Origin of the sequence: Variovorax atrisoli 110B (assembly GCF_000382045.1) — a bacterium.
GTDB classification, from domain to species: Bacteria; Pseudomonadota; Gammaproteobacteria; order Burkholderiales; family Burkholderiaceae_C; genus Variovorax; species Variovorax atrisoli.
In genome coordinates this window covers 2,295-116,316 of the sequence record NZ_KB907452.1, presented here as the reverse complement: position 1 = coordinate 116,316, position 114,022 = coordinate 2,295, and the positions used below count along the sequence as shown (strand labels likewise).

Sequence of the window (114,022 nt, the reverse complement as noted above, 5' to 3'; positions counted from 1 at the left end):
GATCCTCCGAGGGGTCGACACCGTCTTCCACCGGAGTAGCCATCCAGTCGGGCGAATTCGCGCGGTACGCATAGGCCCGGCGCAGGTAGTGGATGAACGAGTACGGGAAGCTGCCGATCGCCGCACGCGAGCGCAGCGGCGGCAGCTCACGCGGCTCTGCGTGCGGCGCAAGGCCCGCCGCCGACAGCACCTCGTTCACCACCGCCAGATCTTCCTGGAGCCATTCGGCTCCTTCGGGATCGTGTTCGAGCAGATCGACGAGCACGCCGATGCTGATGGCCAGGCCCATTGTGTTCTCCCTGTTTGCTTTCGAATCGGCAAATGCGAAATGCGAAATGCGAAATGGCTACTTCGCCGCCTCCACCTTCACCCGCGCATTCGGCGCCTCGCCGAACATCTCGGGCGCGTACATGGCCTCCACGCGGCTCGGCGGCAGCGCGAAGTCGCCGACGTTGTTCAGGCGCACGGTGTACTCCATCTTCACTACGCCCTTGGGCAGGTACTCGTAGTAGCTGCGGAAGGCCTCGAAGCTGCGCTCCTCGAAGGCCGGCCAGCCCGCGCTCGACTTCTTCTCGCCCTGCGTGGCGATCTGCGAGTCGCGGCCCAGGCCGCCGCCGAGGATGGTGGCGCCGCCCGGGATCGGGTCGCTGATGACCACCCAGGTCATGTCGGCGCTGGCGTTCACCTCCAGCGTCACGCGCAGCACGTCGCCGCGCGTGTACTTGCCGGCGGTGGCCTGCTCGACCGGGGTGATGGTCTTCTTGATGGCGTAGCCGGCCGCGAACGGCGCCTTCAGCTGCACGGCGGCGATCGACTGCAGCGTGAGCCACGGCTTGCCGGTGCCCTGCTGCGTCACCAGCAGCGTGTCGCGCACCGGAGCACCGGACGGCGACGATGCCCACGGCAGGAACATCGTGTTGTTCTTCAGGTTGCCCGGCGAGGCGGGTGCGCCGAAGAAGGTGCTCTGGTTGGGCGCGCCGGCCGCGTCGCTGGTCTTCACGCGCTCGACCTTGCTCCAGTCGACCTGCGCCTTCACGGCGCCGAGCGTGGCGGCGGTGACGCCAGCCACCGGCGTGCTCTCGAACACCTTGCTGAACTTCTCCAGCGCCAGTCCGCCCCACAGGTTGGCGGTGGTAATGTGCCAGGCGCCGTTCTGCTGGCGGCCGATGAAGCCGTTGGCGAGCTTGCCGATGTCGTCCTTCCAGGCCGGGTCGTCCATCACGCTGAGCAGCAGGCGGGCGGTGTTGACATCGCCGTTGGTCATCAGCCACCACCAGTAGTCGTCCTGCTCGGTGCTGAAGATCAGCTTGGTGCCCTGGTACGACAGGCGCGCCTTCAGCACGTTGTTGGCCTCGTCCAGGCGCTGCTGGCGCTGCGGCACGTCGTTCACGCGCTTGAGGATGTTGAGCCAGTCGATCACCGCGCTGGTGGGCCACTGGTTCGGCGCGATGGTGATGCTGCCGACCATGCTGCCCTTGGCCTTGCCGTAGCGCGAGAGCGCTTCGAGCGCGGCCAGCTTGCGCACGTCGAGGTCCTTGCGCGGGCTCCAGAACTCGCGGGTGATGCGGCCTTCGACGAAGGCGATCAGGCCCGACTCCATCGGCGCGCGCACGTCGTCGGCGAGCGCGAAGGCGGGGTTGAGCTGGGCCGCTTCGTTCGTGGCCGCGAGCAGGTACGAGGTGAGGATGTCGCTGCCGCGGTTGGCCTCGCCGTCGCGCGGCGGGAAGTAGTTGGCCAGGCCGTCGCTGTCCAGGTAGGTCGGCAGCTGGGCCAGCACGCCCTGCCACATCTTCGCGTCGCGCAGGCCGACCGACTTGCTGGTCTTCTGCTCGAGGCAGATGAATGGGTAGTTGGCGAACCAGTCGCGCACGCCCGGCAGGCCCTCGGCCAGCTTGGGCTGCAGCGAGAGCTTCAGGCCGCCGCGGCCGGGCAGGGCGTCGGCGGGCGGCGCCACGTCGAGCGTGAACGGACCGTCGACCTGCACCAGCGTGCCTTGCTGCACCGTGAGCGGCACCGAGGGCACGATGCGCTGGCGCACCTTCAGTGCGTCTCTCGCACCTTGGGCGCCGCCGCTGATGTCCTTGGCCTCGATCTCCCACAGGATGGCTTCGGCGCGTGTCTGCCCGAGCTGCGCGGGCGCGGTCACGGTCCATGCCACCTCGCGGGCCTCGCCGGCCGGGATGTCGACCGTCTGCGGCTCCAGCGTGAGCAGGGTGGCGCGCGGCGTGGCCTCGACCTTCATCGGCTTCTGCGTGGTGTTGCGCAGGGTGATCTGGGCGCGGAACTGGTCGTCCTCGCGCACCAGCGGCGGCAGGCCGCTGATGATCTGCAAGTCCTGCGTGGCCTGGATGCTGGCCTGTCCGGTGCCGAACAGGTTGGCGCCCGAATCGGCCACCGCCACGATCTTGAAGGTGGTGAGCGCGTCGTTCAGCGGCACCGTCACCACGGCCTGGCCGTTGGCGTCGAGCACCACCTTCGGGTTCCACACGAGCAGGGTGTCGAGCAGTTCGCGCGTCTGCCCCTTGCCGCCGCCGCCGCCCGCGGGCACGGCCTTGCGGCCGTAGTGGCGCCGGCCGACGATTTCCATCTGGGCGGTGGAGGTGCTCACGCCCCAGCTGCGGCGCTGCAGCATCGCGTTGAGCAGGTTCCAGCTGTCGTTGGGCATCAGCTCCAGCAGCGCCTGGTCGACCGCAGCGAGCGCCACTTCGGCGCCGGCCGCGGGCTTGCCGTCGGGCAGCTTGGCGCTGATGGTGACCTGCGCCTTGCTGCGGATCGGGTAGCTGGGCTTGTCGCTGGTGACGGTCACGTCGATCTGGTGGGCGCGCGTGCCGACGCGGATCTCGGCCATGCCGAGGCGGTAGGCGGGCTTGCTCAGGTCGACCATGGCGGTCGGCGCCACGTATTCCTTGCCCTCGTACCAGAAGGCCGTCCACCACTCGCGCGGCGACCTGAAGCCCCAGGTGAAGAAGCTGTACCAGGGCACCTCGCGCAGGCGGCCGCGCAGCGCGAGCACGCTCACGTAGGCGTTCGGTCCCCACTCGGGCTTCACCTCGAGGGTGACGGTCGGGTCCTTGCCGTCGAGCTTGACCACGTGCGTCTCGATGATGCCCTCGCGTTCCACCGCGACCAGCGCGGTCGCGAAGCGGAAGGGGCTGCGCACCTGGAACTTGGCGATCTCGCCGGGCTGGTAGCTCTTCTTCTCGGGCAGCACGTCGATGCGGTCGTTGTCCTCGCCGCCGAACCACAGTTCGCCCTGCTTGGTCACGTAGACCGAGCTCACCGCCCTGGCGTCGCGGCCTTCGCTGTCGGTGGCGCTGGCGATGAGTTCGACCTCGCCGGCCTCCTTCAGCTCCGATTCGCACAGCAGCAGGCCGCGCGCGTCGCTCTTGCCGCTGCAGACGGTGCCGATGTCCTTGGTCTCGGTCTTGTTGTCGTAGGTGTAGAAGCCGCCCACCATGCGCTTGCGGCTGGTGGTGGTGATGCGCGCCACGGCGCGCACGTTGAGCGTCACGTTGGCCTGGGGCTTGCCCGAGAGGTCGAGCGCGAGCGCCTGGAACTTCAGCTTCTGGGCGGTGGAGACCCAGCCCTCGGTCTTGATGCCGGCGATGACGGATGCCGGCCACAGCGTCTGCGTGCTGCGGATGGTCTGCACCTCGCCGTTCGGGTCGGCGTAGGTGGCCTCGAGCAGCAGCTCGCGCGCGGCCTTGACCTTCGGCACCTTGTCGATGGTGACCTTGCCGGCGCCGTCCTTGTTGAGCGTGAGCGGCAGCTTGTCGGCGATCACGCGGGTGTCGTTCACGCTGTTGAGGTCTTCCTCGCCCGAGCCGGCCTCGGCCGCTGCGGTGACGGCCGTGGCCGCCTCGCTGCCGTCGCCCTGCGAGGCGCGCGGCGGGCTGAAGCTGAAGGCGTCGTAGTCGGAGAAGCTCAGGCTCTTGCCGCGCACCATGGCCGACACGCGCACCGGCAGGTTGGCCGCGCCGCCGCCGGAAACGTAGTTGATCTGCACGTCGGTGGGCACGCTGGTGGCCGCCACCAGCGGCTTCTTGTCGGCCGGCGTGATGCGGCCCTCGAGCACGGGCAGGCGGAATTCCTCGACGCGGAAGCTGCCGGTGGAGAAGCTGCGGCCGTAGCCTTCGTCGCCATCGCCTTCACCCTCGCTGTTGCCGTCGCCGTTGGCGTCCTTGCCGCCGGTGCGCAGCATCACCTCGTACACGCCGAGCTTGGCGGCCGGCGGAATGGCGAAGCTGTTCTCGGCGCTCAGGCCGCCGGTGGCGGTCTTGCGCCAGTTCAGCGGCTGCGTGAAGCGCTGGCCGCTGCCCACGTGGGTGATGACCAGCGTGTCGGGGCGGTTCTCGGGCAGGCCGAACCCCTTGCTGGTCTGCGTGCGGATCAGGCTTTTCATCGACACCGTCTCGCCGGCGCGCAGCAGCGTGCGGTCGAAGATGGTGTGGGCGACGCGGTCGGCCTCGGGCTGCAGGCTGGTGGGCACGTTGAAGCGCCAGGGCTCGATGCCGCGCTGCCAGTCGCTCCAGGTGAAGGCGAGGTCTTCCACGCCCTTCTCGTCCTTGGCGCGGGCGCTGACGAACCAGGCGCCGCTGTCGTATTCATTCGGTCCGTTGCACGAGGGCGCCTGCGGCGAGATGCCGCTGAGCATGACCACGCCGTTGGCGTCGGTGGTGCCGCTGGCCACGGCCTTGCCGTCGCAGCTGGACACGCGCACCTCGGCGCCGGCCACGACCTTGCCCTTGTCCAGCGTGGTGACCCAGGCCATCGAGTTCTCGCGGCCCAGCTTGAAGTGCACCGCCAGGTTGGTGGCCAGCGCGGTGGTGCGCACGTACATCGTGCGCCCGGCGTTGTAGCGCTCGTCGAGCAGCGCCTCGCCCAGCTTCTGCGAGGCGATCTCGAGCACGTGGAAGCCCGGCGTCAGCGGGATGCCGATGACCTCGAAGGGGCGCGGATCGCCGCTGTCGGCCTTGGGCATGTCGAGCGCCTTCACACCGGGCTGGCCGGCCAGCAGCGACAGCATGCGGGTCTGCAGCGTGGTGCGGTCGTCCTTGTCGATGACCGGGGGCAGCGGGCCCTTCACGTCCCTGCGCGCCTGTTCGCGCGAGACGGTGAAGTTGTCGTAGCGGCGCACCTTGCGGAACCACGCGATGATCTCCGCGTCGGTCTTCGGGTTCATGTCGCTCACCTTGCCGGGCGTGAGCGCGTTCACCATCAGCTTCGGCTCCACGCGGCGCACGGTGACCGGCATCATGGCCGGCGTGTCGGGCTCGGCCAGGCGCTCGACCACGCCGAAGGGCGAGGCGGCGAACTTGGCCAGCGGCGGCATTGCGCCGGTGGCCACCTTCATCGGGAAGTTGCCGGGCGTGGCCAGCGGGCGGCCCGAGGCGTCCTCGAACTTCGAGGGCAGCTCGATGCTGTACTGCGCGCTCTCGGCCAGCGGCGGGCCGAAGTACACGCCGTTGACCACGTCGTCGTCGCTCTGCGCGCCGCCTTCGATCTGGGCCTTGACGGTTTGCCCGTTGCCCTTGAGTTCGATCTGCGCTGCCAGCTTGCGCGTGACCGGCGCGTTGAACGTCAGCTGCATCGGGCGCAGCGGCAGGCAGGCGGCCTGCGCGTTCTCGCGCTCGCAGGTGAAGGACGCGGCGAAAGGCTCGCGCACCTGGAACTCCAGGCGGCGCTCCACGTTGTTGGCCACACCCGAGGGCGTGGCGACGCCCTTGCCGTAGACGACCTGCACCTTGGCGCCGGGCGTCAGCGTGCGGTTGCACTGCATCGTGACGAAGCGCAGCGGGTCTTTCTCGGCCGACTTCTCGCGGCCGAAGGCCTTGAGCAGGCCGGCGCGCTGCTCGCCGTCGAGCAGCTTGACCGGGATGCGCTCGCCCACGCCGTCGGCCGTGCACCAGACGTTCTGGCGCACGCTCTCCAGCGTGGCCGCGCCGTTGAGCTCCAGCATGAACATCTGCTGCTCGTCGATGCGGCTGTAGCTGCCCGGCATGTAGTTGCGCACGAAGGGGCCGCCGGTGTTGAACTGGTAGCGCTCGGGGCCGGTGAGCTCGCCCGAGGCGGGCTTGAAGGTGGGAATGCGGGTGACCGTGCAGCGCACGCCGGGTGGCAGGTCGTTCTCGAAGTCGTAGACCCAGGCCTTGGCGTCGGTCCAGCGGCCGGTGCCCTTGGCAGCCTGGGCGTCGTTGCAGCTCACGGCGAGCGGGGCGGGGGCCTTGGGGTCGCCGAAGTTGACGGCGGGCTGGTCGAACTTGGCGACCACCTGCCGAACCCGCGCCACTTCGCCCTGCGGCGAGAGGCTGACGATCTGGAGGGCATGGCCCGGGCCGGCCGCAAGAGCGCCGCCGGCCAGGAGCAATGTTGGAAGGAAACGGTTCACTTTTTTATATCTCCACCTGAGAGGCAGCGCGCAGCGTAGCCGATTTGCACGACGGTTCGGGAGTGCCAACAGTCATAGGCCGTCGGCCCGGCCTTCCGGCGCGGCCGGCTTTACACAGCTCTTCTTACAATCGGGGCCGTCGTGCGTGCGCCGCGCGGACCGCCACCAAGATCTCGCCGCCGACCGATGAAACGCTACTGGGAAATAGACGCCTTGCGCGGGCTGATGCTCGTGCTGATGACCGTCACCCACCTGCCCACCCGGTTGACCGACCCGCTGGGCCAGCCATTCGGCTTCGTTTCGGCCGCGGAAGGTTTCGTTTTGCTGTCCGCCTTCGTCGCCGGCCTGGTGTACAGCCGCATCGGCCACGTCCGCGGCGTCGACTCGATGCGCCAGGCCTTCTGGCGGCGCGTGCTCAAGGTCTACCTGGCCCAGGCCGCGACCCTGCTGTTCCTGTTCACGGTGATCACGGCCGTGGGCCTGCACATCGACCAGCCGGCGGTGAAGAACCTGGTGTCCTACTACCTGGCCGAGCCGCGCGAGGGCTTCATCTACGGACTGCTGCTCATCTACGAGCCGGCGCTGCTCGACATCCTGCCGATGTACATCTTTTTCATGCTCATGAGCCCCTGGGTGCTGGCCTTCGCCATGCGCCACGGCTGGACCTGGGTGATGGCGGTGAGCGCCACCGTGTGGGCGGCGGCGCAGTTCGGCATCAGCGAATGGGTCTACGGGCTGGCGGTGCACTACCTCGGCGTGCCGGTGCCCTTCCACGAGATGGGCGCCTTCAACACCTATGCGTGGCAGTTCCTGTGGTTCGCGGGGCTGTGCATCGGCGCGACACGCAACGATCCGGGCGCGCGTCCTCTGCACTTTCCGGGCTGGCTGCTGGCGCTGGCGGCGGGCATCGCGCTCTACGGCCTCTACTGGCGCCACACCGGCATCAACGGGCAGGCGCCGTTCGGCGGCGACGTGGAGCTGAACCTGCTGTTCGACAAGTGGCAGCTCGGCCCGCTGCGGCTGGTGAACCTGGTGGCGCTGGGCATCCTGGCGGTGCGCTTCGGGCCCTGGCTGATGCACCGCATCCCGCGGCTGCGCTGGCTGGAGGCAATGGGCTCGGCCTCGCTGCCGGTGTTCTGCGCTCACCTCGTGGCGGTGCTGCTGGTGCTGGCCTTCTACGGCGACAGCCAGACGGCGCGGCCCTGGTGGGGCGACGGCCTTCTGCTGGCGGCGGTGTTCTCGGGGATGTATTTCGTCGCGCGCTTCACGCGCGGCGCCGACGTTCCGCCGCCGGCCGACGACGTGCCGCCGGAGCCCGTTCGGGCCTGATTTCGGTCCTCGGGCGTCGCACCCGGCAGGGGCGACGAAGCGCGCCGGGCTTCGGGCCGGCTCAGGGGTTCTGCAGGTGCGGCGCGATCACCGAGTGCCAGAGGCGGTAGCCCTCGTCCGTCATGTGCAGCTTGTCGCTGCGGAAGAGCTCGGGGCGCGGGCGGCCGTCGGCGCCCAGCATCGGCGTGTAGATGTCGATGAATTCGCTGTTGGGCAGCAGGTTCAGGTAGGCCGAGATCACATGGTTGGTCTCGCGGATCTGCGGCAGCAGCTGTTCGCGCGAGGGGCTGGGCTTGACCGAGATGAAGCTGATGCGCGCTTCCGGCAGCTCGGCGCGCACCGCATTCGCGAAGCGCGCGAAGCTGTCGAGCACCTGCAGCGGCGTGCGGCCCTCGGCCAGGTCGTTGTCGCCCGCATACACCATCACGTGACGCGGCTTGTAGCGCACCACCAGGTCGCGCGCGAAGAGGGCGCAGTCGGCCAGGGTGGAGCCGCCGAAGCCGCGGTTGACGACGCCGCCGGGCACCTGCTGGGCGAAGTCCTGCGACAGGCGGGTCCACATGCGCACCGTGGAACTGCCGACGAACACCACGCCGCCCGGCGCCGGAAAGCGCTCCTGGTCGGCGCGCGCGAAGGCGGCGAGCTCGTTGTGCCAGCGGCTCTTGGCGGCCAGGTAGTCGCGGGCGGCGGCAGCCTCGGCGGCGGCCGTCTCGGATTCCTGGGGAAAGAAGCTGGACTGGGCGCTGGCGGACAGCGCGGCGGCCAGCAGAGCGACCGCGGCGAGCGCGGTTTTCATCGGATGCATCGGAAGGACGGAAAAGAATGCGGAAGGCGGCGAATGGGCGATTTTCCCTTACGACGCCCCAGCAGCCGCGCTCGTTGACAGTCAGGCCCCGGCTAGAGGGTTTTCTCGATGAGCGCGCCCTTGAACAGGATCGGCCCCTTCGGCCCGCTGCCCGGCGGCACGCCGCCCTTGGCCTCGAGCGAGATGGCCAGCGCGGGCACGGCCTGCACGTCGGATTCCGACGCCGTCAGCCGCAGGGCCGGCGCGTTGCCGAGCACGCCCAGCGAACGCGGCGCGCCGCCCGGGGGCAGGGCCCAGAGCTGCAGCGACTTGTCCGCGCCTTCCTGGTAGCCGCCGACGCGCTGGAGCACCAGCTGCTTCTTCTTCGGATCGAAGGTCACGAGCATCGAGGCGGCGGCCTTGTCGTCGTTGAGCACGGCCACGTACTGCACCGCGGGTGCGTTCTGCAGCTGGTCGCGCAGGTTCAGGCCGACCGTCACGGCCACCACCGTGGCCAGCGCGCCGGCCGCGGCCGCACCGCGCCACAGCGCGAGGCTGCGCAGCCAGCCGCCCTGGCGGGCTTCGCCGGCGGCCCTGGCCGCATCGCGCTGGCGCTCCAGCGCGAGCGCCGACTGCTCGGCGTCGATGATGTTGCGGATGCGCGTCCAGACCGCCGGGTCGGGCACGACGGGCGACTGCAGCTCCGTCATGCTCGCCAGCCGGCCCTGCCAGACCAGCGCGGCGGCGCGCACGGGCGCCTGCTCGCGGGCCAGGGTCTCGAAACGGCGGCGGGCGCCGCCGCGCAGGGTGCCCAGCGCATGGCTCGCGGCCAGCAGCTCGAGCAATTCGGGGTGTGCGATGAGGTTCATGATGGGACAAACGCCTTTTGAAACGCCTTCTTCGTCGTCACCGCGCTCACGCGAAGCGTCCCATGCACACGCGCAGCTTCTCGAGGCCGCGCCGTATCCAGGTCTTGACCGTGCCCAGGGGCAGCTTCAGCTGCTCGGCGAGTTCGCCGTGGCTCATGTCGCGCAGGTAGGCCAGGCTCACCACTTCCCGCTGGCGGCCTTCCAGCTGGCTCAGGCACTGGTGCAGGGCCCAGGCCTGCTCGCTCGCATCGGCGTTCTCGGCCGGGCCGGGGGCGTCGGATTCGAGCTGGTCGGCCATCTGCTCGTCGAATTCCTGCATGAGCTGGGCGCGGTCGGCGGCGCGGCGGCGCAGCAGGTCGAGTGCCCGGCTGCGCACGATGAGTCCGAGCCAGGCCAGCGGCGGGCTCAGCGAGGCGCGGTAGTCGCCCGCTACGCGCCAGACGGTCAGGAAGCTCTCCTGGAGCACGTCTTCCGCCCATTCGCGCTGGCGCACCACACGCATCGCCAGGCCCATCAGCCGGGGAGAGGTTCGGTCGTAGAGCTGCCGCAGTGCGGCTTCGTCGCGATGGCCGATCCGGTCGATCAGCGCCATCAGTTCGGCGTCGGGGCTGGGTGCAGGCATCCACTGATTGTGGGGCATCGGTGCGCATGCCCGATGTACGGGGCAATCCCGTGGACGGATTCAGCGCGCCGGCCAAATGAAGTCTTTTGGAAACATTTGTGAACGTATACTGCGCCGCAAAAACCGAGGGACCGCGGGTGCGCGGACGGAGAAGATGAAGCAAATTGCGATCGTGATCGCGCTCTGCGTGGGCGCGTGGTACTTCTTTATCGGCGGGCGCAAGCTCGACGAGCCGATGGTGCGCGACTACTACCAGAAGGAAGCCCACGCCATCTACTCGCGCGACCCCGAGGCGCTGTGCAAGCAGCTCAGCCGCAATGCCCGCATCGAGAGCAGGACCACGATGATGGGGAAGACGCTCGAAAGCTCGCACAACCGCGACGAGGCCTGCCAGGCGACCCGCGATACCTTCCAGACCTTCAGCAAGGTCGGCGAACGCATGGGCGGCATCCTCACCATCGAATACGAGTACCACATCGACGACATCGAGGTCGCCCCCGGCCGCAAGAGCGCCGTCGTCAAGGGCACCAGCGTGCTGAAGATGGGCGAGTCTCTGCTGCAATACAAGACCAGCTTCACCCAGCGCCTGGAGCGCGAGCTCGGCCAGATGCGCCTCGTGCACGCGGACGAGGTCACGGTGATGCGCCTGGGCGGCGCCGGCGCCATGAGCCAGAGTGACTTCTTCCGCAAGTAGGAAGAAGACAGGACAGACAGCAAAAGGAAGAAAAGGGAGGTCGCCATGATCGTCGTCAAGGATGCGCTGCCGCCGCCACCGCCGTTCTGGCACCGGCTCAACAGCTTCTTCGCCTTTCCGTTCCAGATGCGGCCGCTGGCCTACGGCCTGCTGCTGTCGTTCTGCAGCCTGCTGTTCGACGCCGTCTTCTTCCTGCCGCAGGCGCTGGCCCTCTTCGTGATCGAGGTCGGCATCATGCTGGCCGCCAGCCGCTACGGCTTCAAGATCATCGCGCTGGGCGCGCGCGGCATCCGCGACTCCGCCGACTTCGGCCGCGAGTCGAGCGACGAATGGACCTACCTGCCCTGGAAGCTCTTCGCCATCTCGCTGGTGCAGGCATTCCTGATCGGCTGGCTCGCCTGGTATGCGCCCATCCTGGGCACGGTGGGGCTGTTCGTGATGTCCTTCACCTTCCCGGCGGCGGTGATCGTGCTGGTGCAGTCGGGCAGCTTCTTCCAGGCGATGAACCCCGCCAACGTGATGGATGCGATGCGCATCATCGGCTGGCCCTATGCGCTGCTGTGCTTCTTCCTGTTCCTGCTGAGCACCGGCGCGCAGGTGGCGCTGGCGATGGTGCTGCCGATGTTCGACGGGCGCATCGTGCTGCCGATCGTCAATTTCGCCTTCATCTACTTCGGCTGGGTCATGGCGAGCCTGCTGGGCTACGTGATGTTCCAGCACCACGACGCCTTCGGCTTCGACGCGGTGCCGGGCAGCGAGCTGCCCGACGGCGCGCCCGTCGACCGCCGTACGCCCGCGCAGATCGCCGCGCAGCGCACGGACGCGGAAGTGGCGCAGCTCATCACCGACGGCGACCTCGCGGCCGCGCTGGGCACGGCCTACGAGGCACAGCGCACCGCCGACTCCAACGACCTCGCGGCGCAGCGCCGCTACCACCGCGTGCTGGCGCTGATGCCCGAGAAGAAGGACACCATGCTCGACCACGCGCGGCGCTTCATCCCGTTGCTGATGCGGCGCGACCTGGCCTCGGAGGCGCTGAAGGTGTTCAAGGCCTGCAAGGAGCGCGACAAGGCCTTCGCGCTCGACGACCCGGCCATGGTCATCGCCATGGCCCGCGCCGAATGGCGCAACGGCGACGCCCACGCCACGCTGGCGCTGCTGTCGGGCTTCGACAAGCGCTTCCGCGGCAACGAGGCCATTCCGCAGGCCTACGAACTCGCGGCACGCGCGCTGGTGCAGGGGCTGGGCCGTTCCGACATGGCGCAGCCCATCCTGACGACGATGGAAGCGCGCTACCCCGACAGCGAGCAGACTCAGGAAGTGCGCTGGCTGCTGCGGCCGGCGGCGCCGCCGGCGCAGACGGCATAGCGGCAGGCGCCCTCAGGCGTTCTGCAGCGCCCGCGTCACCATGTCGTTGGGCGCGAGCCGCAGCAGATGCGGCAGCAGGCCCATCGCCTTGTCGCGCAGGCCGGCGTGCAGCAGGCCGTTGGCGCAGGTCGAGAGCGTGTCGGCCAGTTCGGGGTGGTCGGGCGCCGTCCTCAGCAGGATGCGGCAGAGGCGGTCGGCGTCCTCGAACTGGCGGATGCGGGAGAAGCGCCGGGCGAGGCGGGCCATGTCCTCAGGCTTGAGCCGCACGCCGGGGCGGGCCTGGTCGAGGTAGGCCTGGAAGCTCGCGTGCTGCAGCGACAGGGTGTGGTCGTCGGTGGCGGGCAGGCGGAAGATGCGGCGCGCGGCGTGGTGGAAGTCGTCGCTCGCGGGCTGCAGGCGCGCGGTGTTGAACCAGGCGCGCAGCGTCTCGGCGTCGTTGGGGCGCAACGCGGCGGCGGCGCGCCATTCGGCGCAGGCGCGGTCGAACTTCATCGCCGAGCCGAACCTGCGGGCCGCGGCCACGTGCTCGTCGAAGCGGTCGTCGTCGCGCACCATCTCCGATTTGACGGTCTCCGGCGTCTTCACCCGGCCCAGCAGCATGGCGCCGCACATCAGTGCAGCACCCGTCAGCAGGCCGCCGAGGTGGGCCATGTAGGCGATGCCCTGGCCGCCCAGCCAGTGCTGCATCAGCTCGTTGGCGATCCAGGCCGGCAACAGCAGCAGGGCCGGCGCGGTGACGTAGTTGAAATAGAAGAACAGCTGGTAGAAGAAGCGGATGCGCCGCAGGCGGTACATCACCGCGTACATGCCCATCAGCGCCGAGACCGCGCCCGAGGCGCCCAGCCCGTAGGTGCCGCCCGCGTAGGCCCAGCCGGCCAGCACCGACGCGCCGACCGCGCCCAGCAGGTAGAACGCCAGGTAGGTGCCGCGCCCCAGCGCCAGCTCCACCGAGAAGCCGAAGAGGAACAGGAACAGCATGTTGCCCAGCAGGTGGCCGGTGCTGGCGTGCAGGAAGGCGTTGGTGATCCAGGTCCAGGGCCTGAATTCGGCATCCGTCGCGTAGCTCTGCGCCCAGCGTTCGGTGAAGGGCGCGGGCAGCATCGACTCGTACTGATGGCGGGCGCGCTTCCACTCGCCGTACTGCGGGTTGTCGGGCTTGATGACCTCGTCGGCGCGCAGCTTCTGCAGGAACTTGCGGTCGTTCTGCAGGCCTTCGAGAAGCTGCGGATAGGCCTCCTCGTGCCGCAGCATGCGGCGCGCGACCTTGCCGCGCTTGGGGTCGGTCTTCTCGAGCCATTCGACGAAGGCCGGCAGCTCCAGCTGGGGCAGCGCGCTCTTCACGTAGTAGGCTGCGGCGCGCTCCTGCCCCTTCTCCTCGCTGCGCTGCGGTCCCCAGAACACGATCATGTTCACGAGGATCAGCAGCAGCGTCATCCATGGCGGATTGCGCCAGCTCGGCTTGTTCTCGAGCGGGATGGCGTAGAACACGGGGCGCTTTCCGGCTTTCGGATCGGCCGCTTACGGGCGGCCGCCGCCAGGCCGCACCGAGGCGGGCCGCGCCTTCCCCATGGAAGGCGGAGTGAAAGGCCGGAGGGCCGACATTTCTAGCCGAGGCGGGCGCGGTGGCGGGCGACCTGCGCCTTCACCTGCGCCGGCGCCGTGCCGCCCAGGATGTTGCGCGCGTTCAGCGAGCCGCGCAGGCTCAGCACGTCGTACACGTCCTTCTCGATGCTCGGGTTGAACTGCTGCAGCACGGCCAGCGGCAGCTCGGCCAGGTCGACCTGGTGCGAGGTGGCCGCCTTCACGGCGTGGGCCACGGTCTCGTGCGCGTCGCGGAAGGGCAGGCCCTTCTTCACGAGGTAGTCGGCCAGGTCGGTGGCGGTGGCGTAGCCGCGCAGCGTGGCGGCTTCCATGGCCTCGGGCTTCACGGTGATGCCGCCGATCATCTCGGCGAAGATGCGCAGGGTGTCCTTGAGCGTGTCGACCGTGTCGAACAGCGGCTCCTTGTCTTCCTGGTTGTCCTTGTTGTAGGCCAGCGGCTGGCCCTTCATGAGCGTGATGAGCGCCATCAGGTGGCCGACCACGCGGCCCGTCTTGCCGCGGGCCAGCTCGGGCACGTCGGGGTTCTTCTTCTGCGGCATGATCGACGAGCCGGTGGTGAAGCGGTCGGCGATCTTGATGAAACCGAAGTTCTGGCTCATCCACAGGATGAGTTCCTCGCTCATGCGGCTCACGTGCACCATGCACAGGCTGGCGGCGGAGGTGAACTCGATGGCGAAGTCGCGGTCGCTCACCGCGTCCAGGCTGTTCTGGCAGACGCCGTCCATGCCCAGGGTCCTGGCGACCAGTTCGCGGTCGAGCGGATAGCTGGTGCCGGCCAGCGCGGCGGCGCCCAGGGGCAGGCGGTTGACGCGCTTGCGGACCTCGCTCATGCGCTCCGCGTCGCGGCTGAACATCTCGACGTAGGCCAGCATGTGATGGCCGAAGCTCACCGGCTGCGCCACCTGCAGGTGGGTGAAGCCCGGCAGGATCACGTCGACGTTCTTCTCGGCGATGTCCACCAGCGCCTTCTGCAGCTCGACCAGCAGGTCGCCGATCAGGTCGATCTCGCCGCGCAGCCACAGGCGCACGTCGGTGGCGACCTGGTCGTTGCGGCTGCGGCCGGTGTGCAGGCGCTTGCCGGCGTCGCCGACCAGCTGGGTCAGGCGGGCCTCGATGTTCAGGTGCACGTCTTCCAGGTCGAGCTTCCACTCGAAGGCGCCGGATTCGATCTCGGAACGGATCTGCGCCATCCCGCGTTCGATGGCGGCGTGGTCCTGCACGCTGATGATGCCCTGAGCTGCCAGCATGCCGGCATGTGCCAGCGAGCCCTGGATGTCGGCCTGCCAGAGGCGCTTGTCGAAGAAGACGCTGGAGGTGTAGCGCTTCACGAGGTCGCTCATCGGTTCGGAGAAAAGGGCCGACCAGGCTTCGGATTTCTTGTCGAGTTGGTTTTGGGTCATGGGAGCCGTCCTGGAGGCAATAATGGGTTGGTTACCCGATGGATCTGATGTCTGCGATGCGCAACCCGGCGATTTTATCGGCCAGCACCTCACCCACGCCCCCGCCGTCGTCGGACCGGGCGCGCGCGGCCGCGTCCCCCGCGCGCGGCGGGCCGTCGATCTTCGACGCCTGCCAGATCGGGGTGGTGCTGCGCACGGTGGTGTTCGTCGAGGCGGTGGTGGCCATCGCCGCGCTGTTCGTGGTGTCCACGCCCGGCGAATGGCTGGTGCAGACCGCCACCATCACCGGCGGGGCGCTGCCCGCCACGCTGCTCTGGCTTGTGAGCGCCTGCGGCCTCAAGAAGCCGCTGCGGCGGCTGCCGAAGCACTGGCAGTACACGGCCGGCGCGCTGCTCGGGGCGCTTTCGGCGCTGTACGGCTGCGGCCTGCTGCGCCTGACGGGAGCGCTTTCGAATGCGCCATGGCTGGCGAGTGCGCTCACGGGCGCCCTGTTCGCGGGGCTCGTGATGGCGGCGATGGTGCTGCGCGCCCGGGGCCAGACGCCGGCCGCCACCACGGCGCGGCTGGAGGAGCTGCAGTCGCGCATCCGCCCGCACTTTCTCTTCAACACCCTCAACAGCGCCATCGCGCTGGTGCGCGAGGAGCCGGCCAAGGCCGAGACCATGCTCGAAGATCTGGCAGAGCTGTTCCGCCAGGCGCTGGCCGACCCGGGCGAGTCGGGCACGCTGGCCGACGAGATCGCGCTGGCCGAGCGCTACCTGGCCATCGAGCAGGTGCGCTTCGGCGACCGCCTGCGCATCCGCTGGGACCTGGACGCCGCCGCCAGCAACGCGCGCCTGCCGCCGCTGCTGCTGCAGCCGCTGGTGGAGAACGCCATCAAGCACGGCGTGGAGCCCAGCCCCGAAGGCGCCAAGCTGCGCATCCGCACCGAGCGGCGCGGCAACATGGTGGTGATCGAGGTGGTCAACAGCCTTCCGCCGCTGCGCTGGGCCGACGAGCCGCTGCCGCGCGGCCACGGCATCGCGCTGGCCAACGTGCGCGACCGTCTGCGGCTGCTGCACGACATGCAGATGCAGTTCAGCGCCGGCATGGACCAGAAAAGCTACCGGGTGCGCATCGCCATACCCGCCGAATCATCATGACGACTCTCAAGACACTCATCGTCGACGACGAAGCCCTGGCGCGCTCGCGCATGCGCACCCTGCTGCGCGACTGCACATCTCCCGCCGCCGAAGTGGTGGCCGAAGCCTCGCAGGGCGCCGAGGCGCTGCAGCAGCTCGGCACGCTGGCGCTCGACCTGGTGCTGCTCGACGTTCACATGCCCGGCGTCGACGGCATCGAGGTGGCGCGCACGCTGCGCAGCCGCGCCGACGCGCCGGCCGTGGTGTTCGTGACGGCGCACGCATCGCATGCGGTGACCGCCTTCGACCTGGATGCCGTCGACTACCTCACCAAGCCCGTGCGCGCCGAGAGGCTGCAGCAGGCGCTGCAGAAGGCCGAGCGCTTCCTGAAGGAGCGCCGCGCGCTGCAGGCCCAGGCAGCGCCGGAGACGGTGCTGATCCAGGACCGGGGCCGCGCCGAGCGGGTGCCGCTGTCGGAAGTGCTCTACCTCAAGTCCGAATACAAGTACCTCACGGTGCGCACCGCCACGCGCAGCCACATCCTCGACGGCTCGCTCAACGAGTTCGAGGAGCGCTATCCGCACCGCTTCCTGCGCGTGCACCGCAACGCGCTGGTGGCTCGCTCGGCCATCCGCGCGCTCGAGAAGTACGACGACGGCGAGGATGCCGAGGGCTGGGCCTTGCGGCTGGACTCGGTTCCCGAGCCCGTGGCCGTGTCGCGCCGGCAGCTCGCGGCCGTGCGCGAAGTGCTGAAGGAAACGCGATGAGCACCGGCGAGCCCGTGCCAGCCCCCGCGCAGGCGCAGCAGCCGCCGACCGAGCCGGCCGGCGAGCCGCCGCAGCCGGCGGCCACCGCGCCGCTCCCCCCTGAGCCGGAACCGGAATCCAGGCCGGAACCGCCGCCGCCCGCCCCGCAGCGCGAGCGCCTGCTGCTGCACATGCCCGTCGACGTGCGCAGCGCCTCGCTGGTGGTGCTCGCGGTGCTGGCCAGCGTGTTCGCGCTGCAGTGGGGGCAGGCCGTCTTCATCCCGCTGATGCTGAGCCTGCTGCTGACCTATGCGCTGTCGCCGCTGGTCGAGCTGCTGCACCGCTGGAAGCTGCCGCGCTGGATCGGCGCGGGGCTGATCCTCATGGGCCTCTTCGGCGGACTGGGCTGGACCGGCTATTCGCTCTCGGGCAGCGCCACGCAGCTGCTCGACTCGCTGCCGGTGGCCGCGCAGAAGCTGGGCCAGGCCATGCGCCGCGACCGTGGCGCGAGCGCCACGCCGCTGGACAACGTGCAGCAGGCGGCGGCGCAGCTCGAGAAGGCGGCCGAGGAGAACTCCGCCCGCGTCGCGTCACGAAAGGGCGTGGCGCGCGTCATCATCGAGCGGCCGGGCTTCAACGTGCGCGACTACCTGGTCAGCGGCACCGTCGGGCTGCTCAGCGCGATGGGGCAGCTCACGCTGGTGGCCTTCCTCACCTACTTCGCACTGTGCTCGGGCGACACCTTCAGGCGAAAGCTCATCAAGATCACCGGCTCCAGCCTGCAGAAGAAGAAGGTCACGGTGCACGTGCTGGACGACATCACGCGCAACATCGAGCGCTACCTGCTGGTGCAGATCCTGGTGAGCGCGATCGTCGGCGTGGCCACGGGCCTCGGCTTCTGGGCCATCGGCATGGAGAACGCGGCCGTGTGGGGGATCATCGCGGCCGTCACCAACCTCATTCCCTACATCGGCTCGGTGATCGTGCTCGCCGCCGCGGGGCTGGTGGCCTTCCTGCAGTTCAACAGCCTGCAGATGGGCGTGGTGGTGGCTGGCATGTCGCTGGGCATCCACACCATCGTGGGCAACCTGCTGATGCCCTGGCTCACCAGCCGCACCAGCCGCATGAACCCGGTGGCGGTGTTCGTGGGCGTGATCTTCTGGGGCTGGCTCTGGGGCATCTGGGGCCTGCTGCTGGGCATTCCGATCACGATGGTGATCAAGTCGATCTGCGACCGCGTGGAAGACCTGCAGCCCATCGGGGAGCTGCTGGGCGAGTAGCCCTCGCGGCCGGTTCCGGGCATGGGCTTCGGTCGGCAAGGACATTAACAAAGGGTGTCTTTTCGGTCGATACGATATTGGGATTCGATTCCCAATAACCGTATGTCCGAACCTCTGAGCATTCCTTTGCCGCCGCATGCCGACGCACGCGGCAGGCTGCTTTCCATCGACGCGCTTCGCGGCCTCGTGATCCTGTTCATGCTGCTTGACCACGTGCGCGAGACCTTCTACCTGCATCACCAGGTACCCGACCCGATGGTGGTGGACCAGACGCCGCCGGAGCTTTTCTTCAGCCGCCTGCTGGCCCATCTCTGCGCGCCGGTCTTCGTCTTCCTCACGGGCCTCTCGGCCTTCCTCTACGGTGCGAAGCATGCGGACGGCCGTGCGGCCACGTCCTCCTTTCTCTGGAAGCGCGGCCTTTTCCTCGTCGTGCTCGAAGTCACGCTCATCAACTTCGCCTGGACCTTCCAGTTCCCGCCCGCCAAGGTGTTCCTGCAGGTGATCTGGGTGATCGGACTCTCGATGCTCTCGCTCGCCGCTCTGGTCTGGCTGCCCCGCAAGGCGCTCGTGATGCTGGGTGTGGTGCTGGTGGCGGGTCACAACCTGCTCGATGGCGTGCACTTTCCGGTGGGACACGTGCTGCACGTGCCATGGGCCGTGCTGCATGACCGGGGCTGGATCGAGGTGTCCGACGCGCTGAAGCTGCGCACTTCATACCCGCTGCTGCCCTGGATCGGCCTCATTGCGATGGGCTATGCGGCCGGCCCATGGTTCATGGCCGGTGCCGATGCGGTGCGGCGGCAGCGTCTGCTGTTGGTGTGGGGCCTGGGGCTGCTGGCCGGTTTCGTGCTGCTGCGTGCGCTCGACGTCTACGGAGACAAGCCCTGGGCGGCCGGCAGCAGCGCCGTCACCACGCTGATGGCCTTCCTGAACATCACGAAGTACCCGCCGTCGCTGCTGTTCATCGCGCTGACCATGGGCGTGGGCCTGCTGCTGCTGCGTGCCTTCGAGCGCAGGCAGGGCGCGGCATGGCTCGTACCGCTGGCGGTGTATGGCGCGGCGCCGATGTTCTTCTACGTGCTGCACCTGTACGTGCTCAAGTTCCTCTACCTCGGCGGCGAGGCGGTCTGGGGGCTCAACCAGGGCAAGTTCTTCGGCTTCAGCGCGATGTGGATGGTGTGGCTGGCCTCGGTCGTGCTCGCCTTCGCGCTGTATCCGGCGGTGCGTGCATTCGCGGCCCTGAAGGCGCGGCGCCGAGACATCGCCTGGCTCAAGTACCTGTGAGGGCCATGGCGATGCTTTCCTGCAATTCCCTGTCGATGCTTTCACTGCGCTGCGTGGCGGTCGCCTCCCTGCTGTGGGGCGTTTCGGCCGCGGCACATGCCCACGGCATCTGGTTCGCCCAGCGCTCGGGCGATCTGGCGCTGATCTACGGCGAGGGCGGTGACGACCTCGATGCCGCCAAGCGCCTGCCGCTGATCACGTCGATGGCGGGCTACGACGTGGCGGGCCGCGCGGTGCCCACCGCGCTCGAGCCGGTCGGCAAGCTTGCGCTGGTCGACCTGCGCGAGCAGCCGGCCGTCGTCGCAGCCGTGCTGGACAACGGCATCTGGACCAGGTCGGCCGAAGGCCAGTGGTTGAAGAAGCCCAAGAACGAAGTGCCGGGCGCCGTGGTCAGCGGCCATAACTTCAAGTACGCGGTGCATCTCAGGCGCACGCCGCTGGACCGGCCGCTCGCGGCCCTGCCTGGGCATACGCTGCAGATCGTGCCCGTCGACGCCGCGCTGCCCTCGACGCTGGGCCAGCCGCTTCGAGTGCGTGTGCTCCATCGCGGCAAGCCGGTCGCGAACGTGCCTGTGCTGGCCGACTTCGTCAACGATCCGGACGGCAAGGCGCTGCTGACGGCGGCCGATGGCACCGTGACGGTCCCGGTGCGCAACCAGGGGCTCAACGTGATCGCCGCGAAGCTCGATGCGCCCGCGGAGGACCAGGTCGCCACCGACAAGGTGGAGCACCTGGCCACGCTGTCCTTCCGGCTCGCGCATGCGCCCGAATGAAGAGGGGGCACGCATGATCCGAATGCATCCGACGCAACCTGCAGTCCCGTCGATGTCCGTCCAATACGGTCGTAAGCGTCTCCCGCAGATCGGCAAATGCTGCGGTGCCGTGCTGATCGCACTGGCCGGTACCGCCTCCGGAGCGGAAGGCACGCCCCGCGAAGCCGCCGGTGGCTTCGTCGAGGACACTCGCTGGAGCCTGCTGAACCGCACCGTCTACGAGCGCCGCAACTATCTGGACGGCGCGACGAGCAACGGCGGCCGCAATGCAGTGCTGCCGAAGACCCGGCGCAGCGACTACGCGCAGGAATGGGGCTACGGGCTCATCGGCACCGTCGAATCCGGTTTCACGCCCGGCTGGATAGGTTTCGGCGCCGACGCGCATGTCTCGCTCGCACGCAATCTCTCCGGCGACGACTACCGCGTCGGCAAGATCCGCATGCTGCCGGTGGACAGTGCCGGCTACGCGCAGGACGGCATCGCGCGCGGCGGCATCGCGCTGAAGGCGCGCGTTTCTTCCACGGTGCTGAAAGTGGGCGAGCAGCGGGTGAAGACGCCGATCTTCAGTTCGTCCGACACGCGCCTGCTGCCCGAGACCATGCGCGGCTGGCTCGTCACCAGCAACGAGTTCGACAAGCTCACGCTGCAGGCCGGCCGGTTCACCGGCTCGACCGACCGGAGTGCGCGGAGTACCGGCAACCCGCTGATCGTGAACTACCTCGATCCGAAATCACCGCGCGGCGACGCCTTCGACTTTGCCGGCGCCACCTGGAAAGGCATTCCCTCCCTCGCGATCAGCGGCTATGTGGGGCGGCTGAAGGACACCTGGCGCACGAGCTACCTCGGGGCTTTCTACACGGTGCCGTTGCAGGACGGCGGCAGCGCGAGCACGCTGTCCTTCGACCTGCAGGTCTATCGCAGCAAGGACACGGGCCGTGCACTGGCGGGTCGGGTCGACAACACGACTTCGAGCCTGATGACCACCTACGCGCACGGGCCTCATCGCATCGGCCTGGGCTGGCAGAAGGTGGCCGGCGACACGCCGTTCGACTACGTGACGCGCGGCGCCATCTGGCTCGGCAACGCGGCACAGCTTTCGGACTTCAACGCGCCGCACGAGCAGTCATGGCAACTGCGCTACGAGGTCGACGCCGCGCAATGGGGCGCGCCGGGCCTGAGCCTGGGCGCGGCCTACATCCGCGGCAGCGGCATCGACGGCAGCCGCGTGCCCGCACGCGGAGGCTATGCATGGCTGGGCTATGGCCGCGGCGGCGAGCACTGGGAGCGTGACCTCTGGCTGCGCTACACGGTCCGCGAGGGCCGGGCCAAGGGGCTGGCCCTGCTGCTGCGCTATGGCGAGCACCGCAACAACAAGGCGCAGGCCGAACTTCCCACGCGCCAGATCCGCGTGGCGGTGGAGTACCCGATAGGCGGTTGACCGGGAAGGAAGCTGCCGGTCAGCGCGCCACCCTGGCGGTGGCGGGAAGTTTCTTCACGAAGGTCGCGTCCGGATCGAGCGGCTTGCCGTCGCGCGCACGCAGCTCGATCTTCGGCACCGGCTTGCCGCTGTCGCGCTCGACCAGCACCGAATGCGGCTCGCCCTTGGCGTAAAGGTGCGCCTCGCCCCAGTGCCGCAGGCCGACCACCACGGGGAAGAGGCCCTTGCCCTTGGCGGTGAGCACGTATTCCTGGTAGGCCGATCCGTCGGAGGCGGGCACGAGTTCGAGCACGCCTTCCTGCACCAGGTTCTTCAGCCGGTCCGACAGGATGTTCTTGGCGACGCCCAGGCTCTGCTGGAATTCGCCGAAGCGCTTCATGCCGTCGAAGGCGTCGCGGATCACGAGCAGCGACCACTGGTCGCCCACGATGTCGAGCGCGCGTGCCATCGGGCACGCGTCGGCCTTGAGGCTTTTTCGTTGAGCCATGGGTTTCTTCCCGAAACGAGGGCGGGCTCGGGCAGCACCGCCGTTCGGTTTTATTTTAAAACCCAGAGGAAAAGGCCCTTGCCTTATCGGACAGCGACGTGCGCGCGATGCAGCCGGGCGAAGCGAGCGATCATCAGCGGGCCTAGCAGCGCGCCCAGACCGGCCGAACTCCATGCGGCGACCCAGGCGTGCGTGCTGCCGGTGCCGAAGCTGGCCTGCCCCCAATCGAGCGCGAGTCCGAACACCCATGGGCTGATCGCACCGGCGCCGAAGCCCATCACAGAGCGCACCGAGAACGCCACGCCCAGCCGGTGCGGCGCCACCACGTCGGCCAGCGCAGTCGAGTAGACAGACGAGTCGGCAATGGCCAGCAGGTTGTAGACCGCGGCAGCCGCCGCCAGCAGCCACAGCGGCCAGCTCCACATCCAGCCGAAGGCGAAGGACATGCACAGGCTTGCGAGGGTGGCGATCATCATCACCCGCGCGCGGCCCAGCCTGTCGGAAGCGGCACCGCCCGCGATGCTGCCGAACACGCTCACCAGGTGCGCCAGTGCCGCCAGCGCGATGCCGGCACCCTGCCACGACGATGCCGTGCCCGAAGACGCGACCAGGTACGCCGGCAGCCATGCCCAGAGCGCCATGAGCTCCCAGCAATGGAAGGCGTAGGCCCAGTTGCCGGCCATCGCTGGCTTGTCGCGCACCGTGGCAGCCAGGGCGTGCAGGGTGCTTTCGCGGACCGCGCCAGGCGCTCGTGGCGATGGCGGCCGCATGCGGCGCAGTGCCTGCGCCGTGAGCAGCGCGCCCGCCACGGTGCAGGCCGCCGCCGCCAGCAGCCCCAGCCGCCAGTGCTGCAGATGGCTGAACGTCGCCACCACCGCGAGCGACAGCGCATAGCCCATCGACGACGATCCGATGAAGAGCCCCATCGCGCGTCCGCGCACGGCGGGCTCGGTGTTGTGCGCCAGCAGCTGCAGCCCTGGCGTGTACGAGGCGCCCGCGCACAGCCCGGCCAGGCCGTAGAGCAGCATCGCCGAGAGATGGTCGCGTGCGAAGAGTGCGAAGGCGAGCGCAGCCCCCGCGCTCACTGCGCTGCCCGCGAGGAAGATGCGCTGCGGCCCGTAGCGATCGGCCAGCAGGCCCACCGCGAACAGCGAGCTCATGTAGCCCACGTGCCAGGCGCTCTGGATCGAGCCGGCCTGGGCGGCCGTCATGTGCCAATCGGCCATCGCGAACGGCAGCACGCCCGAGTAGGCGGTGACGATCATCGACTGCAGCAGCCGGCTCGCGCACAGCATTGCCAGCCAGCCGCGCGCTGGGCCGGCAGTGTCGCCCGACATGACGGCGGGCCTCAGCGCAGGGCGCGCTGCATCAGCACCGTGTCGACCCAGCGGCCGAACTTGAAGCCGATGTTGCGCAGCACGCCGACCTGCACGAAGCCCAGGCTTTCGTGCAGCCGCAGCGAGCCCGTGTTGGCGCTGTTGCCCACGCAGGCGACCATCTGCGTGAAGCCGGAGTCGGTGCAGCGCCGGATCACCTCGCGCAGCAGCGCCTTGCCGATGCCGTGGCCGTGCATGCCCTGCGCGACGTAGACCGAGTCTTCCACCGAGTGCCGGTAGGCCGAGCGGGCGCGGTAGGCGGTGGCGTAGGCATAGCCGGCGACTTCGCCGTCGAGCAGTGCCACGAGGTAGGGCATGCCGCGCGCGATCACGTCGGCGCGGCGCTGCTGCATCTGCTCGACGGACGGCACTTCTTCCTCGAAGGAGCACAGGTCGTGCAGCACGTAGTGGCTGTAGATGGACTGCACGGCCGCCATGTGATGCGGCGTGGCGTCGAGGATCTCGACCGTGGCGGAAGCAAGCGGAGCAGGGGATGGCGATGACATGGCCCCGATCTTGACGATGCGCCATCGATAAGTGAAGCTTCGTCTGCCTATGCAGGGCATGAGAAAAACTTTGGATAAATCGCTCAACCTCGACCAGCTCCGGTCCTTCGCGCTCGTCATCGAAACCGGCAGCTTCTCGGCCGCGGCAGACAGGCTGGGCCTTTCGCAGCCGGCCGTGAGCCTGCAGATCCGCCAGCTCGAACGCCGGCTGGCGGTGCGCCTGGTGGAGCGCGTGGGCAAGCGCGCGCAGGCCACGCCTGCAGGCATGGAGCTGCTGCGCCACGCACAGAACATCGAGACCGCGGTGGAAAACGCCATCGACGCGCTCGCCGACCACGCCAGCGGCGTTGCGGGCCGCGTGCGGCTGGGCACGGGCGCGACGGCCTGCCTGCACTTCCTGCCTGCCGTGCTGCGCGGGCTGCGCGAGCGCTTTCCCGAACTGGGCGTGGTGGTCAGCACCGGCAATACCGAGGACCAGGCGCGCAAGGTGGAAGAGAACAGCCTCGACCTCGCGCTGGTCACGCTGCCCGCGGCCGGGCGCTCGCTGGCGGTGATGCCCGTGCTCGACGACGAATTCGTCGCCATCGGCCGGCATGACCTCGCACCGCTGAAGGCGAGAGTCTCGCCGCGCGACCTGGCCTGCCTGCCGCTGGTGCTTTTCGAGCCCGCGGCCAACACGCGCAAGCTGGTCGACCGCTGGTTCGCCGCCGAGGGCCTGCAGCCTCGGCCGGTGATGGAGCTGGGCAGCGTGGAGGCTATGAAGGAGATGGTGGCCGCGGGGCTGGGCTACGCCATCGTGCCCGGCATGGCGATGACGGGCCGTGGCGCGCACCCGGAGCTGAAGGCCAGCCGGCTGAACCCGCGCATGCACCGCGCGCTGGCGATCGTGGTGCGGCGCGACAAGCCTGTCAGCAAGGCGTTGCGCGTGGTGCTGGATGCGATCGTGGCGGCCGGAAAGCCCGGCCGCCACTGATCGCGAAGCTGCTGCTTGCGCTTATTCGGGAATGGCGGCCAGCGAAGCGCCGCCGCGCGCGCGTCCCAGCGTGCCGACGATCAGCGCCGCGATCAGCACCAGCACGCCGCTGAGCACCATCGCGCTGGAGATGCCGAAGTTGTCGACCGTCACGCCGCCGATCAGCGCGCCGGAGGCGATCGCCACCTGGAAACCGCTCACCAGAAGGGCCTGGCCGGCCTCGGGCGCGTCGGGCACCGCTTCCATCATCCAGCCGGTGAGCGCCACCGGGATCAGGCCGAAGGCCACGCCCCAGATCACGACCACCACTGCGCCCGGCACGAAGCCCGAGCCGATCACCGTCGTCAGCAGCAGCGCGGTGGCGAGCATCAGCGCCGCCAGCAGGGTGGTGGCACGCACGCTGCGCGCCACCAGGCTGCCGCCGAGGAAGGTGCCGATGAAGCCCACTGCGCCATAGACCAGCAGCAGCGTCGACACCGAGTTGGGCGCGAGGCCGAACACCTGCTGCAGCAGCGGCTTCAGGTAGGTGTAGGCCGCGAAGTGGCCGGCGATGAAGAACAGCACCGCGAGCAGACCCACCTGCGCCATGCGGCGCGTGAGCGGCGTGAGCAGGTCGCGTGCGCCGATGGCACGCACCGGCGGAATGGCGGGCAGCAGCCACAGCTGCACCAGCAGCACCGCGGCGGCGAGCGCGCCCGTCACCGCGAACGATGCGCGCCAGCCGAACTGCGTGCCGAGGAAGGAGCCCGCGGGCACGCCGAGCACCGTGGCGGCCGACACGCCGGCCAGCACGATCGACATCGCGCGCGCCTGCGAGGCGTGCGGGACCAGCTGCGTTGCGGCGGCGGGCGCGAAGGTCCAGAAGCCGCCCACGCACAGGCCGAGCAGCAGGCGGGCCACCAGCATGGTGGCGAAGTTGGGGGCGAAGGCCGCGAGCAGGTTCGACGCGATCAGCAGCGTGGTGAGTGCGATCAGCACGGTGCGGCGATCGAGCTTGCCCGAAGCCACGATGAGCGCCGGGCCCGCGAACGCGGCCAGCACGCCGGGCATGGTGACCATGAGGCCGGCCGTGCCGTCGGACACGTTGAGGCCGCGCGCGATGTCGGTGAGAAGGCCGATGGGCATGAACTCGGTCGAGACCATCGCGAAGGTGCCGACGGCGATGGAGCCGACGGCGAGCCATGCGGAGCGCGAGGCCGGCACGGGCTGCGCAGGCGCCCCGAGCTCGTCGATGCACGGGTTGCTGCTGGGTGAATTCATCATGATGGGGAGTTGTCCTTTGGAGCGTCGGCGCCGGCGCGCGCACCGATGCCGTTGAAGAGGCATGGAGTGTGCGAGCCGTCGCCTTCGCGACAAAGGGGCCGCGCGGCAGCAGACAGTTTCCCGGTGATGAACAATGGGCTGTTTTGATGGCCAAGGCCATCCGCGAGGCGGCCCGGAAGGCCTAGTCTTGCACCGGCCGCAGCTCCAATATGCGGCCGTCGGCCACGAAGGAATCGCCGATCAGTACGCGAAAGTTCGTACCGGGCTGGAAGCGCGGCAGCGCGATGGCGGGCGAGAGGAACTCGACTTCGAGCGCGGCCGGTGCGCCGCGCTGCAGCGCATCGCCCGCCGGCACCATCCAGCGGGCCGAGAAGCCTTCCTTGTCGAGCACCAGCGCGCAGCGGTATTCGCCCGGTGCGATGGGTGTGTCCTGCGAGGGCAGGGCGGGCTTGCGGAAAGTGATCTCCGCGAGCGCGGCCGGCGTGAAGGCCTCCAGCGCATCGAAGCCCGGCGGTGCCGCCGGCGGCTTGCGGCGCGGCCACTTGCCGATGAGCCATGCGATCACGTTGCCGATGATCGGCACCCACAGCACCATCAGCAGCGTCGCGATGTCGCGCGTGGTGGAGCCCGGTGCCGCGTAGTGCCGCACCACCGCGCCGGCCACCGCAACGCAAAGAAGGATGACGACGATGAGCCTGCGGCGAGAGCCTGTCTTGGTGCTCATGCGCTCATGCCTTGGCCGGCGGCGCTTCGGGGAAGGACGGGACTTCGCTCGCGTGGTCGAGCCACGGCACCTCGTGCGATGTCCAGATGTGCGAGGCGGGGCGCTGGCCCGGGTCTTCGTCGAGCGAGCCCAGACGCAGGATGACCTGGGGCTTGCCCACCCACTCGGCCACGAGGTGCGTGCCGCAGCGGGTGCAGAAGTGGCGCAGCTTGCCGGGCGTCGACTCGAAGGAGCCGATCGCTTCTTCGCCTGCGGTCCAGCGGAAGTCGGGGCGGTCGACGCGCGCGGTGGTGGTGAACGCGGCGCTGTGCGCCTTGCGGCAGGTCTGGCAATGGCAGTGGACGATGGGGCCGGCGAGGCGCGCGGCCTCGTAGCGGACGGTGCCGCACAGGCAGGAGCCCTTCATGGCTTTTCCTTTTTCGGTCGCGATGGATGGATGGATGGGTGGGTGGGGCTGTGAGTCTATGCGCCGCCAAAAAAACGAAGACGGGCGCGCAGGCCCGTCTTCGTTCGGTGCGCGCACAGGCGCGTCAGCCGGTATTGCGCAGGCCCGCCGCCACACCGTTGATCGAGATGTGGATGCCGCGCTGCAGCCGCTCGCCGCCATCGCCCGCGCGGTAGCGGCGCATCAGCTCCACCTGCAGGTGGTGCAGCGGGTCGATGTACGGGAAGCGGTGGCGCACCGAGCGCTGCATCTCGGCATTGCCTTCGAGCCGCTGCTTGGCGCCGGTGATGAGCGTGAGCGCGTCGGAGGTGCGGTGCCACTCGGCCTCGATCATCGAGAACACCTTCTGGCGCAGCTTGCGGTCGGTCACCAGCTCGGCATAGCGCGAGGCCAGCGCGAGGTCGCTCTTGGCGAGAACCATGTCCATGTTCGACAGCAGGGTGCGGAAGAAGGGCCACTGCGCGTACATGCGCTGCAGCAGCGCCTGGCGCTCCTTGCGCCCGGCCGCGTTGCCTGCGGCGGCGAGGAACTGCTCCACGCCCGAGCCGAAACCGAACCAGCCCGGAATCGTGAGGCGGCACTGGCCCCAGCTGAAGCTCCACGGCACCGCGCGCAGGTCGTCGATCTTGTGGCTCGGGTTGCGCGAGGCGGGGCGCGAGCCGATGTTGAGCTCGGCGATCTCGCGGATCGGCGTGGAGCCGAAGAAGTAGTCGCCGAAGCCCGGCGTCTCGTAGACCAGCTTGCGGTAGGCGGCCATGCTCGCCGCCGAGAGTTCGCTCGCGGCCGAGAGGAAATTGGCCGGCGCCGACTTGCCCTGCGGCAGCAGCGTGGCCTCCAGCGTGGCGGCCACCAGCGTCTCGAGGTTGCGCCGGCCGATCTCGCGGTTGGCGTACTTCGAGCCGATGACTTCGCCCTGCTCGGTCAGGCGGATCTGTCCGCGCACCGTGCCCGGCGGCTGCGCGAGGATGGCCTGGTAGCTCGGGCCGCCGCCGCGGCCCACCGTGCCGCCGCGGCCGTGGAACATGCGCAGGCGAATCGGGTTGGTCTTCTTCCTGTTCAGCTCGTCGAAGAGCGACACCAGCGCGATGCCCGCGCGGTACAGCTCCCAGTTGCTGGTGAAGATGCCGCCGTCCTTGTTGCTGTCGGAGTAGCCCAGCATCACGTCCTGCTCGGCGCCCGAGCGCTCGATGAGCGCCTGGATGTTCGGCAGCGCGTAGAAGGCGCGCACGATGGGTGCGGCGTTGCGCAGGTCCTCGATGGTCTCGAACAGCGGCACCACGATCAGGTCGCAGGTGGCCTTGCCGTCCATCGCGCCGCGCAGCAGGCCCGCTTCCTTCTGCAGCAGCAGGGCCTCGAGCAGGTCGCTCACCGTCTCGGTGTGGCTGATGATGTAGTGGCGGATGGCGGCGGCGCCGTAGCGTGCGCGCGCGGTACGGGCGGCCGCGAAGATGGCCAGCTCGCTCTTCGCGAGCGGCGAGTAGTCGGCATCGGGCACGCGCAGCGGGCGGGCGTCGTCGAGCAGCTTCAGCAGCAGCGTCTGCTTGGCCTCTTCGGCCAGCGATGCATACGAAGGCTCGATGCGCGCGGTGGCCAGCAGCTCGGCGATCACCGCCTCGTGCTTGTCGGAGCTCTGGCGCAGGTCGACCGTGGCCAGGTGGAAGCCGAACACTTCCACCGCGCGGATCAGCGGCAAGAGGCGCGGCGCGGCCAGCACGCTGCCGTGCTTTTCCTCCAGCGACTCGGCCACCGTGCGCAGGTCGGCCAGGAATTCTTCCGCGCTCTTGTACGGGTTCTGCGGCGCGACGGCGTGTCGCGCGGCCTCGCCGCCGGTGAGCTCGCGCAGCGTGGCCGCCAGGCGCGCGTACACGCCGGTGAGCGCGCGGCGATAGGGCTCGTCCTTGCGGTGCTCGCTGGTGTCGGGCGAGCGTTCGGCGAGTGCCTGCATCTCCACCGACACGTCGACCAGCGTGGCCGACAGCGACAGCTCGCTGCCGAGGTAGTGCACCTCGGTGAGGTAGTAGCGCAGCGCCAGCTCGCACTGGCGGCTCAGGGCGTATTCGAGCGTCTCGGCCGTGACGTTCGGGTTGCCGTCGCGGTCGCCGCCGATCCACTGCCCCATGCGCAGGAAGGGCGCCACCGAAGGCACCTGGCCGCCATGTGCCAGCGCCTTCTCGAGGTCGGCGTACACGCGCGGGATCTCGCGCAGGAAGGTGGCTTCGTAGTAGCTCAGCGCGTTCTCGATCTCGTCGGCCACCGTGAGCTTGGAGAAGCGCAGGATGCGCGTCTGCCAGATCTGCGTGACGCGGATGCGGATCTGCGTTTCGTTTTCGGCGAACTCCAGCGGCGTGAGCGTGTCCTTGCCCGAGGCGTAGGCGCTCTGGCGCAGCCGGATCTCGTCGCGCACGGTCAGCAGCTGCGCGATGGCGCGTTCGGCATCGAGGATGCTCTTGCGCTGCACTTCGGTGGGGTGTGCGGTGAGCACCGGCGAGACATAGCTGCGGGCCAGCGAGGCGACGATCTCGTCGGGCTTCACGCCGGCCTTGCGGATGCGAGCGAGCGCGGTCTGCAGGTCGCCCTCGACGCTCTCGCCGGCGCGCTCGGTCTCGGTGCGGCGGCGGATCTGGTGGCGGTCCTCGGCAAGATTGGCCAGGTGGCTGAAGTAGGTGAAGGCGCGGATCACGCGCACCGTCTCGGCGGCGCTCAGCCCCTTGAGCAGGTTTTTCAGCGCCCGGTCGGCCGCCTGGTCCGCATCGCGGCGGAAAGCCACGGAGAGAGTGCGGATCTTCTCGACCAGTGCATATGTCTCTTCTCCCTCCTGCTCCCGGATCACGTCGCCGAGGATCCGGCCCAACAGCCGGATGTCTTCGATCAGAGGCTGGTCTTCGGCCTGGCGGCGCTTGGGCGGAGCAGGTGTCTTGCTGGCTTTCATTCGATGTTTGTCCTGGACTTCTTGAATGGAGTGCCGTCTTCGTTGTTGCGGCGCAACATGCTAGCATTCCCGCGGTTTTGAACACGTACTTTTGAGGCTGGTCTTGAGCAATATCGTCATCGCCACGCGCGAAAGCCGCCTGGCACTCTGGCAAGCCGAACATGTGCAGGCGCTTTTGCAAGAAAGAGGCCACACCGTCAGCCTGCTGGGCCTCACGACCACCGGCGACCAGATCCTCGACCGCACGCTCAGCAAGGTGGGCGGCAAGGGGCTCTTCGTGAAGGAACTCGAACTCGCCCTCGAAGAAGGGCGCGCCGACATCGCCGTCCATTCGCTGAAGGACGTGCCGATGGACCTGCCCGAGGGCTTCGTGCTGGCCTGCGTGCTGGAGCGCGAAGACCCGCGCGACGCGCTCGTCTCCTCTCGCTACGAATCGCTCGACGCGCTGCCGCAGGGCGCCGTCGTCGGCACCTCCAGCCTGCGCCGCGTGGCGCTGCTGCGCGCGCGGCGGCCCGACCTGCGCATCGAACCGCTGCGAGGCAACCTCGACACCCGGCTGCGCAAGCTCGATGAAGGTCAGTACGACGCCATCGTGCTGGCCGCGGCCGGGCTCAAGCGGCTGGGGCTCGAAGGCCGAATCCGCGTGGCCTTCGATGCCGACACCATGCTGCCCGCCGCGGGGCAGGGTGCGCTCGGCATCGAGGTGCGCGCCGACCGCAAGGACCTCATCGAGCTGCTGGGCTCGCTGGCCCACAGGGGCGACTGGCTCTCGACCGCCGCCGAGCGCGCCGTGAGCCGCGCAATGGGCGGCAGCTGCTCCATGCCGCTGGCGGCGCACGCTCGCTGGCAAGCCGACGGCTCGTTGCGCATTGACGCCGCCTGGGGCGACCCCGAAGGCACCACCGCGCTGGTGAAGGTGCATGCGCTGGCCGCGGCCGGCGACTTCGCGCAGGCCGAGGCGCTCGGCGAGCACGCCGCGGCACTTCTGCGTGCAGGCGGAGCCCACTGACACCGGTGGTCGTCGTATGACCGGCCGTCCCGTCATCGTCACGCGGCCGGCGCGCGAAGCCGCGCAGTGGGTGATCGATCTGCGCGGCGCGGGGCTCGATGCCGTGGCCCTGCCGCTGATCGTGATCGAACCCGCGACCGACATCGAGCCGCTGCGCACAGCATGGCGGCAGCTCTCGGACTATGCCGCGCTCATGTTCGTGAGCGCCACGGCGGTCGAGCATTTCTTCCAGCACAGGGGCCCCGCCGATTCGCTCGCAGGGCGCCGTTTCTGGGCCACCGGCCCCGGCACCACGCGCGCCCTGCGGCGTGCGGGCGTGCCGCCGGAATCCATCGACGCGCCGCCGCCCGGGGCCACGCGCTTCGATTCCGAGGCGCTCTGGGAACGCGTCCACGCGCAGGTATCGAGCGGCGTTCGCGTGCTGATCGTGCGCGGCGGCGATGAGGCCGGCCGTCCGGCCGGCCGCGACTGGCTGGCCAGGGAGATCGATGCGGCCGGCGGCCATCGCGACACCGTGGTGGCCTATCGCAGGCTGCCGCCCTCGCTGGACGTCGTACAACGCCGGCTCGCAATGGACGGCGCCGAAGGCCGCGCGATCTGGCTCTTCAGCAGCTCCGAGGCGATCGGCAATCTGCAGCGCGCGATGCCCGGTGTGCAATGGCATGCCGCGAGCGCGGTCGCCACGCATGCACGCATCGGCGAAGCCGCGCGTGGCGCGGGTTTCGGGACGTTGCGTGTATGCACGCCGCTGCTGGAGGCGCTGGTCGCGTCGATAGAATCCTTGGCATGAGCGCCGCGTCACCCACAGACGATCTCCCTTCCTCCCCATCCGCTGCCACGGCGCCGGTGCCCGCCCCGCTGGCACCGCATCAGACACCTGCCGCGCAGGCCGCGGGCGCTCTGCTTCTCTCCCGCATCGGCTTCGGCCTCGTGGCCCTGGTGGCGCTCGCTGCGCTGCTGATGGCCATCGCGCTCTGGCAGAAGGTCGGCGGCATGAAGGAGCAGCTCGCGCGCCAGAGTGCCGACGCCATCGCGCAGTCGATGGAGGCACGCACGCTGGCCCGCCAGGCCAGCGACACGGTGCGCGACGCTTCGGCGCGCGTCGCGCTGGTCGAGACCCGTGTGGCCGAAGTCGCGCTGCAGCGCTCGCAGCTCGAGGAGCTCATCCAGAGCCTTTCTCGTTCGCGCGACGAGAACCTCGTGGTCGACATCGAGTCGGCCGTGCGCCTCGCTCTGCAGCAGGCGCAGGTCACGGGCAGCGTCGAGCCGCTGCTGGCCGCGCTGAAGGCCGGCGACACGCGCATCGCCCGCGCCGCGCAGCCCCGGCTCACGCCCCTGCAGCGCGCCATGCAGCGCGACGCCGACCGCCTGCGCAGCAGCGCCAGCAGCGACGGTGCCGAGGCGCTGCAGAAGCTCGACGAGCTGATGCGCAACGTCGACGACCTGCCCACGCTCAACGCGGTGGCCGTGCGCGGCACCGGCACCAACGCGTGGCAGCCCGAGCCCATTCCCGCCGATGCGCCGTGGTGGCGCCGCGTGCTGCTCAGCGTGCAGGGCGAGGCCCGCTCGCTGGTGCGCGTCGGCCGCATCCAGACCCCCGAGGCGATCCTGCTGGCGCCCGAGCAGTCGTACTTCCTGCGCGAGAACCTGAAGCTGAAGCTGCTGAATGCGCGCCTGTCGCTGCTGTCGCGGCAGATGGAGGCCACCCGCAGCGAGCTGTCGCAGGTGACGGCTTCGCTCAACCGCTATTTCGACCCCGCATCGCGCCGCACCCAGGCCGCCGCCACGCTGCTGCAGCAGTTGCAGTCGCTGGTGAAGACGACCGAGCCGGTCCGCATCGACGACACGCTGGCGGCCCTGGCCACTGCCGCGGCAGGGCGCTGAAACAAATGACCCCCCGGCTTTTCACTCGCTTCGCTCCGTGCAATTCGCCAGCCCCCGAGGGGGCGGCGCGACCCGCCCTGGCGCGGCCCGGCGGCGGTCGCTGACATGCGCGCAGCAATCTGGCTCCTCGCCCTCTTCGCCGTCGCGGCGGCAGTCGCTCTCTTCGCAGGCAACAACCAGGGCACGATCACCGTGTTCTGGCCGCCGTGGCGCGTCGATCTTTCGCTGAACCTCGTGCTCGTGATCCTGCTGGTGGTCTTCGTGCTGCTGCATGCGGCATTGCGTGCGCTCGCGGCGCTGTTCTCGCTGCCGAAGCAGGCGCGCCAGTGGCGGCTGCAGCAGAAGGAGCGCACGCTGCACGCGGCCCTGCTCGATGCGATGGTGCAGCTCATCTCCGGCCGCTTCTCTCGCGCACGCAAGGCCGCGCAGGCCGCGCTCACGCAGGAGAAGACGCTGGCCGCGCTCGGCGCCAGCCTGCCGCAGGCGCAACAGGTCCGTGTGCTTTCGCACCTGCTCGCGGCCGAAAGCGCGCAGGCGCTGCAGGACAAGGCCGCGCGCGACGCCCACCTGCAGCAGGCTCTCAACGAAAGCTCCGACCGCACCGTGCTCGCCAGCCCCGAGACGCGCGAAGGCGTGCAGCTGCGCGCGGCGCGCTGGGCCCTCGAAGACCGCGACGCGGCGGCCGCACTCGCGCGGCTCGAAGAACTCCCGCAGGGCGCGCAGCGCCGCACTCTCGCACTGCGGCTGCGCCTGAAGGCCGCGCGCCAGGATCGCCGCACGCTCGAGGCGCTCGAGACCGCGCGCCTGCTGGCCAAGCACCGCGCCTTCTCGGAAGCGGCCGCGCAGAGCATCGTGCGCGGCCTCGCCACCGAGCTGCTGTCGGGCGCGCATGACCCGGCGCAGCTGCTGCGCGCATGGACCGAACTCGACGCCAGCGAGCGCGAGATGCCCGAGGTGGCGATCCACGCCGCCCAGCGCATGGTCGCGCTGCGAGGCGATCTGGCGCTGGCACGCGGCTGGCTGCTTCCGGCGTGGGAGCGCATGGTGGCCAACCCGCGCGGGCTGGGCGACGGGCTGCGCGTCAAGCTGGCGCGCGCGCTCGAAGCGGGGCTCGATTCGGTGGACGCCGAGTGGCTCGCGCGCATCGAGAGCGCGCAGCGCAGCAACCCGCGCGACGCCAATCTGCAGTACCTCGCGGGCATGGCCTGCATGAAGCGCCAGCTCTGGGGCAAGGCGCAGCAGCTGCTGACGCAGGCCGGCATGGGCCTGCAGGACACGGAGCTCTATCGCCGCGCCTGGCTCGCCCTGGCCCAGCTCGCCGAAGACCGCAACGACGCGGAGCAGGCGGCCGACGCCTGGAAGCGCGCGGCGCAGGTCGAGAACTCCTGAGCCCTGCCTTTTTCCGTCCCGCATCAGGGGCAGGCAGGCTTCCCGGACTCCGGTGCGGGTCGCGTCGACGGCTTCCTGCCGCTGCCGAAGACCAGCCAGCTGACCCCAGCCAGCAGCCATACGCCGATACCGCCGTAGAGCATCACCAGCCCGAAGCCGTGCACCAGTGCCGCGTGCACTGCCGTGCCGGACGGATCGGCCTGCGAGAGCGCTGGAAAGGCTTCGCCGAGCGAGGTGAAGCTGCCCGCCGCAACTCTTTCCGCCAGCGCGCGCAGCCGAGGCGCATCGAGCGAGGCCGACAGTGCTCCGCGCAGATGCGCATGAACGCCCTCCAGCAGCACGAAACCCATCAGCGCGATGTTGATGGCCAGCGTGATCAGCCGCGCGCTCATGTCCATGCCCGAGGCCATGCCCGCCCGCGCGCCCGGCACCGAGCCGGTGGTGGTGTTGGTGACGGGGGTGTTGGTCAGGCCCAGCCCGATGCCCGCGATGAGGCAGCCGGGCAGCATCGTCATCCAGCTCGCGTGCGCCATGCTGCTGCCGTAGCGCATGGCCATGAAGCCCAGTCCGATGACGAAGAGGCCCGCCGGAATCACCACGCCCGGGCGATAGCGCAGCGAAAGCCGCTCGGCCAGCGGCGGCAGCACCAGCGTGGGCAGCGTGTAGGCCAGCAGGGCGGAGCCGGCCACGACGGCGTCGTAGCCCAGGGCGCCCTGGAAGAAGATCGGCAGGTAGATCATGAACGGCCAGAAGCTGAAGTTCATGCCGATGGAGCCGATGATCGAGCCCGAGAAGTCGCGGATCTTGAAGACGGAGAAGTCGAACATCGGATGCGGGTTGATCTTCTCCACCCAGAGAAAGAGCGCGAAGCTCGCCGCCGACGCGGCGGCGATGCCGATGGCCGGCGGGCTGGCGAAGCCCAGGCCTGGGCCCTGAGTGATGAAGCAGGTCAGCCCCAGCACCGCGAGCGACAGCGTGACGATGCCGGGCAGGTCGAGCCGTTTGGCGTCGGGGTCGCTCGACTCCTCCACGCTGCCGAGCACCAGGGCCAGCGCCACCGCCGCGAGCGGCACGTGGACCAGGAACACCCACTCCCAGCTCGACAGCGCCACGATCGCGCCGCCGATGATCGGCCCGAAGCCCAGGCCCATGCCGAAGACCACGCCCCAGGTGGCGAAGGCCCGGCTGCGCTCCTTGCCCTGCTGGAACTGGTGCGAGAGCACCGCGAGCTGGCAGATCAGCATCGCGCCGCCGCTGAGGCCCTGCAGGAAGCGCGCGGCGATCAGCACAGGCGCGCTCTGTGCGAGGCCGCAGGCCAGCGAGGTCGCACCGAACAGCGCCACGCTGACCACGAGGATGCGCCTGCGGCCGTAGCGGTCGGCCAGCGTGCCGGCGGCCATCAGCACCGTGGTGCAGGCGATGGTGTAGGCGTTCATGATCCACTGCATGTCGCTGAAGTCGCCGTGCAGCGCCTTTTCGAGCGTGGGGAGGATGACCGGCACGCTGGAGATCTCCAGGCCGAACATCAGGGCGATGAGGCAGATCGCGGCCAGTGCGACGCGGTTCTTGCCGGTGGGGGAGAGGGGCATGGGAAGCTTTCGGAAGTCCTTGAAGGCGACAGGTCCGGGCGATTCTGGGTAAGGCTCCTTCATGACGGAAATGATTTAATTTCCTGAGACCCATTAACACTCGTCATCTATCCCCGCCATGGACTTCGACCCTGCACTGCTGCGCGCCTTCCTGGCCGTCAAGGAAACCGGCGGCTTCACGCGCGCCGCCCAGCGGTTGCACCTGACGCAATCGGCCGTGAGCCATCAGATCCGCCGGCTCGAAGAACAGGTGGGCAGGCCGCTCCTGCATCGCACGACGCGGCGTCTCACGGTGACCGAGGACGGCGAGGACTTCCTGCGCTACGCCCAGCAGATCCTCGAGACGCTGGACGCCATGACCCGGCGCTTCCAGCCTTCATCGATCTCGGGCGTGGTGCGCTTCGGCGCGCCCGACACCTTCATGGGCGAGCGGCTGCCGCCGCTGCTGTCGCAGTTCGCGCGCTCCTTTCCCGCCACGCGCATGGAAGTCAGCGTGAGCATGCACCTCGACTTCCGCGCCATGATCCGCGCGGGCGAGCTCGATCTGGCGGTGGTGATGTCGCCGCCAGGCTGCGAGGAGGGCACGCGCCTGCGCCGCACGCAGCTGGTGTGGGCGGCGGCCGAATCCTTCGAGCCGAAGCCGGGCGCGTCGCTGCCGCTCGCTTTCTTTCCGAAGCCCTGCGTGAACCGGGAGGTGGCGAGCGAGGCGCTCGATGCGATGGCGCTCGACTGGCACGTGGTCTTCACCTCGGCGAGCCAGCACGGCATTCGTGCGGCGGTGCTCGCAGGGCTGGCGGTGACAGTGCTCACGCGCGAGGACGTCGAGCCCGGCATGAAGATCGTCGACGGCCGCTATGGGCTGCCGCCCTTGCCGAGCGTCGATTTCTCGCTGATCTGGGGCGAGAACGGCAAGACCGAATGCGCTTGCCGCTTCGGGCAGCTGATCCTGGAGATGCCCGAGCTGCCCCTGCCCGGGAAGGCGCCGCAGAAGGCATGAAAAAACGGCGCCATTGGCGCCGTTCTTCTTTGCGTTCAGCAGCAGGCTTTACTGCGGCTGTTGCGGTTGCTGCTGCTCGAACGGCAGCGACATCGAACCGAGGTCGCGGCGGGTTTCGACCAGCACCAGCGGACCTTCGTCGAGGACGACCAGCGGCGGCCGCTCGCGCGGCACGTGCACCGGCTTCGGCTCGGCCTCGATGGCGGCGCGTGCCTGGGCGATGCGTTCTGCGTCGGAGTTGACCCATTGCAGGCCCGAGCTCTCGGCGATCTGCGCGAGTTCGGCCAGCGGCAGCTCGAAAGGCTGGACCTTCGGCAGGGCGCGGCCATTGGCGGCTGCGGGTGCCTTGGCGATCGCGGCGCTTTCGGCAACCACGATCTGCTCGGCCGCTGCAACTGCGGCCACAGGCGCAGGGCGCTCGGCGCGAACCTGCTGCTGCGGTGCCTCGCGGACCTCGGTGGCGACGGCAACGGCTTCTTCGACCACTTCGATGCGCTCGGACACCAGCGGCTGCTGTTGCTGCTGCTCGGGCTCTTGCGAAGAGAAGCCTTCGGCAGCCACTGCGGCGCCGGATTCGGCTTCTTCGCGAGGACCACGTTCGCGGCGGTCGCGGCCGTAGCGGTCGCGCGAACGGCCGCGGCGCTCTTCGCCGTCGCGGCGCGGTGCCTGCTCGCCGTTGCCGTTGATGGCGGCTTCGCCGCCTTGCTCGGCGTCGGCTGCGGCAGCTTCCGCGCCGCGTGCGTCGGCTTCGGCCTGGACGGCATCGCTGCGGCGTTCGCGGCGACCTTCGTTGCGGTCATTGCGTTCGCCGCGCGGTCCGCGCTGCTCGTCGCGGCCGTTGCGCGGCTGGCGCTGTTCGCCTTCACCGGCTTCGGTTGCAGCGCTGCGTTCGCGGTCGCCATTGCGTTCGCCGCGCTCGCCACGTTCGCCTCGCTCATTGCGCTCGCCGCGCTCGCCGCGTTCACGGCGTTCGCCGCGGGCGCGAGGTGCGCGTTCGGCGTTGCCTTCTTCGCCAGCGACGGCGCCTGCCAGTTGCTGGGCCTCGAGGCTGGTGCCTTCGAGCGCATCGGCCGGCAGGACGCTGCTGCGGCCTTCGCGGCCTTCGCCTTCGCGGCGCTCGCCGCGGCCGTTGCGGCGCTGCTCGCCGTCGCGCGGTGCGCGTGCCTCGCGGGGCTCACGCGGCTCGCGTTGTTCGCGCGGCTGGTTGTTGGCGCCTTCGTTGCGTTGCTCGTTGCGCTGTTCGCCGTTGCGGCCCTCGCGGCGCTCGCCGCCTCGACCGCCGCGGCGCTGCTCGCCGTCGCGGCCGCCCTGGCGTCCGCCGTTCTCGCCTCGCTCACCGCGTTCTGCGCGTTCACCGCGGCCGCCGCGGCGCTGTTCGCCGTCGCGCGCGCCGCCGCGAGCTTCGCCGTCACGGCCGGGGCGACCGTCGCGGCGGGGCTTCGGTGCCTCGACCGGGATCGGGGACGGCGCGGGCGCGGCGACCGGCTCGGGCTTGCCGCCGAACAGGTTCTTGATCCAGGCGAAGAAGCCGGTCTGCGCCGGAACGGGCGCGCTCACCACGGGCGGCGCGGCCGGTGCCGGTGCCTCGGCCGGGCGCACCGCCTCGGGCTTGGGCGGGACCACCGGAGCGGGCGCGTCGGGCAGCACGCCCTTGATGACGGGCGTCTGCTTGTTGGTCGGTTCCTGCGAGCGGCGCGTGACCGAGGTCGGGTCCTCGATCTCGTCGGCCATCTTGTAGCTGGCCTCGATGTGGTCGAGGCGCGGGTCGTCGTGCTTGAGGCGTTCGAGCTTGTAGTTGGGCGTCTCGAGCGTCTTGTTGGGCACCATCAGCACGCTCACGCGCTGCTTCAGTTCGATCTTGGCGATCTCGGTGCGCTTCTCGTTCAGCAGGAACGAAGCCACTTCCACCGGCACCTGCACGTGCACGGCGGCGGTGTTGTCCTTCATGGACTCTTCCTGAATGATGCGCAGGATCTGCAGCGCGCTCGATTCGGTGTCGCGGATGTGGCCCGAGCCGCCGCAGCGGGGGCAGGGGATCGACGAGCCTTCGCTCAGCGCCGGCTTCAGGCGCTGGCGGCTCATTTCCATCAGGCCGAACTTGCTGATCGAGCCGAACTGCACGCGGGCGCGGTCCTGGCGCAGTGCGTCGCGCAGGCGGCTTTCGACTTCGCGGCGGTTCTTCGACTCGTCCATGTCGATGAAGTCGATGACGATCAGGCCGCCCAGGTCGCGCAGGCGCATCTGGCGGGCCACTTCGTCGGCGGCTTCGAGGTTGGTGCGGGTGGCGGTTTCCTCGATGTCGCCGCCCTTGATGGCGCGCGCCGAGTTCACGTCGACCGAGACCAGCGCCTCGGTATGGTCGATGACGATGGCGCCGCCCGAGGGCAGCTGCACGGTGCGTGCGTAGGCCGACTCGATCTGGTGCTCGATCTGGAAGCGGCTGAACAGCGCCGCGTCGTCGCGGTAGCGCTTCACGCGCGAGGCATGCTCGGGCATGACGTGCGCCATGAACTGCTGCGCCTGGTCGTAGATGTCGTCGGTGTCGATCAGGATGTCGCCGATGTCGTGATTGAAATAGTCACGGATGGCGCGGATGACGAGCGAGGATTCCTGGTAGATCAGGAAGGCGCCCTTGCCGCCCTTGGCTGCGCCGTCGATGGCGCTCCAGAGCTTGAGCAGGTAGTTCAGGTCCCACTGGAGTTCGGGCGCCGAGCGGCCGATGCCGGCGGTGCGCGCGATGATGCTCATGCCCTTGGGGTATTCGAGCTGGTCCATCGCCTCCTTGAGCTCGGCGCGGTCGTCACCCTCGATGCGACGCGAGACGCCGCCGCCCCGGGGGTTGTTCGGCATCAGCACGACATAGCGGCCGGCCAGCGAGATGAAGGTGGTGAGGGCCGCGCCCTTGTTGCCGCGCTCTTCCTTCTCGACCTGCACGACCAGTTCCTGGCCCTCGCGGATCGCGTCCTGGATGCGGGCCTGGCTGGCCGACACGCCTTCGGCGAAGTACTGCTTGGAGATTTCCTTGAACGGCAGGAAGCCGTGGCGGTCTTCGCCGTAGTCGACGAAACAGGCTTCGAGCGAGGGCTCGACGCGCGTGACGACCGCCTTGTAGATGTTGCCCTTGCGCTGTTCGCGCCCTTCGATTTCGATTTCGTAGTCGAGCAGTTTCTGCCCGTCGACGATGGCCAGGCGGCGTTCTTCGGCCTGCGTGGCATTGATCAGCATCCGCTTCATGATGCGTTGTCCTTATATGTATCGTTCTACCGGCCCTTGACGAGCCAACGATGCACGGACGACGCCCGCGAAACCAGGGAATTGCCGCTTGGCCCCGGATGCTGCCGCGCAAGGCGCGGACAGGCTTCTCGAGCGTTAGCTCAAGAAGACAGCCGGGGTGGGGGCGCGTGGATGGGCGCGAGCCAGATTCGGTGTTGGTTGGCTATCTTTTTGATAGCCGGTTGCGCAATGATGACGCGCGCTGCAGACGATTGAATGGCCGAAGCCACCGGCGCAAGCCAGTGCAGGCACATTCGAATCAGCAGCATCAACACAACAAGGGACTCGCTTCGATCCGCCGGCAGCTTGGAAGCTGCAGGCTGGGGTATTCCGTATCGGTGTTTCGTGGGTGTCGGCTTGACTTGGGCGCCTTGTCTGCCACTTTGCGCGATTGCGCGGGGTTTGCAGCTCGGCGCCAAAGCGGCATCGACCTACCTGCGCCGCCCTGGGTATTTGATGGCAGTGGACTAAACTTCTGTCTAATCAAGCACTTACATGACCGCGCTGGTGAAAAACATTATAGGTGCGAAGCAAGGGCCTGCGGCTGCTCGAAATCCCGCAGGTTCCAAGGCCCCCGACGAAGCCGGGGCGCCGCATTCGGCCATCAGATTCCTCACGGTCGACGCCGAATCCGCCGGGCAGCGGCTCGACAACTTCCTTTTCCGCCATCTGAAAGGCGTTCCGAAGACGCACGTCTACCGGATCATCCGCTCGGGCGAGGTGCGCATCAACAAGGGCCGGGTGCAGGCCGAGACCCGCATCGAGGCCGGCGACGTGCTGCGGCTGCCGCCCATCCGTATTTCCGAGCGCGCCGAAGAGGGCGCGACTCCGCCCGCGCCTGCGCGCGAATTCCCGGTGCTGCTGGAAGACGATGCCGTGCTGGCCGTCGACAAGCCGGCCGGCGTGGCCGTCCATGGCGGCAGCGGCGTGAGCTTCGGCGTGATCGAGCAGCTGCGCACCGCGCGGCCCGGCGCGAAGTTCCTGGAGCTGGTGCACCGGCTCGATCGCGAGACCTCCGGCATCCTGCTGGTCGCCAAGAAGCGCAGCGCGCTGGTCGCGCTGCAGGACCAGTTCCGCGAGCGCGAGACCGGCAAGACCTATCTGGCGCTGGTCGAAGGCGACTGGCCCGCCAACAAGAAGGTGCTCGACGCGCCTCTTGCCAGGTATCTGCTGCCCGACGGCTCGGCCGGCGCGGGCGAGCGCCGCGTGCGCGTGGTCGCCAAGGATCACCCGGACGCCATGCGCGCCGTCACGCTGGTGCGGGTGCTGGCCAGGCTCTCGCTGCCGGGTGAATCGGCTCCGATGTCGCTGCTGGCGGTCACGATCAAGACCGGCCGTACGCACCAGATCCGCGTCCATCTCGCCTCGGCCGGTCATCCGATCGCGGGCGACGACAAGTACGGCGAAGCCGGACGCCAGCGCGCGCTGCACAAGCTGGGCCTGCGGCGCATGTTCCTGCATGCGTGGCGGCTGCAGTTCAACCACCCCGCCAGCGGCGAACGCGTGGCGCTGCAGGCCGGCCTGCCTCCCGAGTTGCTCACGCTGATGCCCCCGGCCGCCCTCGAGGCGATGACCCAACACCCCACATCCAAGGTCCATGACTGATTCCAACAAACCCCTGCGCTTCGACCTGATTGCATTCGACTGGGATGGCACCCTCTACGACTCCACCCGCCTGATCGTGCGCTGCATCCAGGCCGCGGTGATCGACGTCGGTGGCGCCAAGCCGAGCGAGAACGACGCCGCCTGGGTCATCGGCCTGGGCCTGGCCGAGGCGCTCGCGCGCGCGGCGCCCGACGTGCCGAAGGAGAAGTACCCGGAGCTCGGCGCGCGCTACCGGTACCACTACCTGCAGCACCAGGACGACATCGTGCTGTTCGACGGCGTGCTGCAGATGCTCGACGCCCTGCGCGAGCGCGGCCACCGGCTGGCCGTGGCCACGGGCAAGTCGCGCCGCGGCCTCAACGAGGCACTGAGGTCGGTCGCGCTGCGCGACCGCTTCGACGCCTCGCGCACCGCCGACGAGACCTTCGGCAAGCCGCATCCGCGCATGCTGCTGGAGCTGATGGAAGAGCTCGACGTGCCGCCCGAGCGCACCCTGATGATCGGCGACACCACGCACGACCTGCAGCTCGCGCAGAACGCCGGCTGCGCCAGCGTGGGCGTGAGCTACGGCGCGCACGAGCCCGAGAGCTTCGACGAATTCAAGCCGCTGCACGTCGCCCACTCGGTGGCGGGTCTGCAGGCCTGGCTGCTCGAAAACGCCTGAACCTGATGAAGATGCCGCCGTGAGCGATCAAGAACGCATTCCGCTGTGCAACGCCTCCGACCTGGCCGAAGGCGGCCTGGCGGTGCCCTTCGACGTGGTCTACGGCGGCGAGACCTGCCGCGCCTTCGCGATACGTTTCGAAGGCCGGCCACATGCGTTCCTCAATCGATGCAGCCACGTCGCGATGGAGCTCGACTTCCAGCCCGACCGCTTCTTCGACGACACCGGCCAGTGGCTGCTGTGCGCGACGCACGGCGCGGCCTACCGGCCCGACACCGGCGAATGCGCCGGCGGCCCGTGCCGTGGCGGCCTCGTGAAGATCGCGCTGAGCGAGCATGACGGCGTGGTGCACTGGCATACTGACTGGAACCTTCACCCCCTGACCTTCTGACATGACCGACCCGACCCGAACCGAACCCTCGGGGTTCGAACCATTTGAACGGGCCCCTTCCACGAACATGGCCAAAGATCCCACGCAGCGCCCCGGTTGGGAGCGCGCCACCCTCGAGAAGCTCGCCTTCGCCTCGCTGAACGAGCAGAAGGCCGCGCGCCGCTGGAAGACCTTCACCCGCCTGGCCTGGCTGGCCTTCTTCGTCTTCCTGGCCTGGGCTGCGTTCTCGCGCAGCACTCCCAGCACGGCGAAGACCTCGGCCCACACGGCGGTGGTCGAGATCAAGGGCGAGATCGCCAACGGCAGCGATGCGAGTGCCGAGTTCGTGGTCGCCGCGATGAAGACCGCCTTCGAGGACGAGGGCGCCAAGGGCGTGGTCCTGCTGATCAACTCGCCCGGCGGCAGCCCGGTGCAGGCCGGCATCATCAATGACGAGATCAAGCGCCTGAAGGCCAAGTACAAGAAGCCGGTGTATGCCGTGGTCGAGGAGACCTGCGCCTCGGCGGCCTACTACATCGCCGCCGCAGCCGACAAGATCTACGTCGACAAGGCCAGCATCGTCGGCAGCATCGGTGTGCTGATGGACGGCTTCGGCTTCACCGGCGTGATGGAGAAGGTCGGCGTCGAGCGCCGCCTGCTGACGGCCGGCGAGAACAAGGGCTTCCTCGACCCGTTCAGCCCCATGAACGACGCGCAGCGCGCGCATGCGCAGACCATGCTCAACCAGATCCACGCCCAGTTCATCAATGTGGTGAAGGCGGGCCGCGGCGACCGCCTGAAGCTCGACACCCCGGGCCTGTTCAGCGGCCTCTTCTGGAGCGGCGAGCAGGCCGTCGAGTACGGCCTGGCCGACCAGCTGGGCAACGTCGACTACGTGGCCCGCGAAGTGGTGAAGGCCGAGGAGGTGATCGACTACACCCGGCGCGACAACGTGGCCGAGAAGCTGGCCAAGAAGTTCGGCGCTGCGATGGCCGAGACCACCGTGCGACTGATGCACACGACGCCAGTGCTCAGATAACCCGGGGCGCTGCGCGCTTCGTTTCGCTTCGCCAACATCCTTGCAGGGGCAACACCGGAGGCCCGGCATAGCCGGTTCCCCGGTGTTTCGCGAAAGATCCTGCCTTCTTTTAGCTGCTGTGCTTGCTGCTGGCGGTGTAGCGCGCCGATGCCGCCAGCGCCGCGGCGAAGATCACCACCACATAGAGCGCCGCCGTCAGCGAGGTCGCGCGCGCCAGCAGGCCGATCACCGCCGGGCCTGCCATGAACCCCAGATAGGCCACCGCCGAGACCGACGCGATGCCGCGTGCCGGCTCGATGCCGGGCACCTTCGCCGAGGCCGAGAACAGGATCGGCACCACATTGGCAAAGCCCACCCCCACGCCGGCGAAGCCGACGAGCGCCAGCCACGGCAGGTCGGTGATCAGCACCATCGCCATGGCGCCTGCGGCCAGCAGGCCGCTGCCGAGCAGCAGCACGTGCGGCGCGAAGCGTGCGCGCATCGCGTCGCCGCCGAAGCGCGCGGCCGCCATCGCCGCCGAGAAGCTTGCGTAGGCCAGTGCGGCCTGCTGCTGCGGGCTGCCGATCTCCTGCTGCATGTAGAGCACGCTCCAGTCGTAGATCGCGCCCTCGGCGATCAGGCCCAGTGCGGCAAGCACGCCCAGCACCGCGAGCGTGCCGCGGGGCAGCAGGAACCCGTGATCAGCTTCCGCGGCGTCACTGGTGGCGGGCCGGGGCAGCATGCGGGTGGCAGCCACTGCGACCAGCGCCGTCATCGCTGCCGAGACCACCAGCAGGTGCGCCTGCGCGCCGAGCCCGGCCGCCAGCGCGGCGCTGCCGCTCGCCGCGCCGGCCATGCCGCCGAGGCTGAACATGCCATGCATGCCGCTCATCAGCGGCGTGCCGCCATGCAGTTCGAGCTGCGCGGCCTCGGTGTTGATGGAGACGTCGAACACGCTCGTCACCAGGCCGAATGCGGCCAGCAGCACCAGCAGCGCCGCGTAGCCCGGCATGGTGATCAGGCCGGCCAGCAGCAGCGCATAGACGACGCCGCAGAGGCCGGCCATGCGGCGCGGTCCTTGGCGGCCGATCCAGCGGCCCGCGCTGGTCAGGCCGAACATGGCGCCAGCGCCGGCCGCGAGCATCGCCAGGCCGAGCTGGGCCTCGTCGATGCCGTAGTGCGCCTTGACCGTGGGCACGTGCACGCCCCAGGTCGCGAAGATGAAGCCGGCGGCGAAGAACTGCGCGCGCGATGCCCAGCGCGTGGCTGAAGTGATGGCCGCCATGGTCAGCGGCCGATCGCGAACACGGCGGGCAGGCGTTCGTCTGTCGTGGGCTGGGGCTTCGCGGCGCGCCAGGACTTGACCGTCTCGCTGCGCACTTGGGCGTTGGCGAGCGTCAGGCCCCGCGCGACGGCGAGGCGGGTGTTGTGCTGCAGCGTCTGCACCAGCGCCTGCAGCAGCGCGGCGTTGCGATAGGGCGTTTCGATGAAGAGCTGCGTCTGGCCCGACTTGAGCGCCAGCGCCTCCAGTTCGCGGATGCGGGCCTGGCGCTCGCCTGCGTCCTGCGGCAGATAGCCCACGAAGGCGAAGTTCTGGCCGTTGAGCCCGCTCGCGGCCAGCGCCAGCAGCAGCGAGACGGGGCCGGTCAGGGGCACCACGGCAAGGCCGAGGTCGTGCGCGGCGCGTGCCACCGACGAGCCCGGGTCGGCCACCGCCGGCATGCCGGCCTCGCTCATCAGGCCGATGTCGTGGCCTTCGAGGGCGGCGGCGAGCAGCGGGCGGGCGTCGAACTGGCCGGCATGATCGCCTTTCTTGTGCACTTCGCGCGGCAATTCCTGGATGTTCTGCGCCTGCAGCGGAGCGGCGAGCGGCGCGACGGCGTCGATGCGCTTGAGGTAGGCGCGCGCGGATTTCGCGTTCTCGCAGATCCAGTGCGTGATGCCGGCGGCCGTCTGCAGGGTGCCCAGCGGCAGGGCGTCCTGCAGCGGGGCCTGCGCTTCGCAGCCGAAATCGAGCGGCGCGGGGACGAGGTAGAGCTTGCCTTTTTCCTTCTGCGTCATAGGAGATCGACCCCCGCGGCGCGCAGCATCCGGCATGTTCTTATCAGCGGCAGGCCGACCAGCGCGGTCGGGTCGTCGCTGTCGATGGCGTCCAGCAGCGCGATGCCCAGGCCTTCGCTCTTGGCGCTGCCGGCGCAGTCGTAGGGCTGTTCGGCCTGCAGGTATTGTTCGATGGCGGCATCGCCGAGGTCGCGGAACACCACGCGCACGGGGGCGATGTCGCGCTGGACGAAGCCCGTTGCCTTGCAGACGACGGCCACGGCCGTCTGGAAGATCAGCGTCTGGCCGCGCATGCGGCGCAGCTGGGCGGTGGCCCGGGCGTGGTCGCCGGGCTTGCCTAGCGCTTCGCCGGCGAGGTCGGCCACCTGGTCGGAACCGATGACGACGGCTTCGGGAAAGCGGGCGGCGACGGCATTGGCCTTCTCGAGCGCGAGGCGGACGGCCAGGTCGTGGGGCGTTTCGCCGGGCAGGGGTGTTTCGTCCACTTCCGGCGAGTGCACGTCGAAAGGCAGGCGCAGGCGGGTGAGCAATTCGCGGCGGTAGCGCGAGGTGGAGGCGAGGATCACGGTGCGTTGCATGGCGACGATTGTGCGTGAGGCGCCCGAAACCCCGAGGCATGCCGGACGACCCCCATGTCGACAGGGCGGCCGGCGCGCTAGACTGGAGCGGATGAAGAGAGAATTCGCCCCCGAACGGCTCAATGTGCCCGGTTTCGCCGCAGCAGGAGCCACGCTGGAAGCCGCCGATCCTGTGCCGAAGTACGAGCGCCTGGTCGCCGAACTGGCCGTCCCAGCACCCGACGCGGTGGTGAACTGGACGGCTCACGGCGAAGAACGCCCCGGTGCGGACGGCAAGCCGGTGCCATGGATGCACCTGGAAGCGGAGGCCGTCGTGCCGCTGGTCTGCCAGCGCTGCCTGTCGCCGGTCGACACCACGCTCGCGGTGGACCGCTGGTTCCGCTTCGTGCCGAACGAGGACGTCGCCGAGGCTGAGGATGAGGAATCCGAGGAAGACCTGCTGGTCGTGAGCCGGGATTTCGACCTGCACACCCTCATCGAGGATGAGCTTCTGATGGAAATTCCCGTCATGCCGGCCCACGACGTCTGCCCCACGCCGGTGCGGCTTTCGTCCAGCGACGAGGATTTCAAGGCGGCCGAGGAGGCCAAGCCGAACCCCTTTGCCGTGCTCGGCGCGTTGCGTTCGCGCAAGCCGGAAGAGGGAAAGTAGCCCTTTGCCTCAGGCTGGGCTATAATCATGGGCTTCGCGCGCGCCGCCGTGAGCAGCGATACACGAAACGCCAGCAGGGGCATTCCATACATGCCGCCGGGTTCTGCAGGGTTCGTCTATTGCCACCGCTTGAGCCCGCATCCAATCACCAACCTCACAGTCCAGGAGCCATCATGGCCGTCCAGCAAAACAAGAAGTCGCCTTCCAAGCGCGGCATGCACCGTTCCCACAACGCACTGGTCGTGCCCGGCATCGCCGTGGAGCCGACCACTGGCGAAACCCACCTGCGCCACCACATCAGCCCCAACGGTTTCTACCGTGGCCGCCAGGTGCTCAAGAACAAGTCCGAAGCCTGATCTCGCATCCCAAGGCCAAGGCCCGAAGCTACTTTTCCCGTAGCGTCGGGCCTTTGTTTTGATGGCTACGCCTTCTTTTCCCGAAAATACCGCTGCGCCTTCCGCGATCACGCTCGCCGTGGATTGCATGGGAGGTGATCATGGGCCGCGCGTCACGCTCGCGGCCTGCCGTGCGTTCCTCGAGCGGCACGGCGACGCCTCGTTGCTGCTCGTCGGCGCGCCGGCCGCGCTGGCGGGCTTCGCCGCGCACCCGCGTGCTCGCATCGTCGCCGCCAGCGAGGTCGTGGGCATGGATGATCCGGTCGAAATCGCCCTGCGCAAGAAGAAGGATTCTTCGATGCGCGTCGCGATCCAGCAGGTCAAGGACGGTGCTGCCCAGGCCGCTGTGTCCGCCGGAAATACCGGCGCACTGATGGCCATCGCCCGCTACCTGCTCAAGACGCTTGAAGGCATCGATCGCCCGGCGATCGCTCCGCAGCTGCCCAATGCCAAGGGCGGAGCGACGACTGTGCTCGACCTGGGCGCGAACGTCGATTGCGACGCTGAAGACCTGCTCCAGTTCGCCGTTCTCGGCTCGGCGCTGGTGTCGGCGTTGACCGGCAACGAGGCACCTTCGGTCGGCCTCCTCAATATCGGCGAGGAAGCGATCAAGGGCAGCGAAACCATCAAAAAAGCAAGCCAACTGCTGCGTACGGCTGCCAACTCCAAGGATTTGAACTTCTACGGCAACGTGGAAGGCAACGATATCTTCAAGGGCACGACCGATATCGTCGTTTGCGACGGTTTCGTCGGAAATGTGGCATTGAAGGCCAGCGAGGGCGTGGCTTCGATGATCGGTGAGTTCATCCGCGTCGAATTCTCGCGGAGCGTTTTCACCAAGCTCGCGGCAATTGTTGCTTATCCGGTGCTAAAAGCGTTCAAAAGTCGTCTGGATCATCGTCGCTACAACGGTGCGGCTCTTCTGGGGCTGCGCGGGCTGGTCTTCAAGAGTCATGGCTCGGCTGACGAGGTGGCTTTCGGCCATGCGCTGGATCGCGCTTATGATGCCGCTCGCAACAACCTGCTCGATCGCGTTCGGGCCCGCATCGCCCACGCCGCGCCTTTGCTCGCGCGGCAGGAACCGGCGGCGCCGGTCGACGCGACGGCCCTTCACGTTTGATGACTCCTTATTCACGCATTACCGGCACCGGCAGCTATTTGCCCCCACGCCGCGTGACCAATGACGATCTCGCCAAGGATCTGGCGACGCGAGGCATAGAAACCTCCGACCAGTGGATCGTCGAGCGCACCGGCATTCACGCCCGGCATTTCGCCGCGCCGGATGTCACCAGCAGCGATCTCGGCCTGCATGCCGCCCGGCATGCGCTGGAAGCGGCAGGGCGCAAGGCCAGCGACGTCGACCTGATCATCGTCGCCACGTCCACGCCCGACATGGTGTTCCCGTCGTCGGCAGCCATCCTGCAGAACAAGCTCGGCATCGCCGGCTGCCCGGCGTTCGACGTCCAGGCGGTCTGCAGCGGCTTCGTCTACGCACTGACCGTCGCCGACGCGATGATCCGCACCGGCACCGCGCGCTGTGCGCTGGTGGTGGGCGCCGAAGTGTTCTCCCGCATCCTGGATTTCAACGATCGCACCACCTGCGTGCTTTTCGGGGATGGCGCGGGCGCGGTGGTGCTCGAGGCCAGCGAAGAGCCCGGCATCCTGGCCAGCGACCTGCACGCGGACGGCAAGCATGTCGGCATTCTTTGCGTGCCGGGCCACGTGTCGGGCGGCAATGTGCTGGGCACACCGCTGCTGCACATGGACGGCCAGGCCGTCTTCAAGCTCGCGGTGCGCGTGCTCGAGGAAGCGGCGCGTGCCACGCTGGAGAAGGCCGGCAAGGCCGACACCGACATCGACTGGCTCATCCCGCATCAGGCCAACATCCGCATCATGGAAGGCACGGCGAAGAAGCTGAAGCTCCCGCGCGAGAAGCTGATCGTCACGGTCAACGAGCACGGCAACACTTCCGCCGCCTCGATTCCGCTGGCGCTCGATGAAGCCGTGCGCTCGGGCAAGGTGAAGAAGGGTGAGACGCTCATGCTCGAAGGCGTGGGCGGCGGCTTCACCTGGGGTGCGGTGCTGTTGAATCTGTAAGTTATTGCTGGTGCGTCGCGGAGCCTTCGCAGGCGCCCGCGATGCGACACGACGCGTAAAACAATGAAATCCTTTGCATTTGTCTTTCCGGGCCAGGGCTCGCAGGCAGTCGGCATGCTGGACGCCTGGGGCGACCATCCGGCCGTGGCCGAAACGCTGCGCGAGGCGTCCGATGCCCTCGGCGAAGACGTCGGCGCTCTGATCAAGAACGGTCCCAAGGAAGAACTGGCGCTCACCACCAACACCCAGCCGGTGATGCTGGTGGCTGGTGTTGCCGCGTGGCGCGCATGGCTGGCCGAAGGCGGCGCAAAGCCCTCGGTCGTGGCGGGTCATTCGCTCGGCGAGTATTCGGCGCTGGTGGCTTCCGGCGTGCTGACGCTCGCACAGGCCGCGCCGCTCGTGCGCTTCCGTGCCCAGGCGATGCAGCAGGCGGTGCCTGTGGGCGTCGGGGCGATGGCTGCAGTGCTCGGCATGGAGTCGGGCAAGGTGGTGGCGGGCTGCGCGGAAGCCACGGCGAGCTTCGGTGCCGGCAGTGCGGAAGTCGTCGAGGCGGTGAACTTCAACGACCCCGTGCAGACGGTGATCGCCGGAAGCAAGGCTGCCGTGGACAAGGCCTGCGAACTGTTGAAGGCCAATGGCGCCAAGCGCGCGCTGCTGCTTCCCGTGTCCGCGCCATTCCATTCGAGCCTGATGAGGCCCGCGGCGGAGGCGTTGCGCGAGAAACTGGCCTCGACCACGCTGGCCGAGCCTCAGATTCCGGTGCTGAACAACATCGACGTCGCCATCGAGACCGACGCCGACCGCATCCGCGACGCCCTGGTGCGCCAGGCCGCCGGCCCGGTGCGCTGGGTCGAATGCGTGCAGGCCTTGAAACTGCGCGGCGTAGCCGCCATCATCGAGTGCGGCCCCGGCAAGGTGCTGGCCGGCATGGTGAAGCGCATCGCCCCCGATCTGGAAGCCGCGTCGGTGTACGACCCGGCGACGCTCGCGGACACCCGACAATCGCTCGCCGGCTGACGGCGCCACGGCTCTCCACACTTTTCCTATGAGCATTCCCAAATTCGAAGGGCAGGTAGCCCTGGTCACCGGCGCGACGCGCGGCATCGGCGCGGCCATCGCGCTGGAGCTGGCCCAGCGCGGCCTCAAGGTCGTGGGCACCGGCACCACCGACGACGGCGCGGCCAAGATCACCGCGGCCCTGAGCGCCTACGATGGCCGTGGCCGTGCGCTCGACGTCAACGACGGCGCGGCCGTCGAGGCCCTGATCGACGAGATCGTGAAGGCCTACGGTGCCATCCACGTGCTGGTGAACAACGCCGGCATCACCCGCGACACGCTCGCCATGCGCATGAAGGACAGCGACTGGGATGCGGTGCTCGACACCAATCTCAAGGCGGTCTTCTCGCTATCGCGCGCGGTGATCCGCCCGATGATGAAGCAGCGCTATGGCCGCATCATCAGCATCACCAGCGTGGTGGGCGCCTCCGGCAATGCCGGGCAGGCCAACTACGCGGCCGCCAAGGCAGGCGTGGCAGGCATGACCCGTGCGCTCGCCCGTGAACTGGGCAGCCGCAACATCACCGTCAACTGCGTCGCTCCTGGTTTCATCGAGACCGACATGACGGCCAGCCTCCCCGAAGCCCAGCAACAGGCGCTGCTCCAGCAGATCCCGCTGGGACATCTGGGCAAGCCGGCCGACATCGCGCACGCAGTGGCGTACCTCGCATCGCCCCAGGCGTCCTACGTCACGGGGCAGGAGCTGCACGTCAACGGCGGCATGCACATGTAGCCGCAAGGCGCAAGTTTTCTCCGTCCCGGGGGCACGGCAAATGCCACAATGCGCCCGGCTAAAATCCACCGATTACCTACAACCCTCAGAGGGAACCAAATGAGCGATATCGAAGCACGTGTCAAGAAAATCATCGCCGAGCAACTCGGCGTGGAAGAGTCCCAGGTGACGAACGAAAAGGCTTTCGTGGCCGACCTCGGCGCCGACTCTCTCGACACGGTCGAACTCGTGATGGCACTCGAAGACGAATTCGGCATCGAAATTCCCGACGAAGACGCCGAGAAGATCACCACGGTGCAAAACGCCGTCGACTACGCCACCAAGAATCAAAAGGCCTGATCGGCCAGCTGACAACATTGGAACTGCGGCCGGCGGCTTTTTCTTGAACCGCACGCGCCGGCAGGCAACTGTTCAGCGCTTTCAGAAAGGTTTGCCGGCATGACCAAACGCCGCGTCGTCGTTACCGGACTCGGTTGCATCGCTCCTGTCGGAAACACCGTTGCCGAATCCTGGGCCAACCTGTTGGCAGGGAAGTCGGGCATTGCGAACATCACCGCGTTCGATGCAAGCGCCTTCGCGTGCAAGTTCGCAGGTGAGGTCAAGGGTTTCGACATCACCCAATACATCTCGGAGAAGGAAGCGCGTCACATGGACCGCTTCATTCACCTGGGGCTCGCTGCCGCCATCCAGGCGGTGCAGGACAGCGGACTGCCGACCGGCGAAGCGCTCTCCTATGAGCAGGCCGTGCGCATCGGCTGCAACATCGGCTCCGGCATCGGCGGTCTGCCGATGATCGAGGAAACGCACGGTGAACTGATGAACCGCGGTCCGCGCCGCGTGTCACCGTTCTTCGTGCCGGCCTCGATCATCAACATGATCTCGGGCCACGTCTCGATCAAGTACGGCTTCAAGGGCCCGAACATCGCGGTCGTGACAGCCTGCACCACAGGTCTGCACGCGATCGGCACGTCCGCTCGCATGATCGAGTACGGCGACGCCGACGTGATGATCGCTGGCGGTGCGGAGTCGACGATCTCCCCGCTGGGCATCGGCGGCTTCACGGCGCCCCGCGCGCTGAGCACCCGCAACGACGATCCGGCGACGGCATCGCGTCCGTGGGACAAGGACCGCGACGGTTTCGTGCTGGGCGAGGGCGCCGGCGTGCTGGTGCTCGAGGAGTACGAACACGCCAAGGCGCGCGGCGCCAAGATCTATGCAGAGGTCGCGGGCTTCGGCCTGACGGGCGATGCGTATCACATGACCGCCCCCGACGTCGACGGCCCCCGTCGCTCGATGGCCATGGCGCTGTCGAACGCGGGCGTCAATGCCGACCAGGTGCAGTACCTGAACGCGCACGGCACTTCGACGCAGATCGGCGACGTCAACGAGACCAATGCGGTCAAGCTGGCCTTCGGCGATCACGCGAAGAAGCTCGTCGTCAACTCGACCAAGTCCATGACCGGCCACCTGCTGGGCGGCGCGGGCGGCATCGAGTCGGTGTTCACCGTGATGGCGCTGCACGAGCAGAAGAGCCCGCCGACCATCAACATCTTCAACCAGGATCCGGAGTGCGATCTCGACTACTGCGCCAACGAGGCGCGCGATCTGAAGATCGATGTCGCGGTCAAGAACAACTTCGGCTTCGGCGGCACCAACGGCACGCTGGTGTTCAAGCGCGCTTGAACGTCGCTCTGTCATGCACGGCGCGCCGTCGGTGACCTATCCGGTGGGGCGCTCGCGTGGCGCAACCCGGATTCTTGTTGTTCTCTGGGCGCTGGGCGCCCTCTGCGCGGGCGCGTCCTGCTATCTCTTCGATAGCGCCGGATGGCGCCACGTCCTGCTGGTCGCCAGTGTGCTGTTCGCAGGCGTCGCCGCGGGCTTCGGCCTGCGGCAGGAGGGCGTGGGCGTCCTGCATTTCGATGGCCTTTGCTGGTCGCTGACGGGCGGCCCGGCCTCCCGCGGGGTGCATGCCGCTCGGGCGTCCGTGGCGCTCGACTTCCAGTCGCTGATGCTGCTGTGCCTGAGCGAACCAGGACGAGCGCGGCGCTGGATCTGGATCGAGCATCGGGCCATGCCCGAGCGCTGGCGCGACCTGCGCCGCGCGGTATATTCGCGCGCCCCGTCCGCGGCCTCCGCTGCCGAACCCTGGCGCGCGACAGCTCCGGCCGACGCGCCCTGAACCTTCGTCGATGACCACTTCCCCGCCCGTGCCGCCGGATTCCGGCCTGACAGACGCGCCCGCCGTGGCGCCGCGTCCGGGCGATGTCGACTTCCAGCTTGTCCAGCGCACCGTCGCTGGAGACCAGAAGGCCTTCGAGCTGCTGGTCATCAAGTACCAGCGCCGCATCGAGCGCCTGATCGGCCGGATGGTGCGCGATGTCGACCTGGTCGAGGACATCGCGCAGGAAACCTTCATCCGGGCGTACCGCGCGCTGCATCAGTTCCGTGGCGAGGCGCAGTTCTACACCTGGCTCTACCGGATCGCCGTGAACACCGCCAAGAAGGCGCTGGTGGACATGAAGCGCGATCCCACCGTTTCCGAAGCGGCCCTGAGGCCTTCTTCCGAGGACGAGGATGAAACTTACCGTCCCGGAAACGAACCAACCAGCGACGAAACCCCCGAATCGGTCATGGCGGCGAATGAAATCGCCAGCGCCGTCGAGGCAGCCATGGAAGCCCTGCCGGCCGAACTACGGCAGGCGGTCACGCTGCGCGAGATCGAGGGCATGAGTTACGAAGAGATTGCCGAGGTCATGGATTGCCCCATCGGCACGGTGCGTTCGCGGATTTTCCGGGCGCGCGAGGCCATTTCGGCCAGGGTCAAGCCGTTGCTGGACAACCAGTCCGGCAAGCGTTGGTAGTAAGCAGGTGAATGAAATGAATCAGACGATCACGGTTCGCGAACAGGTGTCCGCGCTTGCGGATGGTCATTTGCAGGGCGAGGCCTTCGCACAGGCGATCGAGGCGCTCAGTGCCGAAGGCGAGTCGCGGGCGGCATGGCAGGCGTACCACGTGGTGGGCGACGTGCTGCGCTCCGGTTCGCATTCGCCGTGCAGCGACACCTCCGCCTTCCTGGCGCGCTTCCAGCAGCGGCTGGCGGCGGAGCCGGTGATGATGGCTCCCGTGCCCGAAACCGTCGCCGTGCCGGTGGCGATGCCGGTGCAGCGCAGGGCTGAAGCCGCCAACGAGCCGGTGTTCCGCTGGAAGCTCGTGGCCGGCGCCGCGTCGCTGATGGCCGTGGCCGCCATCAGCTGGACGCTGGTCGGCAACGGTTCTGCCGTGCCGCAGCAAGGTGGTGCGGGCGCGCAGCTGGCCTCGGTCCAGCAGCAACAACAGCAGCCCGCCCCGGCCGTGAACTCGGTGCTGGCTGCGGCCGCAGTCAATGGCCCTCAAGCCGTCGGCAGCACGCTGACGCCGACCCGCGTGATCGTCGGCAACGGCAGCCCTCAGGTCATGCTGCGCGATCCGCGCCTCGATCAGCTCCTCGAAGCGCACCAGCAGGCCGGCGGCGCTTCGCAGATGCCTTCCGGTTTCCTGCGCAATGCCACTTTCGAGGGCCCCACGCGCTGATCGGCGCGAGCACCTGTAGCTAGCTGCCCCTAATGACCGTTTCGATGCCGTTCTCCGCGCGCGCCTTCGTGCTTGTCTTTGCCGCTTTCTGCCTGGCGCAGGCAGCCACCGCGCAGACCCGCTCGGGTGCCGCTAACGCGAAGAGTGCGGCGACGGCGCAGACGGACGAACCACCGGCGATGAGCGTGACCGAGTGGCTGCAGCGCATGCATGCCGGCGCCCGCCAGCGCAACTACGTGGGCACCTTCGTCGTGTCGGCGCCGGGTGGCGATCTGTCGAGCGCGCGCATCTGGCACGTGCGCGACGGCGAACACCAGATCGAGCGCATCGAGGCGCTGACGGGGCCACCGCGTTCGACCTTCCGGCGCAATCGCAACGTGATGACCTTCCTGCCGGAGGCGAAGGTGGTGAAGGTCGAGAAGCGCGAGAACCTCGATCTCTTCCCGAACCTGCCGGACAAGCCCGATTCCTCGATCGGCGAGTTCTACGACGTGCGCGCGATCGGCAAGGACCGCGTTGCAGGCTTCGATGCCGACGTGGTTCAGCTCGTGCCGCACGACGGGCTGCGCTTCGGCTATCGCATCTGGAGCGAGCGCCGCTCGGGGCTCGTCGTTAAGCTGCAGACCGTCGACAGCGAATCGCGCGTGGTGGAGCAGTCGGCCTTCTCGGAGCTTCAGCTCGACGCGCCGGTGAAGGCCCAGGCGCTTGCGCAAATGATGTCCAACACCGCCGGCTACCGCGTCGAGAAGCTCGAGCTCGAGCGCAGCAATGCGCAGGACGAAGGCTGGACCCTTCGCACGCCCGTGGCCGGCTTCAAGCCCCGAAGCTTCTTCCGCCGTCCGGTCGCGGGAGACGACGGCAGCGGCAAGGCGAAGCAGCAGGACGCGGCCACTGTCCAGTGGATCTTCTCTGACGGCCTGGCCTCCGTGTCGCTCTTCATCGAACGCTACGATCCGGCGCGCTCGCCGCGCGATGGCGTGCTGACCATCGGTGCGACCAATGCGATCCGCCGCCGCCTGCCCGAGCCTGCGAGCGACTGGTGGCTGACCGCGGTCGGCGAGGTGCCTCAGCAGACGCTCAACGCATTCGCGCAAAGCCTCGCGCGCACGCGCTGAGGACCGGCCTTGGAAGCGCCAATTGCGGCCAATTGCGCTGAACCAAGCTTGCGACGCAGACTCATAGACTTTTTTCGCCGCTCTGTTCTTTTGAAAGAAAGCCGATGATCTTCAAAGTCGAGGGACACAAGTTTCGTTCCGGCCTGATGGCTTGCGCGCTCGCGTTGACTGCCAGCGCCACCTTCCTTCCCGTCGAGCCGGTTCACGCGCAGACGCGCACGCTGCCCGATTTCACCGACCTGGTCGACCAGGTCGGTCCGTCCGTCGTCAACATCCGCACGGTGGAGAAGGTGGTGCAGCGTGGCGGCAACGGCGAGATGGACGAGGAAATGCAGGAGTTCTTCCGCCGCTTCTTCGGCCAGCCGCTGCCCGGCGTGCCGCGCCAGGGGCCGCGTCAGAACCGTCCGCAGCCGCAGGAGGAAGAGCGCCCGCGTGGTGTGGGCTCCGGCTTCATCCTGACCCCCGACGGCTACGTGATGACCAACGCGCACGTCGTCGAGGACGCCTCCGAGGTGCTGGTCACGCTGCCCGACAAGCGGGAGTTCAAGGCCAAGATCGTCGGGGCCGACAAGCGCACCGACGTCGCCGTCGTGAAGATCGAGGCGACCGGCCTGCCGGCGGTGAAGGTCGGCGACATCTCCAAGCTGCGCGTGGGCGAGTGGGTGATGGCCATCGGCTCGCCCTTCGGACTCGAGAACACCGTCACCGCAGGCATCGTGAGTGCCAAGCAGCGCGATACGGGCGAGTACCTGCCGTTCATCCAGACCGACGTGGCCATCAACCCCGGCAACTCGGGCGGCCCGCTGATCAACATGCGCGGAGAGGTGGTGGGCATCAACAGCCAGATCTACTCGCGCTCGGGCGGCTTCATGGGCATCTCGTTCTCGATCCCGATCGACGAGGCGATCCGCGTGAGCGACCAGCTGCGCACCACGGGCCGCGTTTCGCGTGGCCGCATCGGCGTGCAGATCGACCAGGTCACCAAGGACGTGGCCGAAGCCATCGGCCTGGGCAAGCCGCAGGGTGCGCTGGTGCGCGGCGTCGAGGCGGGTTCGCCCGGCGAGAAGGCCGGCGTGGAGCCGGGCGACGTCATCACCAAGTTCGACGGCAAGGCGATCGAGAAGCCGAGCGACCTGCCTCGCCTGGTGGGCAACACCAAGCCGGGCACGAAGAGCACGCTCACCGTGTTCCGCCGCGGTGCCTCGCGCGATCTCAGCGTGACCATCGCCGAGATCGAGCCCGACAAGCCCAGCAAGCGCGCGAGCGACCGCGAGGAGCCTGCGCAGAAGCCGCCGGCGTCGGCCGCCGCCAAGTCGTTGGGCCTGGCCGTGAGCGATCTCACCGATGCGCAGAAGAAGGAGCTGAAGCTCAAGGGCGGCGTGAGGGTCGATGCCGCCAACGACGCCGCGGCTCGCGCAGGTCTGCGCGAGGGCGACATCATCATGGCGGTCGGCAATGTCGAGGTGTCGAATGCACGCGAATTCGAGTCGGCGCTTGGCAAGTCCGACAAGAGCAAGCCGCTGAGCGTGCTGTTCCGCCGCGGCGACTGGGCGCAGTACGCGCTGATCCGTCAGGCACGCTGATCCGGGTCTCGCGTCAAGTGGCCCCACCCGCCAGTCGGGTTTGGGGCCGTTTTTTTGAGGTGTTTACGACGTTCCGGCGCCGGCCTCCAAAAAAATCTTGGCGCCTGAAAACTTCATTTTTAGTTGGTATCCACTAACTTTCAAAAGGGCTAAGGACGGATTTCGGTAGAATAGGACGCTCTCGGCGGCTGGTCGGCGCATAAGGAATGCACTGACCTCCACCATGCGAGATGTCAGATGGCAGTCCACCGGTGCTCCACAGATCGCCCACAAGTTGTTCAGTAACTGCTTCACCGATCCTGTGGATAACATGTTCGTATCTTTGATGTTGTGGACCTGCAACGACCCTTTTGGACCCCGTTCCCGGATGTACGCGCTTCCCTTTTTGCCTACAATGAAGCTCCAACTACTGCAGTTGCCATTGCTTGTTGGTTCAGGGCGCGTCTCCAGAAGACGCGCCCTTTTTTCTTGCCTGTAGCACTCTGCGTACGAGCCAATTCAAGTACTTAAGCGTTCCCGTTGATGAATCACATCAGAAATTTTTCGATCATTGCGCACATCGACCATGGCAAGTCGACGCTCGCAGACCGTTTGATCCAACGTTGCGGCGGCCTCGCCGAGCGCGACATGGAAGCGCAGGTCCTCGACTCGATGGACATCGAAAAGGAGCGTGGGATAACCATCAAGGCGCAGACGGCTGCGCTGCACTACAAGGCGCTCGACGGCAAGGTCTACAACCTCAATCTGATCGACACGCCGGGCCACGTCGACTTCTCGTATGAAGTGAGCCGCTCGCTCTCGGCGTGCGAAGGCGCACTGCTCGTCGTCGATGCTTCGCAGGGCGTCGAGGCGCAGACGGTGGCCAACTGCTATACCGCGCTCGACCTCGGCGTCGAGGTGGTGCCGGTGCTCAACAAGATGGACCTGCCGCAGGCCGACCCCGAGACCGCGAAGGCGGAGATCGAGGACGTGATCGGCATCGATGCGAGCGACGCGATCCCGTGCTCTGCCAAGACCGGCATGGGCATCGACGAGATCCTGGAAGCGATCGTCGCCAAGGTGCCGCCGCCGCGCGGCAATCCCGAGGGCGCACTGCGCGCGATGATCATCGACAGCTGGTTCGACGCCTACGTCGGCGTCGTGATGCTGGTGCGCGTGGTCGACGGCCGCCTCGCCAAGGGCGACCGCATCAAGATGATGGCGACAGGCGCGAGCTACAACGCCGACAACCTCGGCGTCTTCACGCCCGCCAACGAGCCGCGCGAAGCGCTCGAGGCGGGCGAGGTGGGCTACATCATCGCGGGCATCAAGGAACTGCAGGCAGCCAAGGTCGGCGACACCGTCACGCTGATCAAGGGCGGCACCGGTGGTGCGGCCTTCACCGCCACCGAGCCGCTGCCGGGCTTCAAGGAAATCCAGCCGCAGGTGTTCGCCGGGCTCTACCCGACCGAGGCCAGCGAGTACGACTCGCTGCGCGATGCGCTCGAGAAGCTCAAGCTCAACGACGCCTCGCTGCACTACGAGCCCGAGGTCAGCCAGGCGCTGGGCTTCGGCTTCCGCTGCGGCTTCCTGGGCCTGCTGCACATGGAGATCGTGCAGGAGCGCCTGGAGCGCGAGTTCGACCAGGACCTGATCACGACCGCGCCGAGCGTGGTCTACCAGGTGCTCAAGAACGACGGCGAGGTCATCATGGTCGAGAACCCGTCCAAGATGCCCGACATCGGCCGCATGGCCGAGATCCGCGAGCCGATCGTCACCGTGCACCTGTACATGCCGCAGGACTACGTCGGCCCGGTGATGACACTGGCCAACCAGAAGCGCGGCGTGCAGATCAACATGGCCTACCACGGCCGCCAGGTCATGCTGACCTACGAGATGCCGCTCGGCGAGATCGTGCTCGACTTCTTCGACAAGCTCAAATCGGTGAGCCGCGGCTACGCCTCGATGGACTACGAGTTCAAGGAGTACCGCGCTTCCGACGTGGTGAAGGTCGACATCCTGCTCAACGGCGACAAGGTCGACGCGCTGTCGATCATCGTGCACCGCAGCCAGTCGCAGTTCCGCGGCCGGGCGGTGGTCGCGAAGATGCGCGAGATCATCTCGCGCCAGATGTACGACGTCGCTATCCAGGCGGCGATCGGGGCCAACATCATTGCGCGTGAGACAATCAAGGCCCTTCGCAAGAACGTCCTGGCGAAGTGCTACGGCGGCGACATCACCCGCAAGAAGAAGCTGCTCGAGAAGCAGAAGGCGGGCAAGAAAAGAATGAAGCAGATCGGCTCCGTCGAGGTCCCGCAAGAGGCCTTCCTCGCGATCCTGCAAGTCGAAGACTGATCGAAAAATGGCATTCATCACCTCCCTGGTCCTCGCGGCCTTCGCCGGCTATGTTGGCGCCTGGTACTTCAACGTGATCGAGGGCAATTTCGCCTTGCTGCTGTTCCTGGCGACGGTGGTCACCGGCCTCTACTGGCTGGCCGAGCGCTTCTACTTCCTGCCGCGGCGCGAGCAGGCTGCTGCCAGGCTCGAGGCCTCGCTGGCCGAGCGCAACGCGCGTCTGGCGGGGCAGGGCATCAATCAGGTCGACACGGTGGATGCCAAGGCGAGCGAGCGGCTGCTGATGCAGCCCTGGTGGCTCGACTGGACCGCCGGCCTGTTCCCGGTGATCCTGGTGGTGTTCCTGCTGCGCTCGTTCCTCTACGAGCCTTTCAAGATCCCGTCGGGCTCGATGATGCCCACGCTGCTGACCGGCGACCTGATCCTGGTCAACAAGTTCACCTACGGCCTGCGCCTGCCGGTCATCAACACCAAGATCACCGAAGGCACGCCGCTGGCGCGCGGCGACGTGGTGGTGTTCCGCTACCCGCCCAAGCCGAGCATGGACTACATCAAGCGCGTGGTCGGCATTCCCGGCGACGAAGTGGCCTACCTGAACAAGAAGCTCACGATCAACGGCCAGCCGGTCTCCAAGGTGGCCGCCGCCGACTACCTGGACGGCGAATCGATGCGCCTGCTCAAGCAGTTCGACGAGAACCTGGGCGGCAAGCAGCACAAGATCCTCAACGACGATGCCTCCCCGGCGTTCGTGCCCGGCGCCAGCGACTTCCCGTTCCGCGAGAACTGCCGCTATTCGGTCGAAGGCGTGGTCTGCAAGGTGCCCCCAGGCAACTATTTCATGATGGGCGACAACCGCGATAATTCGGCCGATTCGCGTTTCTGGGGCTTCGTGCCGGACAAGAACATCGTGGGCAGGGCCTTCTTCGTCTGGATGAACTTCGGTGACCTGGGACGCATCGGTCCGTTTCAATAAAAAAGCATTCCAATCAACTGCAAGCACCGTTCGAGGGGTATGAGGGCATGAGAGCACATCGGTCCGTTCGCAGCAGCGCCGCGCGGCAGCGCGGCATTTCGTTCATCGGCTTGGTGTTCGTCGCGGCCGTGCTCGGCTGCCTGGGCGTGGTGATCGCCCAGGTCATCCCGACGCTGATCGAGTGGCAGGCCATCGACAAGGCCGCCAACAAGGCCAAGGAAGGCACGACGGTGCCCGAGGTGCGCGCCATCTTCGATCGCGCCCAGGCCATCGACGACTTCAAGTCGGTCAGCGGCAAGGACCTCGACATCAAGAAGGTCGGCGACAAGGTGGTGGTTTCGTACTCGTACGAGCGCGAGATCCCGCTCTTCGGCCCGGCCTACCTCACGCTCAAGTACAAGGGCGAAACCCGCTGAACACGGCACCCAAAAAGGTGGATGGCAGCCTGGCCGCGTTGCAGGCGCGCCTGCAGCACACCTTCTCCGATCCGCGGCTGCTGCAGCTCGCGCTCACGCACCGCAGCTTTTCGGCCGACCACAACGAGCGCCTCGAATTCCTGGGCGACTCGGTGCTGAACCTGGCGGTCTCGCACCTGCTCTACCAGCGCCTGTCGGCGCTGCCCGAGGGCGACCTGTCGCGTGTGCGGGCCAATCTCGTCAAGCAGGACACCCTGCACCGCCTGGCGGTGGGCCTGGCGCTGTCGCCGCTGCTGCGGCTCGGCGAGGGCGAGGCCCGTTCGGGCGGGCCGAACCGGCCGTCGATCCTGGCCGACGCGCTGGAGGCGCTGATCGGCGCGGTCTACCTCGACGCCGGCTTCGCCGCCGCCCAGGCGCTGGTGCACCGGCTCTACGAGTCGGTCGAGATCAATCCGCGCATGGAGGCGGCGGCCAAGGACCCGAAGACCGAATTGCAGGAATGGCTGCAGGGTCACAAAATGAAGCTGCCGGTGTACCGCGTGGCCGCCACACTGGGCGCAGCGCACAAGCAGACTTTCGATGTCGAGTGCGAGGTGCCCGAACTGGGCCTTCGCGAACGCGGCATCGGCGGCTCGCGCCGCGCCGGCGAGCAGGCTGCCGCGGCGGCCATGTTGATCCGGCTCAAGGCACGCGGCGGCGCGTGAAATCCAGAATGAACGACGCAATCAATCCCGCAGCGGAACCCGAAGACGCCGAAGGCGGCGAGGGTGCCGCTGGTCCCCAAGGCCCGCAGCACTGCGGCCTGATCGCCATCGTCGGCAAGCCCAACGTGGGCAAGTCGACGCTGCTCAACGCCCTCGTCGGCCAGAAGATCAGCATCACCTCGCGCAAGGCGCAGACCACGCGCCACCGCATCACCGGCATGCGCACGCTGGGCGCCACGCAGTTCGTGTTCGTCGACACGCCGGGCTTCCAGACCCTGCACGCGAATGCGCTGAACAAGTCGCTCAACAAGACCGTGCAGGGCGCGGTCGGCGACGTGGACCTGATCCTGTTCGTGGTCGAGGCCGGCAGCTTCACGCAGGCCGACGAGCGCGTGCTGAAGCTGCTCGGCAAGGGCATTCCGACGGTGCTGGTGGCCAACAAGCTCGACAACGTGCACCGCCGGGGCGACATCGCTCCCTGGCTCAAGAGCATGCAGGAGAAGCACGAGTTCGCCGAATTCGTGCCGATGTCCGCCAAGAACCCGAAGGACGTCGAGCGCCTGTTCGGCATCTGCGAGAAATACCTGCCCGAGCAGCCCTGGTTCTACGATGAGGACGAGCTGACCGACCGCAGCGAGAAGTTCCTCGCCGGCGAGCTGGTGCGCGAGAAGCTGTTCCGCCTGACAGGCGACGAGCTGCCCTACACCTCCACCGTCGTCATCGACAAGTTCGACGAGGAGCCGCCCCAGAAGAAGGGCCAGAAGCGCCTGCTGCGCATCGCCGCCACCATCGTGGTCGAGCGCGACGGCCACAAGGCCATGGTGATCGGCGACAAGGGCGAGCGCATCAAGCGCATCGGCATGGAGACCCGCGTCGAGCTCGAGAAGCTGGCCGACGCCAAGGTGTTCCTCGAGCTGTGGGTCAAGGTGCGCTCGGGCTGGGCCGACGACGAGGCCCGCGTCCGCTCGTTCGGCTACGAATAACAGGCAGATCCCCGGGCTTGCTCGCTTCGCATGGCCGCCGGCCCCCTTGCAGGGGGCGACGCCAGCGGCCCGGCAAAGCCGGTTCCGCGGCATTTGCCGGCCTCATCAAGCCTCGATGCTCGATTGCTCACTGACATGGCCACCCATCGCGTTTCGCACGAGCCGGCTTACGTCCTCCATCGCTACGACTGGAGCGAGTCGAGCCTGATCCTCGAAGTGTTCACCCGCCACCACGGGCGCATCGCGCTCGTGGCCAAGGGGGCGAAGCGGCCGAGCTCCAACTTCCGTCCGGTGCTGCTGCCGCTGCAGCCGCTGCAGCTCAACTACGGGGGAGACGCCGAGATCCGCACGCTCAAGGGCGCCGAATGGATGGGCGGGCACGTGATGCCGACCGGCGAGGCGCTGCTGTCGGGCTACTACGTCAACGAGCTGCTGCTGCGCCTGCTGGCGCGCGACGACGCCCACGAGGCGCTGTTCGATGCGTACGCCGGCGTCGTTCAGGTGCTGGCGAGCGAACACGGCGGCGCGCAGGCCGCGGCCCAGGCGGCGGCGCTGCGTGCTTTCGAGCTGCTGCTGCTGCGCGAGGTCGGCCTGCTGCCGTCGCTCGACGTCCAGACCCTGACGCTGGAGCCGCTCGCCGGCGGGCTGCGCTACAGCCTCGTTCCCGAGGCCGGGCTGCGCGAGGCCGGCGACGACGAGGCCGCGCTGGCCGGTGCCGACTGGCAGGCCCTGCAGGCCGTGCTGGACGACCGTGCGCCATTTACCGCCACCTTGCGTGAAATTGCCACCATGAACGCCGGCAGCAACAGTGCCCTGCGCAACCAGTTGCGCGCGCTGCTCAACTACCATTGCGGCGTGTCCACGCTGCGTACGCGGCAAATGATGAGAGACCTGCAAGCACTATGAGCACTCCGGGCCAAGCCGGCGCCAGCGCCGCCACCTCGCTGTCCGTCAACCTCAACAAGGTCGCCCTGGTGCGCAACACGCGCCACCTGGGCATTCCGAGCGTGGTGAAGGCCGCGCAGGCCTGCCTGGCCGCCGGCGCGCACGGCATCACGGTGCATCCGCGGCCCGACGCCCGCCACATCCGGGCGCACGACGTGAGCGATCTTTCCGCGCTGCTCGCAAAGGACTGGCCGGGCATCGAGTTCAACATCGAGGGCAATCCTTTCCACAACCTGATGGACTTCGTGCGCACCCTCAAGCCGCACCAGGCCACCTTCGTGCCCGACAGCGAAACCCAGTCGACCAGCGACCACGGCTGGACCTTCCCCGAAGACGCCGAGCGCCTGCGTCCGCTGATTGCCGAAGCCAAGGCGCTCGGCGTGCGCGTCAGCCTGTTCATGGACCCGATTCCCGAGATGATGGCCGCGGCCAAGGCCGTGGGCGCCGACCGTGTCGAGCTCTACACCGAAGGCTACGCCGCCTCGCGCGGCACGCCGAACGAACAGGCCGTGCTCACGCGCTATGCCGAGTCGGCGCGCGCCGCCCTGGCGGCGGGCCTCGGCGTCAATGCCGGGCATGACCTGAGCCGGGACAACCTCACGGCCTTCCTGCGCGCCGTGCCCGGCGTGCAGGAGGTTTCCATCGGCCACGCCTTCGTCGCCGACGCGCTCGAGCTCGGCTACACGGCCGCCACGCGCGACTACCTGCGCTGCATTCGCGAGGCCCGGCAGCAACAGCAGCAGCAACAACAATGAGTGCCGGCGCCGCATGATCTACGGCATTGGCACCGACATCTGCGACCTGCGCCGCATCGCCGCGACCTACGAGCGCCAGGGCGAGCGCTTCGCCCGCAAGGTGCTGAGCGACGCCGAATTCAAGGTCTGGCAGGCCCGCAGCGCACGCTGGCCCAAGCGCGGCCTGAGCTACCTCGCCACCCGCTTTTCTGCCAAGGAGGCCTTCGGCAAGGCCATCGGGCTGGGCATGCGCATGCCCATGAGCTGGCGCTTGTGCGAGATCGCCAACCTGCGCAGCGGCAAGCCGGTCATCGTGCTGCACGGCGCGCTGAAGGAGTGGTTCGAGGCACAGGGCCTCACGGCCCACGTGACCGTGACCGACGAAACCGAATACGCCGCGAGCTTCGTGGTGGTGGAGAAGATATAGACATGACCGCCGGGCTCGCTGACCGCCCCCACGCGCCGCTGATCATCGACGTTGCCGGCACGGCACTCACCGACGCCGACCGTCGTCGCCTCGCCGACCCGCTCGTCGGCGGCGTGATCCATTTCGCCCGCAACTGGCAGGACCGCGCGCAGATGACCGCGCTCAATGCCGAGATCAAGTCGATCCGGCCCGACCTGCTGATCTGCGTCGACCACGAGGGCGGTCGCGTGCAGCGCTTCCGCACCGATGGCTTCACCCACCTGCCGTCGATGCGCGCGCTCGGCGAACTCTGGATGCGCGACGCCCTGCGCGCCACCCAGGCAGCCACGGCCCTCGGGCAGGTGCTGGCGGGCGAACTGCGCGCCTGCGGCGTCGACTTCAGCTTCGCACCGGTGCTCGACCTCGACTATGGCGGCAGCAGCGTCATCGGCAACCGCAGCTTCCACCGCGATCCGCGCGTGGTCGCGCTGCTGGCCAAGAGCGTGATGCACGGCATGCTGCAGATGGGCATGCGCAACTGCGGCAAGCACTTTCCGGGGCATGGCTTCGTGCACGCCGACTCGCACGTCGAGATCCCGGTGGACAAGCGCAGCCTCAAGGCCATCCTGGCAGACGATGCGAAGCCCTACGACTGGCTGTCGGGCTCGCTCGCGGCCGTGATGCCGGCGCATGTGATCTATCCGAAAGTCGACAGGCGGCCGGCAGGGTTTTCGGCGAAGTGGCTGAAGGAGACCCTGCGGCAGCGGATCGGCTTCGAGGGTGCGGTCTTCAGCGACGACCTGAGCATGGAGGCCGGCCGCTACATCGACGGCGAGCTGCTCAGCTTTGCCGACGCCGCACTGGCTGCACTGGAGGCCGGGTGCGACATGGCGCTGCTGTGCAACCAGAGCATCGGCGACGGCGTGCCGCTCGACGGCTTGCTGGAGGGCTTCGCTGCAGCCCGGGATGCAGGCCGCTGGTCGGGCAATCCGGACAGCGAAGCGCGCCGGCGCTCCTTGCTTCCCGACACGTCGGCTCCATCGTGGACGGCGCTCGCGGGCTCGGCGCAGTACCGCAGCGCCAGGCGCATCCTCTCGCGCGATGGCCTGACGGAGTAGGCCCATGCCGCTGTGCCTCAGTTTCTTCCCGCGCAAGGACGAGGCCGTGTTGCGCAACCATGCGCACTATTGCCGGTTGTTCGGCTATCCGCACCAGTGGGTCGAGGCTGATCGCATCCGCCACCCGGCATTGCGCGACAGCGCCAGGTACGGCCAGATCCTGCGCCACCTGCGCGCGCTGCCCGAGAACGACTGGCTGCTGTTCCTCGACGGCGACTCGATGGTGTTCCACCCGATTGCCATCGAAACGCTGATGCAGGGGCGGGATGCGCTGGTCGTCGAGGCGCCTCCCATCGGCGACCGGCCCGGTCCGGCCATGACCAACATGATGGTGCTGCGCAACACGCCAGCCAACCGCGCGATGCTGCTCGGGCTGATGGACGATGCAGGCAACGTCGTCGCGCTGGTGGACCGCAGCGTCGACGAGGCTGCGCGGCTGCGGCCGGCAGGCCTGCTGGGCTGCAATGCGATGGTCGGCGACATCTACGTCAACGTGTCGTGGCGCATTCCGCAATGGTTCCTGGCGCGAATCTTCGTGGTCCACCTCGGGCCGCTGTCGATCGCGGCGCCCGAAGGCGTGTGGCGCGAGGCGCTGCTGCACGACCAGAACCTGCAGGACATGCTGGCGGCGCAGGTCAACAACGCACTCTTCCATGGCCAGCCCGTGCTGCAGCCCGCAGCCTATCCGGCGCTGTCGGAGGAGCCGGTGTCGAGCTACAACGCCGATGCCGACATCGCCTTCGTCACGCTCTACACGCACCACGTCGGCAGCTACGCGCGGGTGTCCGAGCACAACGTGAAGCGCTACTGCGACAGGCACGGCTACGCCTACCACGTGTACCGCGCGATACCGCAAGCGGTCGATACCGGCATCGCTGGGTCCTGGGTGCGCAGCTGGCTGCTGCAGCAGCACATCGCGCATCACAGGTGGGTGATATGGATCGACGCCGACGTGCTCTTCCTCAACCAGGGCCGCCGGATCGACGCCCTGCTCGAAGGGCGCGAGCTGCTGCTCGCGAAGGACGTGGGCGGCTGGTCGTTCAACTCGGGCGTGATGGGGTTCCTGAACACGCCCGGCAACGCCGGGCTGCTCGCGCGCATCTGGCAGCGCATCGGCGAGGTCGACGACAAGTCGGCGGTCTACAGCAGCCAGGGCGACCAGTACTACACGAACGAAGTGCTGGCGGGGGCGGGTCTGGTGAACGAGCGCAGCATCGTCGACAACCTCAGCATCAACACGCCGCCGCACCTGGCTTCGGACGAAACCCTGCTGGTGCACTTCATCAATCTCGACGAGCCTTATCGTTCCGCCTACATGGCCTCGATGGACGCGCTTTCTCAGCGCCTGCGCTGATCGGGCCGGCTAGCCGTTTGCGGGCTGCGGCTCGGCAGCGGCTGGTACTGCAGGCTCCAGCCTGAAGACCCGCACCGGCAGCTGGCTGGACGCGGGCGCGAGGAACTGCGCGATCTCGGGCACCTCGAACTGGCGTTCCAGCCATTCCTTGTCCGCCAGACCCGCATTGAAGAAGATCTGGAGCAGCCGCAGGGCCTCGTGCCGCAGCGCGCGCGTCAGCGTCTCGTGCTCGACCAGCTGCAGCTCCGGCGCAGCGGCCGGCCTGAAGCTTGCGCGCGCCAGGATCAGCAGCAGCTTCTGCGCGAAGTCGAGCACTGGCGGCCAGTACAGGTCGTACAGCCTGGCGATCTCGTGCACATGCTCGACGCTCGATCCGGGCAGCAGGTAGCCCAGCACCAGCGCGCGCGCCCGCGAGGCCAGCGCTGCCGCGCGGGCCGCATCCACGGGCGCGGCCGGCGTGGCCGGCTTGTGGAGAAGCTCGGGGATCACCGCGAAGCGTGCGCCGGCAACTGCGCTCTTGCACAGCATGTGGAAGTCGTCGTGCGCCGTGAATTCCGGGTCGTGGCGCACGCCGCTGCGCTCCATGAAGGCGCGGCGAACCATGCAGGCCGACAGCATCAGCGGGCGCGGGCCGAAGAACTCCACCAGGATGTCCTGATGCCGCTCGGAGAACTCGAACGGGCCCTCGTGCGTCTCGCACCAGCAGCCGACGATGTCGACGTCGGCACAGGCCTGGAGCAGTGCGGCCTGGCGCTGCAGGCGCTGCGGCGCAGGGACGTCGCCGACATCGGCGAAGACGATGTACTCGCCCTGGGCGTGCGCCAATGCAAGGTTGCGTGCGGTGGCGCGATCGAACGCGAGGGGCAGGGAAAGCAGATGCGAACTCGCGATGCCAGTTCGCGCCAGCATGGCTTCGAGGCCGGCGATGCCTGCCTGGGTGACCAGCACCAGGTGAAGCTCCACCGCAGTCTGTGCCACCCATGCGCGAAGGCTCTGCTCCAGGTCTTCGAGCGAATCGCCGGCCGTCAGGCAGAGAGTGATGCGCGGCGGCGTTGCAGGCACGACGAAGCGGTCGGGCTGCTGGGCGCGCCAGCTCAGGAACCGCTCGATGGCCGGTCCGACCAGCGGGGCTGCGAATGCGCTGGTGAAGATCGCCAGGCCTTCGCGTTCGAGCCTTGCGCGGCGGGGCGCATCGGCAAGAAGCTGCTCGATCGTCTCGATGAGCTTCTCGTAGGGAGCGCCGACCACCGCCTTGCGGATCGACGCCTCGATCTCGCTGTCGGGGTACAGCTCGCAGACCACCGCCTTGCGGTGCCGCAGCAGGATCGACAGCCGCGGCACCTCGACGATGCGCGACTCCTCCCAGTTGTGGAGGTTGAGCACGATCTTCGCGCGGCGCATGAAGCCGTTGCGCTCTTCCAGCGTCCAGGCGCGACCCCGGTTCACCTCGACCCGCAGGCCGCGCGCCATCAGCCCCTCGAGGATGTCGATGCGCCGGCGCGTCAGCGAGCCGAAGAAGACGACGTCGATGTCCTGCTGCTCGTCGGGGAGGATGTCTTCCAGCGGCAGGATCTCCGCGGCGTCGCGCTCCCAGCCGAGCGCGACATAGTCCGCGTTCCGGTAGCCGAGCTGGCGGTGCCGCTGGAAGTTCGTCTTGCTGTACTCCCAGAGATAGCAGCGCTTGAGCACCTCGAGGTAGCGGTCGTTCCACGCGTGCGTGCCGTGCACCATCGGTTCGAAGTTGACGACGATGCAGTCGGGATGGTGCTGCTCGATGTGTTCCCACGGCACATCCCAGAAGAAGAACAGGATGTTGATCTCACCCGGCTCGATGTAGCAGTGGGTGAAGCGCGTGGGGTAGCCGAGACGTTCCGCTGCCAGCCTGAAGGCTTCGACGATGTCGCCGCAGGTCTCGTGCGACGAGAGCGAGGTGAAGTTGAGCCGGGGCAGTGTCGTCATGGCGGTGGCAGGGGCGATGCCTGGTCGATTCAGTAGTGGCCCAGCACGTTGACCTTGTGGTAGTGGTCTTTCAGCGCCGAATGCAGCTGCAGTGCCTGTGCACGCGTTTCTTCAGCGGCTTCCTTGCCCACGCCGAAGAAGTACAGGTCGTGGCTGCTGCGGTCCTCGAAGAACCCCCAGACCGAGAACCATGCGTCGTGCTGCAGCAGGTCGGTGAAATCGGAGGCCGCGAGATTGCGATAGTGGTTCTGGCTCTGGCCGATGGTCAGCGGCGAGTCGAAGGGGTTGAACTCCACCGTGCCATGCTGGCGCCGGCCAGGAGTCGCGCAAGTCATGACGACCAGGCCGTCGTCCTTCACCAGACGCAGCATGTTGAGCCAGGTCTTCTTCCACTGGGGGTTGTGCTCCATTGCCTCGCACGAAATGACGACGTCCGTGCCGTTCGCGGCACCGCCGTAGTCTTCACCATGGCAGACGAGGTCGACGTCCTGACCTTCCCCGACGTCGAGGCCGAGGTAGCTGCACTCCTGGAAGAACTCGCGGACCGAGCCGTTCAGATTGAGGCTGCCGATCTCGATGACCGACCGCCCGGTGAAGTAGGACGGCAGGAACTGCTTCACGCCGGCGACGAAGAATCGTTGTTGGGGATGTGACATGAACCTGGCTGCGTTGGATTGGCGCTTCGGCGGAAGCCGGGGGAGTACAGGATCACCCGCTGCGCGAAGCCATCACTCGCCAGGTGCGGAGCCAGCCGCTGCATTCGCCCACAAGCGCTGTCCCCCCATGCCCAGGTGCTCCAGATACAGCCGGAGATCGAACTCGAGGCGATGATAGTCCGGCTCCATGTGCCTGCACAGCGCATAGAAGGCCTTGTCGTGCTCACGTTCCTTCATATGTGCCAACTCGTGCACAACAATCATCCGAAGTAGCGCCAGCGGCACTTCCTTGAACAGGCTCGCCACCCGGATTTCGCGCTTGGCCTTGAGCTTGCCGCCCTGCACGCGCGACACGGTGGTGTGGGTGCCCAGCGCGTTGCGGATCACGTGCAGCTTGTTGTCGAACATCACCTTCGACAGCGGCTCGGCCTTGCGCATGAACTCGCCCTTGAGCTCGTTCACGTAGGCGTAGAGCGCGCGGTCGGTCTGGATGTCGTGCACACCCTCCGGATAGCGCTGGCCGAGGAGGGCGCCCAACTTCTCCTGGGCCATCAGCTGGCGGACCTGCTCCAGCAGGGGTGCCGGGTAGCCCGCCAGGTACTTCATGCAATGACCTTGAATGACCGGGTTCAGGCCGTCCGGCGCTGCGTGCTGGTTGCGCAGGCCAGGCCGGTGGCGACGCCGCCGAAGAGGTCGCCCTCGACCAGGTTCACGCCCGCGAAGCTCCTACGCAGGGCGTTCTGGAAGGGCCGCAGCGCCGACGAACCGCCGGTGAGGTAGATCGCGTCGAGGTCGTTGCTGCGCAGGCCCGCGCGCTTGACGCAGGCGTGCGCGCAGGCGATCACGCTTTCCAGCGGCGCGGCCAGCTGCTGCGCCATGTCGTCGGGCGTGAGCGAGGCGGCGAGACCACGCTCGGCGCAATCCAGGTCGATGGCGGTCGCGGCATCGCTCAGCGACACCTCGATCTTGGCCGCTTCCACGGCGCTCGCGATGCGGTGGCCGTGCCGTTCCTCGAGCACGGTCATCAGCCGGTCGTGCAGGCGCGTGTCGGCGTAGCTGGTGCGCAGATCCTTTGCCTGGCGAAGCGCCTTGGCGGCGTAGAGCCAGTTGATCAGGTGCCAGGACGACAGCTCGAAGAACACCTTGCTAGGCACCTCGCGCCCCTGCGGCCCGTGATGGCGGAATCCGAACTGCGGCATCACGCGCTCGAGGTTCAGCCGCTGGTCGAAGTCGGTACCGCCGATGTGCACGCCGCTGGTGGCCAGCACGTCGTCGCTGCGGTCTTCGAGCGCGGCGCGCTCGGGCCCCACGCGCACGACGGTGAAGTCGGAGGTGCCGCCGCCGATGTCGACGATGAGCACGACGGATTCCTTGCTGATCCGCTGTTCGTAGTCGAAGGCGGCCGCGATGGGTTCGAGCTGGAACGAGATTTCCCTGAAGCCGGCCGCGCGCGCCGCGATACGCAGGCTTTCCTCGGCGCGCTCGTCGCGCTTGGGGTCGTCGTCCACGAAATGCACCGGGCGTCCGATCACCACGCGCTCGGGCATCTGGCCGAGCTCGCGGCCGGCGCGCACCGCCAGCTCGCGCAGGAAGCGGGCGATGATGTCCTCGAAGCTCACGAGGCCGTCGTAGATCGCCGTCTTCTCCTGCATCAGCGCGCTGCCGAGCAGGCTCTTGAGCGAGCGCATCAGCCGCCCCTCGGTGCCCGAGAGGTACTGGCCGATGGCGTCGCGGCCGAAGTGGGTGGTGCGGTCTTCGGCGTTGAAGAAGATCGCGGTGGGCAGTGTGGTGGCCGCGCCCTCGATGGGCAGCAGGCGTGCTTGCGTGCCGACCCGGCAGGCGACAGCGGAGTTGGAGGTGCCGAAGTCGATGCCGATCGTCGGCAACGACGACGGTGCCTTCACGATCAGGATTCCCTGCGAAGCGCCGGGAACAGGATCACGTCGCGGATGCTCGGCGAATCGGTCAGCAGCATCATGAGCCGGTCGATGCCGATGCCGCAGCCGCCGGTGGGCGGCATGCCGTATTCGAGGGCGCGCACGAAGTCGTGGTCGTAGTACATGGCCTCGTCGTCGCCGCTGTCCTTGGCGGCCACCTGCGCATTGAAGCGCGCGGCCTGGTCCTCGGCGTCGTTCAGCTCGCTGAAGCCGTTGCCGAACTCGCGGCCGGTGATGTACAGCTCGAAGCGTTCCGTGACCTCGGGGCGCTCGTCGTTGGCGCGCGCCAGCGGCGAGATCTCGGTCGGGTGCTCCATGATGAAGGTCGGCTGCCAGAGCTTCTCTTCGACGGTTTCCTCGAAGAACAGCACCTGCAGGCTGGCGAGGCTGCGCTGCGAGAGCTTGTCCTTCTCCTCGTTCATGCCGAGCTTGCGCAGCGCGGCGATGAGCCAGGCGCTGTCGTCGACGCCCTGCGCCACGCCTTCGGCCTCGGTGTACTTGAGGATCGCCTCGCGGATCGTCAGGCGCTGGAAGGGCTGTGTCAGGTCGACCGGCTTGCCCTGGTAGGTGAGCTGCTGCGTGCCCACGGCCTTGTCGGCGATGGTGCGGATCAGCGTCTCGGTGAAGTCCATCAGGTCGCGGTAGTTCCAGTAGGCCGCGTAGAACTCCATCATCGTGAACTCGGGGTTGTGCCGCACCGAGATGCCCTCGTTGCGGTAGCTCCGGTTGATCTCGAACACGCGCTCGAAGCCGCCGACGATCAGGCGCTTGAGGTACAGCTCGGGCGCGATGCGCAGGAACATCTCCTGGTCGAGCGCGTTGTGGTGCGTCTTGAACGGCTTGGCGTTGGCACCGCCCGGGATCGGGTGGAGCATGGGCGTCTCGACCTCGAGGAAGTCGTTGGACACCATGAACTCGCGCAGGGCGCTCACCGCCTTGCTGCGCGCGGTGAAACGCTTGCGGGCGGATTCGTCGGTGATCAGGTCGACGTAGCGCTGGCGGTACTTCTGCTCCTGGTCGGCCATGCCATAGAAGTCGCCCGGCAGGGGGCGCAGGCTCTTCGTTAGAAGGCGCAGCTTCGTGACCTTGATAGACAGTTCTCCAGTCTTGGTCTTCATCAGCGTGCCTTCGGCGCCAAGGATGTCGCCCAAATCCCAGCGCTTGAACTCGGCATACGCCTCTTCGCCAACCGCATCGCGCGTGACGTAAAGCTGGATGCGGCTGGTGGTGTCCTGCAAGGTCGCGAAGCTGGCCTTGCCCATCACGCGCTTGAGCATCATGCGGCCTGCAACACTTACGGCGATGGCTTGCGCATCGAGCGCTTCAGGTTCAATGGAACCGTGCGTTTCGATTAGTGCTGCGGCGCGATGTGCCGGCTTGAAGTCATTGGGGAACGCAACGCCCTTGCCCTCAGCCTGTGCGGCGCGCAGCAGCTTGAGCTTTTCGCGGCGCTCGGCGATGAGCTTGTTGTCGTCGACGGCCGGTGCGGCCGCTGCCGGTTCCGTTGCGGGCGAGGGGGTATTGGGAGTCAGGTGATCGGACATGGGAGGCGGATGGCGCGCAACCGGGAGCGTGCGCGGGCCCGGCATTTTAGCCGATCGGGTTTGAATAAAACCTGCCCAGAGCGCCCGTCAATCCTGCGCCATGCGCTATGAAAATTGGAGCGACCTATTCAGTGATACCGGTGCGTGCCAGCAGATCGCTGACCAGCTCCAGCCGCATCAGCGGGCTGTCGAGCTCCATCAGCCGCTGCCGCAGCTCGAGCTGCATCGGCACCAGCTCGCACCATCTGTTGGCCACCCAGCCGCAATCGTCGAAGCGGTAGGGCTCGGCGATCGGCAGCCGCACCGCCCCGCCCTGGGCGCGCTTGCGCTCCTCGAGGGTGCCGACCAGGCGCTGCAGCGCGGTGGAGGTATGCCGCAGGTCGTCGGGAATCTCCAGCGCGACGTCGTCGTTCACCGCCTCGACCTCGGCGACCCAGAGGCCATGCTTCTGCAGCTCGTTGCTGCGGACGCGAAAGCGCTGCGTGCCGACGCATTCGATCTGCAGCAGGCCGCTTTGCGGCGACTCGAACTCGCGGATCATGGCCAGCGTGCCGATGGCGGCGAAGCTCTCGGCATCGGCGCCGGCCTTGCGCACCTCGCTGCCGCTGGTGAGGCTCACCACGCCGAAGGGCGCGTCGGCCTTGCGGCACTTGCCGATCATGTCGAGGTAGCGGACCTCGAAGATGCGCAATGGAAGAAGGCCGCCGGGAAAGAGCACCGTTCCGAGCGGAAACAATGGCAGTGAATGCAAAAGGGGTTGTGTCGTCATCGATGAGCCTTGCGTGGCTATCATCGCATTCCCCTCACGGCCGCGTCTCATGCTCTACCAGATTCCCTCGTTCCTTCTCGACGTGATCGTCGGTCTGCTCGGCGGCGCCTGCCTGCTGCGCCTGTACATGCAATACCACCGCGTGCCCTTCGGCAACCCTCTCGGGCGCTTCGTGTTCGCGATCACCGACTGGATCGTGTTGCCGCTGCGGCGCATCGTGCCTTCGGTGAAGCGCTGGGACCTCGCCAGCCTGATCGCGGCATGGCTGCTGGTGATGCTGAAGTTCCTGCTGCTGTGGCTGCTGGCGGGCAGCCTCGGGCGCATCGCGACCCTGCCGCTGGTGTCGCTGGTGGGGCTGATGCAGCTGGCCGTCTCGGGCCTGACGGCGCTGCTGGTGGTCTATGCGGTGCTGTCGTGGATTCCGGGAGCCTCGCCCATGCTGCTCGACCTGATCTCCCGCCTGGCCGATCCGCTCGTGCGGCCCTTCCGCCGCTTCATCCCGCTGATCGGCGGAGTCGACCTTTCTCCGCTGGCTGCCATCGTGGTGCTGCAGGTGATCGCGATCGTGCTGGGTAACCTGCTGGTCTTCGCTTATCAGCTGACGTTCTGAGCTCCTGAATACAAAAGGGCCCGGATGCATCGCACCCGGGCCCTTTTGTTTTTCGATCGCCTTTCGGTCAGCTCACCGCATCGGCCGGCTGGCGCAGCAGCATCGCGAGCGTGTTGGCGATGGTCTTGCGCAGTTCGCGGCGGTCGCTGATGAAGTCGATGGCGCCCTTGGTCTGCAGGAACTCGGCGCGCTGGAAGCCTTCGGGCAGCGTCACGCGCACGGTCGATTCGATCACGCGCGGGCCGGCGAAGCCGATCAGCGCCTTGGGCTCGGCGATCACCACGTCGCCCACGAAGGCGAAGCCTGCCGACACGCCGCCCATCGTCGGGTCGGTCAGCACGCTGATGTAGGGCAGGCCCTTCTTCGCCAGGCGCGTGAGCGCGGCATTGGTCTTGGCCATCTGCATCAGCGAGAGCAGGCCTTCCTGCATGCGCGCGCCGCCGGTGGCGGTGAAGCAGATGAACGGCACCTTCTGCTCGATGGCGGTCTCGACGCCGCGCACGAAGCGCTCGCCGACCACGCTGCCCATGGAGCCGCCCATGAACTCGAACTCGAAGCAGGCCACGACCACGCTGATGCTGTGCACCGAGCCGCCCATGACGACCAGGGCGTCGGTCTCGCCGGTGTTTTCCAGGGCTTCCTTCAGGCGCTCGGGGTACTTGCGGCTGTCCTTGAACTTCAGCGCGTCGACCGGCAGCACTTCCTGGCCGACTTCGTAGCGGCCCTCGGCGTCGAGGAACGCGTCGAGCCGCGCGCGGGCGCCAATGCGGTGGTGATGGCTGCAGCTGGGGCAGACGTTCTGGTTGTGCTCGAGGTCGGTCTTGTACAGAACGGTCTCGCAGGCGGGGCACTTGATCCACAGGCCCTCGGGCACCTGGCGGCGCTCGGACGGGTCGGTTTGGGCGATCTTGGCGGGTAGCAGTTTTTCAAGCCAGCTCATGGGGGCTCCTTGTGTTGGCGGTGATTATCGACCAGCCGCGTTCTTGGCCGTCGCGGCAGGCAGGGCGTCGAGCGCCTCGCGGATGCCCGCGAGGAATTCGCGCACCGCCGGCACGACCTTGTCGCGGGGCTGGTCCTCGATGAGTTGAATGATCTTCGTGCCGATCACGACCGCGTCGGCGGCGGAGCCGATGGCCTGCGCCGTGCGCGCGTCACGGATGCCGAAGCCCACGCCCACCGGGATGCTCACGTGTTCGCGGATGCGCGGGATCATGCGGCCGACGGCCTCGGTGTCGAGGTGGCCGGCGCCGGTCACGCCCTTGAGCGACACGTAGTAGACGTAGCCGCTCGCGATGCGCGCGACCTGCGCCATGCGCTCGTCGGTGCTGGTGGGTGCCAGCAGGAAGATCAGGTCGATGCCGGCGGCCTTCAGCTCGGCGGCGAAGGCCTCGCATTCCTCGGGCGGGTAGTCGACCACCAGCAGCCCGTCGACGCCGGCTGCGGCCGCGTCGCGGATGAAGGACTTCTTGCCGTGCACCAGGTCGTAGCGCTCGACCGGGTTGGCGTAGCCCATCAGCACCACTGGCGTGGTCGTGTCGGTCTTGCGGAAGGCCGCGACGATGGCGAGCACCTGCTTCATGCCCACGCCCAGCGCCAGCGCGGCTTCGCCGGCCTTCTGGATCACGGGGCCGTCGGCCATGGGGTCGGAAAAAGGCACGCCCAGTTCGATCACGTCGGCGCCGGCCTCGACCATGCCGTGCATCAGCTCGGGCGTGATGTCGGCGAAGGGGAAGCCCGCTGTCACGTACGGGATGAGGGCGCGGCGGCCGTCTTTCTTCAGGGCCTCGAAGGTGGCTGCAATGCGGCTCATCACTTGCCTCCCTTCACGCTCAGTCCGCGCATCGAGGGGCGGTCGTAGAAATCGACGCCCGACAGGTCGGCGACGGTGCCGATGTCCTTGTCGCCGCGGCCCGAGAGGTTCACCAGGATCGACTGGTCGGGGCGCATGGTCTTGGCGAGCTTCAGTGCATGGGCCACCGCGTGGCTGGATTCGAGCGCGGGGATGATGCCCTCCGTGCGGCACAGGTAGTGGAAGGCGTCCAGCGCCTCGGTGTCGGTGATGCCGACGTACTCGGCGCGGCCGATGTCGGCCAGGTACGCGTGCTCGGGGCCCACACCGGGGTAGTCGAGGCCCGCGCTGATGCTGTGGGTCTCGGTGATCTGGCCGTCCTCGTTCTGCAGCAGGTAGGTGCGGTTGCCGTGCAGCACGCCGGGGCTGCCGCGCAGGATGGAGGCCGAGTGCTTGCCGCTGTCGAGCCCTTCGCCCGCGGCCTCGACGCCAATCAGGCGCGTGCCGGTGAACGGGATGTAGGGGTGGAAGATGCCCATCGCGTTGCTGCCGCCGCCCACGCAGGCGATCACCACGTCGGGCTGCTTGCCCTCCGCCTCGCCGGTGATGCCGTCGGCCGCGAGCATGGCCGGCATCTGCTCGATGCACTCGGTGCCGATCACGCTCTGGAAGTCGCGCACCATGGTCGGATAGGGGTGCGGGCCGGCGACGGTGCCGATGATGTAGAACGTGTTCTCCACGTTGGTGACCCAGTCGCGCATCGCCTCGTTGAGCGCGTCCTTCAGCGTCTTGCTACCGGATTCGACGGGCACCACGGTGGCGCCGAGCAGGTTCATGCGGTAGACGTTGGGGCTCTGGCGCTTCACGTCCTGGCTGCCCATGTAGACCACGCACTCGAGGCCGTAACGCGCGCAGATCGTGGCGGTGGCCACGCCGTGCTGGCCGGCGCCGGTCTCGGCGATGACGCGGGGCTTGCCCATGCGGCGCGCGAGCATCGCCTGGCCGATCACGTTGTTGATCTTGTGGGCACCGGTGTGGTTCAGGTCTTCGCGCTTCAGGTAGATCTGCGCGCCGCCCATTTCGCGGCTGGTGCGCGCCGCGTGGTAGATCGGCGAGGGACGGCCGACGAAGTGCTTGAGCTCGTAGTGGAATTCTGCGAGGAACGCCGGATCGTCCTTGAACTTCGCGTACGCATCGCGCAGTTCGTTGATCGCGTGGGTGAGCGTCTCGCTCGCGAAGGTGCCGCCGTAGTTGCCGAAGTGGCCAGTGGCGTCGGGTTGCTGGTAGTTGCTTTGCATGGTTCTCGATCGGTGGGCCGCAGCCCGACGAACGATCGGCTGCGGCGGCTAACTGGAGAAGGACGCGTCGGCAGCCCTGACTGCTGCGACGAATTGCCGGATCTTTCCGGCGTCCTTGAGGCCCTTGTTCCCGGGACCGTCGATTTCGACGCCCGAGCTCACATCAACGGACAGCGTCTTGCAGCGCGTCCGCAGGATGCGAATGCCATCGCTCACGTTTGCAGGTGTGAGCCCACCACTCAAGACGAGGTGAGCGTCGACGGCGGGTGGAAGAAGTGACCAATCGAATGCCTTGCCGCCACCGCCATAACCTTCGACATGCGCGTCGAGCAGGATGGCCTGGGCGTGGGAGTAATCGGACGCGTATTTTACGAGGTCGAAGCCGGCCCCGGCATCCCCCAGCGGAATGCGGGCGGCGCGCATGTAGCGGAAGCGCCCGCCGCCGGCGGCTTCTTCGCATTGCTGCGGGGTCTCTTCGCCGTGGAATTGCGCGATGGAGCCCTTCACCTGGGTGAGCGATGCTATGACTTTGGTAGCGTCCTCGTTCACGAACAGCAGGACTGGCGTGATGAACGGCGGCAGGCGCGAGGCCAGTTCGGCAGCCCGCTGCGCCGTGACGGCGCGCGGGCTCTTCGGATACAGGACAAAGCCGACGGCGTCAGCACCGGCTTCCACCGCCGCATCGACGTCGGCTTCACGTGTCAGGCCGCAGATCTTGATGCGGGTACGGGGCAGGGCAGGCGCGCTCATGGCGGGCCATCATACGGAGCCCCGCCGGCCTGCAGCGTGGCTTCATCCGGCAGACCCCACTTGGCGTCGTACAACGGGCCCATGAAATAAAGGCCGTCGGCGGAAAAGGTGGGCGCCGCCGCGTCGCGGCTGCGTGCCGCGAGCACCTGCGAGATCCACTCTGGAGGCGCATCGCCCCGGCCGACGCGCAGCAGGCAGCCCATCAGGTTGCGGATCATGTGGTGCAGGAACGCATCGGCCTCGAATTCGAAGTGCCAGCGGCAGCGCTCGCTGTCGCCGACGCGGGTGATCTCGATGCGCCGCAGGTCCTTGACCGGCGAGCGCGCCTGGCAGGCCGAGGCGCGGAACGAAGTGAAGTCGTGCTGGCCGATCAGCAGCGCCGCGGCGGCGCGCATCGCATCGCCGTCGAGCGGCCGCATCGACCAGCCGACGCGGCCTGCGTCCAGGCTGGGCCGCACGGGGGACTGCGAAAGCACGTAGACATACCGGCGGGCGAGAGCGCTGGCGCGGCAATGGAATTCATCAGGCACCGGATGCGCCCACTGCACCGCGATGTCGTCTGGCAGGAAGCGATTGGTACCGCGCGCCCAGGAGAAGGGTTCGCGTATGGCGGTGGTGTCGAAGTGAACCACCTGCATCAGGGCATGCACGCCGGCATCGGTGCGGCCGGCGCACAGGGTCCTGATCGGCTGCGCAGCGAACTGCGCGAGCGCGGCTTCGAGCTTGTCCTGCACCGTGCGACCGGAGGACTGGCTCTGCCAGCCGTCGTACGCTCGGCCGTTGTACCGGATGCCGAGCGCCAGCCTCACGAATTCAGGGGACCGAGAAAAGCGAGCCGCGAGCTCGCTCAGCGCAGTTCCGCGAGCAGTTGACGGGCTTGCGACTTGAGGTCGCCTGCGCTTTCGGCTTCGACTTCCTCGACCAGCGAGCGGGCGCCTTCGACGTCGCCGATGGCCTGCAGCTCGCGGGCCAGCGACAGCTTCACGGCGTGCGGGCTCTCGTCGCCTTCGTCGTTTTGTGCGGCAGCCGCAGCGGCTGCCGGCTTGGCGGCTTCAGCGGGACGCGAAGCGGGCAGTCCGGCCAGCGCGCTCATGTCGAACTCGATGAAGCCGGAGTCGGCCGGCAGAGCGTTGCGCAGCATGGCGGGGCGGGTGTTGTCCGCATCGCTCAGGCTCAGCGAGCCGGGCAGCGTGTCGGCCGACAGCGCGCCGGGGGCGGTGTCGAAGTCGTTCTCGAGGTCGACCGGCGTCGTCAGGGCATGGCCGTTCGACAGCGGCGGCGCGGGGCGCGCCGTCTGCGGAGCGGGTGCATAGGCCGACTTCGGCAGGCTGGCGCCGACCGGCGAGTGCTGCGGGGCGACCGGTGCCGGTGCAGGAGCGGGGGCCGGCGGAGTGGTCAGGTCGAGATCGAAATCCAGTGGCGCGACCGAAGGCACGAAGGCAGGCGGTGCCACGGCCACCGGGGGCGAGACCACAGGAGCCGGTGCCGCGGGCTTGGCAGCAGCGCTCAGGGCGCTTGCGAAGGCGGCCGTTTCGGCAGCGCTGGCGCCGCCGCTGCGGGGAGCGCCCGATTCGTACAGTGGGTTGCCCGGATCGAGGTCCTTGCCCATGTCGACCACGCGGTTCCAGTCGGAGCCCGCGCCGCCCGTCAGCTTGTGCACTTCGGTGGCGAGGCTTTCGTAGGCACGCACGTCGCGGCGCTTGGCGTGGATCTCGAGCAGCTTCAGGTGGATGGCGGTGCGGTCCGGGTTCAGGCGCAGCGCCTCGCGCAGGATTTCCTCGGCCTGCAGGTCGCGGCCGTAGGCCAGGTACACATCGGCCTCGGCGACCGGGTCCACGTCGCCGGCGTCGAGCTGGCTCGGGGAGTACGAGAGCGAGGAGACCGTGGAGTCGCCACGATGCTTGGTGTCCACCGATTCGCCGCCGCTGGCGCCGAAGAACGAGTCCTTCGGAATGCGGCTTTCGAGGAACACGCTTTCGCTCATCTCCTCGCGGCGACGGCCCAGCACGCGGTACAGCAGGAAGCCGACCAGCAGCGCGATCAGCGCAGCGCCCGCGAGCATCAGCGGGTTGTCCATCAGCTCTTCGAGGAAGGTGGGCTCCGGCGGCGGGGGCGGCGGAGCCGGCTTCTTCACGGCTGGCTTCGGCGCAGCGGCCGCAGCCGGGGCGCTTGCGGCTGCAGCAGCAGGCGCGGCCGCTGCATCTGCCGAGGCAGGCGGCGTAGCGGCCGGCGCGCCCGCGGCGGGGGATTCGGCCGGAGCGGCTGCCGGGGCAGCGGGTGCTGCAGCCTGCGCCGTGGCTTCAGGAGTGGGGGCAGGGCTCGGAGCTACAGCGGCCGGCGCGGGTGCCGGCGCTGCAGCAGGTGCCGGTGCGGGAGCTGCGACGGGCGCGGCGGCAGCGGCAGGAGCCGGCGCGGGGCTGGCAGCCGGCGGCGCCACCGTGGCGCTGGTGTTGGGAGCGGGAACCGGAATGCCCGGCGTCACCGGTGCCGGGGCAGCGGCCGGCGCTGCGGCGGACGATCCAGCGCCCGTGGCCGCCTTGAGCTTGTTCAGCTCGTTGATGTTCTTCGACAGCTCCGCGACGCGGTTGCTGCTGTCCTGCGCCTGGCGTGCCTGCGCGACTTTTTCGTCGGCGGCGCGTGCGGTGGCGTTGCCTTGGGAGATCGTCAGCTTGTCCGGGGAGCTGGCCGCCGCATTGCGGTCTTCCACGTTCGCCTGGACCTTGCCGGCGGCCTTGCGGCTCGCGGCGGCGACATTGGTGGTGGGCGCGTTGTCGGCCAGCTTCTGGCGGTAGGAGCCGAAGTCGCGGCTCTGCGCGGTGACGGTGCGGCGGGCTTCGGCCGGCGAAACGGCGGATGCCTCGGCGGCGCTCGGCAGGTCGAGCACTGCGCCGGCCCGCATGCGGTTGACGTTGCCGCCGACGAAGGCGTCGGGGTTGGCCATCAGCAGCGCGACCAGCATCTGGTCGAGCGACACGTCGGCAGGCTTGTAGGCTGCAGCGATCTTGCCGGCGGTGTCGCCGCGCTGCACCGTGACCTGCTCGCCGCTGCCTCCGCCGCTACGGGCCGGGGCCGCCGCCGGAACGGGAGCTGCAGCAGCCGGTGCGGCTGCTGCAGGCGCGGGAGCGACAGGAGCGGCGGACGGTGCCGTCGCCACCACGGGCGGACGCTCGCGGCGCGAGCGAGCCGCAGGGGCTGCGCGTTCGACCGGGGCGCTGATCTGGGGAGAAATGGGAGCCGCCTGCGATGCAGCGGCCTGGCGCGTGGCCGGCGGATCGAGCAGCACCGTGTAGTCGCGCACGATCCGGCCGGAAGCGCCGTTGGCTTCGAGCAGCAGGTCGATGAACGGGTCGTTCAGCGGACGGCTGCCGGTCAGGCGAACCACATACTGGCCGCCGGCGCGGCGCTGCAGCGTCGCCCTGACGTCGCTGAGCGCGGAGTTGTATGGCACGCCGGCGTTCCTGAACGCTTCGGCCGTGGCGATGTTGATCTTCAGGCCGTCCGCTTCGTTGGCGGCCATTTCCGTGACATCGATCTCCGCGCGCAAGGGCTCGCCGAGGGCCGACTGCACCTTGAGCTGCCCCAGCGTGAAGGCGCTGGCGTCGACGCTGGCGATGCCCATGGCCACGGCTGCCGCCGCGCCGAGGATGGAGAGGCGCCAACCGTTCGACGGCAGAGGCGGGCGAACGGCCGATGGGCTGGCCGCAGGCAACAGATGTCTTGTCATGCTGATAGGGGGCGGCTCAGGCCCGGAATTTGTAAGAGGACGTTAGCATCATCACTGAGCACTGACAAGGCAATGCGCTTGTTCTACCCAGTGCGCGCATACTTACGCACACATCTTCCGTTGCTCGAAGGCAACAATTCGTGTTTCAAAAGCCTGAGCAGCCCTCATCAGGCTTCGAGCAGGATGCGCAGCATGCGGCGCAGCGGTTCCGCGGCACCCCACAGCAGCTGGTCGCCGATGGTGAAGGCGCCGACGTACTCCGGGCCCATCGCCAGCTTGCGGATGCGGCCGACCGGGATGTCCATGGTGCCCGTCACGGCCACCGGCGTCAGGTCCTTGACCGTGGCTTCGCGCGTGTTCGGCACGACCTTGGCCCAGGGGTTGTCGGCAGCGATCATCGCCTCGATGTCGGCCACCGGCACGTCCTTCTTGAGCTTGAAGGTCAGGGCCTGGCTGTGGCAGCGCATCGCGCCGATGCGCACGCAGAAACCGTCGACCGGCACGGCGGCGGTGCCGAAGCCCGCGCCCTGGCCGAGGATCTTGTTGGTCTCGGCGCCGCCCTTCCACTCTTCCTTCGACATGCCGTCACCCAGGTCCTTGTCGATCCAGGGGATCAGCGAGCCGCCCAGCGGCGCGCCGAAGTTGGCCGTCTCGGCGGCGCTGAGCGTCTGCTGCTTGTGCAGCACCTTGCGGTCGATCTCGAGGATGGCCGACTTCGGGTCGTCCAGCAGGGCGCGCACTTCGGCGTTCAGTGTGCCGAACTGGGTCAGCAGCTCGCGCATGTGCTGAGCGCCGCCACCCGAGGCCGCCTGGTAGGTCATGCTGGTCATCCACTCGACCAGGCCGGCCTTGTAGAGGGCGCCGACGCCCATGAGCATGCAGCTCACGGTGCAGTTGCCGCCGATCCAGTTCTTGCCGCCCTTGGCGAGCGCGTTCTCGATCACCGGCAGGTTGACGGGATCGAGCACGATGATCGCGTCGTCCTTCATGCGCAGGGTGGAGGCGGCGTCGATCCAGTGTCCGTTCCAGCCGGCGGCGCGCAGCTTGGGGAAGACTTCGCTGGTGTAGTCGCCGCCCTGGCAGGTGATGACGATGTCGCACTTCTTCAGTGCCTCGATGTCGTTCGCATCCTTCAGCGCGGTTTCGTTCTTGGCCATGGCCGGGGCCTTGCCGCCGGCGTTGGAGGTCGAGAAGAAGACCGGCTCGATGAGACCGAAGTCGCCTTCGGCCTGCATGCGGTCCATCAGGACCGAGCCGACCATGCCGCGCCAGCCCACGAGGCCGACCAGAGGTTGAGATGCGTTCGCCATTTCAGTTTGCCCTTATGAAAAAAAGAAAAGTTGTCTTTTTTGCGCCCGACTCGTCGAGCCGGGGAGGGGCGTGACGAAGCGGGCTGCGGTTAGCCGGTAATCGTCTTTTTGGTGATTGCTGCAACGACCGCGTCGCCCATCTCGCGGGTGCCGACGCGCTTGGTGCCTTCAGACCAGATGTCGCCCGTGCGCAGCCCGGAGGCGAGCACGTCCTTGACCGCCGACTCGATACGGTCGGCAGCTTCGGGCTGGTTGAGGGAGAAACGGAGCATCATGGCAGCGGACAGGATTGTAGCCAAAGGATTGGCAACCCCTTTGCCGGCAATGTCGGGGGCGCTGCCGTGGCTGGGCTCGTACAGGCCCTGGTTGCTCGAATTGAGCGATGCCGAGGGCAGCATGCCGATGGAGCCGGTGAGCATCGCGGCCTCGTCGGAGAGGATGTCACCGAACATGTTGCCGGTGACGACAACGTCGAATTTCTTGGGCGCCTTCACCAGCTGCATGGCCGCGTTGTCGACCAGCATGTGGTCGAGTTCGACGTCCGGGTATTCCTTCGCGATGTCGAGCATCACGTCTTTCCACAGCTGCGAGGTTTCCAGCACGTTGTTCTTGTCCACGCTGGTCACGCGCTTGCTGCGCTTGCGGGCGGCCTCGAAGGCGACGCGGGCGATGCGCTCGATCTCGGGGCGCGAGTAGCGCATGGTGTCGAATGCCTCCTCGGCGCCGGGGAAGTGCCCATCCGTCGCGACGCGGCGGCCGCGCGGCTGGCCGAAGTAGATGTCGCCGGTCAGCTCGCGGATGATGAGGATGTCCAGGCCTGCGATCAGCTCGGGCTTCAGGCTGGAGGCGCCTACCAGCTCCTCGTAGCAGATGGCCGGGCGGAAGTTGGCGAACAGGCCCAGGTTCTTGCGCAGCCCGAGGATGGCCTGCTCGGGCCGCAGCGGCCGGTCGAGCTTGTCGTACTTCCAGTCGCCGACGGCGCCGAAGAGCACCGCATCGGCTTCCTTGGCGAGCTTGAGCGTCGATTCCGGCAGCGGATGGCCGTGCGCCTCGTAGGCCGCGCCGCCGACCAGCGCCGATTCCGTCTCGAACTTCAGGTCGAGAACGTCGAGCACCTTGACGGCTTCCGCCACGATTTCGGTGCCGATGCCGTCACCTGGGAGAACTGCGATTTTCATTGGGTCTTGGATGGTTGAATGAGAGAGGAATCAGGCTGTCCGGACGCGAAGGACGACTCGTCCTTCGCGAAACCTTCGCGCACTCTGCGTCCGGATGTCCGTTTCGTTTCGAATCAGGAAATCATCGTATGCGCCAGCCAGGGCTTCTGCGCCAGGCGCTCGGCTTCGAAGGCCTTGATCTTGTCCTTGTGGCGCAGCGTGAGGCCGATGTCGTCCAGGCCGTTGAGCAGGCAGTACTTGCGGAAGGCCTGCACGTCGAACGCGAACTCCTGGCCGTCGGGCTTCACCACCACCTGGCGCTCCAGGTCGATGGTCAGCGTGTAGCCGGGGAAGGCGAAGGTCTCGTCGAAGAGCTGGGCGACCTGCGCCGCGGGCAGCACGATCGGCAGCAGGCCGTTCTTGAAGCTGTTGTTGAAGAAGATGTCGGCGTAGCTCGGCGCGATGATCGCGCGGAAGCCGTACTGGTCGAGCGCCCACGGCGCATGCTCGCGCGACGAGCCGCAGCCGAAGTTCTGGCGCGCCAGCAGGATCGATGCGCCGGCGTAGCGCGGCTGGTTCAGCACGAAGTCGGGGTTCGGCTTGCGGCTGGCCGGGTCCTGGCCGGGCAGGCCCGGGTCGAGGTAGCGCCACTCGTCGAACAGGTTCACGCCGAAGCCGGTCTTCTTGATCGACTTGAGGAACTGCTTCGGGATGATCGCGTCGGTGTCGACGTTCTCGCGGTCCATCGGGGCCACGAGGCCCTTGTGCACGGTGAATTGCTTCATGGGGGTCTCTTTTCTTCCTTCTTGCAGCCCGCTCAGGCGAATGTGCGGACGTCGACGAAATGGCCGTGCACCGCGGCGGCCGCGGCCATGGCCGGGCTCACGAGGTGGGTGCGGCCACCGGCGCCCTGGCGGCCTTCGAAGTTGCGGTTGCTGGTGGATGCGCAGCGCTCGCCGGGTTCCAGGCGGTCGGCGTTCATGGCCAGGCACATCGAGCAGCCGGGCTCGCGCCATTCGAAGCCCGCGGCCTTGAAGATCTGGTCGAGCCCTTCGCGCTCGGCCTGTTCCTTCACCACGCCCGATCCGGGCACGACCATCGCGAGCTTCACGTTCTTCGCGACCTTCTGGCCGAGCTTCTTCACCACGGCGGCGGCTTCGCGCATGTCCTCGATGCGGCTGTTGGTGCAAGAGCCGATGAACACCTTGTCGATGAAGATGTCGTTCATGGCCTTGTTGGGCTCCAGGCCCATGTAGACCAGCGCGCGCTCGATGGCGCCGCGCTTGTTGGCGTCTTTCTCCTTGTCGGGATCGGGCACGCGGCCGTTGATCTCGACCACCATCTCGGGCGAGGTGCCCCAGGTCACCTGCGGCTGGATCTGCGTCGCGTCGAGCTCGACCACGGCGTCGAACTTCGCGCCCGGGTCGGACTGCAGCGTGCGCCAGTAGGTCACGGCCTGGTCCCATTCGACGCCGGTGGGCGCGAGCGGCCGGCCCTTGACGTAGCTGATGGTCTTCTCGTCGACTGCCACCAGTCCGGCGCGCGCACCGGCCTCGATGGCCATGTTGCACACCGTCATGCGGCCTTCCATGCTCAGGTCGCGAATCGCCGAGCCGGCGAACTCGATGGTGTAGCCGGTGCCGCCGGCGGTGCCGATCTTCCCGATGATGGCCAGCACGATGTCCTTGGCGGTGCAGCCCACGGGCAGCTTGCCTTCGACCTTCACCAGCATGTTCTTGGCCTTCTTGCCCAGCAGCGTCTGCGTGGCCATCACATGCTCGACCTCGCTGGTGCCGATGCCGTGCGCCAGCGCGCCGAATGCGCCGTGCGTGGAGGTGTGCGAGTCGCCGCACACGACGGTCATGCCCGGCAGCGTCGCGCCCGACTCGGGGCCGATCACGTGCACGATGCCCTGGCGCTTGCTCAGGAAGGGGAAGAACGCGGCCGCGCCGAACTCGGCGATGTTGTGGTCCAGCGTGGTGACCTGTTCCTTGCTGGTCGGGTCGGCGATGCCTTCGTAGCCGCGCTCCCAGCCGGTGGTGGGCGTGTTGTGGTCGGCGGTGGCCACCACCGAGCTGATGCGCCACAGCTTGCGGCCGGCCTCGCGCAGTCCTTCGAAGGCCTGCGGGCTGGTCACTTCGTGCACCAGGTGGCGGTCGATGTAGAGGATCGCGGTGCCGTCTTCCTCGGTGTGGACGACGTGTTCGTCCCAGATCTTGTCGTAGAGCGTGCGTGCCATGTCGGTCTCTTCTGTCTTTCGTGGGGAAATGGAATTGTCCGTGGTTGCGGCCTAGGCCGCGAGCTGTTCACCGCCGTCCGCGGCCGCGTGCAGGTGGTTCACCAGCGAGCGCGCCGCCACGGGCAGAGTGGAGAAATCGCGAGCCACCAGCCTGATCTCGCGCGCGGCCCAGGCGTCGTTGAGCGCCACGCTCACGAGGCCGTGGCCGATGCCGTTGCGCATGAGTTCGAAGGCGCGCTGCGGCATCACGCCGATGCCCAGGCCGTTCTCGATCATGCGGCACATGGCGTCCAGGCCGGTGACGTGGATGCGCAGCTTGATGCTGCGGCCTGCGTCCAATGCGGCCTCGTGCATCGCGACGTAGATGGAGCTGTTGGTGTGCAGGCCGACGTGGTCGAAGTCGAGCGAGTCGACGAAATCGATGCTGCCCCGCGCCGCAAGCGCATGGCCCGTGGGCACGATCAGCGCGAGCCGGTCGTGCCGGTAGGAAAGGCTCTGCAGTTCGCCCGCGCCGCCGGCCACGTGGCAAACGCCGAGGTCGGCCGCGCCTTCCTGCACCGCGCGGATCACCTCGCTGCTGAGGTGCTCCTCGAGGTCGATCTTGATGGCCTCGTGGGCGCGCGTGAACACGCCCAGGTCTTCAGGCAGGAACTGCACGATCGCCGAGATATTGGCGTGCACCCGCACATGGCCGCGCACGCCGTCGGCGTATTCACTGAGCTCGCCCTGCATCTTCTCGAGGCTGTAGAGCACCGAGCGCGCGTGGTGCAGCAGGCTTTCGCCGGCGGGCGTGAGGTCGACGCCGCGCGCATGGCGGTAGAGCAGGGTGGTGCCGAGCGTGGCCTCGAGGTCCGACAGCCGCTTGCTGATGGCAGAGGCCGCGATGAATTCGCGCTCCGCCGCGCGGCCGATGCTGCCCAGTTCGCACACGGCCACGAACAGCTGCAGCGACGTGAGGTCGATGCGGCGGGCGAAGTTGCGTTCGGAGGTGCTCATGGCTTGCTGGCATCGCGGTTTGCGATGGGGTGGGCTATTTTCCCTGATTTTGACGCTCATCCCTTCGCAAAGGGAGATGGGTCAGCTGCCCGGCTGAGATGGGCGGTTCGCCCCCCGACAGATCGGCGCCGCCCTCAATCGCTCGTTCGGGGGATGTTTCAGAAGTGTTACCGCGCGTATCATCGCCGGGCAAATTGTTAACTTAGAACTAAATTCTGATGAATATCTGTTTTCGCAGCCTGTGGAATGAGGCGTTGGGAGCCTGGGTCGCCGTAGCCGAAATCTCCAGGTCCCACGTCGCCTCGCGCAGTGTGGCGAAGGCCCGTAGCGGCGTCGAATCCGGCGACCCGGTGCGCCGGCTGTTCCGCCTCAGCGCGCTGATGAGCGTCGTGGTAATGCTCGGTGCGGCGCCATTCGTTCCTGCCTTCGCGCAGAGCGTGCTTGTCGGCACTGCCGGCGAGGGCGGAGTGGGCGTGGGTATCGGCGGCAACGGGGGCGCCGGCGGGATCGGCGGCGGAGGAGGGGGCGGCAGCGGAGGCGCTCTTGCCGGCGGCGGCGGCGGCGGCTACGGCGCAGGCGGCGGCGGTGCTGGCTTCACCTACGGGTCCAACAGCGGCGGTGCCGGTGGCCCCGCAAGGGGTGGCGACGGCGGCTCTGACAACGCGGGTCTCGGCGGCGCCGGCAACCTCGGCGGCGGGGCAGGCACCGACGGCGTCCAGGGAGCCCAAGGTCCCTTCGGCCCCAAGCCGGGCGGCAGTGCCCTGAGCGGCATCGCCGAAGGCTCGATCTCCGGCGGACTCACGAGCGCGACCTTCGCGACCGACAGGTCCGTGAATGGCTTGCTGGGCATCGGCGGCAGCGGCGGAGGCGGCGCCGGCGCCAGCGGCACGGCTGCAGGCGGCAGCGGCTCGAGCGGCGGCGCTGGCGCACTCAGCATTTCAGCAGGGACCACGACCGTGACCGGCGCGGTCGTCGTCGGTGGTTCGGGCGGCGGCGGAGGCGGCGGCAGCGGCAATGCGAACGGCGGCGACGGCGGTGCCGGCGGCAGCGGCCGCCTGACCGTCGCCGGCGGCAACCTCGTCGCGGACAGCATCGTCGTCGGCGGCAGCGCCGGCGGCAATGGATCGGGCGCCGCCACGCGCGGCCTCGGCGGCGCGGCCGGCAGCGGTACGCTGACCTTCACGGCCGGAAGCATGAGCGTGGCGAACGGCGTCACGGTCAACGGCAACGGCCTGGTCGACTTCAAGCCTGGCGCCGGTACGCAACTCACGGCCGGATACGCCATCACGGGCGCCGGCGGCGTTTCGCAGTCGGGCGCAGGCACCACGGTGATGACCGGCACCAACACCTACACCGGCGGCACCGCGATCAGCGCCGGCACCTTGCAGATCGGCGCGGGCGGCACGGCCGGCAGCATCGTCGGGAATGTCGGCAACGACGGCACGCTGGCATTCAACCGGTCGGACTCCGTCACCTTCGGAGGCGTCATCGCCGGCAGCGGGCAGGTGCATCAGATCGGCAGCGGCACGCTCGAGCTCACGGCCGTCAACAGCTACCAGGGCGGCACGCTGATCGATGGCGGAACACTGCGCGTCGCCAGCGACTCGGCGCTCGGCGCAGCGACGGGCGCTTTGAGCTTCAACCGCGGCGGCACGCTGCAAACCACCGCCGCCTTCACGAGCGGGCGCGACGTGACGCTGCTCGGAAACGGCAACATCGCGAGCAAGGGCGCCGTGTCGATGAGCGGCGTCTTCACCGGCAGCGGCGCGCTCGACGTGCAGGCCGCCACGGGCGACATCACGCTGACCAATGCCGGCAACGATTTCAGCGGCGCCGTCAGCCTGGGTGGCGCGACCGTGCAGATCAACGACAAGAACGCCCTCACGCTGGGCACGCTGGCCACCGGCGCGCTCACCGTCACGAGCCATGGCGACCTCCTGTTCCAGGGCGGCAGTTCGGCATCGTCCATCGATGCCCGCAGCAACGGCGGCGCGGTGACGCAGACCAGCGCGCTTTCGGTGACGGGCGCCATGTCCGTCGACGCGGGTGTCGGGAGCATCGCGCTGAACAACGCGGGCAACGACTTCAGGGGCGATGTCTCGCTCGCCGGGCAGAGCATTTCCATGACCTCCGGCGGCGACCTCTCGGTGGTCTCGCTGACCAATGGGGTCAACGGCGCGGTCGGCCTGGTGGCCGGCGGCGTCCTGACGCTGGGCACGGCGATCGACACCGGCACGGCGGCGCTGACGCTGGCCTCCAGCGGCGGCGCTCTCAACGTCGATCACGCCCTGAGCGGGGGCACCGTCTCCATCACCGGCAGCAAGGGCGTGATGCTTCAGGCCGACGTGCGCACCAAGGGCACGCTGACCCTGGCAAGCGACGCCAGCGTGCTGCAGACCGCGGGCACCGTGACCGCCGGCACCCTGACGGGCAATGCCGGTGGCGACGTGTCGATGAACCTCTCCAACCAGATCGCGGCGCTGGGAGACTTCACCGCCGCTGGCGCCTTCAGCCTCAGGAACATGCAGGCGCTGCAGGTCGTGGGCAACGTCGCTGCGTCGAGCGTGGCGCTGGACGTGGCGCCGGGCGTGCTGGTGACCGGCTCGATCAGCGCCACGGGCAGCAAGGGCGAGTCCATCGCGATCGCCAGCGGCACGCGCCTGCAGGTCGGCAACGGCGGCACCGCCGGCGTGCTCGTCGGCAACGTGACCAACGACGGCGCGCTCGCCTTCGACCGCGCCGACACGGTGGCTTTCGCCGGCGCCATCGCAGGCAAGGGGGTGCTGGTGCAGCAGGGCACGGGCACCCTCGTGCTCACCGGCGCCAACAGCTACACCGGCGGCACCTCCGTGAAGGCCGGCGTGCTGCAGGGCAACGCCACCAGCCTCCAGGGCGACATCGTGAACGATGCGACGGTGGTCTTCGAACAGACGAAGGCCGGCGGCAGCGGCACCTACGCCGGCAGCATGAGCGGCACGGGAAGCCTGCGCAAGATCGGCGACGGCGAACTGGTTCTCGCCTCGGCCAACACCTACAGCGGCGGCACGTCGGTCGAAGCCGGCACGCTCAACGCCAGCGTCACCGGCGCGCTCGGCCAGGGGCCGGTCTCGGTCGCCAACGGCGCGGCCTTGCTGTTCAGCGGCAAGGCCGACATGGGTGCGGTGACGCTGTCCAACCGTGCCGACGGCCTCATCGACTTCATCGGCAGCGTGACTGCGGGGCAGGCCACCATCGTGAACGGCAAGGGCGGCACCGTGCGCATCAGCGAACTCGCGGCCGCCGGCACGTCGATCGGCTCGCTGGGCGGGGCGGGGCAGGTGCTCCTCGGCGCGAAGACTCTGACCACCGGCGGGCTGAACGCCGACACGGAAATCTCCGGCGTCATCTCCGGCACGGGAGGTTCGCTGGTGAAGGTGGGAACGGGCACGCTGACGCTCTCTGGCGCCAACACCCACACCGGCGGCACCGTGCTGCGCCAGGGCCGCCTGAATGTCGGCAGCAACCAGGCGCTGGGCACCGGCACGCTGTCGATGGACGACGACACGACCCTGGGCTTCAGCGCGGACGGCCTGACCATCGCGAACGCGATCCGGCTGACGGGACAACTGGATCCGATCATCGACACGGGTGCGTTCTCGGGCACCCTCAGTGGCGCGATCTCCGGCGGCGGGTTCATCACGAAGGAAGGCTCTGGCACGCTCACGCTGTCGGGCGCCAATACCTACACGGGCGCCACGAACGTGGCGCAGGGCACGTTGAAGGCCGGGGCGGCCAACACCCTCAGCGCGGCCTCGGCGCACAGCGTGGCAGCCGGCGCCACGCTCGACCTTGCGGGCTTCAGCCAGACAGTGGCCTCGCTCGCCAACAGCGGCACCGTTTCGCTGGCGGGCGCGACGGCCGGCACGACGTTGACCGTGCGCGGCAACTACGTGGGCAACAACGGCGTGCTCAGGCTGGGAACGGCGCTCACCGGCACCGGCCCATCGGACCGCCTGGTGATCGATGGCGGCACCGCCAGCGGCAAGACCAGCGTGCAGATCGCCAATCTCGGCGGCCTGGGCGCGCTGACCACCGGCAACGGCATCGAGGTCGTCAGTGCGATCAACGGCGCCACCACCACCGCGCAGACGACGAAGGATGCCTTCTCGCTGGCCGGCGGCCACGTCGATGCCGGCGCCTACGAGTACCGGCTGTACGCGGCCGATGCCAACGGCGCGGGCGAGAACTGGTACCTGCGCTCCAGCACCAATGCCGCAGCGCCGGGCACTCCAGCCACCTCCGGCGCCCCGGCTCCTGTGATCACGTACCGGCCGGAAGCCTCGCTCTACGCCGCGCTCCCCGGCCAATTGCGCCAGGGCAACCTCGCGATGCTCGGCGACCTGCGCAAGCGCGTAGGCGACGATGACGTGAAGGGCACCGCGACCACGTCGACCAACCCTGCCGGCTCCGATCGCCGCGCCTGGGCCCGCGTGCTCTCCACCGACATCGACATCCAGCAGGGCGGCACGGTATCGCCATCCAGCAAGGGCCGCCTCACCGGCTTCCAGGCCGGCACCGACCTGCTGGCCACGCCGAACTGGCGCGCAGGCATCTACGTCGGCCAGCTCGACGGCGACGCGAGCGTGCGCGGCTTCGCAAGCGGCATCCAGAACCTCGGCGTGGGCCGCAACGACCTGCGCAGCCAGTACGTGGGCGTGTACGGCACCTACACCACCGACAGCGGCTTCTACGCCGACGCCGTGGTGCAGTCGGGCCGCCATCGCTACACGGTACAGCCGCTGGCGAGCCTGGGCGTGGGCGGCAAGGGCAACAGCCTGCTGGGCTCCATCGAGGTGGGGCAGTCCTTCGCGCTGGGCGGCAGCGGCTGGCGCATCGAGCCGCAGCTGCAGCTGATCCACCAGCACATGGACCTGGGCAACTCCGCGATCGCGGGCGCCATCGTCCAGCCGCAGGCCGACAGCGGCTGGATCGCGCGCGCGGGCGTGCGGGTCAAGGGCGAGATCGCCACGGGGCTCGGCACGCTGCAGCCGTATGGCCGCTTCAACGTCTACCGGACATCGAGCGGCGCGGACATCGCCCGTTTCGTGAACGGTGCGACCACGACCGACATCGCAGCGCCGACCGGCGGCACGAGCACCGAGCTCGCGGGCGGCTTCACGCTTGCCTTGGGCTCCTCGACCAGCCTCTACGGCGAGATCGGCAAACTGTGGTCATCGGGCGGCGACGCCAGGGTCAAGGGCTCGATCAACGGGTCGGTGGGCGTGCGCGTGAAGTGGTGACGGACTGCGATCAGTCCGCAGGAACCCCGGCGCTCCAGGCGCCCCAGTTGCCGACGATGGCATCGACCAGGGGACGGCCCGCGACCAGCAGGTTGGCGGTCGAGATCGGAAACCCGCCCGACTCTGCCGACAGCGAGGCGTAGGCGGTCTGCCCCGGATGGGGCCGGTCGAAGTTCGAGGCGGTCCGCAGCACGGCCACGCGCTTCAGGTCCAGCAGGCCGGCGCTGGCGCCCCGCTTCAATGCCTCGTAGGTGGCGTTGTCTTCCTGCTGGGTAGTGCAGTACCTGCCCTGTCCGTCGGTCACCAGCGAAACCCAGCGCGTGGCCGTCTCGCCCAGGTACTTGCCGTGCCAGTAGGTGTCACCGGCCGCGGTGTCGCACTGCAGGACCGAGGGGCGTGCCCTGGCCGACGGCTGCGGATAGCTTGCGCGATAGGCGCGCGCCTTGTCGCTGTCGGCCAGCGGCGCGTTGGCCGACAGCTTCAGCGCCTTCTGCAGCAGCTTCTCGTCGAGGCGGAAGACCTCGGTGCGGTACTCGAACTTCGGCTTGGAGTCCGGATCCCTGGCGCCGATGCCGAAGTAGCCGGAGCGCCAGGTCGGCGGCATCTCGCGGGCGTCGATCTCGTGCGCGATGCCGAAGTCGACGAGATACCGGGCCCAGGTGGCCGAGCCGATGGTGGAGACATTGGGGTCGACGCCGGCGATGCCCGCCACCAGGAAGTAGGTTTTCGAGAGGTCGAACTTTCCGCTGAACACCAGCGCGGTGATCGAGGCGGCCGCGTTCGTGTGCCCCATGCCGGTGGTGACCTGGCACACCCCGTCTGCGTTGCAGCGTACCGCCGGGTCATCGGCGGACAGTCCGGGCACCTTGATCTCCCGGTTCAGCTTCAGCGGCTCGAGCCACACCTGCGCCTCGGGCTTGAACATGCTGATGATGAGGACCTTCACGGCCACCTGTTGCTGCGGCGCGCCTTGCGTCGCTGAAGGCGGCGTGGAGCGGGTCGCATCGCTCGCGCAGCCGAGCAGGGCGGACGCGGCGAGGGCCATGCAGGCCGCACTTGAAGACAAACCGACTATCCGTCTGGAAGCTGCCATCTGTTTTCTCCTTTTTCGTCGAACCAACAGGAAGCAAGGAAGGAGACCGCAATTTACAGGCCAAAAAAAAGCTGCCCGAAGGCAGCTTCTTTCATGGCCGGGCCGGACGGCCCGGATGGCGGATCAGCGAGCCGAGATCGGCTTCACGTCGCGCTTGGGCGAGCCTTCGAACAGCTGGCGCGGGCGGCCGATCTTGTACTCGGGGTCGCCGATCATTTCGTTCAGCTGGGCGATCCAGCCGACCGTGCGGGCCAGCGCGAAGATCGCGGTGAACAGCGGCACCGGGATGCCGATGGCGCGCTGCACGATGCCCGAGTAGAAGTCGACGTTCGGGTACAGCTTGCGCGACACGAAGTACTCGTCTTCCAGGGCGATCTTCTCGAGCTGCTTGGCCAGTGCGAACAGCGGGTCCTTTTCCAGGCCCAGCTCGGTCAGCACTTCGTTGCAGGTTTCCTGCATCAGCTTGGCGCGCGGGTCGTAGTTCTTGTACACGCGGTGGCCGAAGCCCATCAGCTTGACGTTCGAGTTCTTGTCCTTGACCTTCTTGATGAACTCGCCGATCTTCTCAACGCCACCTTCCTTCTGGATGTCGTAGAGCATGTTCAGCGCCGCTTCGTTGGCACCGCCGTGGGCAGGGCCCCAGAGGCAGGCCACGCCGGCCGCGATGGCCGCGAAGGGGTTCGTGCCCGACGAGCCGCACAGGCGCACCGTCGAGGTCGAGGCGTTCTGCTCGTGGTCGGCGTGCAGGATGAAGATGCGGTCGAGCGCGCGCTCGAGCACCGGGTTCACCTTGTACTCCTCGCACGGCGTGGCGAACATCATGTGCAGGAAGTTGCCTGCATAGCTGAGTTCGTTCTTCGGGTACATGTACGGCTGGCCGATCGTGTACTTGTAGGCCATGGCCACGAGCGTGGGCATCTTCGCGATCAGGCGGATCGCAGCGATCTCGCGGTGCTCGGGATTGTTGATGTCCGTGCTGTCGTGATAGAAGGCCGACAGGGCGCCCACCAGGCCGGTCATGATGGCCATCGGGTGCGCGTCGCGGCGGAAGCCGCGCAGGAAGAACTGCATCTGCTCGTTGACCATCGTGTGGTTCGTCACGAGCTTCGTGAAGGTGGCCTTCTTGGCAGCGTCCGGCAGTTCACCGTACAGCAGCAGGTGGCAGGTCTCGAGGAAGTCGCAGTTGGTCGCGAGCTGCTCGATGGGGTAGCCGCGGTACAGCAGCTCGCCCTTGTCGCCATCGATGTACGTGATGGCCGACTGGCAGGCGGCGGTCGACATGAAGCCCGGGTCGTACGTGAACATGCCGGTCTGCGCATACAGCTTGCGGATGTCGATCACGTCGGGGCCAACGGTGCCCTTGTAGATCGGCAGTTCGACGCTGTCGCCGCCGTTGCTGAACGACAGCGTGGCCTTGGTATCGGATGCTTTCATTTCGGTTTACTTTCAGAGGTGGATTCAGGGCGAAGGAGAAATTGCAGGGCGCTGCGCGCCGTCGGTGCGCATGAGCTGCAGCAAGGCGACCACCTCGGCCCCGGCCCATTCGGGCTCGGGCTCCTTTCTGCGCAGAAGGAGGTCGAGGAGATCGTTGTCCGACAGGTCCATCAATGTCTCCATCGCTCCCGCCTGACCCACGGTCATGCGGGATTCGTGCCGCTCGAAGAAGCGGGCGATGAACAGGTCGTTCTCGAGCAGCCCGCGCCGGCAGCGCCATTTGAGTTTGCTCAGCGCGCGTTCGCTGAGCAGCTCCTGGGAGTCGACGGCGGATTGCATAGGGACTTTCTGAAGAACTGCTGGACCGCGGGGCTCAGATGGCGCGGCGCACCATCAATTCCTTGATCTTGCCGATGGCCTTGGTGGGGTTCAGGCTCTTGGGGCACACGTCCACGCAGTTCATGATCGTGTGGCAGCGGAAGAGGCGGTACGGGTCTTCCAGGTTGTCCAGGCGCTCGGCGGTGGCCTGGTCGCGGCTGTCGGCGATGAAGCGGTAGGCCTGCAGCAGGCCGGCGGGACCCACGAACTTGTCGGGGTTCCACCAGAAGCTCGGGCAGCTCGTGGAGCAGCTCGCGCACAGGATGCACTCGTACAGGCCGTTGAGTTCCTCGCGCTCCTCGGGCGACTGCAGGCGCTCCTTCTCGGGCGGCACGGTGTCGTTCTGCAGGTAGGGCTTGATCGAGTTGTACTGCTTGAAGAACTGGGTCATGTCCACGATCAGGTCGCGGATGACGGGCAGGCCCGGCAGCGGCTTGAGCACCACGGTGCCCTTGAGCGTGTTCATGTTGGTCAGGCAGGCCAGACCGTTCTTGCCGTTGATGTTCATCGCGTCGGAGCCGCAGACGCCTTCGCGGCACGAGCGGCGGAACGACAGGCTCGGGTCTTGCGCCTTGAGCTTCATGAGCGCGTCGAGCAGCATGCGCTCGTGGCCGTCGAGTTCGATCTCGACCGTCTGCATGTAGGGCTTGGCGTCCTTGTCCGGGTCGTAGCGGTAGATCTGGAATGTGCGCTTCATCGTAGTGACCTTGTGAATGCTTTGTGTGAGCTGACTGTGAGCCGCTCGCTTAGAACGTGCGGACCTTCGGCGGAACCGAGGCCACGGTGAGCGGCTGCAGCTTGACCGGCTTGTACGAGAGGCGGTTGTCGGCGCTGTACCAGAGGGTGTGCTTCATCCAGTTGGCGTCGTCGCGGCCCAGCGGCGCGACCGGATCGTCGGCCGGGCGCTCGTAGTCTTCCACCGTGTGGGCGCCGCGGCATTCCTTGCGGGCGGCAGCCGAGACCATGGTGGCCTGCGCCACTTCGATCAGGTTGTCTACTTCCAGCGCCTCGATGCGGGCGGTGTTGAACACCTTCGACTTGTCCTTCAGGCCGATGGCCTTGACGCGCTCGCGCACGGCGGCGATCTTGACCACGCCTTCGTCCATCGAGGCCTGCTTGCGGAACACGGCCGCGTGCTGCTGCATGACGGCGCGGATCTCGCCGGCCACGTCCTGGGCGTACTCGCCGCCGGTGGAGGCTTCGAGGCGGTTCAGGCGCTCCAGCGTGCGGTCGGCCGCGTCGTTGGGCAGGGGCTTGTGTTCCTTGAGCTTGTCGTTGAACTCGACGATGTGGTTGCCGGCGGCGCGGCCGAACACCAGCAGGTCGAGCAGCGAGTTCGTGCCCAGGCGGTTGGCGCCGTGCACGCTCACGCAGGAGCATTCGCCCACAGCGTACAGGCCGTTCACCACGGCGCTGTTGTCCTCGCCCTTCTGCACCACGACCTGGCCGTGGATGTTGGTCGGGATGCCGCCCATCTGGTAGTGGATGGTCGGCACGACCGGAATGGGTTCCTTGGTGATGTCGACGTTGGCGAAGTTGACGCCGATCTCGTACACCGAGGGCAGGCGCTTGTGGATGGTTTCCGCACCAAGGTGGTCGAGCTTGAGCAGCACGTAGTCCTTGTTGGGACCGCAGCCGCGGCCTTCCTTGATTTCCTGGTCCATCGAGCGCGAGACGAAGTCGCGCGGCGCCAGGTCCTTCAGCGTGGGCGCATACCGCTCCATGAAGCGTTCGCCGTTGCTGTTCAGCAGGATCGCGCCTTCGCCGCGGCAGCCTTCGGTCAGCAGCACGCCCGCGCCGGCCACGCCGGTCGGGTGGAACTGCCAGAACTCCATGTCCTGCAGCGGAATGCCCGAGCGCGCGGCCATGCCGAGGCCGTCGCCGGTGTTGATGAAGGCGTTGGTCGAAGCCTGGAAGATGCGGCCGGCGCCGCCGGTGGCCAGCAGCACGGTCTTGGCCTGCAGGATGTGCAGGTCGCCGGTTTCCATTTCGAGGGCGGTCACGCCGACCACGTCGCCTTCCTCGTCGCGGATGAGGTCGAGCGCCATCCATTCGACGAAGAACTGGGTGCGTGCCTCGACGTTCTTCTGGTAGAGCGTGTGCAGCATCGCGTGGCCGGTGCGGTCGGCCGCGGCGCAGGCGCGCTGCACGGGCTTCTCGCCGTAGTTGGCGGTGTGGCCGCCGAACGGACGCTGGTAGATCGTGCCGTCGGGGTTGCGGTCGAAGGGCATGCCGAAGTGCTCGAGCTCGTACACGACCTTCGGTGCTTCGCGGCACATGAACTCGATCGCGTCCTGGTCACCGAGCCAGTCGGAGCCCTTGATCGTGTCGTAGAAGTGGTAGTGCCAGTTGTCCTCGCTCATGTTGCCGAGCGACGCGCCCACGCCGCCTTGCGCGGCGACGGTGTGCGAGCGGGTCGGGAACACCTTGGAGAGCACGGCCACGTTGAGGCCGGCACGTGCGAGTTGCAGCGAGGCGCGCATGCCGGAGCCGCCGGCACCGACGATCACGACGTCGAACTTGCGCTTGGTGATTTTTTCTTTTGTGTAGGTCATGGTGGGTCAGATCTTCCAAAGCACTTGAATGGCCCAACCCGCACAACCGACAAGCCAGACGATGGTGAAAACTTGCAGCACGAGACGGATGGCGACGGGCTGGATGTAGTCCATCCACACGTCGCGCATGCCGACCCAGACGTGGTAGAGCAGGGCGACGATCACGGAGAAGGTCAGGACCTTCATCCACTGCGCGGCGAAGATGCCGGCCCACAGGTCGTAGCCGATGGGGCCGCGGGTGAAGATCAGCTGCGCGAGCAGCACGATCGTGAAGAGCGCCATCAGGCAACCCGTGATGCGCTGGCTGAGCCAGTCGCGCAGACCGTAGTGGGCGCCGACGACGACGCGCTTGGAGCCGTAGTTCACAGACATGGTTGGCTCCTTCTCAGTACAGGCCGAACAGCTTGGCGCCGAGCACGACAGTGAGCAGGATGCTCAGTGCCAGCGTGGCGATGGCCGAGGTGTTGCCGAATTCCTTGTTCACCGCGGAGTGGCTCACGTCCATCCAGAGGTGGCGCAGGCCGGCGATGAAGTGGTGCAGATAGGCCCAGATCAGCGCGAGCGCGACGAGCTTGAAGAACCACCCCGGAACGAAACCAAGGCCGCTGTTGAAGGCGGCCTTGAAGCGGGCGAACGAATAGTCGGAGGACAGCGAGGTGTCGAACATCCAGATGATGAACGGCATCAGCAGGAACATCAGCACGCCGCTGACGCGGTGCAGGATCGACACGATGCCCGCCGGCGGCAGCCGGTAGGTGGTGAGGTCGGTGAAGGCGTTGATGTTGCGGAATTCGCGACGCTTGGGCCGGGGAGGAGTTGCAAGCTCTGTCATTGGGGGATGGGCTTTCGTGGCTTTTGTGACTTGTTGGCTTGTTGCTTGTTCTGAGAGCGAACGCTTTTGTTTCTTATGGGGAAGTGCAAACAACGCAAAATTCTATTGCAATGCACCATCACGCTGCGGACGCATGCGAGTCAGTGCACCGTTGCAGTCGGATGCTATTGACTTCGTAGCGCAATGCTCACGTTGCATGCGTGCGCTGGCGCACCTGTGTTCGGCGTTCATCTGCATCGGGATCAGCCCAGCTGGTTCCTGTAGTGGTGCGTGTCGGTGCGATAGAGACCGCGGCGCAGTTCCATCGGGGTGTCATGGTAGGTGTGTGCCACGCGTTCCACGCTCAGAAGGGGCATCTGCGGAGGCACGTCGAGCAGCGCGGCCTGTTCGGCATCGGGCAGCACGGCGCGGATCTTTTCTTCGGCGCGAACCATGCGCACGCCGAATTCCGTTTCGAAGAGCGCGTACATCGGGCCGGGCCACGCGCGCAGACGCTCGGCGGTGAGGCCCTTGAAGGGGGCGCCCGGCAGCCAGAGGTCTTCGAGGATGGTGGGGACGCCGCCGTAGGCGAGCACGCGGCGCACCTGCAGCACGGCGTCGGCGGTGCGCAGGCCGAGGGCGCGCGCCACGTCGGCCGATGCGCGCAGGCGCTTGCAGTCGACGATGGTGCGAACGGCCGGGCCCTCGGTGCTCGGGTCGCCCTCGTCGGGCACGAGCTTGAGGAAGCGGTACTGCACATGCTGCTCGGCATGCGTGGCGACGAAGGTGCCCTTGCCCTGGCGGCGCACCACCAGATTCTCGGCCGCGAGCTCGTCGATGGCCTTGCGCACCGTGCCCTGGCTCACGCGGTAGCGCACGGCCAGGTCCATCTCGCTGGGGATGGGTTCGCCCGGCTTCCACTCGCCCGCCTGCAGGCTCTGCAGGATCAGGGTCTTGATCTGCTGGTAGAGCGGACTGAAGGACGGCGTCGCGGGCTCGTCGAAAGGGGTGGGCGTGTTCATGGCAGCTGTGGGGTGCGCCTTGGCGGACCCCGAGAGGATATCTTATATAAGACATAAGACGGGGCTCATCGAATCGGCTTAAAATGCTGCCGGTCTCGCGCTGCGGGAAGGTGTTTCATCCCGCAGAACCCCTGGCGCCCCACGAGAGCGCCGACACCGTTTCATTACCTTCTGGAGTCTTCCCATGAGCAAAAAGCCCGTCCGCGTTGCCGTCACCGGTGCCGCCGGTCAAATCGGTTACGCCCTGCTGTTCCGTATCGCCTCCGGTGAAATGCTCGGCAAAGACCAGCCGGTCATCCTGCAACTGCTCGAGATCCCCGACGAGAAGGCCCAGAAGGCGCTCAAGGGCGTGATCATGGAGCTCGAAGACTGCGCCTTCCCGCTGCTGGCCGGCGTGATCCCCACCGGCGACCCGCTGGTGGCCTTCAAGGACGCCGACTACGCCCTGCTGGTCGGTGCCCGTCCCCGTGGCCCCGGCATGGAGCGCGCCGACCTGCTGGCCGCCAACGCCCAGATCTTCACGGCCCAGGGCAAGGCCCTCGACCAGGTCGCCAGCCGCAACGTCAAGGTGCTCGTGGTCGGCAACCCCGCCAACACCAATGCCTACATCGCCATGAAGAGCGCGCCCAGCCTGCCGCGCGAGAACTTCACCGCCATGCTGCGCCTGGACCACAACCGCGCCGCCAGCCAGATCGCCGCCAAGACCGGCACGGCAGTGGGCGACATCGAGAAGCTCACCGTCTGGGGCAACCACTCGCCCACGATGTACGCCGACTACCGCTTCGCCACCGTCGGCGGCAAGGGCGTCAAGGACCTGATCAACGACCAGGTCTGGAACGCCGACACCTTCCTGCCCACCGTGGGCAAGCGCGGCGCCGCCATCATCGAAGCCCGCGGCCTGTCGTCGGCTGCCTCGGCCGCCAACGCAGCCATCGACCACATGCGCGACTGGGCCCTGGGCTCCAACGGCAAGTGGGTCACCATGGGCGTGCCCTCCAACGGCGAATACGGCATTCCGAAGGACGTGATCTTCGGCTTCCCGGTCACCACCGAGAACGGCAAGTACAAGATCGTCGAAGGCCTGGAGATCGACGCATTCAGCCAGGAACGCATCAACAAGACGCTGAAGGAACTGCAGGACGAGCAGGCCGGCGTCGCCCACCTGCTGTAAGCAAGCCAGTCCCCGACCAGCATGCTCGACTGGAACCCCGCGCTCTACCGTCGCTACGAGGACGAGCGCACCCGTCCCGCGCAGGAACTCCTCGCGCGGGTGCCGTTGACCGAGGCGGCCCGCGTGGTCGACCTCGGCTGTGGACCGGGCAACTCCACCGAGCTGCTGGTCAACCGGTTCCCGAAGGCGCAGGTCACCGGGACCGACAACTCCGAAGCCATGCTGGTCAGCGCGCGCGAGCGCCTGACGCAGGCACGCTTCGAGTTGAGCGACATCGCGACCTGGGCGCCGCGATCGAAAGAAGAAGCGCCCGACCTCATCTATGCCAACGCGTCCCTGCAGTGGGTGCCCGATCACGAGAAGCTGATCCCGCGCCTTTTCGACGCGCTGGCGCCGGGTGGCGTGCTCGCCATCCAGATGCCCGACAACCGCCAGGAGCCGACGCACCGCCTGATGCGCGCGCTCGCCGCCGAGGCGCCCTGGGCCGAGCCCATCGGCGACGCGGACAGGCTGCGCACGCTGCTGCTCGACCTGCGCGGCTACTACGACCTGCTGGCGCCGCTCGCGCCGCACGTCGATGTCTGGCACACCATCTACCAGCACCGCATGGCCGATGCGGCGTCCATCGTCGAATGGGTGCGCGGCACCGGCCTGAAGCCCTTCGTCGACCGCCTGCCGCCCGACCTGCAGGCGAGCTACCTCGCCGAATACCAGCGGCGCGTGGACGAGGCGTACCCGGTGCGTACCGACGGCAAGCGCCTGCTGGCCTTCCCGCGCATGTTCATCGTCGCGCAGAAGGGCGACAAGGCATGACGACAGCCGCGCACCCCGCTGACGTGCTGCTCGGCGCACAGGCCGGCGCGGTGGCGCTGCCTGTTTGCGACCACTACAGCGGCGTCGAGGCGCGCATGAAGAAGAGCCTCGCGCTCCAGGCCGAGATGGCCGAGGAGTTCGGCGCCTGCGTGTTCGACGTCACCCTCGACTGCGAGGACGGCGCGCCCGTGGGCGGGGAGGCCGAGCACGCAGCGCTCGTCACCGAGCTCGCGCTGGCCGCGAAGCCCGGCATGCGCGTCGGCGTGCGCGTGCATCCCGTCGATCATCCGGCCTTCGCGGGCGACGTGGTCACCATCGCCGGCCGCGCCGGTTCGCGCCTGAGCCACCTGATGGTGCCCAAGGTCGAATCGGTGGCCGACGTGCATCAGGCTGTCGCGGCCCTCGACGCGGCCGATGCCGGCGCGCTGCCGCTGCACGTGCTGATCGAATCGCCGCTGGCGGTGCACAACGCCTTCGAGATCGCTGCCCATCCGCGCGTGCAGTCGCTGAGCTTCGGGCTCATGGATTTCGTCTCGGCGCATGCGGGCGCCATCCCGGCCGACGGCATGGGTGCGGCAGGGCAGTTCAGCCACCCGCTGGTGGTGCGCGCCAAGCTGGCCATCGCCTCGGCCGCGCACGCCTACGGCAAGGTGCCCTCGCACTGCGTGGTCACCGAGTTCAACGACGTCGGCGCCATGCGCACGGCCGCGCGCAGGGCGGCCACCGAATTCGGCTACACGCGCATGTGGAGCATCCATCCGAACCAGATCCGGCCGATCCTGGAAGCCTTCTCTCCCGACGAGTCGCAGATTCAAATTGCCACAAAAATCCTTGTAAAGGCAGCGGCCGCGGATTGGGCTCCGACACAAATTGATGGCACATTGCACGACCGCGCGAGCTACCGCCACTTCTGGCAGGTACTGACGCGTGCCCACGCAACAGGGCGCGCGTTGCCCTCCGAGGCGAAAGCCTGGTTTGCATTCGCGGCCTCCTGAAACGAAACCTTCGAACCCAGCCTCAAGGAAACCCACACATGAAGAAAATTGCCCTGATCGCCGCTGTCGCCCTGGCCCTGCCGCTCGCGGCCGTGGCACAGAGCACGACGCCTGCCAAGCCTGCGGCCAAGGCCGAGACGGCGAAGAAGGCGCCCCCGAAGCGCCAGGTCACCCGCAAGGCCGCCAAGGCGGTGGAAGAAGTCACGCCGATCAGCGACGACACCAACATCGTCCTCACCGACGCCGACCTCGAGGTCGCCAAGCGCGTGTCGATCGGCAAGGCCCAGTGCGAGCTCGGCGCCGACGTGACCGTCACGCCTGACGAGAAGAAGCCCGGCTTCTTCACCGTCAGTACCAAGGGCCAGAAGTACCGCATGCACCCGGTCGAGAGCCGCACCGGCGCCATCCGCCTCGAAGACCCGCGCGCCGGCGCCATGTGGCTGCAGCTCGGCAACAAGTCGATGCTGATGAACCAGAAGGCCGGCCTGCGCATCGCCGACGAATGCCAGACCGACGCCCAGATCGCGTTCGCTGCAGAAATGAAGAAGAACCCGCCCAAGGCCCTGTTCGACGGCGCCGACGGCGAGAAGAAGTAAGCGCCAGTAAGCGCTCCTACCCGGCGTGCGGCGCGGCTCTTGCTTTGACCGCTGGAGCCGCCTCGCACGCCCGCCAGATCAGTTTCCGGAGAAAAGAAGATGTTGCAAGCCTACGTTGACCATGTTGCCGAACGCGCCGCGCTCGGTATTCCGCCGCTGCCCCTGAGCGCGAAGCAGACTTCCGAAGCGATCGAGCTCCTCAAGAGCGCGAATGCCAAGGACGGCGCTTTCCTGCTCGACCTGCTGACCCATCGCGTGCCCGCTGGCGTCGACGACGCCGCCAAGGTCAAGGCGAGCTACCTCGCGGCCGTGGCCCACGGCACCGAGAAGAGCGAGTTCATTTCGCGCGCCCGCGCTACCGAACTGCTCGGCACCATGCTCGGCGGCTACAACATCAGCCCCCTGATCGACTTGCTCGACGACGCCGAAGTCGGCGCCGTGGCGGCCGAAGGCCTGAAGAAGACCCTGCTGATGTTCGACCAGTTCCACGACGTCAAGGAAAAGGCCGACAGGGGCAACGCCCACGCCAAGGGCGTGCTGCAGAGCTGGGCCGATGCCGAGTGGTTCACCAGCCGTCCCGAAGTGCCGCAGAGCCTGACCATCACGGTCTTCAAGGTGCCCGGCGAAACCAACACCGACGACCTCTCGCCCGCGCCCGACGCCACCACGCGCCCCGACATCCCGATGCACGCTCTGGCCATGCTCAAGAACAAGCGTGAAGGCACTGCGTTCCAGCCCGAGGAAGACGGTAAGCGCGGCCCGGTCAAGTTCATCGAGTCGCTGAAGGAAAAGGGCCACCAGGTCGCCTACGTGGGTGACGTGGTCGGCACCGGCTCCAGCCGCAAGTCCGCCACCAACTCGGTGCTGTGGTTCACCGGCGAGGACATCCCCTTCATCCCCAACAAGCGCTTCGGCGGCGTGTGCCTGGGCACGAAGATCGCCCCGATCTTCTACAACACCATGGAAGACGCGGGCGCGCTGCCCATCGAGCTCGACGTGAGCCAGATGGACACCGGCGACGTCGTCGAACTGCGCCCCTACCAAGGCAAGGCGCTGAAGGACGGCAAGGTCATCGCCGAATTCAAGGTCAAGAGCGACGTGCTGTTCGACGAAGTGCGCGCCGGCGGCCGCATTCCGCTGATCATCGGCCGCGGCCTGACGGCCAAGGCGCGCGAGGCCCTGGGCCTGCCCGCCTCGACGCTGTTCCGCCTGCCGCAAAGCCCGGTCGACACCAAGAAGGGCTTCTCGCTCGCACAGAAGATGGTCGGCCGCGCCTGCGGCCTGCCCGAAGGCCAGGGCGTGCGCCCGGGCACGTACTGCGAACCCAAGATGACCTCGGTCGGCTCGCAGGACACCACCGGCCCGATGACGCGCGACGAGCTGAAGGACCTGGCCTGCCTGGGCTTCTCGGCCGACCTCGTGATGCAGTCGTTCTGCCACACCGCCGCCTATCCGAAGAAGGTGGACGTGAAGATGCACCACGAGCTGCCCGAATTCATCAGCACCCGCGGCGGCGTCTCGCTGCGCCCGGGCGACGGCGTGATCCACTCGTGGCTCAACCGCCTGCTGACGCCCGACACCGTGGGCACGGGCGGCGACAGCCACACCCGCTTCCCCATCGGCATCAGCTTCCCGGCCGGCTCCGGCCTCGTGGCTTTCGCCGCCGCCACCGGCGTGATGCCGCTGGACATGCCTGAATCGGTGCTCGTGCGCTTCAAGGGCAAGATGCAGCCCGGCGTCACGCTGCGCGACCTGGTCAACGCGATTCCGCTGTACGCCATCAAGCAGGGCCTGCTGACGGTCGAGAAGAAGGGCAAGAAGAACATCTTCTCGGGCCGCATCCTCGAGATCGAGGGCCTGCCCGACCTGAAGGTGGAACAGGCCTTCGAGCTGAGCGACGCCTCGGCCGAACGCTCGGCCGCCGGCTGCACGGTGCACCTGAACAAGGACCCGATCATCGAGTACATCAACAGCAACATCACGCTGATGAAGTGGATGATCGCCGAGGGCTACGCCGATGCACGTACGCTGCAGCGCCGCATCGCCGCGCAGGAAGCCTGGCTGAAGGACCCGCAACTGCTCAAGGGCGACGACGACGCAGAGTACGCGGCCGTCATCGAGATCGACCTGGCCGACATCCACGAGCCCATCGTGGCCTGCCCGAACGACCCCGACGACGTGAAGACGCTGTCGGACGTGGCCGGCGCCAAGATCGACGAAGTGTTCATCGGCTCGTGCATGACCAACATCGGCCACTTCCGTGCCGCGTCGAAGCTGCTCGAAGGCAAGCGCGACATCCCGGTCAAGCTGTGGATCGCCCCGCCGACCAAGATGGACGCGCAGCAGCTCACCGAGGAAGGCCACTACGGCGTGTTCGGCAATGCAGGTGCGCGCACCGAGATGCCGGGCTGCTCGCTGTGCATGGGCAACCAGGCCCAGGTGCGCGAAGGCGCCACCGTGATGTCGACCAGCACCCGCAACTTCCCGAACCGCCTGGGCAAGAACACCAACGTGTACCTGGGTTCGGCTGAGCTGGCCTCCATCTGCTCGAAGCTCGGCCGCATCCCGACGCGCGAGGAGTACATGGCCGACATCGGTGTGATCAACAGCAACGGCGACAAGATCTACCAGTACCTGAACTTCGACAAGATCGAGGACTACAAGGGCGTGGCGGATACGGTCGCGGCCTGAGCAGGCTTTTCCGGGCGATCTGCGGATCGCCCAATGAAACGAGCCCCGCTTCGGCGGGGCTTTTTCTTTTTCAGGGTGGCGGCTGGTTGGGCTGCAGATGCTCCTGCCCCGTGAGCACCATCGCCGCGCCGGCCGGGCCGCCGACCGCATGCGGCAGCGAAGTCAGCAGCGAGTTGGCGAAGTCGCCGCGATACAGCTTGGCGCCCTGGTGCGACAGGTTGGAGTTGGCGTCGATGTAGATCGACTCGCCCAGGCCCGTCCAGAGGCGGCAGAAGCCGTAGTCCTCCGACAGGTAGCGCCGCGTCCTCGGATCGACCATGACGTCGAAGAAGCGGTAGTGCAGGCCCATGTCGGCCTCGCCGATGCCGTCGGGCACGTAGCTCAGCTCGGGGTAGCTCGCCATGAGCCGTTCGAACACCGAGCGCCTGATCGCCATGAAGCCGGTGGGCGCCTCGGTCATCTTCATGAAGCCGTCGGGCTGCACCTCGAGCTCGACCCGCGAGGTGGCCTCTGAGGCCTCGGCGTTGACCGTATAGCGGGTGAAGGTGGATTCGAACTCTTGCTGCGTCGTGCCCGCCGCCACGCCGCCTTCGGGCCAGTTCTCGCGCTTCAGCGGATAGACGCCTGCCGCGACGTCGTAACCCGACAGCAGCAGCCGGAAGGCGGCCTGCGCCGAGAAGCCGATGTCGGCATCGACCCAGAAGAGGTGCGTCCACTGCGGGTTGGCCAGGAACCGGGCCACGCAGTTGTTCCGCGCGCGTGTCACCAGGCTCTCGCCCTGGTGCGTGAACACCTGCAGCCGCATGCCGGCCCGCTCGGCCTGCACCGCGAAGTTCAGCATCGAGTTGAGGTAGTTCACGAAGACCTTGCCGTCGTGGCTCGGCGTCACGATCAAAGGGAAGAACTGCCGGAGTTCGGAGGGGTCGAGCATGTCGGTTCCATTCGCTTGTCTGGTCGCGGCGGCCCCGGCTATCGGGCAGTGCGCCGCATCAGGCCGAGCAGCAGCGTGTCGTAGACCTCCGTTGCCGCGGCGTTGCCGGGAAGATAGCGGTCGATCAGGCTGCGCTGGCGTTCGCGATACGAAGCGGCCTGCGCGTCGTGCGTGTCGATGGCCTCGATCACGCGCGCGCTGGCGCCGGACACGTCGTTGCCCTGATAGTAGTAGCCCAGGTCCGCGCACAGGTGCGCGTTGTGCACCAGCGGATAGCCCTGCCAGCAGGTCTCAAGGTAGAAGTAGTTCAGCGGGTTCTCCCACTGATGGGAGATCACGATGTCTGTGTTCTGCGCGAGGAACACGGGCGTCTCGTGGCGGCCCAGGAAGACGGCCTTGTGCTGGCGAACCAGGTCGAGCTGGTTCATCAGCGTGATGAACTCCATGTTCTCCTTCGCCAGCCGCTCGGCGTTGGTGACCTGCAGTAGCGCGATGGCCTCGGGCCGCGAGCGGTAGGCCAGTTCGGCGATCAGCACCGGGTAGAGGCAGAACTTCACGACGTTGATGTTCGGCTCCATCACGCTGAGCCGGCGCGGGCCCGTCTTCGGCAGGTAGACGCCCGCATCGGGCAGCGCTCGCGTGCGCTCGTCCAGGAACACCGGACTCCAGACGAAAGGCACCGGGCGCGCATCGGTACGGCGCAGCACCTCGAAGTACGGCTGGCTGATGTTGGCCACCTGCGGAACCATCCAGATGTCGTCGTAGCGCTGGTTCACGAAGAGGTTCTGGCCCCACAGCGGCTTGCCGAACAGCATCGACTCCATGGCGTGCACGTACTCGAAGCCGCAGCAGTACGACACCAGCCGCGCGCCGCGCTGCTTCAGGTAGTCGGTCTGTGCAGCGTCGATCTGGCCGCCGAGCTCGATCAGCACGTCGACGTTGTCCTTGGCTGCCTCGAAGGTCACCGTGGGCCAGCGCGCCTGGTCCCAGGGCAGGGCCGCGGTGATGGGGGTCGCCGTCGTGTTGACGAGGACTACCGAAGCCACCGTCGGGCAGTGCCTCAGCGCTTCCGCCAGGAAAACGGCGTTCTGCTTGATGCCGTTGTTCCAGAGCGTTTCGGCTTCGTGATGGAGGCCGATGGTGATCCCAATTCTGAGTTTGGATGCTTGGGACATCGAATTGTTTCTCAATTGTTAATTGCCTCGATGGGCTATTGGCGTGAAAAAGATCACAAATCTTCAATTAGGGTGGTGTGATTAATTTCACGATTCTAAATGTGTGCGTGATCTTTTTGGCAAAACTGGAAGAGCGAAGAGTATTGCGGAGAAGGAGGAGTAAAGCCTCTCTGATGGGCGAAGTTGCTTGCAGATGCTGCAGCTGTGATCGTTCCTGATTTTATTTGGAACCCCGTTTCGCGGCGTTCTTGTCGCTCGAATGGCCCAAAAAGCAGGACGCTTTTTCAAATTTTTGTGAACTAAATCATCAGAGGCCATTTTCAAGATTGCTGCAGCGCGTTTGAAATGTAAACAACTCCGTACATTCCAGCATTCCTGTAAATGAGCGCGGCAAAGACCTGTGCTCCAGCGATGGCCCCTGAGGTGGGAAGCGTCGCGTCTTCAGTCGATAGAACCCGGTCCATCCGATTACCGCGAGCCCAAAAGTAAATGAACAAGTCCTACAGAAGCATCTGGAACGAAGCCCTCGGCGCATGGGTGGCGGCGTCCGAACTCACCTCTGCCAGAGGCAAGCGCAGCAGCAGCGCCCGGCGCTCGACGTTCCGTCTTCTGGCCGTGGCCTCGCTCTATGCGGCGCTGCAGGGGACATCCGGGGTGGCCTACGCCAACCTCATCTACACCGACAGCACCTGTGTGACCGGATCGAGCGGCACCGTGGGGCGCGTGAATCCGGGGAGCACTTCCAACGGCAGTGCAGGGGTTGGCGCGCCGGCGCAGGACGGCTCGGGCACCTACTCCGTCGTGGCCGGGTGCAACGCGTCCGGCAACGGGGCCACCGGTGTCAGCGTGTACGGTGCATTCGCGCAGGGCCGGGCGAACGGCGCCTCTGCCTTCGGCTTCCTGAGCAACGCCGCAGGCACCTGGAGCAGCGCCTATGGCCTCGAATCGACCGCGAGCGGCATCTCCAGCATCGCGATGGGCTTCGGCAGCAATGCGTCCGCGCTCAATTCCGTGGCCATCGGCGGCGCGGGCGGGAATGGCACCACGCCCTTGAGCGTCGCCAACTCCACCACTGCCTCCGGCAACGGCGCGGTCGCCATCGGCAGCAATGCGACCAAGGGCGCCCAGGCGACGGCGACGGATTCCATTGCCATCGGCGGCCAGGCCTTCGTCGGCTCCTCAGCCACGTCAGGCGTGGCCATCGGACGCGGCTCCAACGTGTCCGGCGTGAGCGCGATCGCGATGGGTGACGGCGCCAACGCGGCGGGCGTCAACGGCATCGCCATCGGCACGAATGCCAACGCAGCATCCACCGGCTCCTCGAACCTGGCGATCGGCTGGGGCGCGCAGGCCACCGGTACGAACGCCGGGCTGGGTGACTCCACCGCCCTCGGCACGAGTGCCAAGGCCACCGGCCAGGATTCGACCGCCGTCGGCGGCCAGACCACCGCCAGCGGCAAGAACACGCTGGCCATCGGCAACAACGGCACGACCGCCTCCCAGGACGGCGCCACGGCTTTCGGCGTGAGCGCGGTCGCGTCCGGCAAGAATTCGCTGGCGGCCGGCAACGGCACCGTGGCATCGAACACGGGCTCGATCGCCGTCGGCAGCAACCTGAGCGGCGTCGCCAACTCGGCCGCCGTCGACGGCATCGCGATCGGCGGGCAGTCGTCGGTGGCGTCTGCCGCCACCTCGGGCATCGCCCTCGGACGAGGAGCCGTGGTCAACGGCACCTTCGGCATTGCCCAGGGCGACGGCGCAACCAGCACCGGCTCGAACGCTACGGCCATCGGCGCAACAGCCAATGCGGCTTACGCCAACAGCGTCGCGCTCGGCGCGGGCAGCGTGACCGGTACAGCCGCTCCCGCGGGCAAGGGCTTCCTCACCGGCGCGGCCGCGCCCGCCTCCGAAGTCTCGGTGGGCTCATCGTCCGCCCTGCGGCGCATCACCAACGTGGCCGACGGCGCCGCTGCCCAGGACGCGGTGACGGTCGCCCAGCTCAGCACCGGCATGAGCACCACGGCGAGCAGCATCGCCAGCCTCTCAACCTCGACCTCGACGGGCATCGCCAGCCTGTCGACCGGCCTGAGCACCACCAACAGCACAGTCGGCAGCCTCTCGACTTCCACATCCACCGGCCTGAGCACCGCGACCAGCCGCATCAACAGTCTTTCGACAGGCCTGAGCACGACGAACAGCAGCGTCGCGAGCCTGTCGACTTCCACGTCGACGGGCCTCAGCACGACCAACAGTGCTGTTTCCAGCCTGTCGACTTCGACCTCCACGGGTATCGCCAGCCTGTCCACCGGCCTGAGCACCACGAGCAGTTCCGTCTCCAGCCTGTCGTCCGGGCTGAGCACGACGAACAGCAGCGTGGCGAGCCTGTCGACTTCCACTTCGACCGGCATCACCAGCTTGTCGACGGGGCTCAGCACCACCAATAGTGCAGTCTCCAGCCTTTCGAGCTCGACTTCGACGGGCATCACCAGCCTGTCCACCGGCCTGAGCACCACGAACAGTGCGGTGGCGAGCCTGTCGACTTCCTCCTCGACGGGCATCAGCAGCTTGTCGACCGGTCTGAGCACCACCAACAGCACCGTCGGCAGCCTCTCGACTTCCACCTCCACCGGCCTTAGCACCGCGACCAGCCGCATCAACAGCCTCTCGACGGGCCTGAGCACGACCAACAGCGCCGTCGCGAGCTTGTCCAGCTCCGCCTCGACCGGCATCACCAGCCTGTCGACTGGCCTGAGCACTACCAACAGCGCCGTTGCAAGCTTGTCCAGCTCCGCCTCGACCGGCATCTCCAGCCTGTCGACCGGTCTGAGCACGACCAACAGCGCCGTTGCAAGCTTGTCCAGTTCCACCTCGACGGGCATCGCCAGCCTGTCGACTGGCCTCAGCACAACCAACAGCAGCGTGGCGAGCCTGTCGACTTCGACGTCGACTGGCCTGAGCACTGCGACCAGCAGCATCGGCAGCTTGTCGACGGGCCTCAGCACCACGAACAGCGCAGTGGCCAGCCTGTCTACTTCCACCTCGACGGGCATCACCAGCCTCTCGACTGGCCTCAGCACGACGAACAGCGCCGTCGCAAGCCTGTCGACTTCCACCTCGACCGGCATCAGCAGCCTCTCGACCGGCCTGAGCACGACCAACAGCAACCTGAGCACCCTGAGTTCGACGGTCAGCTCCATCTACAACACGGGCACGAAGTACTTCCACGCCAACAGCACCGGCGCCGACAGCCAGGCCATCGGCGCCAACAGCGTGGCCATCGGCCAGAACGCCGTCGCCAATGGCGACAACAGCGTGGCGCTGGGCGCGAACTCCACGGCCAGCCGCAGCGCCGCGGCGATGACGAACTACGACGCCTTCGGACTTGCAAGCAAGCAGACCGCTGCCGGCGAGGTGAACGTGGGCAACCGCGTGATCACCGGCGTGGCGCCCGGCACGGCGGACCAGGATGCGGTCAACGTGTCGCAGGTGAAGACGGTCACCGCGTCGCTGTCCAGCGGCCTGAGCACGGCCACCAGCAGCATCGCCAGCCTGTCGACCTCCACGTCGACCGGGCTGAGCACGGCGACGAGCAGCATCGGCAGCCTGTCGACAGGCCTGAGCACGACCAACAGCACCGTCGCAAGCCTCTCGACGACTCTCAGTTCCTCGACCAGCGCCATCAACAGCCTGTCTACCGGTCTGAGCACGACGAACAGCAGCGTCGCGAGCCTGTCGACTTCGACTTCCACTGGCCTGAGCACTGCGACCAGCAGCATTGGTAGCCTGTCTACGGGCCTCAGCACTACGAACAGCAGCGTCGCGAGCTTGTCGACTTCCGCGTCGACCGGTCTGAGCACGGCGACCAGCAGCATCGGCAGCTTGTCGACGGGTCTCAGCACGACGAACAGCAGCGTCGCGAGCCTGTCGACTTCCACGTCGACGGGGCTGAGCACGGCGACCAGCAGCATCGGCAGCTTGTCGACTGGTCTCAGTACAACCAACAGCAGTGTCGCGAGCTTGTCGACTTCCACGTCGACCGGTCTGAGCACGGCGACCAGCAGCATCGGCAGCTTGTCGACGGGCCTCAGCACGACGAACAGCAGCGTGGCGAGCCTGTCGACTTCGACGTCGACCGGTCTGAGCACGGCGACCAGCAGCATCGGCAGCCTGTCGACGGGCCTCAGCACGACGAACAGCAGCGTGGCGAGCCTGTCGACTTCGACGTCGACCGGTCTGAGCACGGCGACCAGCAGCATCGGCAGCCTGTCGACGGGCCTCAGCACGACGAACAGCAGCGTGGCGAGCCTGTCGACTTCGACGTCGACCGGTCTGAGCAC

Annotated in this window: 97 protein-coding genes (1 of these 97 running past the window's edge); 51 read left to right on the top strand and 46 right to left on the bottom strand. The window is 67.8% G+C overall.

Features of this window, described 5'->3' with window-relative positions; all coding sequences use genetic code 11:
• A protein-coding gene (locus tag G369_RS0111575; protein ID WP_019654162.1) for a putative DNA-mimic protein crosses the window boundary here: on the bottom strand, positions 1–289 show its 5' end (the start). 353 nt of this gene lie to the left of the window's left edge; the window shows 289 of its 642 coding nt (coding positions 1–289); the start codon lies at positions 287–289; its stop codon lies beyond the left edge, outside the window.
• A gap of 57 nt (positions 290–346) precedes the next feature.
• Entirely contained in the window at positions 347–6,388 is a 6,042-nt protein-coding gene (locus G369_RS0111570; protein ID WP_019654161.1) for an alpha-2-macroglobulin family protein, read from the bottom strand.
• Between the two features lie 186 nt (positions 6,389–6,574).
• Between G369_RS0111570 and opgC the strand changes: the two genes are divergently transcribed.
• A complete protein-coding gene (opgC, locus tag G369_RS0111565; RefSeq protein ID WP_019654160.1) occupies positions 6,575–7,717 on the top strand; it encodes an OpgC domain-containing protein in 1,143 nt (380 codons plus the stop codon).
• Positions 7,718–7,778: 61 nt separating this feature from the next.
• Here the strand turns inward: opgC and G369_RS0111560 are convergent, their stop codons facing one another.
• The 3 genes from G369_RS0111560 to G369_RS0111550 all read right to left on the bottom strand — a co-directional run bounded on the left by G369_RS0111560 (position 7,779) and on the right by G369_RS0111550 (position 9,992).
• A complete protein-coding gene (locus G369_RS0111560) occupies positions 7,779–8,513 on the bottom strand; it encodes an SGNH/GDSL hydrolase family protein (protein ID WP_020723044.1) in 735 nt (244 codons plus the stop codon).
• Between the two features lie 101 nt (positions 8,514–8,614).
• Positions 8,615–9,370, bottom strand: a complete 756-nt coding sequence (locus G369_RS0111555; protein ID WP_019654158.1) for an anti-sigma factor — start codon at positions 9,368–9,370, stop codon at positions 8,615–8,617.
• Between the two features lie 46 nt (positions 9,371–9,416).
• Positions 9,417–9,992 (bottom strand): RNA polymerase sigma factor, encoded by a 576-nt coding sequence (locus tag G369_RS0111550; RefSeq protein WP_026346332.1) that lies wholly within the window; start codon positions 9,990–9,992, stop codon positions 9,417–9,419.
• 154 nt (positions 9,993–10,146) lie between these two features.
• Between G369_RS0111550 and G369_RS0111545 the strand changes: the two genes are divergently transcribed.
• Positions 10,147–10,686 carry a hypothetical protein gene (locus tag G369_RS0111545; RefSeq protein WP_019654156.1) on the top strand — a complete coding sequence of 180 codons (540 nt, stop codon included), beginning with the start codon at positions 10,147–10,149 and terminating at the stop codon, positions 10,684–10,686.
• A 45-nt stretch (positions 10,687–10,731) separates the two neighbouring features.
• Positions 10,732–12,054 (top strand): hypothetical protein, encoded by a 1,323-nt coding sequence (locus tag G369_RS0111540; protein WP_019654155.1) that lies wholly within the window; start codon positions 10,732–10,734, stop codon positions 12,052–12,054.
• A gap of 12 nt (positions 12,055–12,066) precedes the next feature.
• Here G369_RS0111540 and G369_RS0111535 read toward each other — a convergent pair whose 3' ends face one another.
• Both G369_RS0111535 and argH read right to left on the bottom strand, forming a co-directional pair.
• Positions 12,067–13,542: a rhomboid family intramembrane serine protease gene (locus tag G369_RS0111535; RefSeq protein ID WP_019654154.1), complete on the bottom strand. Its 1,476-nt coding sequence runs from the start codon at positions 13,540–13,542 to the stop codon at positions 12,067–12,069.
• A 116-nt stretch (positions 13,543–13,658) separates the two neighbouring features.
• Positions 13,659–15,056: an argininosuccinate lyase gene (argH, locus tag G369_RS0111530; protein WP_019654153.1), complete on the bottom strand. Its 1,398-nt coding sequence runs from the start codon at positions 15,054–15,056 to the stop codon at positions 13,659–13,661.
• A 56-nt stretch (positions 15,057–15,112) separates the two neighbouring features.
• Between argH and G369_RS0111525 the strand changes: the two genes are divergently transcribed.
• The 6 genes from G369_RS0111525 to G369_RS0111500 all read left to right on the top strand — a co-directional run bounded on the left by G369_RS0111525 (position 15,113) and on the right by G369_RS0111500 (position 21,698).
• Positions 15,113–16,198, top strand: a complete 1,086-nt coding sequence (locus G369_RS0111525; RefSeq protein ID WP_026346331.1) for a sensor histidine kinase — start codon at positions 15,113–15,115, stop codon at positions 16,196–16,198.
• Positions 16,195–16,944, top strand: coding sequence for a LytR/AlgR family response regulator transcription factor (locus G369_RS0111520; protein ID WP_019654152.1), 750 nt, complete (start codon positions 16,195–16,197; stop codon positions 16,942–16,944). The genes G369_RS0111525 and G369_RS0111520 overlap by 4 nt, the downstream gene beginning before the upstream one ends.
• The gene (locus G369_RS0111515; RefSeq protein WP_019654151.1) at positions 16,941–18,203 is read left to right on the top strand and encodes an AI-2E family transporter; all 1,263 of its coding nucleotides are present in this window, start codon (positions 16,941–16,943) and stop codon (positions 18,201–18,203) included. Before G369_RS0111520 ends, G369_RS0111515 begins: the two co-directional genes overlap by 4 nt.
• A 102-nt stretch (positions 18,204–18,305) precedes the next feature.
• Positions 18,306–19,487 carry an acetyltransferase domain-containing protein gene (locus tag G369_RS0111510; protein WP_020723043.1) on the top strand — a complete coding sequence of 394 codons (1,182 nt, stop codon included), beginning with the start codon at positions 18,306–18,308 and terminating at the stop codon, positions 19,485–19,487.
• A gap of 5 nt (positions 19,488–19,492) precedes the next feature.
• Complete coding sequence (locus tag G369_RS0111505; protein ID WP_019654149.1) at positions 19,493–20,260, top strand: DUF4198 domain-containing protein; 768 nt, start codon at positions 19,493–19,495, stop codon at positions 20,258–20,260.
• 52 nt (positions 20,261–20,312) lie between these two features.
• Positions 20,313–21,698 carry an OprD family outer membrane porin gene (locus G369_RS0111500; protein ID WP_051127571.1) on the top strand — a complete coding sequence of 462 codons (1,386 nt, stop codon included), beginning with the start codon at positions 20,313–20,315 and terminating at the stop codon, positions 21,696–21,698.
• 19 nt (positions 21,699–21,717) lie between these two features.
• Here the strand turns inward: G369_RS0111500 and G369_RS0111495 are convergent, their stop codons facing one another.
• The 3 genes from G369_RS0111495 to G369_RS0111485 all read right to left on the bottom strand — a co-directional run bounded on the left by G369_RS0111495 (position 21,718) and on the right by G369_RS0111485 (position 24,067).
• Positions 21,718–22,185, bottom strand: coding sequence for a winged helix-turn-helix transcriptional regulator (locus tag G369_RS0111495; RefSeq protein ID WP_019654147.1), 468 nt, complete (start codon positions 22,183–22,185; stop codon positions 21,718–21,720).
• 83 nt (positions 22,186–22,268) lie between these two features.
• Complete coding sequence (locus G369_RS0111490; protein WP_019654146.1) at positions 22,269–23,522, bottom strand: MFS transporter; 1,254 nt, start codon at positions 23,520–23,522, stop codon at positions 22,269–22,271.
• Positions 23,523–23,533: 11 nt separating this feature from the next.
• Complete coding sequence (locus G369_RS0111485) at positions 23,534–24,067, bottom strand: GNAT family N-acetyltransferase (protein WP_019654145.1); 534 nt, start codon at positions 24,065–24,067, stop codon at positions 23,534–23,536.
• Between the two features lie 49 nt (positions 24,068–24,116).
• On the opposite strand from G369_RS0111485, the gene G369_RS0111480 reads away from it, so the two are divergent.
• Positions 24,117–25,040: a LysR family transcriptional regulator gene (locus G369_RS0111480; RefSeq protein WP_019654144.1), complete on the top strand. Its 924-nt coding sequence runs from the start codon at positions 24,117–24,119 to the stop codon at positions 25,038–25,040.
• Positions 25,041–25,061: 21 nt separating this feature from the next.
• Here G369_RS0111480 and G369_RS0111475 read toward each other — a convergent pair whose 3' ends face one another.
• The 4 genes from G369_RS0111475 to ppc all read right to left on the bottom strand — a co-directional run bounded on the left by G369_RS0111475 (position 25,062) and on the right by ppc (position 30,401).
• A complete protein-coding gene (locus G369_RS0111475) occupies positions 25,062–26,303 on the bottom strand; it encodes an MFS transporter (protein WP_019654143.1) in 1,242 nt (413 codons plus the stop codon).
• A gap of 181 nt (positions 26,304–26,484) precedes the next feature.
• The gene (locus G369_RS0111470; protein ID WP_019654142.1) at positions 26,485–27,027 is read right to left on the bottom strand and encodes a hypothetical protein; all 543 of its coding nucleotides are present in this window, start codon (positions 27,025–27,027) and stop codon (positions 26,485–26,487) included.
• A gap of 4 nt (positions 27,028–27,031) precedes the next feature.
• The gene (locus G369_RS0111465; protein ID WP_019654141.1) at positions 27,032–27,433 is read right to left on the bottom strand and encodes a GFA family protein; all 402 of its coding nucleotides are present in this window, start codon (positions 27,431–27,433) and stop codon (positions 27,032–27,034) included.
• 124 nt (positions 27,434–27,557) lie between these two features.
• Positions 27,558–30,401 (bottom strand): phosphoenolpyruvate carboxylase, encoded by a 2,844-nt coding sequence (gene ppc / locus G369_RS0111460; RefSeq protein WP_019654140.1) that lies wholly within the window; start codon positions 30,399–30,401, stop codon positions 27,558–27,560.
• 103 nt (positions 30,402–30,504) lie between these two features.
• Between ppc and hemC the strand changes: the two genes are divergently transcribed.
• The 4 genes from hemC (at position 30,505) to G369_RS0111440 (ending at position 34,683) form a co-directional block, all read left to right on the top strand.
• Positions 30,505–31,410, top strand: coding sequence for a hydroxymethylbilane synthase (gene hemC, locus G369_RS0111455; protein ID WP_019654139.1), 906 nt, complete (start codon positions 30,505–30,507; stop codon positions 31,408–31,410).
• Between the two features lie 16 nt (positions 31,411–31,426).
• Positions 31,427–32,200 carry a uroporphyrinogen-III synthase gene (locus tag G369_RS0111450; protein WP_019654138.1) on the top strand — a complete coding sequence of 258 codons (774 nt, stop codon included), beginning with the start codon at positions 31,427–31,429 and terminating at the stop codon, positions 32,198–32,200.
• Complete coding sequence (locus G369_RS0111445; protein WP_019654137.1) at positions 32,197–33,294, top strand: uroporphyrinogen-III C-methyltransferase; 1,098 nt, start codon at positions 32,197–32,199, stop codon at positions 33,292–33,294. Before G369_RS0111450 ends, G369_RS0111445 begins: the two co-directional genes overlap by 4 nt.
• A 105-nt stretch (positions 33,295–33,399) precedes the next feature.
• Complete coding sequence (locus G369_RS0111440) at positions 33,400–34,683, top strand: heme biosynthesis protein HemY (RefSeq protein ID WP_019654136.1); 1,284 nt, start codon at positions 33,400–33,402, stop codon at positions 34,681–34,683.
• Between the two features lie 23 nt (positions 34,684–34,706).
• On the opposite strand, the gene G369_RS35725 is transcribed toward G369_RS0111440, so the two are convergent.
• Positions 34,707–36,272 carry an MFS transporter gene (locus G369_RS35725; protein ID WP_019654135.1) on the bottom strand — a complete coding sequence of 522 codons (1,566 nt, stop codon included), beginning with the start codon at positions 36,270–36,272 and terminating at the stop codon, positions 34,707–34,709.
• A gap of 118 nt (positions 36,273–36,390) precedes the next feature.
• Here G369_RS35725 and G369_RS0111430 point away from each other — a divergent pair, with 118 nt between their 5' ends.
• Positions 36,391–37,269, top strand: coding sequence for a LysR family transcriptional regulator (locus tag G369_RS0111430; RefSeq protein ID WP_019654134.1), 879 nt, complete (start codon positions 36,391–36,393; stop codon positions 37,267–37,269).
• 48 nt (positions 37,270–37,317) lie between these two features.
• On the opposite strand, the gene G369_RS0111425 is transcribed toward G369_RS0111430, so the two are convergent.
• A complete protein-coding gene (locus G369_RS0111425; protein ID WP_019654133.1) occupies positions 37,318–40,503 on the bottom strand; it encodes an Rne/Rng family ribonuclease in 3,186 nt (1,061 codons plus the stop codon).
• Positions 40,504–41,049: 546 nt separating this feature from the next.
• On the opposite strand from G369_RS0111425, the gene G369_RS0111420 reads away from it, so the two are divergent.
• From G369_RS0111420 to G369_RS0111405, 4 genes are read left to right on the top strand one after another with little or no spacing between them, the layout of a single operon-like run.
• Complete coding sequence (locus G369_RS0111420) at positions 41,050–42,147, top strand: RluA family pseudouridine synthase (RefSeq protein ID WP_026346329.1); 1,098 nt, start codon at positions 41,050–41,052, stop codon at positions 42,145–42,147.
• Complete coding sequence (locus G369_RS0111415) at positions 42,140–42,811, top strand: HAD family hydrolase (RefSeq protein ID WP_019654131.1); 672 nt, start codon at positions 42,140–42,142, stop codon at positions 42,809–42,811. Before G369_RS0111420 ends, G369_RS0111415 begins: the two co-directional genes overlap by 8 nt.
• Positions 42,812–42,830: 19 nt before the next feature.
• Positions 42,831–43,202, top strand: a complete 372-nt coding sequence (locus tag G369_RS0111410) for a Rieske (2Fe-2S) protein (protein ID WP_019654130.1) — start codon at positions 42,831–42,833, stop codon at positions 43,200–43,202.
• 1 nt (position 43,203) lies between these two features.
• Positions 43,204–44,220, top strand: a complete 1,017-nt coding sequence (locus tag G369_RS0111405) for a S49 family peptidase (protein ID WP_019654129.1) — start codon at positions 43,204–43,206, stop codon at positions 44,218–44,220.
• Positions 44,221–44,329: 109 nt separating this feature from the next.
• Here the strand turns inward: G369_RS0111405 and G369_RS0111400 are convergent, their stop codons facing one another.
• From G369_RS0111400 to G369_RS0111390, 3 genes are read right to left on the bottom strand one after another with little or no spacing between them, the layout of a single operon-like run.
• Positions 44,330–45,484: an MFS transporter gene (locus G369_RS0111400; protein WP_019654128.1), complete on the bottom strand. Its 1,155-nt coding sequence runs from the start codon at positions 45,482–45,484 to the stop codon at positions 44,330–44,332.
• Between the two features lie 2 nt (positions 45,485–45,486).
• Positions 45,487–46,260 (bottom strand): SAM-dependent methyltransferase, encoded by a 774-nt coding sequence (locus tag G369_RS0111395; RefSeq protein ID WP_019654127.1) that lies wholly within the window; start codon positions 46,258–46,260, stop codon positions 45,487–45,489.
• On the bottom strand, positions 46,257–46,838 hold the full coding sequence (locus tag G369_RS0111390) for a Maf family nucleotide pyrophosphatase (RefSeq protein ID WP_019654126.1): 582 nt from the start codon (positions 46,836–46,838) through the stop codon (positions 46,257–46,259). The genes G369_RS0111395 and G369_RS0111390 overlap by 4 nt, the downstream gene beginning before the upstream one ends.
• 91 nt (positions 46,839–46,929) lie before the next feature.
• Here G369_RS0111390 and G369_RS0111385 point away from each other — a divergent pair, with 91 nt between their 5' ends.
• From G369_RS0111385 to G369_RS0111275, 23 genes are all read left to right on the top strand, one after another.
• Positions 46,930–47,487, top strand: a complete 558-nt coding sequence (locus G369_RS0111385) for a YceD family protein (protein WP_019654125.1) — start codon at positions 46,930–46,932, stop codon at positions 47,485–47,487.
• 173 nt (positions 47,488–47,660) lie between these two features.
• Entirely contained in the window at positions 47,661–47,843 is a 183-nt protein-coding gene (gene rpmF / locus G369_RS0111380) for a 50S ribosomal protein L32 (RefSeq protein WP_007830466.1), read from the top strand.
• 61 nt (positions 47,844–47,904) lie between these two features.
• Complete coding sequence (gene plsX / locus G369_RS0111375; RefSeq protein ID WP_019654124.1) at positions 47,905–49,002, top strand: phosphate acyltransferase PlsX; 1,098 nt, start codon at positions 47,905–47,907, stop codon at positions 49,000–49,002.
• Complete coding sequence (locus tag G369_RS0111370; RefSeq protein ID WP_019654123.1) at positions 49,002–49,979, top strand: beta-ketoacyl-ACP synthase III; 978 nt, start codon at positions 49,002–49,004, stop codon at positions 49,977–49,979. Before plsX ends, G369_RS0111370 begins: the two co-directional genes overlap by 1 nt.
• Before the next feature lie 63 nt (positions 49,980–50,042).
• Positions 50,043–50,996 carry an ACP S-malonyltransferase gene (gene fabD / locus G369_RS0111365; RefSeq protein ID WP_019654122.1) on the top strand — a complete coding sequence of 318 codons (954 nt, stop codon included), beginning with the start codon at positions 50,043–50,045 and terminating at the stop codon, positions 50,994–50,996.
• A 28-nt stretch (positions 50,997–51,024) separates the two neighbouring features.
• A complete protein-coding gene (fabG, locus tag G369_RS0111360; protein ID WP_019654121.1) occupies positions 51,025–51,768 on the top strand; it encodes a 3-oxoacyl-ACP reductase FabG in 744 nt (247 codons plus the stop codon).
• 99 nt (positions 51,769–51,867) lie between these two features.
• The gene (gene acpP / locus G369_RS0111355; RefSeq protein ID WP_007830471.1) at positions 51,868–52,107 is read left to right on the top strand and encodes an acyl carrier protein; all 240 of its coding nucleotides are present in this window, start codon (positions 51,868–51,870) and stop codon (positions 52,105–52,107) included.
• A 99-nt stretch (positions 52,108–52,206) separates the two neighbouring features.
• Entirely contained in the window at positions 52,207–53,451 is a 1,245-nt protein-coding gene (fabF, locus tag G369_RS0111350) for a beta-ketoacyl-ACP synthase II (RefSeq protein ID WP_019654120.1), read from the top strand.
• Positions 53,452–53,464: 13 nt separating this feature from the next.
• A complete protein-coding gene (locus G369_RS0111345) occupies positions 53,465–53,947 on the top strand; it encodes a hypothetical protein (protein ID WP_019654119.1) in 483 nt (160 codons plus the stop codon).
• Positions 53,948–53,957: 10 nt separating this feature from the next.
• Positions 53,958–54,629, top strand: a complete 672-nt coding sequence (rpoE, locus tag G369_RS0111340) for an RNA polymerase sigma factor RpoE (RefSeq protein ID WP_019654118.1) — start codon at positions 53,958–53,960, stop codon at positions 54,627–54,629.
• A gap of 16 nt (positions 54,630–54,645) precedes the next feature.
• Entirely contained in the window at positions 54,646–55,338 is a 693-nt protein-coding gene (locus tag G369_RS0111335) for a sigma-E factor negative regulatory protein (protein WP_019654117.1), read from the top strand.
• A 32-nt stretch (positions 55,339–55,370) separates the two neighbouring features.
• Complete coding sequence (locus tag G369_RS0111330) at positions 55,371–56,453, top strand: MucB/RseB C-terminal domain-containing protein (protein WP_019654116.1); 1,083 nt, start codon at positions 55,371–55,373, stop codon at positions 56,451–56,453.
• Positions 56,454–56,557: 104 nt separating this feature from the next.
• Positions 56,558–58,036 carry a DegQ family serine endoprotease gene (locus G369_RS0111325; RefSeq protein WP_019654115.1) on the top strand — a complete coding sequence of 493 codons (1,479 nt, stop codon included), beginning with the start codon at positions 56,558–56,560 and terminating at the stop codon, positions 58,034–58,036.
• Between the two features lie 522 nt (positions 58,037–58,558).
• The gene (gene lepA, locus G369_RS0111320; protein ID WP_019654114.1) at positions 58,559–60,370 is read left to right on the top strand and encodes a translation elongation factor 4; all 1,812 of its coding nucleotides are present in this window, start codon (positions 58,559–58,561) and stop codon (positions 60,368–60,370) included.
• A gap of 7 nt (positions 60,371–60,377) precedes the next feature.
• Positions 60,378–61,343: a signal peptidase I gene (gene lepB, locus G369_RS0111315; protein WP_019654113.1), complete on the top strand. Its 966-nt coding sequence runs from the start codon at positions 60,378–60,380 to the stop codon at positions 61,341–61,343.
• A gap of 47 nt (positions 61,344–61,390) precedes the next feature.
• On the top strand, positions 61,391–61,759 hold the full coding sequence (locus tag G369_RS0111310; RefSeq protein ID WP_019654112.1) for a DUF4845 domain-containing protein: 369 nt from the start codon (positions 61,391–61,393) through the stop codon (positions 61,757–61,759).
• 17 nt (positions 61,760–61,776) lie between these two features.
• On the top strand, positions 61,777–62,463 hold the full coding sequence (rnc, locus tag G369_RS0111305) for a ribonuclease III (RefSeq protein ID WP_019654111.1): 687 nt from the start codon (positions 61,777–61,779) through the stop codon (positions 62,461–62,463).
• 8 nt (positions 62,464–62,471) lie between these two features.
• Complete coding sequence (era, locus tag G369_RS0111300; RefSeq protein WP_019654110.1) at positions 62,472–63,446, top strand: GTPase Era; 975 nt, start codon at positions 62,472–62,474, stop codon at positions 63,444–63,446.
• Between the two features lie 135 nt (positions 63,447–63,581).
• Positions 63,582–64,352, top strand: a complete 771-nt coding sequence (gene recO, locus G369_RS0111295) for a DNA repair protein RecO (RefSeq protein WP_019654109.1) — start codon at positions 63,582–63,584, stop codon at positions 64,350–64,352.
• Positions 64,349–65,146 (top strand): pyridoxine 5'-phosphate synthase, encoded by a 798-nt coding sequence (locus G369_RS0111290; RefSeq protein ID WP_019654108.1) that lies wholly within the window; start codon positions 64,349–64,351, stop codon positions 65,144–65,146. The genes recO and G369_RS0111290 overlap by 4 nt, the downstream gene beginning before the upstream one ends.
• A gap of 13 nt (positions 65,147–65,159) precedes the next feature.
• Positions 65,160–65,552 (top strand): holo-ACP synthase, encoded by a 393-nt coding sequence (gene acpS, locus G369_RS0111285; protein ID WP_019654107.1) that lies wholly within the window; start codon positions 65,160–65,162, stop codon positions 65,550–65,552.
• A 2-nt stretch (positions 65,553–65,554) separates the two neighbouring features.
• Positions 65,555–66,649 (top strand): beta-N-acetylhexosaminidase, encoded by a 1,095-nt coding sequence (nagZ, locus tag G369_RS0111280; RefSeq protein ID WP_019654106.1) that lies wholly within the window; start codon positions 65,555–65,557, stop codon positions 66,647–66,649.
• A 4-nt stretch (positions 66,650–66,653) separates the two neighbouring features.
• Positions 66,654–68,003, top strand: coding sequence for a galactosyl transferase GMA12/MNN10 family (locus tag G369_RS0111275; protein WP_019654105.1), 1,350 nt, complete (start codon positions 66,654–66,656; stop codon positions 68,001–68,003).
• Between the two features lie 9 nt (positions 68,004–68,012).
• On the opposite strand, the gene G369_RS0111270 is transcribed toward G369_RS0111275, so the two are convergent.
• From G369_RS0111270 to G369_RS0111245, 6 genes are all read right to left on the bottom strand, one after another.
• Positions 68,013–69,962, bottom strand: coding sequence for a glycosyltransferase family A protein (locus G369_RS0111270; protein ID WP_019654104.1), 1,950 nt, complete (start codon positions 69,960–69,962; stop codon positions 68,013–68,015).
• Positions 69,963–69,991: 29 nt separating this feature from the next.
• Complete coding sequence (locus G369_RS35720) at positions 69,992–70,618, bottom strand: class I SAM-dependent methyltransferase (protein ID WP_051127570.1); 627 nt, start codon at positions 70,616–70,618, stop codon at positions 69,992–69,994.
• Between the two features lie 72 nt (positions 70,619–70,690).
• Positions 70,691–71,224, bottom strand: coding sequence for a M48 metallopeptidase family protein (locus G369_RS0111260; protein ID WP_019654102.1), 534 nt, complete (start codon positions 71,222–71,224; stop codon positions 70,691–70,693).
• Positions 71,225–71,247: 23 nt separating this feature from the next.
• Positions 71,248–72,522: an Hsp70 family protein gene (locus G369_RS0111255; RefSeq protein WP_038114498.1), complete on the bottom strand. Its 1,275-nt coding sequence runs from the start codon at positions 72,520–72,522 to the stop codon at positions 71,248–71,250.
• A 2-nt stretch (positions 72,523–72,524) separates the two neighbouring features.
• Positions 72,525–74,099, bottom strand: coding sequence for a lysine--tRNA ligase (lysS, locus tag G369_RS0111250; protein ID WP_020723040.1), 1,575 nt, complete (start codon positions 74,097–74,099; stop codon positions 72,525–72,527).
• A 124-nt stretch (positions 74,100–74,223) separates the two neighbouring features.
• Positions 74,224–74,868, bottom strand: a complete 645-nt coding sequence (locus tag G369_RS0111245; RefSeq protein WP_240649923.1) for an LON peptidase substrate-binding domain-containing protein — start codon at positions 74,866–74,868, stop codon at positions 74,224–74,226.
• A 49-nt stretch (positions 74,869–74,917) separates the two neighbouring features.
• On the opposite strand from G369_RS0111245, the gene G369_RS0111240 reads away from it, so the two are divergent.
• Positions 74,918–75,478, top strand: coding sequence for a YggT family protein (locus G369_RS0111240; RefSeq protein ID WP_019654098.1), 561 nt, complete (start codon positions 74,918–74,920; stop codon positions 75,476–75,478).
• Positions 75,479–75,545: 67 nt separating this feature from the next.
• Here the strand turns inward: G369_RS0111240 and accD are convergent, their stop codons facing one another.
• From accD to G369_RS0111185, 11 genes are all read right to left on the bottom strand, one after another.
• Complete coding sequence (gene accD / locus G369_RS0111235; protein ID WP_019654097.1) at positions 75,546–76,418, bottom strand: acetyl-CoA carboxylase, carboxyltransferase subunit beta; 873 nt, start codon at positions 76,416–76,418, stop codon at positions 75,546–75,548.
• A gap of 24 nt (positions 76,419–76,442) precedes the next feature.
• Complete coding sequence (trpA, locus tag G369_RS0111230) at positions 76,443–77,288, bottom strand: tryptophan synthase subunit alpha (RefSeq protein ID WP_019654096.1); 846 nt, start codon at positions 77,286–77,288, stop codon at positions 76,443–76,445.
• The gene (gene trpB / locus G369_RS0111225) at positions 77,288–78,565 is read right to left on the bottom strand and encodes a tryptophan synthase subunit beta (RefSeq protein ID WP_019654095.1); all 1,278 of its coding nucleotides are present in this window, start codon (positions 78,563–78,565) and stop codon (positions 77,288–77,290) included. Before trpB ends, trpA begins: the two co-directional genes overlap by 1 nt.
• A 48-nt stretch (positions 78,566–78,613) precedes the next feature.
• Entirely contained in the window at positions 78,614–79,315 is a 702-nt protein-coding gene (locus G369_RS0111220) for a phosphoribosylanthranilate isomerase (protein WP_019654094.1), read from the bottom strand.
• Entirely contained in the window at positions 79,312–80,124 is an 813-nt protein-coding gene (gene truA / locus G369_RS0111215) for a tRNA pseudouridine(38-40) synthase TruA (RefSeq protein ID WP_019654093.1), read from the bottom strand. Before truA ends, G369_RS0111220 begins: the two co-directional genes overlap by 4 nt.
• Before the next feature lie 38 nt (positions 80,125–80,162).
• The gene (locus tag G369_RS0111210) at positions 80,163–83,039 is read right to left on the bottom strand and encodes a FimV/HubP family polar landmark protein (RefSeq protein WP_019654092.1); all 2,877 of its coding nucleotides are present in this window, start codon (positions 83,037–83,039) and stop codon (positions 80,163–80,165) included.
• Positions 83,040–83,206: 167 nt separating this feature from the next.
• Positions 83,207–84,349: an aspartate-semialdehyde dehydrogenase gene (gene asd, locus G369_RS0111205; RefSeq protein ID WP_019654091.1), complete on the bottom strand. Its 1,143-nt coding sequence runs from the start codon at positions 84,347–84,349 to the stop codon at positions 83,207–83,209.
• Between the two features lie 89 nt (positions 84,350–84,438).
• Entirely contained in the window at positions 84,439–85,527 is a 1,089-nt protein-coding gene (leuB, locus tag G369_RS0111200; protein WP_019654090.1) for a 3-isopropylmalate dehydrogenase, read from the bottom strand.
• A 113-nt stretch (positions 85,528–85,640) separates the two neighbouring features.
• Positions 85,641–86,291, bottom strand: a complete 651-nt coding sequence (gene leuD, locus G369_RS0111195; protein WP_019654089.1) for a 3-isopropylmalate dehydratase small subunit — start codon at positions 86,289–86,291, stop codon at positions 85,641–85,643.
• A gap of 32 nt (positions 86,292–86,323) precedes the next feature.
• Positions 86,324–87,745, bottom strand: a complete 1,422-nt coding sequence (gene leuC, locus G369_RS0111190) for a 3-isopropylmalate dehydratase large subunit (RefSeq protein ID WP_019654088.1) — start codon at positions 87,743–87,745, stop codon at positions 86,324–86,326.
• Between the two features lie 51 nt (positions 87,746–87,796).
• The gene (locus tag G369_RS0111185; protein ID WP_019654087.1) at positions 87,797–88,741 is read right to left on the bottom strand and encodes a LysR family transcriptional regulator; all 945 of its coding nucleotides are present in this window, start codon (positions 88,739–88,741) and stop codon (positions 87,797–87,799) included.
• 218 nt (positions 88,742–88,959) lie between these two features.
• Between G369_RS0111185 and G369_RS38545 the strand changes: the two genes are divergently transcribed.
• The gene (locus tag G369_RS38545; RefSeq protein WP_080647830.1) at positions 88,960–94,020 is read left to right on the top strand and encodes an autotransporter outer membrane beta-barrel domain-containing protein; all 5,061 of its coding nucleotides are present in this window, start codon (positions 88,960–88,962) and stop codon (positions 94,018–94,020) included.
• Positions 94,021–94,030: 10 nt separating this feature from the next.
• Here the strand turns inward: G369_RS38545 and G369_RS0111175 are convergent, their stop codons facing one another.
• The 8 genes from G369_RS0111175 to G369_RS0111140 all read right to left on the bottom strand — a co-directional run bounded on the left by G369_RS0111175 (position 94,031) and on the right by G369_RS0111140 (position 101,313).
• Positions 94,031–95,065 (bottom strand): purine-nucleoside phosphorylase, encoded by a 1,035-nt coding sequence (locus G369_RS0111175; RefSeq protein WP_019654085.1) that lies wholly within the window; start codon positions 95,063–95,065, stop codon positions 94,031–94,033.
• Between the two features lie 171 nt (positions 95,066–95,236).
• A complete protein-coding gene (locus G369_RS0111170; RefSeq protein WP_019654084.1) occupies positions 95,237–96,547 on the bottom strand; it encodes a citrate synthase in 1,311 nt (436 codons plus the stop codon).
• A gap of 24 nt (positions 96,548–96,571) precedes the next feature.
• Positions 96,572–96,886, bottom strand: a complete 315-nt coding sequence (locus G369_RS0111165) for an FAD assembly factor SdhE (protein ID WP_019654083.1) — start codon at positions 96,884–96,886, stop codon at positions 96,572–96,574.
• Between the two features lie 34 nt (positions 96,887–96,920).
• Entirely contained in the window at positions 96,921–97,622 is a 702-nt protein-coding gene (locus tag G369_RS0111160) for a succinate dehydrogenase iron-sulfur subunit (RefSeq protein ID WP_019654082.1), read from the bottom strand.
• Between the two features lie 49 nt (positions 97,623–97,671).
• Complete coding sequence (gene sdhA / locus G369_RS0111155; RefSeq protein WP_019654081.1) at positions 97,672–99,480, bottom strand: succinate dehydrogenase flavoprotein subunit; 1,809 nt, start codon at positions 99,478–99,480, stop codon at positions 97,672–97,674.
• A 6-nt stretch (positions 99,481–99,486) separates the two neighbouring features.
• The gene (sdhD, locus tag G369_RS0111150) at positions 99,487–99,852 is read right to left on the bottom strand and encodes a succinate dehydrogenase, hydrophobic membrane anchor protein (protein ID WP_019654080.1); all 366 of its coding nucleotides are present in this window, start codon (positions 99,850–99,852) and stop codon (positions 99,487–99,489) included.
• A 13-nt stretch (positions 99,853–99,865) separates the two neighbouring features.
• Positions 99,866–100,312: a succinate dehydrogenase, cytochrome b556 subunit gene (sdhC, locus tag G369_RS0111145; protein WP_019654079.1), complete on the bottom strand. Its 447-nt coding sequence runs from the start codon at positions 100,310–100,312 to the stop codon at positions 99,866–99,868.
• A gap of 242 nt (positions 100,313–100,554) precedes the next feature.
• A complete protein-coding gene (locus tag G369_RS0111140; protein WP_019654078.1) occupies positions 100,555–101,313 on the bottom strand; it encodes a GntR family transcriptional regulator in 759 nt (252 codons plus the stop codon).
• Between the two features lie 184 nt (positions 101,314–101,497).
• Between G369_RS0111140 and G369_RS0111135 the strand changes: the two genes are divergently transcribed.
• From G369_RS0111135 to G369_RS0111115, 5 genes are all read left to right on the top strand, one after another.
• Positions 101,498–102,484: a malate dehydrogenase gene (locus G369_RS0111135; protein WP_019654077.1), complete on the top strand. Its 987-nt coding sequence runs from the start codon at positions 101,498–101,500 to the stop codon at positions 102,482–102,484.
• Positions 102,485–102,505: 21 nt separating this feature from the next.
• Positions 102,506–103,297: a trans-aconitate 2-methyltransferase gene (tam, locus tag G369_RS0111130; RefSeq protein WP_019654076.1), complete on the top strand. Its 792-nt coding sequence runs from the start codon at positions 102,506–102,508 to the stop codon at positions 103,295–103,297.
• Positions 103,294–104,292 carry an HpcH/HpaI aldolase/citrate lyase family protein gene (locus G369_RS0111125; RefSeq protein ID WP_019654075.1) on the top strand — a complete coding sequence of 333 codons (999 nt, stop codon included), beginning with the start codon at positions 103,294–103,296 and terminating at the stop codon, positions 104,290–104,292. Before tam ends, G369_RS0111125 begins: the two co-directional genes overlap by 4 nt.
• 38 nt (positions 104,293–104,330) lie before the next feature.
• Complete coding sequence (locus tag G369_RS0111120) at positions 104,331–104,888, top strand: hypothetical protein (protein ID WP_019654074.1); 558 nt, start codon at positions 104,331–104,333, stop codon at positions 104,886–104,888.
• Between the two features lie 99 nt (positions 104,889–104,987).
• Positions 104,988–107,579, top strand: a complete 2,592-nt coding sequence (locus G369_RS0111115) for a bifunctional aconitate hydratase 2/2-methylisocitrate dehydratase (protein ID WP_019654073.1) — start codon at positions 104,988–104,990, stop codon at positions 107,577–107,579.
• A gap of 70 nt (positions 107,580–107,649) precedes the next feature.
• Here G369_RS0111115 and G369_RS0111110 read toward each other — a convergent pair whose 3' ends face one another.
• Positions 107,650–108,510, bottom strand: coding sequence for a hypothetical protein (locus G369_RS0111110; RefSeq protein WP_019654072.1), 861 nt, complete (start codon positions 108,508–108,510; stop codon positions 107,650–107,652).
• Between the two features lie 38 nt (positions 108,511–108,548).
• Positions 108,549–109,649, bottom strand: a complete 1,101-nt coding sequence (locus G369_RS0111105) for a DUF2827 domain-containing protein (RefSeq protein ID WP_244164316.1) — start codon at positions 109,647–109,649, stop codon at positions 108,549–108,551.
• Between G369_RS0111105 and G369_RS39400 the strand changes: the two genes are divergently transcribed.
• Both G369_RS39400 and G369_RS37530 read left to right on the top strand, forming a co-directional pair.
• The gene (locus G369_RS39400; protein WP_244164319.1) at positions 109,566–109,766 is read left to right on the top strand and encodes a hypothetical protein; all 201 of its coding nucleotides are present in this window, start codon (positions 109,566–109,568) and stop codon (positions 109,764–109,766) included. The two genes, G369_RS0111105 and G369_RS39400, sit on opposite strands and share 84 nt — an antisense overlap.
• 408 nt (positions 109,767–110,174) lie before the next feature.
• A partial coding sequence (locus G369_RS37530) for an ESPR-type extended signal peptide-containing protein (protein WP_279615603.1) occupies positions 110,175–114,022 on the top strand: 3,848 nt, incomplete at its 3' end.

Bases quoted from the DNA above. Each gene is read 5' to 3' on its own strand.
- opgC (WP_019654160.1), top strand. From the start codon at position 6,575: ATGAAACGCTACTGGGAAATAGACGCCTTGCGCGGGCTGATGCTCGTG.
- G369_RS0111560 (WP_020723044.1), bottom strand. From the start codon at position 8,513: ATGAAAACCGCGCTCGCCGCGGTCGCTCTGCTGGCCGCCGCGCTGTCC.
- G369_RS0111555 (WP_019654158.1), bottom strand. From the start codon at position 9,370: ATGAACCTCATCGCACACCCCGAATTGCTCGAGCTGCTGGCCGCGAGC.
- G369_RS0111550 (WP_026346332.1), bottom strand. From the start codon at position 9,992: ATGCCTGCACCCAGCCCCGACGCCGAACTGATGGCGCTGATCGACCGG.
- G369_RS0111545 (WP_019654156.1), top strand. From the start codon at position 10,147: ATGAAGCAAATTGCGATCGTGATCGCGCTCTGCGTGGGCGCGTGGTAC.
- G369_RS0111540 (WP_019654155.1), top strand. From the start codon at position 10,732: ATGATCGTCGTCAAGGATGCGCTGCCGCCGCCACCGCCGTTCTGGCAC.
- argH (WP_019654153.1), bottom strand. From the start codon at position 15,056: ATGACCCAAAACCAACTCGACAAGAAATCCGAAGCCTGGTCGGCCCTT.
- G369_RS0111525 (WP_026346331.1), top strand. From the start codon at position 15,113: ATGCGCAACCCGGCGATTTTATCGGCCAGCACCTCACCCACGCCCCCG.
- G369_RS0111520 (WP_019654152.1), top strand. From the start codon at position 16,195: ATGACGACTCTCAAGACACTCATCGTCGACGACGAAGCCCTGGCGCGC.
- G369_RS0111515 (WP_019654151.1), top strand. From the start codon at position 16,941: ATGAGCACCGGCGAGCCCGTGCCAGCCCCCGCGCAGGCGCAGCAGCCG.
- G369_RS0111510 (WP_020723043.1), top strand. From the start codon at position 18,306: ATGTCCGAACCTCTGAGCATTCCTTTGCCGCCGCATGCCGACGCACGC.
- G369_RS0111505 (WP_019654149.1), top strand. From the start codon at position 19,493: ATGGCGATGCTTTCCTGCAATTCCCTGTCGATGCTTTCACTGCGCTGC.
- G369_RS0111500 (WP_051127571.1), top strand. From the start codon at position 20,313: ATGTCCGTCCAATACGGTCGTAAGCGTCTCCCGCAGATCGGCAAATGC.
- G369_RS0111495 (WP_019654147.1), bottom strand. From the start codon at position 22,185: ATGGCTCAACGAAAAAGCCTCAAGGCCGACGCGTGCCCGATGGCACGC.
- G369_RS0111490 (WP_019654146.1), bottom strand. From the start codon at position 23,522: ATGTCGGGCGACACTGCCGGCCCAGCGCGCGGCTGGCTGGCAATGCTG.
- G369_RS0111485 (WP_019654145.1), bottom strand. From the start codon at position 24,067: ATGTCATCGCCATCCCCTGCTCCGCTTGCTTCCGCCACGGTCGAGATC.
- G369_RS0111480 (WP_019654144.1), top strand. From the start codon at position 24,117: ATGCAGGGCATGAGAAAAACTTTGGATAAATCGCTCAACCTCGACCAG.
- G369_RS0111475 (WP_019654143.1), bottom strand. From the start codon at position 26,303: ATGATGAATTCACCCAGCAGCAACCCGTGCATCGACGAGCTCGGGGCG.
- G369_RS0111470 (WP_019654142.1), bottom strand. From the start codon at position 27,027: ATGAGCACCAAGACAGGCTCTCGCCGCAGGCTCATCGTCGTCATCCTT.
- G369_RS0111465 (WP_019654141.1), bottom strand. From the start codon at position 27,433: ATGAAGGGCTCCTGCCTGTGCGGCACCGTCCGCTACGAGGCCGCGCGC.
- ppc (WP_019654140.1), bottom strand. From the start codon at position 30,401: ATGAAAGCCAGCAAGACACCTGCTCCGCCCAAGCGCCGCCAGGCCGAA.
- G369_RS0111450 (WP_019654138.1), top strand. From the start codon at position 31,427: ATGACCGGCCGTCCCGTCATCGTCACGCGGCCGGCGCGCGAAGCCGCG.
- G369_RS0111445 (WP_019654137.1), top strand. From the start codon at position 32,197: ATGAGCGCCGCGTCACCCACAGACGATCTCCCTTCCTCCCCATCCGCT.
- G369_RS0111440 (WP_019654136.1), top strand. From the start codon at position 33,400: ATGCGCGCAGCAATCTGGCTCCTCGCCCTCTTCGCCGTCGCGGCGGCA.
- G369_RS35725 (WP_019654135.1), bottom strand. From the start codon at position 36,272: ATGCCCCTCTCCCCCACCGGCAAGAACCGCGTCGCACTGGCCGCGATC.
- G369_RS0111430 (WP_019654134.1), top strand. From the start codon at position 36,391: ATGGACTTCGACCCTGCACTGCTGCGCGCCTTCCTGGCCGTCAAGGAA.
- G369_RS0111425 (WP_019654133.1), bottom strand. From the start codon at position 40,503: ATGAAGCGGATGCTGATCAATGCCACGCAGGCCGAAGAACGCCGCCTG.
- G369_RS0111415 (WP_019654131.1), top strand. From the start codon at position 42,140: ATGACTGATTCCAACAAACCCCTGCGCTTCGACCTGATTGCATTCGAC.
- G369_RS0111405 (WP_019654129.1), top strand. From the start codon at position 43,204: ATGACCGACCCGACCCGAACCGAACCCTCGGGGTTCGAACCATTTGAA.
- G369_RS0111400 (WP_019654128.1), bottom strand. From the start codon at position 45,484: ATGGCGGCCATCACTTCAGCCACGCGCTGGGCATCGCGCGCGCAGTTC.
- G369_RS0111395 (WP_019654127.1), bottom strand. From the start codon at position 46,260: ATGACGCAGAAGGAAAAAGGCAAGCTCTACCTCGTCCCCGCGCCGCTC.
- G369_RS0111390 (WP_019654126.1), bottom strand. From the start codon at position 46,838: ATGCAACGCACCGTGATCCTCGCCTCCACCTCGCGCTACCGCCGCGAA.
- G369_RS0111385 (WP_019654125.1), top strand. From the start codon at position 46,930: ATGAAGAGAGAATTCGCCCCCGAACGGCTCAATGTGCCCGGTTTCGCC.
- rpmF (WP_007830466.1), top strand. From the start codon at position 47,661: ATGGCCGTCCAGCAAAACAAGAAGTCGCCTTCCAAGCGCGGCATGCAC.
- plsX (WP_019654124.1), top strand. From the start codon at position 47,905: ATGGCTACGCCTTCTTTTCCCGAAAATACCGCTGCGCCTTCCGCGATC.
- G369_RS0111370 (WP_019654123.1), top strand. From the start codon at position 49,002: ATGACTCCTTATTCACGCATTACCGGCACCGGCAGCTATTTGCCCCCA.
- fabD (WP_019654122.1), top strand. From the start codon at position 50,043: ATGAAATCCTTTGCATTTGTCTTTCCGGGCCAGGGCTCGCAGGCAGTC.
- fabG (WP_019654121.1), top strand. From the start codon at position 51,025: ATGAGCATTCCCAAATTCGAAGGGCAGGTAGCCCTGGTCACCGGCGCG.
- acpP (WP_007830471.1), top strand. From the start codon at position 51,868: ATGAGCGATATCGAAGCACGTGTCAAGAAAATCATCGCCGAGCAACTC.
- fabF (WP_019654120.1), top strand. From the start codon at position 52,207: ATGACCAAACGCCGCGTCGTCGTTACCGGACTCGGTTGCATCGCTCCT.
- G369_RS0111345 (WP_019654119.1), top strand. From the start codon at position 53,465: ATGCACGGCGCGCCGTCGGTGACCTATCCGGTGGGGCGCTCGCGTGGC.
- rpoE (WP_019654118.1), top strand. From the start codon at position 53,958: ATGACCACTTCCCCGCCCGTGCCGCCGGATTCCGGCCTGACAGACGCG.
- G369_RS0111335 (WP_019654117.1), top strand. From the start codon at position 54,646: ATGAATCAGACGATCACGGTTCGCGAACAGGTGTCCGCGCTTGCGGAT.
- G369_RS0111330 (WP_019654116.1), top strand. From the start codon at position 55,371: ATGACCGTTTCGATGCCGTTCTCCGCGCGCGCCTTCGTGCTTGTCTTT.
- G369_RS0111325 (WP_019654115.1), top strand. From the start codon at position 56,558: ATGATCTTCAAAGTCGAGGGACACAAGTTTCGTTCCGGCCTGATGGCT.
- lepA (WP_019654114.1), top strand. From the start codon at position 58,559: ATGAATCACATCAGAAATTTTTCGATCATTGCGCACATCGACCATGGC.
- lepB (WP_019654113.1), top strand. From the start codon at position 60,378: ATGGCATTCATCACCTCCCTGGTCCTCGCGGCCTTCGCCGGCTATGTT.
- G369_RS0111310 (WP_019654112.1), top strand. From the start codon at position 61,391: ATGAGAGCACATCGGTCCGTTCGCAGCAGCGCCGCGCGGCAGCGCGGC.
- era (WP_019654110.1), top strand. From the start codon at position 62,472: ATGAACGACGCAATCAATCCCGCAGCGGAACCCGAAGACGCCGAAGGC.
- recO (WP_019654109.1), top strand. From the start codon at position 63,582: ATGGCCACCCATCGCGTTTCGCACGAGCCGGCTTACGTCCTCCATCGC.
- G369_RS0111290 (WP_019654108.1), top strand. From the start codon at position 64,349: ATGAGCACTCCGGGCCAAGCCGGCGCCAGCGCCGCCACCTCGCTGTCC.
- acpS (WP_019654107.1), top strand. From the start codon at position 65,160: ATGATCTACGGCATTGGCACCGACATCTGCGACCTGCGCCGCATCGCC.
- nagZ (WP_019654106.1), top strand. From the start codon at position 65,555: ATGACCGCCGGGCTCGCTGACCGCCCCCACGCGCCGCTGATCATCGAC.
- G369_RS0111275 (WP_019654105.1), top strand. From the start codon at position 66,654: ATGCCGCTGTGCCTCAGTTTCTTCCCGCGCAAGGACGAGGCCGTGTTG.
- G369_RS0111270 (WP_019654104.1), bottom strand. From the start codon at position 69,962: ATGACGACACTGCCCCGGCTCAACTTCACCTCGCTCTCGTCGCACGAG.
- G369_RS35720 (WP_051127570.1), bottom strand. From the start codon at position 70,618: ATGTCACATCCCCAACAACGATTCTTCGTCGCCGGCGTGAAGCAGTTC.
- G369_RS0111260 (WP_019654102.1), bottom strand. From the start codon at position 71,224: ATGAAGTACCTGGCGGGCTACCCGGCACCCCTGCTGGAGCAGGTCCGC.
- lysS (WP_020723040.1), bottom strand. From the start codon at position 74,099: ATGTCCGATCACCTGACTCCCAATACCCCCTCGCCCGCAACGGAACCG.
- G369_RS0111245 (WP_240649923.1), bottom strand. From the start codon at position 74,868: ATGACGACACAACCCCTTTTGCATTCACTGCCATTGTTTCCGCTCGGA.
- G369_RS0111240 (WP_019654098.1), top strand. From the start codon at position 74,918: ATGCTCTACCAGATTCCCTCGTTCCTTCTCGACGTGATCGTCGGTCTG.
- accD (WP_019654097.1), bottom strand. From the start codon at position 76,418: ATGAGCTGGCTTGAAAAACTGCTACCCGCCAAGATCGCCCAAACCGAC.
- trpA (WP_019654096.1), bottom strand. From the start codon at position 77,288: ATGAGCCGCATTGCAGCCACCTTCGAGGCCCTGAAGAAAGACGGCCGC.
- trpB (WP_019654095.1), bottom strand. From the start codon at position 78,565: ATGCAAAGCAACTACCAGCAACCCGACGCCACTGGCCACTTCGGCAAC.
- G369_RS0111220 (WP_019654094.1), bottom strand. From the start codon at position 79,315: ATGAGCGCGCCTGCCCTGCCCCGTACCCGCATCAAGATCTGCGGCCTG.
- G369_RS0111210 (WP_019654092.1), bottom strand. From the start codon at position 83,039: ATGACAAGACATCTGTTGCCTGCGGCCAGCCCATCGGCCGTTCGCCCG.
- asd (WP_019654091.1), bottom strand. From the start codon at position 84,349: ATGGCGAACGCATCTCAACCTCTGGTCGGCCTCGTGGGCTGGCGCGGC.
- leuB (WP_019654090.1), bottom strand. From the start codon at position 85,527: ATGAAAATCGCAGTTCTCCCAGGTGACGGCATCGGCACCGAAATCGTG.
- leuD (WP_019654089.1), bottom strand. From the start codon at position 86,291: ATGAAGCAATTCACCGTGCACAAGGGCCTCGTGGCCCCGATGGACCGC.
- leuC (WP_019654088.1), bottom strand. From the start codon at position 87,745: ATGGCACGCACGCTCTACGACAAGATCTGGGACGAACACGTCGTCCAC.
- G369_RS0111185 (WP_019654087.1), bottom strand. From the start codon at position 88,741: ATGAGCACCTCCGAACGCAACTTCGCCCGCCGCATCGACCTCACGTCG.
- G369_RS38545 (WP_080647830.1), top strand. From the start codon at position 88,960: ATGAATATCTGTTTTCGCAGCCTGTGGAATGAGGCGTTGGGAGCCTGG.
- G369_RS0111175 (WP_019654085.1), bottom strand. From the start codon at position 95,065: ATGGCCCTCGCCGCGTCCGCCCTGCTCGGCTGCGCGAGCGATGCGACC.
- G369_RS0111170 (WP_019654084.1), bottom strand. From the start codon at position 96,547: ATGAAAGCATCCGATACCAAGGCCACGCTGTCGTTCAGCAACGGCGGC.
- G369_RS0111165 (WP_019654083.1), bottom strand. From the start codon at position 96,886: ATGCAATCCGCCGTCGACTCCCAGGAGCTGCTCAGCGAACGCGCGCTG.
- G369_RS0111160 (WP_019654082.1), bottom strand. From the start codon at position 97,622: ATGAAGCGCACATTCCAGATCTACCGCTACGACCCGGACAAGGACGCC.
- sdhA (WP_019654081.1), bottom strand. From the start codon at position 99,480: ATGACCTACACAAAAGAAAAAATCACCAAGCGCAAGTTCGACGTCGTG.
- sdhD (WP_019654080.1), bottom strand. From the start codon at position 99,852: ATGTCTGTGAACTACGGCTCCAAGCGCGTCGTCGTCGGCGCCCACTAC.
- sdhC (WP_019654079.1), bottom strand. From the start codon at position 100,312: ATGACAGAGCTTGCAACTCCTCCCCGGCCCAAGCGTCGCGAATTCCGC.
- G369_RS0111140 (WP_019654078.1), bottom strand. From the start codon at position 101,313: ATGAACACGCCCACCCCTTTCGACGAGCCCGCGACGCCGTCCTTCAGT.
- G369_RS0111135 (WP_019654077.1), top strand. From the start codon at position 101,498: ATGAGCAAAAAGCCCGTCCGCGTTGCCGTCACCGGTGCCGCCGGTCAA.
- tam (WP_019654076.1), top strand. From the start codon at position 102,506: ATGCTCGACTGGAACCCCGCGCTCTACCGTCGCTACGAGGACGAGCGC.
- G369_RS0111125 (WP_019654075.1), top strand. From the start codon at position 103,294: ATGACGACAGCCGCGCACCCCGCTGACGTGCTGCTCGGCGCACAGGCC.
- G369_RS0111120 (WP_019654074.1), top strand. From the start codon at position 104,331: ATGAAGAAAATTGCCCTGATCGCCGCTGTCGCCCTGGCCCTGCCGCTC.
- G369_RS0111115 (WP_019654073.1), top strand. From the start codon at position 104,988: ATGTTGCAAGCCTACGTTGACCATGTTGCCGAACGCGCCGCGCTCGGT.
- G369_RS0111110 (WP_019654072.1), bottom strand. From the start codon at position 108,510: ATGCTCGACCCCTCCGAACTCCGGCAGTTCTTCCCTTTGATCGTGACG.